Consider the following 115,343-nt stretch of genomic DNA (forward strand, 5'->3'; position numbering starts at 1 on the left):
CGTAATGATCAATAAAGATGCGTGGGACGCGCTCTCAGAAGAGACCCAAGAAACCCTGCGTATTGCGGCGGACGCCACCATGGCATGGTCGCTAGCCTGGTCTGAACGCCAGTCCACCGAAGCCACGCAGAAGTTTATTGACGCCGGTGTCACGATCAATCAGTTCTCTGAAGAGGACTTGGCGCGCATTCAGGAAGTCACCAATGACGTCATTCTGCGCGGTGCTTGCGAAGACCCTGACCACGCCAAGGTTTACCAATCCATGATTGCCTACCTTGAGCACTACGCGACGTGGCGCGATGTTTCCGCGCCTTACAATATGAGCCGCGTGATGGACAATCTGCCCTCACTGGAAGAGATCGAAGCCTGCCTGTAAGGCGCTTCTGTGCCGCCTCGGTTTTTACCGGGGCGGTTTTTTTGTGCTGACCGCGGAGATCTTCCATGAATGCGATTGCCAAGGCGATCGATGCTATCAATGAAGCTTTTGGGCGCGTCATCGCGCCATTGATTGCCATCATTACCCTGATTGTTCTTTACGATATTGCGTCACGCTTTCTGTTTGGGCGCCCTAGCGACTGGGCTTTTGACGTGACCAAGATGCTGTTTGGCGCCCATTTCATGCTGATGGCGGCTTACGGACTCCGCCACCATGCCCACGTGGAAGTCGACGTATTGAAACGGCTGCTATCGCGTAGAAAGCAAGCCGTGCTTGAAGTGCTCGGTTATCTAATTTTCTTTGTGCCGTTTATCTGGATGCTGATCACCCTGGGCTGGAGCTTTTTTGAACGCGCGTGGAGCCGCGGTGAAACCACTTATGGCATGGTCTCAATCCCGGTCTACCCGATTAAAGGCGTGATTGTGGTCGCCGCTATCCTGATTCTGCTACAGGCAATTGCCATTGTACTGCGTGCCATCATGCAGCTTCGCGAGGAGACATCAGCATGAACCTAAGTCCTGAAATGCTCACGCTGGTGATGTTTGGCGGCCTGATGGTGGGCCTGTTTATGGGCCATCCGCTGGCATTTGTGCTGGGTGGTGTCGCGGTTATTGGCGCCTTTCTAGGCCCTGGGGAGCGTATCCTCGGCACCCTGATTAACAATATTTTCGGTAACGCCATGGACAACTATGTCCTGGTGGCGATACCGCTGTTCATTTTGATGGCAAGGTTCCTGAACGACTCCGGCGTCACCGAGAAGATGTTTGATGCCATGCGGCTGTTGCTGGCTAACTTGCGCGGTGGCCTGGCACTTACCGTGGTTATCGTTTCGGTGCTGCTCGCCGCCACCACCGGCATTGTCGGTGCCTCGATTGCCGTCATGGGCATGATCGCCCTGGTGCCGATGCTCAAGTATGGCTACAACAAGGAGCTGAGCGCAGGCGTCATTATGGCCAGCGGTTGTCTGGGCATTCTGATTCCGCCCAGCATTATGCTGATCCTGATGGCTAGCTATTCGCCGGTATCGGTGGGTGCGCTGTTCGCAGGTGCGTTGATTCCCGGCCTGCTGCTCGGTGTCATGTATGCGCTCTACGTATTGATCATCTGCTATCTCAAACCCCACTACGGCCCCAAGGTGCCAGCGGAAGAGCGCGCCGAAGTCAGTACCAAACAGCTGCTGATCATGCTGGCCAAGTATGTGGTTCCCCCCATGTCGTTGATTCTGGGCGTGCTGGGTGCACTGTTTACCGGTATCGCCACGGCGACCGAGGCCTCGGCCATCGGCGTGTTTATCGCGTTCATTCTGTTTTTGATTTTTGGTGATCGCAAAATAAGCACCTGCTTCTGGACGATGATAGAAGCCGGCAAAACCACCACCATGGTCATGCTGGTATTAGTCGGCGCCACCGCCTTTACCGGCGTGTTCTCCCGCGGCGGCGGCATGACCGTGATCAGCGAGCTGGTGCTGGCGATGCCTGGTGGCACGGTGGGCGCGCTGATCCTAATGCTGTTCTTGGTGTTCGTGCTGGGTATGTTCCTGGACTGGACCGGCATCGTACTGCTGAGCTTTCCGATCATGCTGCCCATCGTCGAAACCATGGGCGTCGATATGCTCTGGTTCGTAGTGATGGTAGCAGTAATATTACAGACCTCGTTCCTCACCCCGCCCTTTGGCTATGCACTGTTCTACCTGAAAGGCGTGGCGCCACCGGGGGTAGAAATCGTCGATCTGTACAAAGCGGTCGTGCCCTTCGTGGCGTTGATTGTACTGGCGTGTACGTTGATGGCGTTCTTCCCCTGGTTAATTACCGGGCTGCCTAGAATGATGTTAGGTGGTTACTAAGCCGTCCTACATTAAAGTGTAACGTTCAACCATTATGAGCCCGCTTCGGCGGGCTTATTTTTGCATTGGCGACTGACCTGCAAAGCTGCAGTAGAACAGCGCCAATGCTACTATTCACGCCCGCCAGTGATTCGCATTAGATGTTTGCTGCGCTACTTTCCGGCTTTCCACTACTGCTTTCCGTCAATGCAAGGAGTGTTCGCTTGTTCAGATCCAGCTATCGCGGGCTATCCGCCGCCACCTCTTCGCTTCGCCGTCGTGCTAGCCCCTGGTCGATAGCCTTGATCGCGGTGGCGTTCGTGGTTGCCTTGCCAGTGCTGGTGGTGTTTGCCCATATCGCGATGCCTACCGATGGCGTATGGCAGCACCTGGCTAGCACGGTGCTGGGTCGCTACCTGAACAATACGTTTTGGCTGGTGGCGATCGTGGGCCTCGGCACGTTGGTTATCGGCACCGGCACCGCCTGGCTGGTGGTGATGTGTCGCTTTCCCGGCAAACGGTTGTTCGAGTGGGGGCTGCTGCTGCCCCTGGCGGTGCCTACCTATGTCATCGCTTATGCCTACACCGACTTCCTCCAATTCGCTGGCCCGCTCCAGAGTCTGCTACGCGAGACGTTTGGCTGGGAGTATGGCGACTATTACTTTCCTGATGTGCGCTCGCTGGGCGGCGCGGCAACGGTCATTACCCTGGTGCTTTACCCCTACGTCTACCTGCTGGCTCGCGCCTCATTCCTGGAGCAGTCGGTATGTGTACTGGATGTGGGCCGCACGCTTGGCCGCGGCCCTTGGCGGCTGTTTGCCAGCGTCGCCGTACCGCTGGCTCGTCCGGCGCTGGTGGGCGGAGTGTCACTGGTATTGATGGAGACACTGAACGAGTTTGGCGCCGTGCAGTTCTTTGGCGTCGATACCTTTACTACCGGCATTTACCGCACCTGGTTCGGCATGGGCGAACAAGTCGCGGCGGCGCAACTGGCAGCGTGTCTACTGACTTTCGTGATTGTTTTAGTGCTGCTGGAGCGCTGGTCGCGGGGCAAGCGCCGCTATTTCCATACCACCAACCGCTATCAGCAGCTGCCAGAATACGTGATGCATGGCTGGCGCGCCGCGGCGGCGACGCTTGCGTGCTTGCTACCGGTGCTGGTGGGCTTTTTACTGCCCAGCGGTATTTTGCTTAATTTAGCGCTGCAGGGGGGCGATTCGCTGTGGGGCTCGCGATTTATCGGCTACGCCTGGAACAGCCTGGGATTGGCAACCGTCGCTGCGCTAATCGCCGTGGGCCTGGCAGTCGTACTGAGCTATGGCGTGCGCATGCACGATACGACGTTTGCTCGGGTGGCTGCCAGGGTCGCCTCCATGGGCTACGCGATTCCCGGCTCGGTCGTTGCAGTGGGTATTCTGATTCCGTTTACCTGGTTGGATAATGCACTGAATACCTGGCTGAATAATCACTACGGCTACATTATCGGCCTGGTGTTCAGTGGCTCGGCGTTTATTCTGCTGTACGCCTATGTGGTGCGCTTTTTGGCTGTCTCGTTCAATGCGGTTGAAGCCAGCTTGGGCAAGGTAACGCCGAGCATGGATGCCGCCTCACGCACCCTAGGCCAGACGGCAGGTGGCACGCTGCGCCATATTCATACGCCGATGATGCGTAGCAGCCTGCTGGCGGCGGGAATTCTGGTCTTTGTCGACGTGATGAAGGAGCTGCCAGCCACGATCATTCTGCGCCCCTTTAACTTCGACACGCTGGCGGTTCGGGCGCACAATTTGGCCTCCGACGAGCGGCTGGCCGAGGCATCGACATCGTCACTGGCGATTGTGGTTGTCGGCATCCTGCCGGTGATTCTGCTTAGCATGGCCATGCGACGTTCGCGCCCCGGCGCTAACTCCTGACGAAACCCTAGTTAGCCCTAGGTAGAGAGCGGAAAAACAAACACCTGGGAAAGATCGAGGTGAATATCCACCGGCTGCCCCTCCGCGGGTAGAAATACCCCAGGTACACGGGCGTGCAGGTGGGCTTCAAGGCCATTCTCGCCATGGGCACACAGGTGCAATAGGCTAGTGCGCCCCAGCAGCTTCGCCATGACCACATGGCTATGGCGATGAGCATCCGCCGGCAGGTCGCGCTCTACAATACGCAGTGCCTCGGGGCGAATCATTACCTGAGCATCACTGCCTTCAGCTAGCCCCACCGCAGGCACCCGCCCTACCGGTGTGCTCACCATGCCGTTGTGTACCTTGCCCTGCAGCTCATTCACATCGCCGAAAAAGGTCACCACAAAGGGGTCTTGCGGCGCGCAGTAAAGCTCTCGCGGTGTTCCTGTCTGCACGATTCGCCCATCGCGCATCAGCGCGATGCGGTCTGCCATGAACATGGCCTCTTCAGGGTCATGGGTCACCAGCAGCGTCGCCGCCCCGACCTTTTTCAATACGTGCAGCGTATCGTCGCGGATACGGTCGCGCAGGCGCGCGTCCAGGCTTGAGAAGGGTTCATCCAACAGCATCAGACGCGGTGACGGCGCCAGCGCACGCGCCAGGGCTACCCGCTGCTGTTGGCCGCCCGAGAGCATATGAGGGTAGACATCGACATAACCAGCCATGCCCAGCTGTTCGAGCAGCTGTTTGGCCCGTTCACGGCGCTGACCGGAGGCCAAGTGCTTCAGTCCGAAGGTAACGTTTTCCAGCACGGTGAGATGGGGGAACAGCGCCGAGTCTTGAAACGCTAGCCCTACATTGCGCTTTTCCGGCGGCATGTGGCGCTGGCCCGGCGCAGCAATCGTCATATCTTCCAGCGCTACGCTGCCCTCTTGCAGTACTTCCAGCCCCGCTGCAATGCGCAGCAGCGTGGTCTTGCCGCACCCGGAGGGGCCCAGCAGGCAAACCACTTCACCCGGTGCAACGCTTAAATCCACCCCTTTGACAACCGCATGGCCGTCATAGGCATGGCACACATTGTGAAGGGACAACGCCGTTGTACTGGGCGCCATCGGGGCGACCTTGAGGGTTGCTGTCATATATCACCACAGTTAATTAACACGATTCAGGTACGCAAACCGCGCTTGTCAAAACCTAAACGCGGATTTAATACGTTTGAAAGTTGTTTGCATTCTATTTTTTATTCACTGGTTATGCACGTAACACCTTTTACGTAGATGCTAAGCCTTGACGTCAGGCAGTCAAAACGCTTCAATAACGATGTTAATAATGCAACTTATTATCATTCAATAAATAAGGATGTGCTTGATGAAAACTGTACGCTTTGTTGCTCCAATGGCAGCGATGATGGTGGGCGCTACGTTTGCTGGTCAGGTCGCTGCAGATGAACTCAACCTCTACTCTGCTCGCCACTATGACTCTGACGAACGCCTCTACGATGCGTTCACCGAAGAGACCGGCATCGAAGTCAACATCCTGGAAGGCGACTCCGACCAGTTGATCGAGCGCATTCAGCGCGAAGGCGTGGCAAGCCCCGCAGATGTGATGCTTACCGTCGATGCAGGCCGCCTGTGGCGCGCGGAAGACGAAGGCATCTTCCAGAGCGTCGAGTCCGATGTGCTTAATGAGCGCCTGCCCGAAGCCATGCGCCACCCTGATGGCCTGTGGTTTGGCTTTAGCCAGCGCGCCCGGGCGATTTATTACAACCGCGAAAACTTCGACCCTAGCCAGATTACCAGCTACGAAGATCTTGCCGACCCGCAGTTTGAAGGCAAGGTGTGCATCCGCTCGTCCAATAACATTTACAACCAGTCACTGCTGGCGGCCATGATTGAGCACCACGGCGCAGAGGGTGCTGAAGAGTGGGCCCAGGGCGTGGTGAATAATATGGCGCGCGACCCGGAAGGTGGTGATACCGACCAAATTCTGGGTGTGGCCAGCGGCGAGTGCGATATCGCGGTCGCGAACCACTATTACTATGTGCGCCTGCTGAAATCTGACGACGATGCCGAGCGCGAAGCCGCCCGCAAAGTGGGGATCATCTTCCCCAACCAGGATGACCGCGGCACCCACGTGAACGTAGGCGGCGCCGGGGTTGTGGAAGGCGCGCCTAACCGTGAAAACGCGGTCCGCTTCCTTGAGTACCTAGCCTCAGACACCGCTCAGGAGATCTTTGCTTCCGGCAACAATGAGTTCCCGGTGGTGGAAGGCGTGAAGAAAGATCCGGTGCTGGAATCCTGGGGCAACTTCAAAACGGACGACGTTAACATCAGCGTACTGGGTACCAATAACCCTGAAGCTATCCGCATCTTTGATCGCGTCGGCTGGCGTTAAGCCTAACCAGCCCGATTAGCCCAACCCCGTAGCCACTGGCTGCGGGGTTTTCGTTTATGGCAATAGTTACACTGGGGCGTTAGTGGGCTTCATCCCAGTTGGCACCGCTCTCCGCTTCGACAATCAGTGGCACTTTTAGCGCAGCTGCGCCCTGCATGCGTGTTTGCACCTGCTTGATAAACGCCTCGACCTGCTTCTCCGCCACTTCAAACACCAGTTCATCGTGCACCTGCATCACCATCAGTGCGTCGAACTCGCCCTCTTCCAGCCACGCATCCACGTTGATCATCGCTTGCTTGATGATATCGGCAGCCGTGCCCTGCATCGGCGCGTTAATGGCGGTACGCTCGGCGCCTTGGCGACGGTTGCGGTTCTGCGACTGAATCTCCGGCAGGTAAAGCCGCCGCCCCCATACGGTTTCAACAAAGCCATCTTCAGCTGCCTGGGAGCGGATGCGCTCCATGTAGCGGGCCACACCAGGGTAGCGATCAAAGTAGCGATCTATGTAGGTCTGGGCCTGATTACGTTCGATACGCAGTTGGCGCGCCAGCCCCCAGGCGCTCATGCCGTAAATCAAGCCAAAGTTGATCGCCTTGGCGCTGCGTCGCTGGTCGCCGGAGACTTTTTCAAGGGAGGTACCGAAGACTTCCGCCGCGGTTGCGGTATGGATATCGCGTCCTTCGGCAAACGCCTCCAGCAGGCCTTTATCTTCGGAAAGATGGGCCATGATGCGCAGCTCGATCTGCGAGTAATCGGCGGCGACAATCCGATAGCCAGGGCGGGCAATAAATGCCTGACGAATTTTGCGCCCCTCTTCGGTACGAATAGGGATGTTTTGCAGGTTAGGGTCTGATGACGACAGCCGCCCGGTCGCGGTAACCGCCTGATGATAGCTGGTGTGCACCCGGCCCGTGGCTTTATTGAGCAGCCGCGGCAGTTTATCGGTGTAGGTGGATTTAAGCTTGGCAAGGCCACGATGCTGCATGATGACCTTGGGCAGCGGATAGTCCAGCGCCAGCTCTTCCAGCACCCCTTCAGCGGTAGAGGGGGCACCTTTCGGGGTTTTCTTGAGCACCGGGATTTTCTGCTCTTCAAACAGAATCTGCCCCAACTGCTTGGGCGAACCCAGGTTGAATTCCCGACCGGCCAGTTCAAAGGCCTCGCGCTCCAGTTCGCGAATACGCTGATCCAGCTGCTGGCTCTGTTCGTGAAGTCGCTCAGCGTCCACGGCCACACCGTTACGCTCAATGCGCGAGAGCACCTTGATCAACGGCAGCTCGATATGATCCAGCACTTCCGCCAAGCGCCCTTCGTTTTCGACCTGGGGGCGCAGCGTTTGTTGCAGTCGTAGGGTGATATCGACATCTTCGCAGGCGTAAGGCACGGCTTGTTCCAGGGCAATCTGATTAAACGTCAGCTGCTTGGCGCCCTTGCCGGCGATGTCTTCAAAGGAGATGGTCTTTTCGCCCAGATACTTCAACGCCAGCGAATCCATATCATGGCGCGTGGCGGTGGAGTTGAGCACATAGGATGCCAGCATGGTGTCGGCAAACGGACCGACGACAGCGATCTCATAGTTCGCCAGCACCGAAATATCGTACTTGAGGTTTTGACCAATCTTGGTTTTGGTTGGGTCTTCCAACAATGGTTTTAGCGCGGCTAGCACCGCTTTACGGTCAAGCTGCTGGGGCGCATCCAGGTAATCGTGGGCAACCGGAATATAAGCAGCCTCCCCCGCTTCCAGCGACACGCCGATGCCGACAATTTCCGCATCCATGTAGTTGAGGCTGGTGGTTTCAAGGTCGAAGCAGAAGCGCTCGGCACCATGTAGCCGTTCTAGCCAGCGCTCAAATTCTGCTTGTTCGAGAATGACGTGATCTAAACGAGCAGCCCCTTTAGCAACGGCGCCCGAACCCTCGGCATCGCTCTCTGCCACGTCAGCGCTGGCGGGCGCAGGCTCGCCGCCTTTAACGTCATCGACGCCTTCGTCTTTGCCTTCCAGCAGTTCACCCAACCACTGACGGAACTCCATCTCTTTATACAGCGTCATTAGCGCTTCGCGGTCGGGATGAGCGATATCCAGGTCATCCAGGCCCACCGGCAGATCGCAGTCGACCTTGATGGTCGCCAGCTGATAGGAGAGAAACGCCTGTTCGCGATGCTCTTCAAGCTTCTTGGGCAGGGTTTTCGCCCCGCGGAAGGTGAGCGTTTTTACCCGCTCTAAATCGCTATAAATAGTATCCAGCCCGCCGCCCATCCCTTGCAGCAGCCCAATGGCGGTCTTTTCACCCACGCCGGGTACGCCGGGAATGTTATCAACCTTGTCACCCATCAGGGCGAGAAAATCGATGATCAGCGCAGGTGGCAGGCCGAACTTTTCCTCCACGCCCGCTTCGTCCAGGGTTTCATCCTTCATGGTGTTGACCAGCGTGATGTGGGCATTGACCAGTTGCGCCATGTCCTTGTCGCCGGTAGAGATCACCGCATCGCGCCCTGCCTGGGTCGCGTGGTGCGCCAGGGTGCCAATCACATCGTCGGCCTCGACGCCTTCAACGCATAGCAGCGGCAGGCCCAGCGCCTTTACACAGGCGTGCAGCGGCGCGATCTGACTGCGCAGGTCATCCGGCATGGGCGGGCGATGCGCTTTGTAGTCGCTGTACATGTCATCGCGGAAGGTTTTGCCTGGGGCATCGAATACCACCGCCATCGGGCTTTGCGGATAATCCTTGATCAGCCGTTTGAGCATGTTCAACACGCCCTTCACCGCGCCGGTAGGCTGACCATTAGAGGTCGTAAGCGGCGGCAGCGCGTGAAACGCACGATAAAGGTAAGAGGAGCCATCGACGAGAACGATCGGAGCGCGAGCCATAACCAAGTTCCATTGTTGAAAAAGTGCTGAAGAGAGTGGCGAAAATAGTTGCTCACATAATACGCGTTGCGCGGGCTGCCTGCAGGGCCAAACTGGTGCTGCCACATTTACAGTGACAACAACGCTGCCAACTGAGCTACCAAGCCGCTACAATAATGGGCTTAGCAACCTGGGCGAGACATTCATGGCTGTATTCACCCCGCTTAGCGACGCACAGGTCGCCGCGTTCTTAGAAAAATTTGATGTTGGCAGCTTCGTTTCCCTACAGGGAGTGGCGGGCGGCACAGAAAATTCGACATTTTTTGTGACCACTGACCGTCGCGAGCTGGTTTTGACCCTGTTCGAACAGGGCGAGCACGCAGAGCTGCCGTTCTTTGTGGAACTGCTGGACTATTTAGACGAGCACCGCCTGCCGGTGCCCGGCACGGTACATGACCGCGAAGGTATCGCGCTGCACAGCCTGGAAGGTAAACCGGCGCTGCTGTTTCCGCGCCTGCCCGGCCGTCATCCAGAAGCGCCCAACTTGGCGCAATGCCACGCCCTGGGCGATACCCTGGGCCGCCTGCATGTGGTCTCAAAACGCTTTCCCGGCCACCGCCCGAACCCGCGGGATCTCAACTGGCTGCATGTGATGCACCACAAGGTGCTGAGCTATCTAAGCCCGGCAGATCAAACCTTGATGAAGGATCAAGTCGACGATTTTGAGGGCGCCTTTATTCAGCACAATGAGCTGCCGCAAGGCGCTCTGCACGGTGACCTTTTCCGCGATAATACCCTCTTTGAGGGTGATCAGTTGGGCGGTATTATCGACTTTTATAACGGTTGCACCGGCGACCTGCTGTTCGACCTGGCGATTGTGATCAACGACTGGGCTTCCAACGACGACGGTACGCTTAACGCAGAGCGTTACGATACGCTATTGAGCGCCTATCTGGCACGCCGACCATTAACGACGGATGAGCGCGAGCTATGGCCCACCATGCTGCGCATGACGGCGCTGCGTTATTGGTTATCGCGCCTGCTGGTGGTTTACGTTGACCCGCCAGCGCATGATTTAACGCCCCACGACCCGGAGCGTTTCCGTACTATTTTAACGGCGCGCATCGCCCACGGTGCGCTGCCGCTGCCTGAGGTAACTGCATGAGTGTGACGGCCACTACTAGCCCTGCGCTGCGCGCTCGGCGCACCTGGAATATCGATCAATGGGGCAGCGGCTACTTTGATGTCGATGACCACGGCCAAGCCCTGGTCCGTCCGCTGGGTAGCGATGCAGAAGGCCCGGCGCTGCCGCTGAGTGGGCTGGTGCGTCAACTACAAAGCGCCGGTCTACGCCTGCCGGTACTGGTGCGCTTTAGCGATATTCTCCATGACAGGGTCGAACAGCTGTGTGGCGCCTTTGATGCCGCCATGAGCGATTGCGATTATCAAGGTGGTTACACCGCCGTTTACCCCATCAAAGTGAATCAACAGCGCCGCGTAGTGGAAGAGATTCTGGCTACCGCTGAGCGCGGGAGTGGCCGCGTGGGGCTGGAAGCGGGCAGCAAGCCAGAGTTGCTGGCGGTGCTGGCGCTCTCCGATGGCGGCTCCTCGCTGATCGTTTGTAATGGCTACAAAGACCGCGAGTACGTGCGCCTGGCGCTGCTGGGGGAGAAGCTCGGCCATAAGGTTTATTTGGTGGTCGAGAAGCTCTCCGAGCTGCAGATGATCCTGGAAGAGGCCCGCGAACTCGACGTTACCCCTCGTATTGGCCTGCGCGCCCGCCTTGCCTCGGTGGGCAAAGGCAAATGGCAGAATACCGGCGGTGAAAAATCCAAGTTCGGGCTGACCGCCAGCCAGATTCTCGAGGTGGTAGACACCCTTCGTCGCGAGGACGCGCTGGAAAGTTTGCAGTTGGTGCACTTCCACTTGGGCTCGCAGATCGCCAACATCCGCGATATCCAGCGTGGCCTGCGCGAGTGTGCCCGTTTCTATCAAAACCTGATGCAGCTGGGCGCGCCCATCGATACCGTGGATGTAGGCGGCGGCTTAGGAATTGATTACGAAGGTACCCGCTCGCGCAGTTTCTGCTCGGCCAACTATTCGATGCGCGAATACGCGCGCAATGTCGTCAGTGCCTTTGCACAGCTATGCCAAGAGGCCGACCTGCCCCAGCCGCATCTCATCAGCGAATCCGGCCGCGCGCTAACCGCCCACCACGCGGTGCTGATCACCAACGTGATTGGCGAAGAGCGTATTGATGACACGCCGCCTGAACGCTATTCCCTAGGAGAGGGCCAAGAAGAGAGCCAGGAAGATGCCCAAGTAGAGCTTCTCTGGCGGGTGTTTGAGCAGTTGGCAACGCACCAAGAGCCACGCATGCTAGTGGAAGCCTGGCACGACCTGCTTCAGGCGGTTAGCGAATTGCAGGACCGTTTTGTGATGGGCCTGAGTGATATTACCGCCCGCGCGGAAGGCGAACGCGTCTACATGGCTGCCTGCGCGCGGCTGCGCACTCAGCTTGACACCCGCAACCGTGCCCACCGTGAAATCATGGACGAGCTAGCGGAGAAGCTGGCCGACAAGCTGTTCGTCAACTTCTCGCTGTTCCAATCGGTGCCTGATGTGTGGGGCATTGAGCAGATTTTCCCGGTGCTGCCCCTCAGCGGGCTGGATCAAGCCCCAACCCGCCGAGCAGTGATTCAGGATATTACCTGCGATTCCGATGGCCGCATCGACAGCTATGTCGATGGCCAGGGCGTAGAGAGTACCCTGCCACTGCCCGAATGGGCATCTGATGATGAGCGCTGGTTAGGCTTCTTCCTGGTAGGTGCCTATCAGGAGATTCTTGGCGATCTGCACAATCTGTTCGGCGATACCGACTCTGTCGATGCCGCGCTTAATGCCGACGGCGAGTGGACACTTTCCAACCCGCTGGCGGGAGATTCAGTGGCCCAAGTGCTCGCCTACGTCAACTTCAATGCCAACGTGCTTAAGCAAAAGCTCACCGACCAGTTAGCCGCCAGCGGCTTTACGGCCGATGAACAAGCCCGCTTTGCGGCAAGCTTGAGCGAAGGGTTGGAAGGCTACACGTATCTTGAGTAACGCGGCTTGAGCCACTTGGCCCTAGCGAACGTTTTTGTCGGCTAAAACAAGAAACGCCACCCTGATTGCGGGGTGGCGTTTCTTTTGGTCGTCACAATTTACAATAACCTTGGTGATGGCGTACTCAACATATACCTCAATGGTCTCGCAGCTCGCTTAACTACTCAACTACGCTGGTTTCGATTTCCAAACCACCGGTCAAGGTTAAGCGCAGTGACGAGCCGCGAACGAGTTTGCCAACGCCTGAGGGCGTACCGGTCAAAATGACATCACCCGGTTCGAGGGTAAAGTGGCGGCTCATTTCGGCCACCAGGGACGGGATAGCAAAAATCATATCAGCCCCCTCGCCGTGCTGGCGCTCTTCACCATCAATCTCAAGCGTGAAAGCCAGCGCATTCCAATTGGGCACCCGGCTTAACGGCAAAAACGACGAAAGCGGGCAGGCGCCATCAAAGGCTTTGGCGATTTCCCAAGGATGGCCCTTCTCTTTAAGCGTCGTCTGCACATCACGTAAGGTTAAATCCATCGCCAAGCCGATACCGACAATCGCCCGCTCGGCTTCATCCATAGTGGCATGGGTTAAGGTTTCGCCCACTAACAGAGCAAGCTCTGCTTCATAATGAACATCGCCCCGTGAAAACGGCGGATCTAAGGGCTTACTTAGATCCACGACGCTGGAAGCCGGTTTAATAAACAGCAACGGCTCTGTAGGAACCGGATTGTCCAACTCTTTCGCATGGTCGGCATAATTGCGGCCGATGCAGACAACTTTGCCCAACGCGTGGGGAAACTCCTGGCCATCGGTGAACTGTAGAACAAAACGCATGGCGGGTATTCTCCTTCTCATTATGCGTGCCGCATTCGCAACGACAGGCGCAACAGTTTACCCCACCTAGACGAAGGTTCCACAACCTTCAGCCATCAATTTGTTCCCCCACCACTCATTAGCGATACTGCTGCGCCTGCTGGTCAAGGCTGTGAGCCAAGAAATCAGGGCGCTGCTTAGCTGCCGCATAGGGCGCATCGCAACGATTATCGCGACGATTAAAAACAAAGAACACGTTACTACGTGGGTCAGGCGAAAGATTGGCATTCGACGCATGTAGCGTATTGCAATCGAACAGCAGCAAGCCACCCGCTTTACCCTTCGGCGCTTCAATACCGTGTTCAGCCACTAGCTCGGTTAGCGCTTCCGGGCTTGGTACGCCCACTTCCTGCGCTTTCAGCGAGCTTTTGTGGTTATCCTCTGGCGTTTCACCCAGGCACGGCACAAACTTGTTGTGCGAACCGGGAATCAACATTAACGGCCCATTGAACTCGTGGTTATCGGTCAAGATCAACGAAGCACTCACTGCATGCATCGCCGGCATGCCATCTTCCGCATGCCAGGTTTCAAAATCGGAGTGCCAGTTAAACCCCTTACCGGCAAACCCCGGCTTATAATTGATCCGCGACTGATGCACGTAGGGATCATCGCCAATAATTTGACGCGCAGCGCCCGCTACCCGCTCGTCGCTGGCCAGTTCACCCAAGCGTTCAGAGAGGAAATGCACCGCAAAGAGTGAGCGGATTTCCTGGCTTTCTGGCTCTGTCACGCTGAAATCTTTATTGCGGTACTCATCGTTACTCATCAGCGCCGTCATTTCTTGACGCAGCTCATCAAGCTCCGCGCCTTCAATGAGGTTGGGAATAAACAGAAACCCTTTGCGCTCGAACTCATCAAGCTGCGCTTGGCTTAAGGGGCCGGAAAGCTGGCGACCTTTCACGACCGCATCTTGTCGCGGCAGCCAGGTTCTCTCAGGTGTATTGGTTAAGCGCGACGGGTAGGCATCCTGTACCTGTTCGCTTTGAACCTGTTTGCTTTGAACCTGTGCACGCTGAACATTAGGTGTATCTGCCATTTCGCTATATTGCTTATGTGCGTTTACAGCATTTAGCGGTGTGCTTTTGACTGTCATCTAATCCACTCCTTGTATGATTAGGTTTCAAATCGAATGATGTTGCAGGGGATAGCGTAGACAAACAAAATCAGCTTGCAAGGGTTAATAACGCTTTTCATAACGTGTGTTACGTGAAAAAAATTGAAGCTTCCTTTATCGGCGTTTATTTGCGCTAGTTAAATTTTATACGTTAGCTAAACCCTGGGTAATCTTTTCTTTCCTGCCTTAAGGCCCCCATCAGCTTTTTCCGCTCATGAACAGTAGACCAAGAGGTTGTGTTCCAACTTAACGGCTTAAAAAAATCGCCTATTGACGATTTAAAAAATTTAAAATGCCGAGAAGCGCCTAACAGCCTCTTATCTGATCCATGAAAAAAGACAACAAATATATTAATATTGTCGCCCGGCTCAATATGAATGGCATCTTGCTTAGCTTCTTCTTCCTTCTTTGAAAGACAAGGATAAAATATACCGCCCACCTCTAGTTTGACACAGCTTCCAGGAAGAATAGTGCCTTGATATTCCCACTTATCGATACCGTCAACTTCTTTTTTAAAAAGCCTTTCTCCATGTAAATCGTCAAGATTGTAAACTTGTTTATCCTGACCGCCCTCAATACTAAAGAACACATTCCTTACATAAACAGGTTCAGCCGCCATATTCGTAAAAGCGAGCTTCATACCGCTACAGTCGTAGCCTTCCGTATGAATAATAAAACGAGCTCGCCGCTGGCGCTTAAACGATAGAAAAAATAGCTGGGCAAAAACCACCCAGATTTAAAAAGTGCCTACTTCACAAACGCCATCACCAATTCATAATAATTCTCAATCATAGGATTCTACTTATTCAAAACGAACGAACTCAAAACAAGCGAAGATGCCCGTAAATAATATTCTCATCGAACCCGGTATATTCTGCCAATAACTCTGGCTCTAATAGCTTAATAGTATTCCTACTTTTTCTAATCAATTTTTTTTGTTCTAAAGAAGTCATGCACCTACTAACATGAACGCTGGTAATACCTAACAGCTCACCTACCACCTCTTGCGTAATAGGAAAAGAGAAGACATTCGAATCAATCAGCTTTTTAAAATTATACCTTGCGTATATTTCAAGTAAAAAATGCGCAACGCGCTCTTCTGCCTTATGATGTGTACAACTTCTAAGCCTTTCAATAGTAATATTATCATTAACCATGATATAAGAAACGACAGCCCTTCTTATATCTGCATTTTCTTTAAACAAATCATGCACTTCATTAACAGAAACCTTATCTAACTGACAGTTCTGTAACCCCAGTATCGTAATATCATGATTATCGAAAAAACTTTCTCGCAAGCCAACAATATCGCCCGGCATGTAGACATTACATATATCTTGCCCATGACTTTTAAAAGTATCCTGAATCCGTGAAGCCGGCGCCGACACTTTCCCTATCACCGCCAGCGAGCACTTTTTGATCATTCGCCCCGTGCAAGTTGGCTTTCGCAAGCCCGTTATTGCCAAAACCCACCGTGCTGATCGGTGCTGACGGCCCGTTTTGTCATGCCTTTCCACCCGCCAGGCACGACATATCTGGCGATCGCGTGTCGCTTGGAACTGCTTGTGGATAGAGTGTCGCCGATTGACGGTCAGCATGGCGTTCCTCGTGGATAACGCAGTCGGCTCCGCAGCGTCTTGAGCACCGTCATGCGCCCGATATCCTGCCCGAAGTCGAGGATGATCTGCCGTGCCTTGTGAATCACGAGAGCCGCACGGTGCACCAACTCTTGTAGCACGGTGCGCAGCCGGCGCCGCTTGGCCGGGTGGCGAACCGGGCTCAGCTCGCCGGTCATGCCTAGCTGTCCCATCAGGCGCAGGATGTTGTAGGCCAACTGGGCGAGATGCAGGATCAGATCGTTGGTGGCGAACTTGCCGGACGGCAAGCGCTCCAGGTCGAGATCGGTCTTGATCTCGCTGTGAAACTGCTCATGGGTGGCATGCGCCTGGTAGCGCTTGATCACCGCCTCCGGCGCCTCGTCCAGGCTGGTCCACCAGCCTTCCAACTCATAGTCCGGTTCGAGCAGCAACTGGCCATCGCGATCGGCGGTGCGCTCTACCAGGCGCATCACGCGTTGGACGACGTATTCGGTCTTGTTGTCGTCGTGGATCGAGACGGTCTGCGGCCACAGCGCCTGGCGCTTGCCAGGACGCAGCTCTTCCCAGTAGTCCGCCGCCACCGCCAGCCAGGTATCTCGATCAGCCGTGGCCGAGCCGCGCGGGTTCCATTTGACGACATAGTCGAGCCGGCGCCCCTCGTCGGCAAAGACCTGGCGTTGCTGTTCGAGAAGCGCCAGGTGCGCCTGGCTGTCGAAGCCGCTGTCCTCGCGTAACAGGATCGGTTGCTTGGTCAGGCATTGGGCGCGAGGCAGTACCCGCTCCAGGAAGGCGTTGCTCTCCTTCATGGTGTGCTGCTTGCCAGGCCGCAGTTCCAGACCCAGGCACCACCCTTCGTTGCCCAGATAGGCGGCGATCGGGGTGTAGCCATCGACCTTCTGGTAGGTCCGCGAGACGCCTTCCTTCTTCGAGTTGCTGTTGTCCATGACGAAGGTGTCGATGTCCAGGCAGACGTGCGTCGTCTCGGCGGTGATCGGTGCTTCGATCAGTGACAGCAGGGTCGTGGACCAGGTGGCGGTGCGCGCCTGCAGGTCGTTGGCGGCAAGTTTCTCCAGCCGCTGTCGCAGCGTCGCCGCGCTCGGCACCTTCTGCAGGGTCAGCAGTTGTTGGAAGGGCTTGTCGCGGCGGAAGTTCTCGACAGCGTCATAGTCGCTCATGCCCAGACACAGCAGGCCCAGGTAGCTCTTGATCACGTCACTGGTGCGCATGCCCAGCGTGGTGGGGAAGCGGCTGTCGATGCTGTCGACGCCAGCGATCTCGAAGCATTGCCCGATGATGGACAGCCCGGCGTGGCTGGTGAGAGTGCGGCGACTGGCGCGGAACTTTATGTTGGGCATGGCACTGTCTGGGTGAATGGCGATAATGGCTATATTGCCATGCAGGTCAGTGGGTTAGAAGTGCTTCCGGGGGCCGGTCTCACGGATTCAGGTTCTTGGATAAGCCCTCCCAGTTTTTATTATTTCTTGCCCATCATTTTGCCAATTGACTACATAATCGCGATTTCCAAACCATTTCCGGTAGCCCCCACCTTTATTGTAAGGAAACCATTTTTTGTTTGACAACTTTGCCGCATCACGAGATTTGGCTGAAAAGTTACTGTTATCTTTTGATACTTCATGCCAGAGCCGGATGAATCTATCATTATCGGCTGTTGTCATCCCTCCAGTAACTTCTAGAATCTCTGATATTGCAGGAAAATTTTCGAATAGGCCTCTGATTTTGTCACTAACCCAATAGCTAACGGGACTCCCCGGAATCTTCTTAAAATCATCCGGCTTAGCCTCATAGAACCAGCCACAGTCGCGGTTCTGAATGGCTTCAAGCGTCTTCGGACCTTGATTGGCTGAACCGCGAAAATCAGACAAGCGAATATAGCTGCCGGTGTAACTGGCGATATGGCCTTTGTTCAGCGTGAAGGTACAAATTGGCACCGTTGCTCCATCAAAACCGGAGTATTCCAGTTGGATCAGGCTGGTGATGACATCTTCTTCAATTAGGCGCTTACGGAGCTGCTCGTAACTGGAAATAAACATCCAGACGAAGGGCGTCATAAAGCCAAGCTGGCCATGCTCCTTGGCAAAGTCTAGATTGCGGACGATATAGGCCGAAAATAGATCTTTTTCGTAGCCTTTGTAGGCATCTTTCAAGTATTTCTTCACCACTGGCGTTTGATACTTGCTGCCCATATATGGCGGGTTCGCCACCACCGCCTCATACCGCTGGGCCAATACCCAAGCCTGCTGCACCATCGGCACCAACCGCTGGGCGGCTGCTTTTTGCATCATATCGCCGCTGTTGGTGAGTTCGCTCAGTTCCTCCAGCAGTGCTTTCAGCGGCACTTCCCATTCATTGGGCACTTCAATCAGCGAACCGAAGGTTTTGGCATCTTGAAAGCGCTCAATCAAGTCGGCCATCAGTTTGTAAGTAGCATCGTTGCTGGAAAGGTCTTGCTGTTCGCTATCAAACAGGTTTTGGGATTGGCCCTGGTGCCAGTCGCCGGTCAGGTTGAGATCGCGCCATAGGGTATTGGCATCCAGGTGCTGGCTGCTTTGCATCGCCAGCACGTTTAGGCGCACGTTGCGGGTGAGAATGCGGCGGTCGTCTTCGCGGGCTTTCATCAACAGCGCAAAGCCCGCCAGCTGGGCGGCGCGGTCGTCGATATCCAGGCCGAACAGATTGTTTTCCAGAATCAGCTTGGGAATGTCGCGGGTGCGGTAGCCACGCTCTTCGTAGATCGCCTTCAGCACGTTGTAGGCTTCCACCAGAATATGGCCGGAGCCGCAGGCGGGATCGAGCACCTTGATGGTTTCGGGGTCGAGGCTGGCCGGGGTGATCGCATCCAACTGAGCCTGCACCTCGGGCTCCTGCTCGGCGGGCTCGATGTAGTACGGCATCTCGCCTTTGAGTGGCGAGCCTGGGTAGGTTTGCAGCCACTGGCGGCCTACCGAGTTCTGCACCAGGTATTGAACGATCCAGTTAGGGGTGAACAGCTGGGTGGCGGCGGGGATGTCTTCGCTTTTCACCACCTTACCGATCACCTGGTCTTTTTTCTCGCTGATGTAGAACTGATAGAGCCAGCCAATCACTTCTACGTCCTGCCAGTCGTCTTCGGGAATCGCTTCCACCAGCTCGCGGATCAGCGAATCGGTTTTGGTCAGGTTGTTGGGCAGCAGCAGTTCGCTGGCGTCGTCCAGCGGTTCGAACAGGAACGGCATGGCCTCATGCAGGGCGTGGCACTGGGCCAGCAGCAGCTCGCGGTAGAGGGTTTCATCCTGGGTGCCGTCGAGCTTAAGTTCGCGCACGCGGGCGGTGTCTAGCCCTGGCAGGTCTACCTCTAAGCATTCCTCCAGAATCTGGAACTGCCCGGCTTCGCCCCCTGCCCCACTCAGCACGCGGCGACCGTGGTCTAGGTAGCCGTGAATCTCCATATAGCGAATGGCGCACAGGCGATTGAACCAGCTATAGGCGGCCTGCTCTATCGCTTGGGTAAAGCCATCGCGCTGCACCCACGCGGCCAGCGCTTCCCGTGCGCGCTTTAGGTGGGCGGGCACGGTGTGGGTTTGGCCATCCTGAGCGGACATCACCAACACATCGCCCTTTTGCTCTAGGGGGGCAATCACCACACCGCCTTTGCCATCTGGGCTAATGCCCACACGAGCCGCCTGACGCGTCATGGTGTCGATAAAGCGGGCGCGGGCTTTGGGGGCGTATTTTTTGATGTTGGCGGTGTTCATTGTGAATCCTTGAAAGTGTCTTGCAAAAAGCGCTGGCCTTTAGGCGTTAAGCGGTATTGTTGAAGGCGGCTATTGGGCTTTTCGGGCAGCGTCATTTCGATAAGCTGCTGATTCTGCAACCACGTCATTTGCCTTTTCAGCTGCCCCGAAACGCCCTTGTGACCAAAGGACTTGGCAATCTCGGCTTTACCCAGGGGCCGGTCGGCCAGGCATTGAAGTATCTTATCGGCCAGGGCTGACTCGGGCCGTGACTCGGGCCGTGACTCGGGCCGTGACTTGGGCCGTGACTTGGGCCGTGACTTGGGCCGTGACTTGGGCCGTGACTGGGTCACTCCTTGGCCAGCATGCCGTTGTTCAAGCGGCACAATAAAGCGAAGCCGGTTGGCCACCTCCTCAATGCGCGGCTCTGGCAGCCCCTGGGCGGCGGCCTCGGCAAAAATACGCTTTACGCCGCTGCCCCACTGCTCAATCAGGCCAAGCTCACGAAATACGCGGGCAATCACTGGGTTGCGAATCATGGAGACGCCGCGTTTCATATCTTCAATGGTCATGCCGGGCATCAGTAGTCCTGGGCTTTCAATCTCGATACGGTCATCAAAAAACGCAATGCGTATAGGGCTGCCCCTTTGGGAGTAGTCGCTGTGTACCAAGGCGTTAATAATCGCTTCACGCAGGATGGTCAGCGGGATACTCCACACATCGCGGCGACGCATGGCGCCAAACTCTGCCTGCTTGAAAGCATGTTTTTTGAGAAACAGCTCGATGTCATCAACCGCTTGGGGTAACGGCGCGTGAATATCTGTCTGGTCGAAAATCTCAACCTTATCGGTGCCGCGAAAACGCCCACACTGAATCCAGGCATCTTCAAAGTGCCATTGGCGCTCGCGGCCAAACAGCAAAATTCCGCCCACGCTGGGTACCAGGCGACCTTGATACGAGACAAGTAGCCGTAACGTGCGAAGCTTATTGTCATCAAGCAGTTGTTCGCTGCGAAAGGCTTGCTGTATGGCGTTTTGGTCAAGGTCGTCACGGCTCAGCTCGGGCATGGCCTGAACATCAAAGGTGGTTCCGCTCGCTTGGCGCTGCATTTCTTGAATGAGGGCCAGCCCCGCCTGCCGATTGCTGGAACCAAGCCGCACCAGCACACCGTTTTCTTCGCCAAGCGCTTTGAAAAAGTGTGGGCGTGCGCTACTCAAAAACACCTCAATGCACACCAAGGTATGTTCTCCCACACTCACCAGTTCAATATTAGGCAGTAGCCGGGGGTGAATGGCATCCGCGATCATGCTGGTAAGACGCTCTTCCATATCCAGCGGATCATCCACGCCTAGCACCGTACCGTCGTCGTCAACACCAATGATCAGTTGGCCACCTGCCGTGTTGGCAAAAGCGACCAAGGTTTTCAATATCGGCTTGGGCGATGACAGGTCGCGCTTGAATTCAAGCTGCTTGCCTTCAGGCTCGCTTAGGCGCTGTTCAATGGTCGCGGCGGTCATGTCACATCCTTATTGATGTCGTAATACACTTTGTCAGGCAATGCTGCTAATTAGCGACGAATACGTGCTTGCTCTTGAGCCACAATGTCGTCAAAAGCACCTTGGATATGACGTGCCATGGTGGAATGGAAGGCATTAACGGGTTGGGCAGTATCAATGGTCTGATTGGCTGCGCGATCTACTAGCATGCGATGACCGCCACGAATATTGTCAAAGGCCAATATGCCTGAGTCATCCCGTATACGCTGACGCTGAATGATGTAAGCGCTGTTGCTATCTGCAGAGGGCATTAAACGCCATAAAATATTACGATGGGTTCCTTGCTCAACAAAACGCCTTACTTCCAGATAGCGAGCGTCTCCCGTCGTACGATAAAGGTTATCAATTTTTCTTAACGTCCACTGCTGTGACATTTGTCGGCCATGCTGGGTATTTCCCAATGGCGAGAAATTGTATTTGCTTTCAGATACCAGCACGTCTCGGATACTGCCATCGCGGCGATACTTCACAAACAACCCATCAATACCGTTACGCCCCACCTCACCCGGCAGCTGCCGCCAACCGGAGGAGGTGTAGTACGCATTCATGACGCGTTCGTTAAGTTCACCCACTTTGTGGTTAACGGCTGTTGGTGAGAGATGGGGCAGTTGCCAACTCATAAGCCGGTGCAGCGAAGAGCGCTGCTGGGTGATAAGAAACGATTGGTGATCACAACCAAGCGAGTTAAGGCAACGAGCAAGCAAACTAGGTGCATTATTTCCCACAGCCCTATAAGCAGCGCCTAAGCGAGTCACTTGGGTGAGCGATATATCCCCTCGGGCCTGAGCCAAGGTAAGTAACTGCCGCAGGTCATTGCTGGTGTCACCTGACTGCATAGAGCGGTACACAACATGCGCCACAGAAACGCCTCGCGCCATCGACCGCGGATGTTGGCTGACAGTCCGTGTACCCGTAATCATGACCTTAAGGCCTTGATATCCTTCGCGTACCGACTGTGGATTAGGAAACGCAGAGGCACTTAGGGCGTATGACAGGCTAAACGCCGACACCCATAACGCTAGGCTACGGCTAGTCATGGAAGCTACCTTCATATAACCCCATCACAGCAGCAGCCTCTTGCTCATCCAGCCTTCCGGTAATCTCCGCCATCAAGGCGTCAGCTTCTTCAATGTTGCCAAGCATATAATCCGCATTGGCGATATTGGCTTGAATCAAGTGGGAAAGCTCTTGATCACCCAAACCAACGCTCCCAATTAGACTACTACGTTGCATGATGCCTAACTCACCATGCGCTCGCACAAAATATTCTTTGGCTTTTTCATAGCGTTCGTTCTGGAAGTAGATTGAACCAAGGCGAAAATATAGCGAAGGGAGCTTCAGGCCTGTCTTATAGTTATTGGCATCAAAATGGTTTTGGGCGAAGAAAGCCAGTTCATCTAGTCGATACTTATTTCTTTCGAAGTCCTCACCCAACAGGATGGCTCTGAGAGTCACCGGCTCTAAGGCGTAAGGCCCTGCTAACATTGAATTCGATAACTCACGCTCAGCACTTTGTAAATCGTCGGCTGAGACTGCGGACAAGGCCTTGAGATAATGATAGAAGCTAGTGTCGTCCACATCTGCTGGCGTCAGCGCTGCTATCGCTCGCTGGAAAAGGTCGTAGCGGTGCTCGTTCCAAGCAATCAAAGAAAGGGCCAGAATATCGCCTTGCCGATGAGAGCCATCAGCCAAAATACGCTCAAGTGCCTCTACTTGGTTACTCTTAAGTGATTGCAGCTGAGATACGCGTATCTCTTGCTCAAGGCGCAAATCTTTACTCTCGTAGGCCAGCTGATGAATACCTAATGCAAGTTCGCCAAGTTTTGGTTGAAGCATACTCAAACTGGCAGTCTCAGTTGCCATGACGAGCTCTTTATTCGCCACCTCTTCGGCAAGCTCCATCACCTCACTTTCAAGCGATATAATTCTTTCGACAGCGTCCTGAGTCGCTGCCGAGCCTGTTTCGGGCGCTAATTTTAATGTCGTCAAAAAGACAAGCTCTTCTGTTTCTTGCTTTTTTACATAATTGAAGCCATCTACCAAGTATGCAGTGCCTGCAATTGTAACCCCCACTATGCTACCACCCGTGGTGGCAATGATAGCCGCCGCCGCGCCATTTAGAATAGCAGCGCCTAGAACGGCATTCCCCCCGAAAAAACCGCCAACGGTCGATAACCCAACCATATAGGCACCGGGTACATTACCGCCTATCCATGCAGCTGTGGTACCTACGCCAGCAAGTGCTGCAGGCGCCCCCGTCCCTGCGGTCATAGTGGTAACAACTGCAGCACCACTGGCTACTACCGCCAGGCCCGCCATCATAATGGGAACTGAATAGGACTTATCAAAAAATGAGGTTGCGTATACGTCGCCAAAGCCAGTGTGCTCAACTACTGGTGCAGTATTCGCCGAAAGAGGAGGCAATGTGAGTGCACTTACAAGTGCTAAAGAGGTGCCGACCGTCACAATTTTTTTTCGTTTAAAATTCATGTAGAAGTCCCTGGCAGCATAAGCAATGCTGCTTTCCCTAGAGTATTTTTTTACTTCACTTGGACTTGCTTGCCCGCTAAAACCGCCCCTTCCAGCTCTTTTCTAAGCTCTTCCATAAACGCATCAACATCCGCTTGGCTTTCTAGGTAGACGCCGCTATGCACGCGGCTGAGTACGTCACTTACACGCACTCGTGCCACGGGTTTGGGCGCATTCACCGCCGCAGGCGCCGTTACCGTATGGGGGTCGTAAGCCTTATCCCGGGGCGAGGTATGCTCAGCAGGTTTGTTATTCGGTGCCTTGGTGGATACTCCGGAACCCCCACCTGTGGTTCCCTCGGCTGCTGAAGCAGGGGGCTCAGTCTGCTGGAGCTTGGCAGCCTCAGCATGGGCTTTATGCAGCGCATCCAGGCTCTCTTCTTCTTGCTCAACGGCCGTTTCTGTTTGCAGTTGGTAGATCTGCGCGATGCTGACCGACTGATTGATCGACACCTTGAGCTGCTGCAGTGGGTGCAGTAAACGGTTGCTTAGCTCGGCGGTGGCAATGCCACTCTTTTCGATCTCTGCTTTCACTTTGGCTATGCGCGTGTCGATACGTGAAATGGCGTGTTCGCGTTTTTCGGTGACCAAGCGGGTATTAATGTCATCCAACGTTCGCACCAGGCCATCTACTTTGTTCAACATGGCGTAGGGGGCGTCGGCGCTGTAAATGCGCTCACACTCGGCCAGTGCCTGCTGGGCCTCGGGGTGTTTTTCTAGTTCCAGACGGTTAACACCAAACCTTACGCGCGCCTGTTCCAGCTGCTGCCAGGTGGTGAGCTGCTTGGTGAAGAAGTCGCTTAGATCACGGTAGTCTTCTTCTAAATCGAGCAGCGTGTCTTGCTGGCTGGCCACTTCTTTAAAGAAGTCGAAACTGTCGTCTAGGCGCAATAAGCGCTCTACTTCCAACAATGAGCTTTCAATGGCTTTACGCCCTGGGAAGTTGCCCACGTCGGTTTTGCTTTTGTACGCTTCTAGCTCGCGGCGCCAGCGGGATAAGCGATCCACATAATAGCTGAATAGCTCTTTTTCACTGGCGGGACCTAGCTGGCCAAACAGGTCTTTGGTGAGGTTGCGGGCTTTGTTGAGCACCGCATCTTCGGTTTGGCGCTTTTTCTGAATGCGTACTTCACTGCGCCGGCGGGCGTTATTAAGCAACTCGAAGGCTTCTTTGCCGTTGAGCGCAGGGCCAGCGGTGTGTACGGTTAAGCGCCCAGCGGCGTGCAGGCGGCCTAGAATCAGCAGCGTTTCGCCTTCCGGCCAGCCGAAAGGTCGGTTGCTAAAACGTTCGATAAGCGGGTTAAGCGGCACGGGCTCGCCGCTGTGCAGCGAGATATACTGCTCCACCTCTTTTACTGCCTGGGCGTTGCCCTCTTCTCCGTCTAAATTAAGGTTTTGTGTACCAATATCATCTGCTGTTAACACGGCTTGCAGTTCACGCATGGGCTCTGGGTTAAGCACCGTCAGCTGGCCCAGCTTGTTGTAGGTGTTTTCCAGCAGGTAGCGGCAGGCTTCATCCAGGCGGGTGCTTAGTTGGCTGCGGTTCAGCTCCAGCTTTTGGCCAAGCGCATAGGCGTCTGCATCTAATAGCATCTCTTCCAGACGAACGCGCAGGCGTTTTTTACGCTCTTGGTTTTCCCGGCCACGGTCGGCCAGAATGCGCTCGACGCTGTGGTCGTTGGCCGATAGGTTCAGGCGGATAAACTTGTCGGTTTTTAACAGCGTACGCAGTTCGTCGGTAAACCGTTTATCGTCGGGTAGCTTAATCAGCACTTGACCGCCGTTGTCGCCGCTTTTATGAATACAGCCCGCGTCGCTTAGCTGCACATACTCCACGTCTAAGGGCGACACCACTTCTACCCTCAGCTGGCTTTGGTAGCGGCCATCCAGGGTGTGGCCATCCAGGTAGCGGCCAATGCTGTAGTCGGTTTTGTTCAACGGGTAACGGTATTTGCTGCGGTCACGCAGCTGGTCTTTAAAGATTAGGCTGGATAGCTCTTTGTTCTCGTCGCTGCTGGTGACTTCGGTGGCTTTGATCTTGCGGGTAATGTCGCGCTCTTCATTGGTGAGGAACTGGTATTCATCTCCATTGCGCGTAATCAGACTCTCTTTTTCTAGTCGCGCTAAGGTCGCGTCTAATTGCTCACGAATAGCAATTCGGTCGTCGTCAATCTGGGTCAGCGAGAGCGTAACGAGGTTGTCGACCGTGCCTTTGACAAGATCCACATAGCGGATCATAAACAGCGTGCGCAACGTTTCGACATCAAACGACTCTAACACGGGGTTTTCACTGGCCTGGTCGATGGTGCGTTTTACAGCCGTATCGAGGAAGCCTTCTATCGCCGTATAAAAGCAGTGCATCGGCACCAGCGCGCCAATCGATTTTTCTTGCACTGCTTTGGCGGCCATGTGGAACGCATCGAGCATGGAGCGCTCGCCATAGGCTAAGTGAGCGCCCGTCGCCCCTACCTTGCGGATCTCTTCAAAGACTTTTTGCACCAACTGGAAGTGGTACGGCACAAAGGGGTAATTGGCGATAAAGCTTTCCACGCCTTCGATGTTTTTTAGCGTGGGGCCAGAGCGGTCAAAGGTCAGCTGGTTACGCAGAATGGAGCCTTTGGCCTCAAACACGCCTTCCAGCTCCGCGCGTGCCGGGTCGGTTTTCACCAGCAGGCGCTTTCGGATCACTTCGTCGGAGTTGGAGCTTGAGAGCGATAAGCGGGTTTTGAAGCGTCCGGCGATTTTGGAAAAATCGTTGGCTTTTGAGGCGGTCATTTCGCCTAGCACAGCATCCATATCCGCCTGGGAGGTGACCACGATCCAGGCACGCCCACCGCAAATCGTGCCCAGGTTTTCGGTGAGCGTTTGCAGAGTCAACATTAAGCGTGTGTCGCTGCCAATGAACTGGCCAACTTCATCCACCATGAACACCATGCGCTGGGTCGCTGACTGCGACTCCAAAAACTCTTTCACCCAGTGACAGAAGTTCTCTACCGAAACGCTGAAGTTGGTTTCAGATTCCTCAAACCATTTATGCGCCGCTTCAGGAGAGAGATCGAGCGCCGCCCCAATCGCTTGCTCGATATCGTCCTGGTAGAACTGATAGCCGTCTCGCTCATCTTCCCACACCACGCCACTGGCCTCGTTAAAGGCCTGCTTAAAGCGCTCATACACACCGCGTTTTTCTAGGTGGCGCTCCATATGAGCAATGTGCGGGTAATCAGAGCTAAAGCCTTGGTACTCGTTAAACACGCGCAGGAAGACGTTCAGGATGGGGTTGCCATCGTCATTGGAGCTGGCCTTGCTGTCGATGTTGAACAGCACCACGTGGGCCGGTTCACGGACGGCCTTGTTAATGTCTGCCCGGATAGAGCTGTCTACCAGCTTTTGCTCATCAAAAAAATCAGCGGCTCGCTTGGCTTGTCCGTTGGCATCAAACGCTTCCGTGTTGGCGAGTAGGTAAGAAAGCGTTTTCAAAAAGTGTGATTTACCCGACCCAAAGAAACCGCTGACCCAGACGCCCACGCGGTTGGCGATAGAGGGGTCATCTAACGGGGTTGTATAGGATTCAAAAAAGGCGCGGAAGTGCTTTTCTAGCTCATTGGTGACCACGTACTCATCTAGCTCTTGATAGATGGTTTCCTGGTCACGCTGATCAGCCTTTACAACACCATTGATTGACCGGCTGAGCGGCTTGAGGAAAAGCTCTTGAATGCGCATATCAGTCCTATAAACTTTTTGAAAGCAGTCCATTACATCGACCGGCATGATGCCAAAACGGGTAATGGCACTGTTGATAACGACATTATTGATAACAACAATAAACGAGCGAACGTAGCACAGTGAACGGCCTAAAACGCTGCGTTAGGGCACGAGCGCAAACGCTCGATAGTAGTTATTGCTCTTGATCTGCTTAAACAGCTGAAGCGTTTGCCCATCGAAGCGGCCTGGGTAAAACAGTACCAAAGGCTTATGCCCTAACGGGCCATGCAGCGCGTTCAGCAAGCTATGAGCTCGTACCATTGGCCATAGGCTACCAACACCGGTTAATAGCACGATATCAGGGTCATGCGACAAAGAGTGTCGGATCAGATAAGGGGCGAACTTATCCATGTGCAGTGGCCCACGCAGCGCCTTAAGCAGCGCTGCATCGCCTTTGTTTTTCTGCATGGCAATAGCTTTATCAAGAAAGCCACGCTCAGTCAGATAGTCTTTGAGCACGTGAAGCAAGTTAACCTGCGCCATCTTGACATGAGCGTACTGGCGCGCCATTAACGAAGGAAGGAAGTTCAGATAGGCACGTACCTGAAGCTCGTGCTCAGGAGCGTAATCAAAAATCCAGAAGCCAATTTCGTTACCTAACCCTTGGCCTGCTAAAAAATCCGGTCGAGCGATTTTCTCGGCGACTTGGTTTAATCGTGCCCGAAGCTGGTCATCCTCATGGAACATAACGCTGGTAGGTGATAGGTGCTGCTCATTATGTGACATGCGGAGCGTCTCTATGTCGGGCTTGTTTTGGGCAAGATTACGTTGCTTACAGCCATAGCCGCAAGGTCTACTTAGTTTTCATTAGTTCAAGAATGAGTTTTGCCCAACAGATAAATGCTTAGCGCAATTTTTGAAGACAATTTTGCAAACGGGTATGGCGGTGGGTTTCAAGCAGAATTTTCAGCTCGGGGCGGGGCAAGAATGACTGAAGCCGACGTGATCGGCTGGAATCCATGATGCCGACCTCTGACAGCATCCGAAACACTACCTGACCCATTTTGCGCCTTGAGCTTTCTGCCCAGGTAGCAATCGCTGCATCGCGGTTAGCACGCTCGACAAGAAACTCATCCCATTGGTAAGCCAGCAGCTTTTCAGACCGCGTTAAAAACGCATCAGCTACCACGCTTTCGAGAAACTCGACCAGCAGCAGGTTGCGTGCCATGGCAGCACAAAACGATACCTGTGACGCTAGCTGATCATCTCCATCGTGCAGGGCTATCCAAAAAGAGGGTTCCAGTTTCTCTAAGCGTTTACGGATGGCCTGCGCTGCACGCTTGGCTGTCGCTGGGCGATTCTTCTGCAGGCGGTTTTCAACGATGATGGCTTGACGCCAGTGCGCATCGTCTACCTCGTCCAGCAATAGCGTTGCAACTGCACGGCTTTCACGCACCATCAATCCACCACCAATGAGGTCTGAGTTGTAACTAAATGAAAGCGTCACAAGAGATTTACCATATTTACGTGCAGAGCATTACTGTAAACCAATTTGCAACCGCCTACGACCTAGTGCCTACTCAAGACCTTAGCTTTACCACCCCACCATATTTTCCAACTCGGCAGCGCGCATGGCGGTTTCTCTTAACAAACAATCGTTGCTGGCAATTTGTGCGAGCGTGCCACCGATAGTGGCGTAGAAGTCGCAATTAGCATCACGATAGGTGATCCAGTGACGTTGGGCATTTAACAGCACTTGTTGGCGTTCTTCGGAAAGATCGCGTCGGGCATCGCTATAGGCGCCATTCAAACGCGCATCTTGAGTAGCAAACTCATCAGCAATGCAGTTCAGTATTTCAACAGTCACTCCACCAGAGGCATCCATACATTTACCAAAGCGGCCGGTATATTCATCCTCAGTGCTGCTTTGTGCTGTTGCTGCAATAGGCAGTGCTAAAAAAGCTGCCAACGCGATTGCTGGCTGCCATTTTTTCATTGTCATATTTTTAAGCCTTGTATATTTCTCTCAACCCCCACCATATCACTAGGCGGAGTTTATTTTAATCTTGGTAACGCACGGCTTTGAGTTGTGCTTTACCTTGCCCCCAAGTGAACTGCGTCATACCTTCTTCTTCGGAGGATTCGAAAACAATGGCATCAGCGCCACAGGCGCAAGGCATCTGCTCGTGCATTGTTGATGGCGGCAGAGGCTGTTTTATCATGCCCAAGCGTAGTGCCAGTTTCAGACGTAATCATGCAGGCAATTTCGTAGGGCCGTTCGAGATCACGTTCACTGACGAACTGGTCCAATTGGCAACTAGCCGGTTTGGCTACCCCCATTGAGATAGACTGTACGCCAACTCAACCACACCGGTTAAAAAGGCTGCGGTAAGACCAACGGCAGAAAGAGCAAATGTGCGTTGTATCATGATGCCTGATTCCTGAAATCACAGTACCAACACCGCCCGGAGGCGGTGATGTAAATGGCTTAGAACTGGCCGAGATATTCCATTTGATCAAGCAAATGGCTGGGGACATCTTTAACCAGCACCTGCGTAATTTCAGAGTTACCGCCATCAGTGATAGCAACGCTTTCACCCCGTGTTGCATTGATGGTGTAAGAGGACAGGTTGTACATAGCATCCGTGAGCAGTATAAATTAGCAAGCCTAACAATTAGCCCTACGCAAGCATACAAAAGCCCATAAAAGCGCCCTTGTATCCCTTTTCAGTGCAGTTGACATAACTCCTCGTTAATAGCCTCCGCCTCTTTTCGCCATGCTACAAAACGCATTTGACGCTCTCTATTTTGATCTAGGTTGGCCTTTAGCTCGACCAAACGTTCTTTCATAACAATATAATCTTCAAAAAACTTAGACTTGAACTCTTCAGAATTGATCAAAACAAGTAGTTCTCTACGTTGAATTTCAAAATTTTCTACCATTTTTTTAATCGCTTCTTGGAACGCTTTTTCACGTTTATGCTGCTCATAAGAGTCCCAGGCCTCAATTGCAACGCCCACAAATGCAAGTGCACCATTGACACCTTTAGCCATCTTTACGGCTCCCCAAGGTTTAAACTTCAAATACTTGGCTAAATCAACACCAAACGTTTTGGCAACAGTAGAAACCCCATCTCGGGCAATCAATATAGATTTATTATTAATCATATTAGAACTTACAGCATGATTAATTCCATTTTTCCCTAGAGCTTTAACAGTAGTATTAAAATGGCTAACTTCATTATCGAAACCAATCTGCATTTTTTGCACTTCTAGACTTATAGAGCCCATCTGACGGCTGAATTCATTCTGTAAGTTTTTATTAAGTATGATCCCTTCGGATCCAATCTCTCTCTCGAAGAACTCTGTAAAGGTATCTAGGCCGCAACCCTTAGCCTGTAATATAAGATCTGAGAAATATTCCGTAACAAAATCACGCAAACTAATTCGCGTTTCCTCAATCTGTTGGTTAGTATGAGCTAACTGGTCTGCTAGGCGATTATGTAGCTTTTCGAGTTTAGTCACTTCCTGCGAAATAATTTCGTCGGTTTCAATGGCCACTGGTAGCTGCTTATGCAGCACATCTCGAATGACACTAGTGCGCATCTCGATGATAAGCGAATCATTACCACCGCTTTTCTGAATTTTTTGAGTCGTAGCAGCTTGCAAAGTTGAGATGTGAGACAACTCTTTAAATTGGTCAGTATTTTCAAGCCAGTGGGATACACCCATATCAAAAGGATTAGCGGCAACAGCAACAACAGTTAACTCGGCAGCTTCGTTATCACTCAGTCCGATTAACTCACTTAAACGGCCGGTAATATTCTCTCTCTTAATCTGAAGATTTTCCTCATAGTCCTCTTCATCTTCAACATCAGCGACCTCATCAAATCGGCTAAGAACAAAGACAGTGCGCGACAAGAGGTTTAGTTTGCGAAATAGCCATATCAAATCATCCTTGTGACTTTCCTTGATCGGATTCGTGGGGTTCATAACGTACAGCACCAAATGGGCATCACTGACATGCCTTTTAGTGATGTCTTTATATTTTTCAATAGCGTGAGTTTCTAAATTCTCTTGCTCCTTAAAGCCGAACAGCCCCGGGGTGTCGATTAGTACAAAATCATCTCCCACTTCATAGACTTTAACTTCGTTAGAGGACTCTTGGTGACTGATATTCATACTCGACTTATCCAGCTTCTCCATCCAAGCAGCAGCAATCGAAGTTTTACCCTCGGAGAAACCACCAATTAAGGCTACTTTGAGCTTATCGCTGGTAATATTATCGATAGCATTTTGCAACTTATCGGTCAAAGTTGGATCAATCGAAACACCTGATTCTTTACCAAGCGACAAAAACTCGGCTAGTTTATGCAACAAGTCCAATGTCTTTGATTGCTGGTGTTTGAAGCTATTTAATGTATTTTCCATTATAGATTTCCTAATACTTTGATCTGATTTGAGAGAGTCTTTAATTTTTTATTTGAGTTGTACAGAAGTTTAACCCTTTCTTCTGCTTGATTCACGGGAGCGTCGATAGCTTTTTCAAGTTGTTTGATCGTTTTCTTCATATCAGGGAGCGCCTCTTTCAAACTGTCATTCAAATTCTCACGCAGTTTCCCTGCAAGATTACGTAAGTTTTCATCAGTTGCTTTACGTTGCTGAGACATCTTATAACTAACGCTGAAAAAGCTCGCAACCGCTTTACCCACAGACACAATCGCAGTAAGTGCAGCCGCCCCCGCAAACCAAAGACTGGCACCACCAGTAAAAGGCGCCAAAGCTGCTCCAATAAGCGCACTGACCAACGCTACTTTATTCACACCATTATCAATATTAATATTCAACTGGAAGGATTGATCAATTTTTTTCTCGGCAAGTTTTTCGCAAACATCGGTAAGATCCCGAGTTTGCTCTTCAAAACGCTCAAGGATATCGGCAGCCTCTAGCTCAAATTTTTCAACTTCTAATTCAATTGCTTCTGGAAGCTTTTTATTAATTTTAATTAATTCTTTTTCGATTGTTTTTTCCAGCAACCTTTTGAAACTATCATTCTTTATGTCATCTTCAATAAATTCATACATATTTTCACGAACATCGCGGGAAAATTGTTGGATAAGACGCTCGCCCCGTGAATCTAAGCGTTTCTGTAGAGCTTTGAAGCTACTTTCTAACTGGCTCTGAAAGTTGTTACGATTCTCGGAAATGCTCTCAGCAAATACACTGAATGTTTTTTCCATCATATCAAGTGAACCTGTTGTTCCATCAAGCACCTCCTTTGCCTTATTGAAATTTGCCCGATTAATTTTATTTTTACTATCAGGCAAAAGCTGACCACCTAGCATATCCAAAAAAGCTTGCATGCGAGATTGCTCTAAAAGCTCTTTTTCTGTGAAGTCTTGTAAAAACTTACGACGACGCTTAGCATTTTGAGAGTCAGGTTCTAAGTGATCTGTTGAAGCTAGAAAAGCTGGCAACGCTGTCAGCGAAATAACTTTCTGATAGTGATCCCCCAGTTGCTCAAGCATTTTTTCTTCAAGTGCAGCAAGACTTTCATTTTCATCTACTGAAATCAGAGGACGGTTTTTCAGGGTGTGCTTAGGATTAGTGATCTTTTTATTAAAGACTGACCAAACTTCTGTTTGCGAACCTAGATGTTGTTTTATTTTCTCCAGTGTTCCTTTTCTTTCATCTTCTCCTGTTTGGGGAGGAGCTGCTTTATTAGTGACGTAGAAAACAGCATGTGCAGTTTGCACAGCTTTTTCGATTTCACTCAATACTAAGCCTTCTTTACCTTCAATACCTGGGACATCGAGTAAAGAAAATTTATTACCGCCAAATGTAAAATCGTAACGCTGAGTCTGACGGGTATAATCGGCACGGCCATCACCAATAATTTTTCCATCCGCGTACTGGCTCATATTCCTAATTTGTTCATTCAGTTGTTCTTTTAACTTTTTTTCCTTTTGCTGAAGCGCTTGCATATCTTTTTCTATATGCTGCTGCTGGTTAAACAAAACGTCTTTAGCATCTTTATCTTCTGCTTCGACTTCGGATAACTGCTCATTAAGCGAATGCTTAGCTTCTTTTTCCTGCAACTGCAAGTTATCTAAAGAATTCCTAGAACTGTAAAGCTCAATAGTTAGTTGAGGTAGTTTCTCCTGCTCTTCTTCAAGACACTTCTCATCGGGCGTGGTTGTAAATAGGTTAATTAATTTTTGCCATAGATTTGCTGTGCTTTTATATTCAGTAACATTAGCTTTAAGTAGGTTTATCTTTTCCTGAAGGTCGACAGCAGCCTTCTCTTTTTCTTTAAGCGCTACACTGATATTATGTTTATCAATTGCAAATTTCGTATCAGCCTTATCAATATTTTCTAAAATAGCATGGCGCAGCTCACCGTAATGTTGTGTAATAACTTTGAGCTTATTTTCAAATTCATCAATATTTTCGTTTGCAGATTTAATTTCACCTTGCAATTTTTCTAGTGACTCTTCATTAATTTCATATTCATTTTTTAGCTGACGAAATTTTTCTTGGTTAGCTCTTTTGGTCGGTTCCTGTAAGATAATTCGTAGTGTCTCAATTAACGTTGACTTACCGGCGCCTGTTTCACCATAAAAAGCAATAGTAAAAGTGTCCCATTCAGCATTTTTTTTCAGATCAGAAAGCTGCTTTTGTAAATCACTTTGAAGGTTTTCTAATTGTTCACGTGTCTGATCTTGTGCTTTTTCAAGATCTGGATCGGCGGATGGGCTAGTAAGCGACTTTACAATTTTCGATAATTGATCGTCGATCTGTTGATATATATCACTCGGGCTTCTTAGTTCAGTTATCATATCGCGTTTATATTCCATGTGTTTTGTGAGAGCAGCCCAACACTTGATAACAGTGATCCGTACATATCTTTTCAGAGACTCCAAAAAGCTATAAGCATTTATAACAAAATTATCCTTAACTCCAATTTCTCACCGAGGTATCAAAACCTTGTTCTAGCCAGTTTCGGCAAAAATACGGTGTGGAGAGGGATCGAAAGCTACGACAATTTACGTCGCACTACATTCACCATCAAAGCATTTATTAATAATAATGAGATTAGCACTATGCTGAACTTAGGAATAGAGAGCAAAATTAATACTTTATTATGACACCAATCCTACCCTAACCAAAAGTAGTGCTCAGAACACCGCCGATGAGATAGGTAGCACCACACTTCCTACACTGGCCCCTTTGTCGAACAAGGCATTGATCACCGCCAACGCCTCTTTGCAGGATTTACTCTGGGAGGGAGATCACATACGGGACTGCGTGTACAGTTACAGCTGCGCCGTCACCAACGTACAAATTGCTATCTATCACCTACAGCAACCTGAGCCCGTGACGGTTGCGATCACGCCCCAGAGGCGGCGATGGGTTATAAGACAGGCAAGCGGCGTACGAAACGCCTCACTCATTAAGGAAGCAGAGCATTTCATGCACGTGTGGTTAATAAAGCAGTCATAGGTATACCTCACTTTTATGCGGCTTACGTTGTCGCACCCCTACCGTAGCTTAGGACACCTCACCTTTTAGGGAAGGCATGCTATGGATATGTTGGTACGTTCATCTTCAGCAACAGCAGACGCCCAACGCGAGTTGGCGAAATGGCAGTCAGATCGCACTTATTGGGCTACAACACTTCCCGTCATGGAGATGCTCAGCGAGTTTTTAACCTTGACCCCTGTGCTGCATCAGCAAATAGCGACGGTGAGCACCGATGGTCAGCATCTTTACTTCTGCCCACTCTATAGCGCCACACTTTCCGATGAGTCACGCCGTTTTTTACATGCCCACCTAATCTGGCATTGCGTGGCCGGCCACTTAACCGCCCCACTAGTGGCTAATCGGCATCGTTGGCACTTAGCGTGTGACCATGAAGTCAATTCGCTGCTGTTAGCCCTTGGCGTATCGTTGCCATTGAATGCGCTGCTATTCCCCGTCTGCGTGGGCCGCAGCGCTATAGACGTATATCGCTGGCTTGAAGGTCACCCTGACACTTCAATTGAGGCGTCCCTCGACATCCACCCCGCCGCGCTGTGGTGGCACCTCCCCAAAGCCACTCCAAGCCACCACATGACTGGGCTTTGGCGACACAGGGCTCATTTGATTGCTCGGGAGCCAGATGCGCTGCCCGAGAGAGTCGCTAAGTTTTGTGAGGCACGTTAAACTTAATGCTTTCATTCCTATAGCCAGGGTTAGCGTCACTATGTCCGATACGCGCGATACGCTTTTTCGCTACTTGACGCTTCTGCAACTCATTCCCCGTTATCCCGGGCGAATGTCGACCCCCGTGTTGAAAGAAAAACTCGCTGAGCGAGGATTTCACATTGATACTCGGTCGTTACAACGCGATCTAAGCCAGAAACTCTCTACGCAGTTTCCGATAGGCTGCGACGATAGCCAGAAGCCCTACCGGTGGTATTTCGATCGTGACTTTCAGTGTCAGTTGCCCGCGCTGGATGTGCCGAGCGCGTTAACGCTGGTACTGGCCGAAGAGTACCTAAAAGGATTACTCCCCCCTGTGGTCGTGGGGCAATTATCGCCGCACTTTACAGATGCGAGGCGGCTGCTTGATGAGATGAGTACCAACGGCTTGAGTCAATGGGCTCGGAAAGTTCGCGCGATCCCCAATGGCAAAGCGCTTATTCCTGCGGCGCTTAATGAGATGACGTGGCAGATCATCTCTCAAGCCCTTCTGGAGCAGAAACCGGTGGATGTCGTGTACTTATCACGCACTTCCAAGACAGAAAAGCATTTCACCCTTCATCCTCAAGGGCTGGTCAGCCGACACAGCGTGACGTATTTGCTGGCGACAGTAGACGACTATGAGGATATTCGTCAGTTCGCCATGCACCGCATCGAAACAGCTCATCTAAGTGAATCAACCTGGCGACCTTTGCACGGCTTTGACTTAGATAATTACATAGCTGGCGGGGCGTTTGGCTATCTGCAAGGCAAAGCCCCCGTCACACTCGTCGCCCAAGTAGCGCCACAAGTCGCGTGGCTGCTCAGTGAGACGCCACTGTCTGAAACTCAGTGGCTGACACCACTGCCCGACAGCAGCTGGCAACAGCTAGAAGCCGAGGTGCCCGATGATCAACAAACGCTGTGGTGGCTGATGGCCATGGGCGCCAATGTCAACGTACTGGCTCCTGCGGCATGGCGGGAAACGCTCAAGGCGAATGCAGAGCAGGTACTGGAACATTACCAAAGCACACCGGTCGCGCACGAGACCTATTAACGATATGCCAATGACAGCCAAGTTACTGAAAAGGAGATAACGGTGCTCTGTTTTGCTTATGGCTCTAATATGTCTACCCAGCGCTTAGCCGCGCGAATTCCAGCGCGCTTTGTCTCCACCGCCCTTTTGCCCGCGTATCGCCTAGCCTTTCATCAGCAAGGCGGCGACGGCTCCGGCAAGTGCGATATTGTACCGGCATCCGATCAGTCAGCGGTCTACGGCGTTATCTGGGAAGTCGCTTCGCACCATAAGATGACGCTGGATCGTTATGAAGGGCTCAACGCTGCCTACGACGAGACCTGGCTGACGGTAACTGACCTGGCGGGTGACGGGCAGTTTGAAGTACAGGCGTATGTTGGCAAGATTACTTCCATCGGTATGCGTCCCTATACATGGTACAAGCACCATGTGTTAGCAGGTGCACGAGAACACGGATTACCCGCAGCCTATATCCGCGCACTAGAACGAATTGAAACCCGACTTGACCCAGACACTGAACGCCACGCACACGAAATGGTGTTATATGGACACGATGAACCGTTAGTGCGGGGAGCATAATGGGCAATGATGAGCGTTTAATCGCATTTTACCGCAGGGAAGGCCACGATCATAAAGGTCGTCGACTCGAAGACATCTGGGGACTCTCCTCTTTATGGCTGGAACACACCCACGACTATATTCAGTGGCTGTTTCCTATCCCGGAAATGGGCCGCTTTAACGCCTTTGCGCCTTTACTGACGTCCGAAGTGCAAGCGGCTTTTGAGAAAGAAGCGTCCTTACGCCAGCGCCAGCAACATTCCCTTGATGTCATGCTGGACTTTTTTGGACTGGAACGCGAAAACCACGTCATCACAGCACAGCCCAACCTCTCGATCCAAACGCATATTTGGCTGAAAGCAGGCGGTCATAATCATCTGCGCATTACGCGGATGATCCGCTCGCTATTTTTGTGCCATCAGCCAGAACTTGCTCAGGCTTTTCAGCAGTCAGTTATCGATATTGGCACTCAGCATGGCGTTGTGTCAGAGAAATCGCTGAATTATTGGCGAGATGCGATCTAAAGCAGTTTCAACCGACCGTCCAATACATTCTTACAGGCAATCCACTGTAAAAACATTATAAAAAAGCATACCTAGAAGATAGGGAGGTGAGCCTTAGAAGGTAACAAAGGTTTGGCCATACTTTCATGAATAAGTAGCTCCTGATCCACCAATGCTAACGCACCTTGTAGTTAAGGTAACTAGCTTAGAGCTATCCCCCCATCTGCTCTTGCCACCAACGTTAATCTTGAAAGGCGTAAGGTTGCTTTTATGCGATCCCGTCATGTCGATATTTACCTTAATTTTCGACATGAAATATAGTTAATCTTGCGAAATCACCAGAGATTGATGACTCCCCTTATTTACCAATGGAGATGAGCGAAGTTTTCAGGCTTTGTTTCGCTGAGAAAGCTTCTGCTGTTGAGCGCTGCGGATCTAGTCCAGAAAGCCAAGCTAACACATCAGAGAGTAAGTACCTGAACCGCCCCGGCTTTACCGGAGACTCCATATCTTGAGAGGATGGAGTTATGAACTCACCAAAACGATATTCCCCAGAAGTCCGGGAGCGAGCTGTTCGATTAGTCCTTGAACAGCAAGGCGAATACCCGTCCAAGTGGGCGGCGATCTGCTCCATTGCCAGCAAGTTCGGCTGTACACCAGAGACTTTGAGAGCCTGGTGCAAACGCACAGAACTCACGCAGGAAAACAGCTCGGTTAACCTGCCTGAAAATGAACGACTCAAGCAGCTAGAGCGTGAAAACGTCGAATTGAAGCGCGCTAATGAAATTCTCCGTAAGGCGGCTGCTTTTTTCGCCCAGGCGGAGCTCGACCGCAAACCCAATTGATGGTGTCATTTATCGACGAGCATCGTGCTCAGTTCGGGGTCGAGTCGATTTGTAGTCAACTGCCAATCGCCCCATCGACGTATTACCACCACAAGGCACTTGAAGCTGATCCTGAACGGCGGGCAGACCGGTATCGACAGGATGCGTTTCTTACCGCTGAGATTCAGCGCGTGTGGGAAGAAAACTTCTGCGTCTACGGTGCCCGTAAGGTCTGGCGGCAACTCCGCCGTGAAGGCGTTAATGTTGCTCGTTGCACTGTAGAACGGCTCATGCGCCGCCTAGGAATTCGCGGCGTGGTGCGAGGCCAACGCCCCTTCACGACCCTCAGTGATCCCGGCCAGAAACGGGCACCTGATTTAGTGAAACGTGACTTTACGGCTATGCGTCCTAATCAGCTTTGGGTAGCCGATTTTACCTATGTCGCTACCTGGTCTGGCTTCGTTTACGTTGCGTTCGTTATCGATGTTTATGCACGCTGTATCGTGGGTTGGCGTGTAGCGACGTCGATGAGAACGGCACTGGTGCTGGACGCTCTGGAGCAAGCTCTGTGGGCACGAAAACACAGACAAGGGTTGATCCATCATAGTGATAGGGGAAGCCAATATCTCTCGATCCGCTACACCGAGCGTATGGCTGACGAGGGTATCAATGCCTCAGTCGGCACCACCGGCGACTCCTACGACAATGCGCTGGCTGAAACCATCATCGGCTTGTTCAAAACGGAGGTGATCCATCATCGTGGTCCATGGAGGGGACTGGATGCCGTTGAGTATGCCACGCTGGAGTGGGTTGACTGGTTCAACAACCGCCGACTGCTGGAACCCATCGGAAACGTTCCACCAGCAGAACGAGAAAGGACGTATTATCGTCAACTGGAAGAGTCGGGTGAAGCTGCTTGACTCAAACAAACCGGTCTCCGGAATAACCGGGGCGGTTCATACCTGACATTACGTCCGCGACGCACGAATCGTTGGGCGGGCTCCCCTAACAGCATTCCAGTAACTCTACTTTTACGTGCAGTCGAAGGGGCCGCTGGAATCAATGAGGGAATTCACTACACTGGCTTGAAGCGTAAGTGTATAGCCCAACAACACGCGCTAATTACATTAGCTCTTTGAAATTGCTTTTGAAGTGCTTGGAAGAAGTGAACATTGCCTGGGCCCAATAGGCTTGAAGCCTAAAGTAGCAGAAGGAAGACCGAGGGCTAGTAGTAAAATGTAAAAAAACGCTTTTGAAACAAGCGCATTATCAGCCTCCATGAGGCTGATAATGCGCCATGTTCACATCTTAGAACCAGTCATTTTTCTTTAACAGACCGATCATTTCCAATAGGTTATTGGGCTCCTCATCGTCTAACCCTTTAAGATGCTCAACGACTTCAATTTGCTCGTAAGGGTTAGCAATATGCAACATATCGATAGCATCTGCCAGTTCACTCATAACGTCAGTCACCTCTGAAACGACCGAAAGGTCACCGCGCTGCAAAGCAGAAAAAAGATCACGAACTTTCATAGTTTTCATCCTGTTTGAAATACCCACTTGGGCAAATCCAAACTATCAAAGAAACCGGAACCAGCAAGGCCCCTCCAGGCCACTAAATTTTGTTTTTTTGAGAAACCAACAGGACACTAAAATCTACACATCCTTTAGCGTTGGGTCCGGACCGGGATACCAAATGCGGCTACCAAGAATTATGACGCAAAAAAGGCCTAACTCCCGTATTCAAGGAATTAGACGCAACTGCTGCGCACCCGAATTTCCTAAAGTCATAGGTAAGCTTACTGTGACGTGGAGATACACATGCTTGCAAAATACCTGTCAGCTGCGGACCTGGCCTCTCGGTTTGGTGTTTCAAAGGCGACCATTTGGCGCTGGAAACGTGAAGGTCAGATCCCCTCACCAATCTATCTGGGGGCTCGCTGTACGCGGTGGCGCGAAGAAGATATCCAGACTTACGAAAAAGGATTAATCGCCGACGCGGCGCTCGGCTAGGCATAACGGCGACCGACAAATATCTGCTGATAAGGGCTGCGCTGGCAGCCCTTTTTTTGTGTGTCATCCCGCCGAGCTCTCTTATGGACAAGGAAGAGGGACTGTCCCTTTTTGGGCTACGAGGTCGGTATACTTGAACAGCAGGCACGCACTGCGAGGCGGTCTTATCAGCCCGCTCAGAAACGGTTTGCAGCAACGAAAAAAGCAGGCAGAATGGGTCTTGAGAGAAACGGTACGCACTACGGTACGCAGATGCAGAATTTGGGGAATGAAACAAAAAAGGCCACCGTTGAGGGTAGCCTTTTTAAGTCTCTAACATGTTGCTTTTAACCACTTTTTTAGTGGTGCCGACACCAGGAGTCGAACCCGGGACCTACTGATTACAAGTCAGTTGCTCTACCAACTGAGCTATGTCGGCGCTTCACGTTTTCTTGAGAACATGATTGCTTTGCTGTTAGGCTTTGCAATCAACAAGAAATCTTGTTGGCAATGGCTGGGGTACCAGGATTCGAACCTGGGAATGCCGCTACCAAAAAGCGGTGCCTTACCACTTGGCGATACCCCAGCAGTGTGGTGGCCAGAGACGGAATCGAACCGCCGACACGGGGATTTTCAATCCCCTGCTCTACCAACTGAGCTATCTGGCCGCTGCCAACGGTGCGTATTAAACTAAAAACGCCGCTTTTCGTCAACACCTTTGTGAAACTTTCTTGCGATACGGATGCTTAGGGGTGTTCTGTTCTACACCCGGCGCAGTGAGAAGCATACGCTACGGGCTTTTCCCACCTAGGCCTGGCCCTACTCATTACAAATCAGTTGTCCTGCTTTTCGCAAGACAGAAAAGCGACAGCCAACCTTCAAAGTCATGCCTGCGTGGGCGGTACATACCCTTCGGCCTGGTCGGTTTCCTGATTGTCCAGGAAGCGCTGCATCTGCTCCATAAGGTATGCACGTGATTCAGGGTCGAGCATGTTGAGGTGTTTTTCATTGATCAAACGAGTTTGCAGCGACTGCCAGGCTTCCCAGGCGGGCTTGGAAACAGTCGCCTGAATCTCCTGGCCCTGCTTGCCCGGCAAGGGCGGGAATGGCAGCGCTTCAAGCTCTTTCTGGTACTTGCGGCAAAAAACCGTGTTACTCATAACGTACTCCTCTTGCAGTGACTGGCTACTTATAGCCCCAGATAACGCTTAGGCGTGGCCTGGGGTGGGATTGAGGGTAAATGGCGTTAGCTGGCTGAGCAGCGCTTTAACCGGGGCTGCCAAGCCTAGCGCGGGCGGATGGTTGATGTCGTACCATACGCCACTTTCGCGTACACCACCCAGCCTATCGCAGGTCACGGGCTGCGGGGTAATTTCCAGGCGAAAATGGCTGAACGTATGGTGAAAACTGGGCGCCGCACGTCCGCGCGCGGGGTTAACGACATGAGCTTCCAACCAGTCGTTGAGCTCGCTGTGCTTGTCAAACTGCGGCAGGCCCCATAACCCACCCCATAAACCGCTAGGAGGGCGCTTTTCCAGCCACACCCGGCCTTCCGGGTCGCGCAGCATCAGCATGATGGTCTGCCGGGTGGGCAGCGCCTTTTTCGGCTTGGATTCCGGATAGCGCAGGGGCTCACCGCGCGCATAGGCCAAACAGACATCGTTAAACGGGCAACTTAGGCAATCCGGCTTGCTGCGTTTGCATAGCGTGGCGCCAAAATCCATGATCGCTTGGGTGTAATCCGCCAGCCGCGCTGCTGGCGTGTAGTACTCGGCCAGCGACCATAGCTGCCGTTCAACTGCTGGCTTACCCGGCCAGCCGGGCAGCGCATGCAGCCGGGTGAGCGAGCGCTTTACGTTGCCATCCAGGATCGCGGCCCGCTCTCCTGTACTTTGCGCAATGATCGCGCCTGCGGTGGAACGGCCAATGCCGGGCAGTGCCACTAACGCATCAATACTATCTGTTGGCAGTTCGCCATCATGCTCCGCCAACGCCACTTGAGCGGCTTTATGCAAATTACGTGCACGGGCGTAGTAGCCAAGCCCTGTCCAGAGGTGCAGCACTTCATCCTGCGGCGCCATAGCGAGTGCCTCCAGGGTGGGAAAGCGCACCATAAAACGCTCGAAGTAAGGAATGACGGTGGTGACTTGGGTCTGCTGCAGCATGATTTCCGACACCCAGACGCGATAGGCGCTGCGCGGCGACTGCCACGGCAGGTCGTGACGGCCATAACGGTCGAACCAAGCCAGTAGGCGTTGTTGAAATTCGTCTGCCGCCAGCCGCGGTTTGGGCATATCTGCCATGCACGCTCCTTAAACAGAAAGGGTATCAAAGGGGCTAATAAAAAAGCGCCGGCGGTTAGGCCGGCGCAGCACTTATCGGTTCCGGTGAGAATGCTCAGTTAAACAGGCCGCGCAGCCCGTCACGCAGCTCCTTCCCAGCGCCTTCACCTAACCGCTCATCCAACTGGTCCAATGTATCGCCTAAACGCTCCTCCAGCTCTTCATTGACGCGCTCGCCAGCTTCGTTGCGCAGCAGGTCGACTACCGCCGCCTGGAATGTTTCACGATCAAAACGGCACCACTCAGTGCGCTCACCGCCTAAATGCCCCTCACAGCGAACGGGCAACGGCAGTTGTTCCAAGCGGGGATTCACCTCACAAGCCGCGTCGGCGGTGTCTACTAAGCGGGCATTCGCCTGGGTGTTGAAATTCATACTGGTAAGATTGAGTTCGCCTTCTCCCTGAACATCAATACCGGGCAGAGTGATCAGTAGATCGTCGCTCTCGACTAAACCATTGCTGATCTGGAAGGTGGCATCGAAACGCTCAAAGCGGGTATCAGTGTGCCATTCGCGCAGCGTGCCCTCGCCTTCTAACTGGGCTACCAGCTCGCACATTTGCTGGGAAATGTTGGTATTTAAAATAGCCCCATCGTTCAGGCGGGCCGTCAGTTCCCCATTAAGGTTGCTGATGAGCGCTTCGCGGCTATTGCCTTGACTCGTAAGGCCGCCAGATAAATTAAAGCGACCGCGCAGTGGTGACGGCTCCTCTCCTTCGCTGATGGCTTCTATCAACGGTGCCACCTGAACGCTGTTAATGGTTGGCGAAAGCGCCCATTCCAGAATAGAGCCCGTGGCATCGACTTGACCGGTAGCGCTGAGTTCACCTTCGTAGAAGCCCGACTCAAATGCCGTTAGCCGGTGAATGCCGTCGTCACCACGCAGTTGTAAGCTAGGATTATTGAACGTTAATCCTGCCAAGACGAGGTTATCGACGCTTAAATCACCCTCAAGTGACAACCGAGTAAGAAGCGATTGCGGCACTAATGTGCTGGAATCCTGGGCAAAGGCTTTACGCAGCAAGCTACGGCTAGCCTGCTCGGCGGTAGCGGCACCGGGTAGATAGCGATCCAGATCCAATTGATCACCGGCTAAATCGAACGCCAGCCGCGAGCCATCCAAAGCGGCGGTCAGCTCGCCAGTAAAGGTGCTGTCATCGACCACCAACGAGAGGCTCGGCAAAGAGAGTTGCTCAACATCGCCTTCAATAGGGCTGGTCATGGCCACATCGCTAAGTGCGGCCTCGCCCGCTGTGGTGAGCGTAACGCCAGCGCGAGCCAGCCAGGGGCGCAGCGTAAACGGGGCCGCGGTTAACTGGCCGCGATAGCGTGGGGCATCACGCAGTTGCTCAACATTGAGGTGACCACTAACTTTTAGGCCATCCGGCCCGGTGAGCTGCAGGTCTTTTAACTGCGCCGTTTGTGCTTGCCAATCACTCTCCAGGCCAAAGGCAAGTGCCAGCGCCAGGCTACCTTGCCAGTTATCCGCGTTGCGCAGGCCTGCTTCAAGCACCCCTTCTGTGATCGAAAGCTGTTGCTCCCCCATGCGGGCGACCAGTTCAGCCGCTTTTAAGCTGAGCTGTTGTGGTTCGCTCTCTGCGCCTTGCGTCGTTCGCGTGGTGAGCGCCATATTTTCCAGCACGAAAAGCTCATCGGCCAAACCAAGCCGCACGCGGGTTTCGAGATTGATCTCGCTGCTCAGGTCAGGGGTGCGCTCCAGCACTTCGGCATCCAGCCGGTTATGCTTGGTCAGCGTAAACATGGCCTTAAGCGGGAAGGGGCGCACCGGGTTGACGTTACTGCCGGAGATATTGAGTTGCTGCATGCGCCATAAGGCTTCGGTTTGTGCGTCCCGGAAGCGAATGTCAGCGTTCTTCACTTCGACGCTAGCAATGCTTAGCACCACCGCCAAGCTACCGGCATCGGCGTTGGGTCCCGCACTGGCAGGCGCCAGCACCGTTTCTGCGGTGCTTTCATTTTGCTCGGAAAGCCGCTCTAGCAAGGGTTCCCAATTACCCTCGCCTTGGGCATCGCGCTCCAGGTTAAGGCGCATACCGTCAAGCGTTAGGCCATCGACGGCAATTTCGCCCCGCAGTAGCGGGCCGAATGCAACGCTGACTTCGGCACGATCAATGGCGGCGAAGGCGGCACTCTCTTCCGCTTGTTCGGGCAGCCAGGCGCGGGCCTGCTCCACGCTCACGCCAATACGGGGGTAGAATGACCAGGTGATCGGGCCTTCCAGGGCAAGGTTAAGCCCGGTCTGCTCTTCTACAACGGCCGTTAAACGCGGTTTGAAATCTTCTGGATCCAGGAAAGTGGTGACATACACCACGGCGGCGACGGCGACGATGGCAAGAATACCGACCGCTGCCAGCAAAATACGTAATAGCTGTTTCATTTACCCTTTCCCTTGTGGGTCTAACTCAACAAAATCGCTGGTGGCGGGCATTCCCGGCACTGGCGTTTCTGGATTGGTCATAGGCCGGTAGCCTAATTTGGAAAGCAGCACGCGGTCAGCCAATGGCAAGGTGGAAGTTTCTATCCGCAACACACGGCCTTCCTGTTTGGCTTGCTCGCCAAGCAGCGCCATTAAGCGCGAACCGACGCCACGGCGGCGCGTGGTTTTGCGCACGCAGAGCTCAGATAGCCACCACGCCCGGTCTTCGCCTTCTTGCACGGCGACAGCCCCCAGCAGCCGATCATTGAAATGGGCGCAGGCAAAAAAATGCTGACCTTTAAAATGTTGTTCAATAAATGGCTCAACCGTTGGGGTGGGCATGCGCTCTTGGGGCGCATCCTCATAAATGCGCATTAGGTCAAGGCGGACTTGCTCATCGGCTTCCCAACGGGCCTGGTCGACGTGGTGCAGTGTCACCGGCATGGTGAAATCCTCTTCGCCAAAGCAGCCTGGCTGCTATTTCTGCCACAATTGATTGCAGCTACATTTCGCGCATTGTAGCGGATGAGGGCGCCAATTCACTATAATGGTCGCTTCGCCACAGGTTATGCCCTGATCCACAGTGGTAAGTTGATACAAAGCCACCGGCCATTTCACAGGATCGTTCCTCAGGGTAATCCCCCAGAGTGCGCCTTAGCGCAGGAGATGCAACATGTCAGCGCGTATTGCCACGGTTAGCCGTGACACCAACGAAACCCAGATCAAGGTCAGCGTCAATCTCGACGGTGAAGGCCGTCTTAGCTGCCAAACCGGCGTTCCGTTTTTGGATCATATGCTTGATCAAGTTGCCCGCCATGGGATGATCGATCTCGACATCAATGCCACTGGCGACCTGCATATTGACGACCACCATACCGTAGAAGACCTGGGTATTACGCTAGGCCAGGCTTTTTTTGAAGCCATTGGCGATAAGCGCGGCATTTACCGCTATGGTCACGCCTATGTACCCCTTGATGAAGCACTCTCTCGGGTGGTGATCGACTTTTCCGGCCGGCCGGGGCTTTACATAAATGTTGAGTTCACCCGAGATACCATCGGTAGCTTGGACACCCAGCTGTTCTGGGAGTTTTTCCAAGGCTTCGTCAATCACGCTCGCGTGTCGCTGCATATCGACAACCTCAAAGGCTTTAATGCTCACCATCAAGCGGAAACGATTTTTAAAGCCTTCGGCCGAGCGCTACGTATGGCCGTGGCGGAAGACCCCCGCATGGCAGGCCAAATGCCCTCCACCAAAGGGAGCTTGTAATGCTGCGCTATGTGATGAGCTATGTGACGAGCGATGCCTCTAGCTACTTTCCCTCTATCTCCACAAGGAGCGCTTCATGACCATTGCTGTGATCGACTATGGAATGGGCAACCTGCATTCCGTGGCCAAGGCGCTGGAGCATGTGACGCATGAGAATGTAGTCATCACCCGTGACCCGCGGCGTATTCTTGGCGCGACGCGCCTGGTGCTACCTGGCCAAGGAGCTATTCGTGACTGCGTTGGCGAGCTTGAGCGCACCGAGTTACGCGGGCTAGTGGAGGATATTCTCACCCGTCAAGCCAAACCGCTGCTGGGTATCTGCGTGGGTCAGCAAATGTTACTGGAGCGCAGCGAAGAGAATGGTGGCGTTGAGTGCCTGGGCTTTTTTAAAGGCAACGTAGACCGTTTCCCTGGTGATATGCGCGACGCCCACGAGCAGCGTTTGAAAGTACCGCACATGGGCTGGAATGTGGTCGAGCAGCATCACGACCACCCACTGTGGGCAGGTATTGATAATCGTGAACACTTCTACTTCGTGCACAGCTATTACGTAAATGCGGATGACGACGCCCAGGTGTTTGGTACGACCCAATACGGCAAGGTAAACGCCCATGTCGCGATTGGTCGAGATTCGACCTTCGCGGTGCAGTTTCACCCGGAAAAAAGCTCTCGCGCGGGCCTTCGCCTGCTTGAAAACTTTGTCACCTGGACGCCCTGAGAGGATTTTGTATGTTGGTAATTCCCGCTATTGATCTCAAAGACGGCCAGTGTGTCCGGTTGAAGCAGGGTCGCATGGAAGATGCGACCTCCTACGGCGATGATCCAGTGGCGATGGCCGCACGCTGGGTGGAAGCTGGCGCCCGCCGGCTTCACTTAGTCGATTTGAACGGTGCCTTTGAAGGCAAGCCGATGAACGGTGACGCCGTGACCGCTATTGCCCGTGCCTACCCGAATCTGCCGATTCAAATTGGTGGCGGCATTCGCAGTGCGGAAACCATCGAGCACTATTTAAGTGCCGGTGTCTCCTACGTGATCATCGGTACCAAGGCAGTAAAAGAGCCCGACTTCGTTGGCGAAATGTGTCGCGCCTTTCCAGGCCATGTGATCGTTGGGCTTGATGCCAAAGATGGCTATGTCGCCACCGACGGCTGGGCAGAGGTCTCCACGATCAAAGCCACCGAACTAGCCAAGCGTTTTGCCAACGATGGTGTCTCTAGCATCGTCTACACCGACATTGCTCGCGACGGCATGATGCAAGGCGTCAACGTAGAGGCCACCGCCGCACTTGCCCGCGAAGGCGGCTTGCCGGTGATTGCTTCCGGTGGTGTGACCAATCTGGATGACATCAAAGCACTCTGCGCAGTTGCCGATAGCGGTATTTTGGGCGCGATTACCGGCCGGGCAATTTACGAAGGCAGCCTGGATGTCGCCGAAGCACAGCGATTAAGCGACCAACTGACGGGAGGTGGTTCATGAGTCTCACCAAACGCATTATCCCTTGCCTGGACGTAGACGCCGGGCGCGTGGTCAAAGGCGTTAATTTCGTCGGCATTCGCGATGCCGGTGACCCGGTAGAGATTGCCCAGCGCTATAACCAGCAGGGCGCCGACGAGATTACCTTTCTTGATATTACCGCTAGCCACGAAGACCGTGATACGACGGTAGAGATGGTCGAGCGCATCGCGGGCGAAGTGTTTATTCCGCTGACCGTCGGCGGCGGCATTCGCAGCTGTGACGATATTCGCACCATGTTGAACGCCGGTGCGGATAAAGTCTCCATCAACACCGCCGCGGTCACTAACCCTGAGTTTGTGCGCGAAGCTGCTGAGCGTTTCGGTAGCCAGTGCATTGTGGTGGCGATCGATGCCAAGCGCGTCTCGAAAGAGGGCGAAACACCCCGCTGGGAAATTTTCACCCACGGTGGCCGCCGCCCAACGGGCCTCGACGCCGTTGAGTGGGCGAAGAAGATGGTGGAGTTCGGAGCGGGCGAACTACTGCTCACCAGCATGGATCGCGACGGGACCAAGATCGGCTTTGACCTGGGCGTGACCCACGCGATTTCTGAAGCGGTGAGCGTGCCGGTGATTGCCTCTGGCGGTGTAGGCAACCTGGATCACTTGGTGGATGGCGTACTGAAAGGCGGTGCCGACGCGGTGCTGGCCGCCAGCATTTTCCACTTTGGCGAGTACACCATTCCTGAAGCAAAGCGCTACATGGCCGAACGCGGTATCGAAATGCGCTTATAAATTTCTAATACGTAAGCCTGCCGGGGCTTTAAGCCCCGGTATCTTCAAGCGATAAGCCAAGATTACTGATCCCACCGTTGCGCCCTAATTCACGCACCTCTTTTAGTGCCGCTTTATCCAACGGTTCGCTGACCATTTCCAATACCGCATCCTGAAAGTCGTTCTCGTCGGCCATCAACGGGTGGTCGCGAATAATTAGCGCCAGTTTCTGTGCGTCAACTTCGCCTTCAGTGAGCTCTATAAAAGCGCGCACGCCCGCTCGGGATGTGCGGCTAACATCCAACACGGCCTCTGGGGAATCGCCTTGCAGTGTGTCCAGCAGCGCCGAGACCGATACCACTGCATCCAGGGCACGCCGGGCACCAAAGCTATCATCCGCTTCAGAAGGCTCACACTCGGCGAGCTTCTCCGCTTGACGAGCAAAGTCGATACTGGCATTGGGCACATTAAGCCGTTCCCACACCAAACTCAGCACGGTACGCAGCGTATGGCTATCGCCTTGTCCTGTGGTTTGCTCATATAACACATAGTTAGGCAGCAAACGCTCACACAGCGCCGCCATAAAGGCTTGCTGGGCCGGTAGTGGGAGTTCTTGCAGCCGTAAATAAAAGCCCTGAGGTTTCGGCACCATACTGATTTCCTGGATCGCTTTACGTGGGATATTGGTTAAATGTAGCGGGTACGTTATCGTCTCTCTGCGCTTGGGGCGATCCCCCAGCGCTTTGATGATTGTACGGCCGGCGAGGAGATTACCATGCATATTCATCTGCTACAGCACGGCCCTGACCATGGCCCCGCCCGTTTAACCGACTGGCTTACCAGTATGGGTCATAGTTACACCGTTTTTCATCTCTATGCTGGCGAGTTAACGCCCCGCCCAAACGAATCTGATGCATTGATTGTGCTTGATGGGCCTGAAACGCAACTCAGCCAACCGCCATCGTGGTTTAAAGCTGAAGATAAGCTGATTAACCGCTACCTGGATGGACAAAAACCGTTATTGGGGATTGGCATTGGCGCTCACTGGATAGCGCAAGCACTCGGCGCAGTGGTAGCCCCCGGCACTTACGCTGAAACAGGCTGGCATACGGTCACCCTGGCACCGGAAAGCTCACTGGATTTGCCCGAGTCGTTCAGCGCCTTTATGTGGCATCGTTATGTCTTCAGCTTGCCCGATGATGCCTTTTCCCTGGGGGGGCAGTGAAGCAGCACCGCTACAGGGGTTTACCTGGGATAGAGGCCGCGTCGTCAGCCTGCTATGCCATTTGGAAGCCACGCCTGCCAGCGTTAACCACCTGCTGAGCAAGACCGAGCGGCCCAGCGCCTCCCCTGCCGCCGCCCGCTATGTTCAGGACGATGCGGAAATTCTTGAGGATGCCAATCGCTTTATTCATCTAGCACCGCTGCTTGACCGCGTGATGACCCAGTGGTTAAGAACGGACTAACAGCAGCGCATGCAGCGATTATCGGTTCCACTGCTTGGCAACCGCCAGGCAGCTCTCCCAATCGCCGACATGAATTACTGGCGGGGCAGTCTCGCGCTGCTTGTCTAAGTGATAGCGGTAGAGCGGGTCGTAATACTCGGTAAGCAGAGGCGCGAGCCAAGCTTCATGGGCCTGAGGGTTTCCGTGGACATGTTCGTTAAACGCCAGTGCCTGAAGCCGCTGCAAACGTTGCAGCCGTGCATTACCCAAACGCTTGCCCAGACGGATAAGCGCATTACTCAACTGCGCCTGCATCAGTTGCCAGCCCTGATAGGCACCATAGCGAGCAGCATAGGCCTGTTCTAAATCGATAATGTAGTCCTGTTGAATTTGAGCAAGGCGCCAATCCAGCGGCATTTCGATACGTACACGGGGCGCTTGCTGCAATGCTCGCCAGAAGTTCAAGGGAATATTGGCACTGCCAATCTGGCGGGACTCGTCTTCAATAACCAGCCCTTCGGTTAAGCTGATTAATCGTTTGGCCAGCGCATGCTCAAAATTGATTTGTGTGGCAGGCTCTTCGGGCCTACGCCCGAAGGCGGAGCCTTTATGGTGCGCGAAGGCTTCCAGGTCGACGCCATTATTGAGCTGATTGATCAACGTCGTTTTTGCACACCCAGTCAGCCCTGCGACCACCAGCATCGGCTGCAGTGCAGCCGTCTCAATACGCTCACATAGCGCTTGGCGCATGGCTTTCCAACCACCCTCCAAGCGTGGTCTTGAGATACCGGCATCTTCTAACCACTGCTGAGCAATTTGTGAGCGCAGCCCACCGCGAAAGCAGTAAATCAATGTACCTGGATGCTCGGCTAAATACGCCTGCCACGCTGCAATTCGAGCTTGCTTGACCTCACCGCTGACCAAGCGTTCGCCTAACGCAATCGCCGCGGCTTGGCCCTGCCGTTTATAGGCGATACCTACCTGATGACGCTCATCATCAATCATTAACGGCAGATTGACGGCGCCAGGGAGTGCGCCCTGAGCAAACTCGACCGGGGCGCGCACATCTATTAGCGGCTGCTCTTCTTTGATTAGGCTTAATACCGCTGGTCGGGTGGCTAGCGTCACCCGACCACCTCAATAGAGGCGTTACCTTGGCGCGCTTTCATTACACCGAATGACTGTAACGACAGGCCGAATTCGCGGCCAATGCGCTCAACGTCATCTTCCCAGGCAGGATCGACACTAATGAGCAGTCCGCCAGAAGTTTGTGGATCGCATAGCCACTGCCAGTGGGCTTCATCCATGGCAGGCAGGCTATCCCCCAGCGCATCACGGTTGCGTAGCGTACCGCCAGGTACTGCGCCTTGGCGGCGGTAAGACTCTGCCTCGGCTAAGCGCGGCAGTTTACGAAAATCAATCTGGGCCATTACGTTACTGGCCTGGCACATTTCCGCAAGATGGCCGGCCAAGCCAAAACCGGTCACATCCGTCATGGCGTTCACCCCTTTCACATCGGCAAGTTTCACGCCAATGCTATTAGGCTTGAGCATGGTTTCGCGGGCAAGGCCATGGTGGCCCATTTCCAGCAAGCCACGCTTTTCGGCGGTGGTTAACATACCGATACCCAGCGGCTTGGTTAAGAACAGCAGATCACCGGGTTTGGCGGTGCTATTAAGCTTGAGCTTGTCTAGATCCACCAAGCCGTTCACAGCGAGCCCAAAAATCGGCTCGGGCGCATCAATGGAGTGACCGCCTGCTAGGGCAACACCTAATTCACGGCATACTGCCTGGGCTCCGGCCATGACATCACCAGCCACTTCAGCGCTAAGCTTATCCAACGGCCAGCCTAGAATACCTAACGCCATTACCGGCGTACCGCCCATAGCGTAAACATCGCTGATCGCATTGGTCGCCGCGATACGCCCAAAATCAAAGGGATCATCAACAATCGGCATGAAGAAATCCGTGGTGGCAATCATGCCGCGGCCATCGCCTAGATCATACACGGCAGCATCTTCGCGTCCTTGATTGCCGACAATAAGCCGTTTATGGCCCGCAGCTGGCCCCGCTTTGGCTAGAATCCCATCCAGCACGTCCGGGGCAATTTTGCAGCCGCAGCCGGCGCCGTGGCTATACTGGGTCAAGCGAATCGAACTCATCGTGTCTCTCCTTGGCACTTAGGGGATATCTTCAGTTTAACGCAGTATGGCACATGCTACAGTGCTTCCAGCGCATCGCTGAGCTTATCCACGGCGATCACTTCCATGCCTTTTGGCGCCTGCTTGGGTGCATTGGCCCGCGGCACGATGGCACGCAGAAAACCGTGCTTGGCAGCCTCACTAATGCGCTCCTGCCCACTAGGCACTGGGCGTATTTCGCCGGAAAGCCCAACCTCACCGAACACCACTAACTCTTTGGGCAGTGCACGGTTTTGCAGGCTAGATACTACTGCCAGCAGTACTGCCAAATCGGCGCTGGTTTCAAGCACTTTGACACCACCGACAACGTTCAGGAATACGTCTTGGTCACCGGTAAACAGACCACCGTGGCGGTTGAGCACTGCCAACAGCATGGCCAGGCGATTTTGATCAACGCCGACAGCTACCCGGCGGGGATTGCCAAGCGCAGACTCATCTACCAGTGCCTGCACCTCGACCAGTATTGGCCGCGTGCCCTCCCAAACCACCATCACCAAGCTGCCGGGCGCTTGCACTTCTTGGCGGGAGAGAAAGATCGCGCTGGGGTTTTTGACTTCTTTAAGGCCCTGCTCAAGCATCGCGAAAACACCCAGCTCGTTAACGGCACCAAAGCGGTTTTTCTGACCACGTAGGGTGCGAAAGCGTGAGTCTGCGCCGCCTTCTAATAACAGCGACGCATCAATCATATGCTCAAGGACTTTAGGCCCCGCCAGCGAACCGTCTTTGGTCACGTGTCCCACTAATAACAGAACGGTATTGGTCTTCTTGGCAAAGCGCGTTAACGCGGCGGCTGACTCGCGCACCTGAGCAACGCCACCAGGCGCTGAGCTAATGTCTTCCAGATGCATAGTTTGGATCGAGTCGATTACCAGGATTTCCGGCTTTTCACGCTCAGATACCGCCAGAATGGTTTCCACACTGGTCTCGGCCAGCATTTTCAAACCGTTGGTGGGCAGTTGCAGGCGGTGGGCACGCATGGCTACTTGAGAGAGCGACTCCTCCCCCGTCACATAGAGTATGCGTCGCTGCTGGGCTAGCTTACAGGCCGTTTGTAGCAGTAGCGTCGATTTACCTGCGCCTGGATTCCCGCCCAACAGAACCGCCGAACCGGGTACCAGCCCGCCGCCTAACACGCGGTCAAACTCAGCGAACGTGGAGCTCATGCGAGGAACCTCGCTGAGATCAACATTGCCAAGATCGATCACTTCTCGCGAGAGATCACCTGTGTAGCCTGAGCGCCCAGAGGCTGCTCCGCCACCAGGGCGTGCACTCTCTAAACGCACCTCGCTTAGGGTGTTCCACTCTTGGCAACTACTGCACTGCCCTTGCCATTTGCGATATTCAGCACCGCACTCAGTGCATACAAAGGCGCTTTTAGCTTTGGCCACTGCCATTACACTCCTACTGTTGCTATCGCTATTTGACAACATTCACTACGTTGCCACCTGCATTAACAGCCACTGGCCATTGCCACTCGCGTCAGGCCTTGCCTCGACAAACACAAAAGGCGGCCAGTGGCCGCCTTTGATACTGCTGAATAGCGCGTTATTGGCGCTTTAGCTGCAGCATTTCACCATTTTCAAAACGACGACGTTCTGGGTCAATCAATTCCAGCGTGCTCTCATCAATACGCATGAAGTAATAGATTTGGCCATCGCCATCTGGCGTCAGCTCGTAAACGGTGGCGTCTGGGTCAGACGGCGTACCGGTCAGCACTTCCCAGTTACCCGCATAATTTTCATCGGGAGGGGTTTGGGGATGGTTCCGGTAGGTAGCGTTCAGTGTGAAAGTGCGCTCTTCCGCCGCGCTCATCTCTTCACCCATCATCGTGACATCCAGATCGATACCATCGCAGTTGCGGCAAGGTAGCGAGCCTTGGTAATTAGCCTGTGCGGTCGCTGCTTCCTCTTGCTGCTGTTCCATCGGACCGCTTGCACAGCCAGCTAATAGTGCCAACATAGCCGAACCGGCTAGCAAACTCTTAAGTTGCATAGAGTGTCTCCTTCATCTCGTGTTGGGCATCACATTTATTTACGCGCACTTGTGACAGCATAACCGCTACAAGGTGCGACGCACACCCCTAGCGACGCGAATGCTTGCGCTGAGTTGGCCTTCAAGCGACCATGGCATACCTTGCTAGGATAATCAGGTTACCCTCATGAGCCAATACTGGAGTCCGGCCGTTCGCGAACTTACGCCTTACGTGCCCGGTGAGCAGCCACGCGAGAAGCTTGTTAAACTCAATACCAATGAAAACCCTTACCCACCTGCTCCAGGCGTCGGTAAGGCGCTGCGCGATTATGCAACAGACCATCTGCGCCTCTACCCTGACCCTACCTCTACAGCACTGCGTGAAGCGCTGGCGGAGACATTTAAGGTAGCCAGCAGCCAAGTGTTTGTCGGAAACGGTTCCGATGAAGTGTTGGCGTTCGCATTTCAGGCCTTCTTTTGCCATCAAGCGCCGCTTGATGTGCCTGCCATCACCTATAGCTTTTACCCTGTTTACGCCAATCTTTATGGCGTTGAGCTGCGTAAGCATCCGCTCAATAAGCAGTGGGAAGTCGATATTGATGCGCTGGCGGCGGATACCAACCGCAGCGGTGTTATTTTCGCTAACCCTAATGCCCCTACCGGCCATGCCCACTCACTCGCAGCAATAGAGGCGCTGCTTAAGCGTGTCACAGATCGAGTAGTGCTGGTGGATGAGGCGTATGTCGATTTCGGCGCAGAGAGTGCTGTAACGCTGATTGATCGCTACCCCAACCTGCTTGTCACCGGTACGTTTTCTAAGTCGCGCAGTTTGGCGGGATTGAGGTTGGGTTATGCGGTGGGCTCTGAGGAATTGATTGATGGCTTACTGCGGGTAAAAGACTCTTTCAACTCTTATCCAGTGGATAGCCTAGCAAGCTTAGTAGGCATCGCCGCTCTGAAAGATGTCGAGCATTTCGAAGCCTGCCGCGAGCATGTTATTACCACCCGTGAGCGTACTCGCCAACGTCTAGAAGCGTTAGGGTTTGAGGTGCTGCCCTCTAAAGCTAACTTCGTGCTTGCCCAACACCCTGACTACGAAGGCGCGCAGCTATTTGCTGGCCTACGTGAGCGGGGCATTCTGGTGCGCCATTTTAATACCTCAGACCTCAATAACTTCCTCCGTATCACCATCGGTACCGATGATGAGATGGATAGTCTGATTGAAGCGTTAGAGACGATCTGCGCTTAACCTTTTCATTTATAAGCCTTTACCTGGGCGGCGCAAGCCGCCTTTTTTATCGGCTGCCTTTCTTCCACGCACACAAAAAACCCAGCCGGTTGGCTGGGTTTTCTGCGGTATAGGTGCCTGACGATGACCTACTCTCGCATGGGGAGACCCCACACTACCATCGGCGCTAAGCGGTTTCACTGCTGAGTTCGGCAAGGGATCAGGTGGTTCACGCGTGCTATGGTCGTCAGGCGTAACGGGTGGTATATCATGCTGACTTTTTTTAACTAAATTGCGATCGTCTCATTGCCAAGCCCTGTGTCTTAACCACGTGGCTTAGCATGCGTATCCGGTTTTCATTGACGTCATCATCGCGACCAGACCCCTTGGGTGTTATAGGGTCAAGCCTCACGGGCCATTAGTACACGTTAGCTCAACGCCTTGCAGCGCTTCCACACCGTGCCTATCCACCAGCTGGTCTCGCTGGGCCCTTTAGGAGACTCTAGGTCTCAGGGATGTCTCATCTTGAAGGGGGCTTCCCGCTTAGATGCTTTCAGCGGTTATCCCGTCCGACCATAGCTACCCGGCAATGCCACTGGCGTGACAACCGGAACACCAGAGGGTCGTCCACTCCGGTCCTCTCGTACTAGGAGCAGCTCTTCTCAAACATCCAACGCCCACGGCAGATAGGGACCGAACTGTCTCACGACGTTCTAAACCCAGCTCGCGTACCACTTTAAATGGCGAACAGCCATACCCTTGGGACCGACTTCAGCCCCAGGATGTGATGAGCCGACATCGAGGTGCCAAACACCGCCGTCGATGTGAACTCTTGGGCGGTATCAGCCTGTTATCCCCGGAGTACCTTTTATCCGTTGAGCGATGGCCCTTCCATACAGAACCACCGGATCACTAGAACCTGCTTTCGCACCTGCTCGACGTGTCTGTCTCGCAGTCAAGCACCCTTATGCTCTTGCACTCAATGCACGATGTCCGACCGTGCTGAGGGTACCTTCGTGCTCCTCCGTTACTCTTTAGGAGGAGACCGCCCCAGTCAAACTACCCACCACACACTGTCCTCGATCCGGATAACGGACCTGAGTGAGAACGCCAATGATGCCAGGCTGGTATTTCAAGGTTGGCTCCCTCCGGACTGGCGTCCAGAGTTCAAAGCCTCCCAGCTATCCTACACAGGCAACATCAGCGTCCAGTGTGAAGCTATAGTAAAGGTTCACGGGGTCTTTCCGTCTAGCCGCGGGTACACCGCATCTTCACGGCGATTTCAATTTCACTGAGTCTCGGGTGGAGACAGCGTGGCCATCATTACGCCATTCGTGCAGGTCGGAACTTACCCGACAAGGAATTTCGCTACCTTAGGACCGTTATAGTTACGGCCGCCGTTTACCGGGGCTTCAATCAAGAGCTTCGCCTTGCGGCTAACACCATCATTTAACCTTCCGGCACCGGGCAGGCGTCACACCCTATACGTCCGCTTGCGCGTTAGCAGAGTGCTGTGTTTTTAATAAACAGTTGCAGCCACCTGGTATCTTCGACCGGTTCGGGCTTAGAGAGCAAGTCTCATCACCCTACGCCGGCGTGCCTTCTCCCGAAGTTACGGCACCATTTTGCCTAGTTCCTTCACCCGAGTTCTCTCAAGCGCCTTGGGATTCTCACCCTGACCACCTGTGTCGGTTTGGGGTACGGTCGCACATGATCTGAAGCTTAGAGGCTTTTCCTGGAAGCGTGGCATCAGTGACTTCCTGACCGTGGTCAGTTCGTTTCGTGTCTCGGCATTCTCTTTGAAAGAGCGGTCCGGATTTACCTAAACCGCTTGCCTACTCACTTTCACCAGGACAACCAACGCCTGGCTCACCTAGCCTTCTTCGTCCCCCCATCGCAACCATGTCCGGTACGGGAATATTGACCCGTTTCCCATCGACTACGCCTTTCGGCCTCGCCTTAGGGGCCGACTCACTCTGCTCCGATTAGCGTCGAACAGAAACCCTTGGTCTTCCGGCGAGGGAGTTTTTCACTCCCTTTATCGTTACTCATGTCAGCATTCGCACTCGTGATACCTCCAGCGAACTTCTCAATTCACCTTCATTGGCTTACACGACGCTCCTCTACCGCTCACACCTAAGTGTGAACCCGTAGCTTCGGTACCTGGTTTAGCCCCGTTACATCTTCCGCGCAGGCCGACTCGACTAGTGAGCTATTACGCTTTCTTTAAAGGATGGCTGCTTCTAAGCCAACCTCCTAGCTGTCTGAGCCTTCCCACATCGTTTCCCACTTAACCAGGATTTCGGGACCTTAGCTGACGGTCTGGGTTGTTTCCCTTTTCACGACGGACGTTAGCACCCGCCGTGTGTCTCCCACGCGTTACTCACCGGTATTCGGAGTTTGCCTCGGGTTGGTAAGTCGGGATGACCCCCTAGCCGAAACAGTGCTCTACCCCCGGCGGTACTACATGAGGCGCTACCTAAATAGCTTTCGAGGAGAACCAGCTATCTCCGAGCTTGATTAGCCTTTCACTCCGATCCACAAGTCATCCAAATCTTTTTCAACAGATCCTGGTTCGGGCCTCCAGTTGATGTTACTCAACCTTCACCCTGCTCATGGATAGATCGCTCGGTTTCGGGTCTATATCCAGCGACTGTGTCGCCCAGTTAAGACTCGGTTTCCCTACGGCTCCCCTATACGGTTAACCTCGCCACTGAATATAAGTCGCTGACCCATTATACAAAAGGTACGCAGTCACAGAACAAGTCTGCTCCTACTGCTTGTACGCACACGGTTTCAGGATCTATTTCACTCCCCTCTCCGGGGTTCTTTTCGCCTTTCCCTCACGGTACTGGTTCACTATCGGTCAGCCAGGAGTATTTAGCCTTGGAGGATGGTCCCCCCGTCTTCAGTCAAGGTTTCTCGTGCCCCGACCTACTCGATTTCACATGATCAGATTTTCGACTACGGGGCTATCACCCGCTACGGCCAGACTTCCCAATCTGTTCGCCTAATCAGTCACATGCTTAAGGGCTGGTCCCCGTTCGCTCGCCGCTACTAGGGGAATCTCGGTTGATTTCTTTTCCTCAGGGTACTTAGATGTTTCAGTTCCCCTGGTTCGCCTCGTACATCTATGTATTCAATGCACGATACTCATCTTATGATGAGTGGGTTTCCCCATTCAGAGATGTCCGGGTCACAGGTTGTTGCCACCTCACCGAACCTTATCGCAGGCTACCACGTCTTTCATCGCCTCTGGCTGCCTAGGCATCCACCGTGTGCGCTTCATTGCTTGACCCTATAACCCGAAGGAGTCTGGACTCGCAATGATCACGTTTCATTTTGCCGGATACGCTGACGCGTATCACAATTTAAGAAGCACTTCTTACGAAGTGTTCTTGTCAGCATGATATACATTGTTAAAGAGCGACTGCTATAAGCAGTGATAAGCGTTCTTTCGACTTAAAAAGAAGAAAAAGACCTTTAAAGATTTAAAAAACCTTAAAAGCTATTTTTTCTTTTTAACGTGAAAAAACAAAAACACTTATCACTGCGTAGTAACAGCATTCTGATCAGGTAATTCATTGTGGACGCTTACTCACTGTGACGCATCGTTTAAGGAGGTGATCCAGCCGCAGGTTCCCCTACGGCTACCTTGTTACGACTTCACCCCAGTCATGAACCACACCGTGGTGATCGCCCTCTTGCGTTAGGCTAACCACTTCTGGTGCAGTCCACTCCCATGGTGTGACGGGCGGTGTGTACAAGGCCCGGGAACGTATTCACCGTGACATTCTGATTCACGATTACTAGCGATTCCGACTTCACGGAGTCGAGTTGCAGACTCCGATCCGGACTGAGACCGGCTTTAAGGGATTCGCTGACTCTCGCGAGCTCGCCGCCCTTTGTACCGGCCATTGTAGCACGTGTGTAGCCCTACCCGTAAGGGCCATGATGACTTGACGTCGTCCCCACCTTCCTCCGGTTTGTCACCGGCAGTCTCCTTAGAGTTCCCACCATTACGTGCTGGCAAATAAGGACAAGGGTTGCGCTCGTTACGGGACTTAACCCAACATTTCACAACACGAGCTGACGACAGCCATGCAGCACCTGTCTTACAGTTCCCGAAGGCACACCAGAATCTCTTCCGGCTTCTGTAGATGTCAAGGGTAGGTAAGGTTCTTCGCGTTGCATCGAATTAAACCACATGCTCCACCGCTTGTGCGGGCCCCCGTCAATTCATTTGAGTTTTAACCTTGCGGCCGTACTCCCCAGGCGGTCGACTTATCGCGTTAACTTCGCCACAAAGTGCGCTAGGCACCCAACGGCTGGTCGACATCGTTTACGGCGTGGACTACCAGGGTATCTAATCCTGTTTGCTACCCACGCTTTCGCACCTCAGTGTCAGTGTCAGTCCAGAAGGCCGCCTTCGCCACTGGTATTCCTCCCGATCTCTACGCATTTCACCGCTACACCGGGAATTCTACCTTCCTCTCCTGCACTCTAGCCTGACAGTTCCGGATGCCGTTCCCAGGTTGAGCCCGGGGCTTTCACAACCGGCTTATCAAGCCACCTACGCGCGCTTTACGCCCAGTAATTCCGATTAACGCTTGCACCCTCCGTATTACCGCGGCTGCTGGCACGGAGTTAGCCGGTGCTTCTTCTGCGAGTGATGTCTCTCCTGCCGGGTATTAACCGATAGGCGTTCTTCCTCGCTGAAAGTGCTTTACAACCCGAGGGCCTTCTTCACACACGCGGCATGGCTGGATCAGGGTTGCCCCCATTGTCCAATATTCCCCACTGCTGCCTCCCGTAGGAGTTCGGGCCGTGTCTCAGTCCCGATGTGGCTGATCATCCTCTCAGACCAGCTACGGATCGTCGCCTTGGTAAGCCATTACCTTACCAACTAGCTAATCCGACATAGGCTCATCCAATAGCGGGAGCCGAAGCCCCCTTTCTCCCGTAGGACGTATGCGGTATTAGCCTGGGTTTCCCCAGGTTATCCCCCACTACCGGGCAGATTCCTATGCATTACTCACCCGTCCGCCGCTCGTCAGCATCTAGCAAGCTAGATCTGTTACCGCTCGACTTGCATGTGTTAGGCCTGCCGCCAGCGTTCAATCTGAGCCATGATCAAACTCTTCAGTTTACAATCATTGTGATCCTTACTCGTCACTCGAAAGTGACAAAAGCGGATCAAACTTGGCTCAAGGTTCAAACGAATTCATTTCAATTTACATTGTCATGACCGCTTGCCTTGATATTTAGTGATTTGTCACTAACGTCAGCAAGCGCCCACATGAATTACCTGATCAAATTGTTAAAGAGCTGTTTCGCTGTCGTGGTTACTGTGAAAGCAACCTGGCTGCCGTTGACTGGCTTGCCTCAGCGAGGAAGGCGTATTCTACGCATTTCCTGGTGGTTGTCAAGGGCGTTGTTTTCGATGTGATACTGAACACATCCAAAACTCCTAGTTATCGCAAAAGCGTTAACTGCTTGACCAACCAAGGCTTTTACACCTTATTCACCGCTGGTAACGCTTGGCGTCCCCGGCAGCGGATGCGTACTTTACGGTTTTGCTGCCGGGTTGGCAAGAGGTTTATTAAAATGAGTAGGGAAAAGTTTCAGTTCTTCGGTTTTGCTTTGCGCATTACGGCTAACACAGGCCCGGAAGCTACATAAGTACCAAACAGTAATAGCAGCATTACTGAAGGTTCAACCGAGATCATCACAAACGCCAACACAATGGCTAACAGCACAACAAAAGGCACCGGCTTTTTAAAATCGAGGTCCTTAAAGCTGTAGTAACGGATGTTACTCACCATCAATACGCCTGCTGCTGCCACCACTACCAACATCAACAGTTTGAAACCAAAGGCATCAGCGTCAAAGCTATGGAAGGTCCATACACTCGCGGCTACCAGCGCTGCGGCAGAGGGGCTCGGCAAGCCGATAAACCATTTTTTATCCACGCTGCCAATCTGCACATTGAAGCGCGCTAGGCGAAGCGCGGCACAGGCAACATAAAGAAAGGCGACTACCCAGCCGGTTTTACCGATGTCCTGCAGAATCCAGGTAAAAGCGACTAATGCAGGCGCCATCCCAAACGAGATCATATCCGCCAAGCTGTCGTATTCGGCCCCAAACTCACTTTGCGTATTGGTCATTCGCGCAACACGCCCATCCAAGCCATCCAGCACCATCGCAATAAAGATCGCGACGGCAGCTGAAGTAAACTCACCATTAATGCCAGCGACAACCGCAAAGAAACCGGCAAACAGCGCCGATGTGGTAAATAAATTAGGGAGTAAATAGATACCACGGCGACGAATCTTCTTGCCGTCTTCAACAGTTTCCTCAACCACTTCGGTTTCACGCAAGAAGGCAGTCGCCAAATCCTCATTACCAACTACTTCTGATTGGTCAGTACTATCTGGCTGCTCAGCCGTATCAGGCTGGCCTGGATTTGACTGATCAGAGTTTGAGTGCTCTTGATCGCGAGCGTCCTGTGTCATAGGTTTCATCCATTAAAAGTGAAGTCACGGGAACCGTAGTCGCTTTCATTCTACACGGTGAGTGCCACTCAGCCAGCCAATTGCTGCATTGTGGGGGCTGGCGTCAACAAGCATTAACAGGCTAATAACTAAAAAGCGCCGCTCTGGGAAAGGAGCGACGCTTATGCTTACGTTTAGGTGCTTGCTTTTAAGGGCTAGCTACAAAGGCTGCGTACTTTCGGGCTTAGAGCGACAAAACCTTATCACCCCGGGCAATCCCCGAAACCCCTGTACGGGCGACTTCAAGAATACCCACCGGCGCCATGGCCTGAAGGAAAGCATCGAGCTTGCCCGCATCGCCGGTGATCTGCACCGTGTACAGGCTTGGCGTCACGTCGACGATCTGCGCACGGAAGATATCCACCGTACGTTTCACTTCATCACGCGCCGCACCAAGCGCCTTCACCTTCACCAACATCAATTCGCGTTCGATATGGTTACCTTCGGTGAGATCCACCAGTTTCACCACATCGATCAGCTTATTAAGATGCTTGGTGATCTGCTCTATCACCCGGTCATCGCCCACGGTAGTCACCGTTAAGCGCGACAGCGAAGGGTCTTCCGTGGGGGCAACGTTAAGCGTTTCGATGTTGAAATTACGCTGGGAGAACAACCCGACTACACGTGACAGCGCACCCGGTTCGTTTTCTAACAGAATCGAGATGATATGACGCATCAGGTACGCTCCGTTTTAGACAGCAGCATGTCGCGCATGGCACCTAGCGGTACCTGCATCGGATAGACGTGCTCAAAGGGGTCGACCTTCACGTCAAGAAACACCAGCTCATGCTTATCAGCAAACGCACGCTCTAGCGCTGGCTCAAGCTCGTCAAGCGTATTGACGGTAATCGCGGTGAACCCATATGCCTCAATCAACATATGAAAGTCGGGCAGCGACTCCATATAAGAATGTGCATGACGTGACTTATAGTTCAAATCCTGCCACTGACGCACCATGCCCAGTGATGCATTGTTAAGATTAACGATCTTAACGCCCACCCCGTACTGCTTACAGGTAGAGAGCTCTTGCATCATCATCTGGAAGCTGCCTTCACCGGTGACGCACACCACATCATCATCCGGGTAGTTCTGTTTAATACCCATCGCAGCAGGGAAGCCAAAGCCCATGGTGCCCAAACCACCGGAGGTAATCAGCCGGTTGGGTTTGTCGAACTTGTAGTACTGAGCAGCGAACATCTGGTGCTGACCAACATCAGTCGTCACATAAGCTTCACCCCGCGTAACACGGCAGAGTGCTTCGATGACTTCCTGTGGCTTCAGCGCTTCGCCGGGCTTGGATCGCTCATAAAGCTTGCCTTCACGGTCGGCGCGCCAGCCGTCAATCTTCTCCCACCACTCCGTTAGTGCTTCAGGATGCGCAATTTTATGCCCCTGCACCAAGCTGATCATCTCATTGATAACGCTGGAAGCCGGGCCAACGATGGGCACATCGGCACGTACCGTTTTAGAGATCGAGCTTGGATCGACATCAACGTGAATGATTTTAGCTGTCGGGCAGAACTTCGACGTGTTATTGGTGACCCGGTCGTCAAAGCGCGCCCCAATGGCAATAATCAGGTCGGCGTGATGCATGGCCATATTCGACTCATAAGAGCCGTGCATACCTAGCCAGCCCAAGCACTGTCGATCACTTTGCGGATACGCGCCAATGCCCATCAACGTAGTGGTAATCGGATATCCCAACTGTTTAACCAAGTCAGTCAAGCCTTCGCTGGCTTTGCCCGTCACCACGCCCCCGCCGGTATAAAACACCGGACGCTTGGCTTTAAGCATCATTTCGACGGCTTTCTTGATCTGACCGGTATGGCCGCGGGTTACCGGATTGTACGAACGCAGTTTGACCTTTTTCGGGTAAACGTATTCGTAGCGCTCCGTGGGAGCAGTCATGTCTTTTGGGATATCGACCACCACCGGGCCGGGGCGACCGGTCGACGCCAGGTAGAACGCCTTTTTCAACACTTCCGGAATTTCAGACGGGTGACGGATTGAGAAGCTATGCTTCACGATCGGGCGTGTCACACCGACGATATCGGTTTCCTGGAAGGCGTCTTCACCAATCAGGTGGCTGGCCACCTGGCCACACAGCACTACCATGGGAATGGAATCCATGTAGGCGGTGGCAATACCGGTCACGGCATTCGTGGCACCGGGGCCTGAAGTGACGAGCACGCAGCCCGCTTTGCCCGAGGCGCGAGCATAGCCATCGGCCGCGTGAGTAGCCGCTTGTTCGTGACGCACCAAAATGTGCTTCACCTTGTCCTGGCGGAAGAGTGCATCGTAAATATGCAGCGCTGCACCGCCGGGGTAACCATAAATGTATTCGATGCCCTCATCTTGCAAGAAGCGGGCGATCATATCTGCGCCGGAAAGCAGTTCCACTGTATTTCTCCCCTGGAGGTCTCGAGTGCGATCCGTACCCACACGGGCACGGTGTCGAGTGCGGCGGTATGCCGCTGCCGGCCCTTGCCGGCACCTGATGCCAAACCCTGGCAGATGGCCCGGTTAGGGCCTGCACTCTTATCACGGCAGTTCGCCGTGTCGGGGCGTTGGCCAGGTTGGACGGTTAGCCCAAGCCCGGAAGTCCTTCGGCGGGTAGAGGCCTTCGCCTACCCTTCGCGCGGGGATTAGGGGTTGCCCGTTGAGTCCGCGCCCGCAAATCAGGAACCGACAAGATTCCATTAGCGCCCTCAGCCTGTCAACCTCCGATCGGGCCAAACGCAACAAAGGTCGCAAGAAGCCATTAAAAAAGCCCCGCCAGCAACGCTAGCAGGGCTTTTTCCCTATTCAATTGCGCAAAAAGGCGTTGCCAATGATTAGCTAAACACCAACTTGCCTTCTTCTGCCGTGATATGAATGGTATCACCGGGGGTAAATTTACCCCCCAGCAGGTCTTGCGCCAGCGGGTTTTCAATACGGCTCTGAATCGCCCGTTTGAGTGGCCGCGCCCCATAGACAGGGTCAAAACCGACTACCGCCAATTGCGCCATGGCTTCAGGGCTGACCTCCAGCTTCAGGTCGTGCTCAGCAAGGCGTAACTTCAAACGCTCCAACTGCATACCAGCAATCGCCTGGATCTGTTCTTGTCCCAGCGCATGGAAAACCACCACTTCATCAATACGGTTAATCAGCTCAGGCCGGAAGTGGTTACCCACCACCTCCATGACCATGTTTTTCATTACTTCATAGTCGCTATCATCTCCCCCCATGCGCTGGATAATGTCCGAGCCCATATTGGAGGTCATCACGATCACGGTGTTACGGAAATCCACCGTGCGTCCCTGACCGTCGGTCAAGCGGCCGTCTTCCAATACCTGCAGCAGGATGTTGAAGACATCCGGGTGGGCTTTCTCCACCTCATCCAGCAGCAACACCGAGTATGGCTTGCGCCGAACAGCTTCGGTTAAGTAGCCACCCTCTTCGTACCCCACATAGCCGGGGGGCGCACCGATCAAACGAGCCACGGAGTGCTTCTCCATAAACTCCGACATATCGATACGCACCATCGCCTCTTCGGTATCGAACAGGAAGTTGGCCAGCGACTTACATAGCTCGGTTTTACCTACGCCGGTAGGGCCGAGGAATAGGAATGACCCATTGGGGCGATTGGGATCTGAAAGCCCTGCCCGAGAGCGGCGCACTGCGTTCGCCACCGCCTCAACGGCTTCATCCTGCCCGATGACCCGCTCGTGCAGCGCCTCTTCCATGCGCAATAGTTTATCGCGCTCGCCTTCAAGCATTTTGGAAACCGGGATGCCCGTCCAGCGGGAAACCACTTCAGCGATCTCCTCTTCGGTCACGTTGGAGCGCAGCAATTGGTGGCTTGAGGTATCTGCTTCGCCTTCGCCACTTTCGGCAATTTTCTTTTCGAGTGCTGGAATCTTGCCGTACTGAATTTCCGACATCCGCCCCAGGTCACCCTGACGACGCGCCTGTTCTAGATCTAGCCGAGCCTGCTCAAGGTCGGCTTTAAACTGGGCCGCCCCTTGAATACTGGCTTTTTCCGCTTTCCAAATTTCATCAAGATCAGCGTATTCGCGTTCTAGCTCGTGAATTTGGGTACTCAGTGCTTCCAAGCGTTTTTTGCTCGCCTCATCGGTCTCCTTCTTGAGCGCTTCTCGCTCCATCTTGAGCTGTATCAGACGCCGATCAAGGCGATCCATCTCTTCGGGCTTGGAGTCCAGTTCCATACGAATCCGCGAGGCGGCTTCATCAATCAAGTCTATGGCTTTGTCTGGCAACTGCCGGTCTGAGATATAGCGCGTTGAGAGCTTGGCCGCCGCAATAATCGCCGAGTCGGTGATATCCACACCATGGTGTACTTCATAGCGCTCTTTCAGGCCGCGCAGAATCGCCACGGTGTCCTCTTCGGAAGGCTCATCCACCAGCACTTTTTGAAAGCGGCGCTCTAGCGCAGCATCTTTCTCAATGTACTTGCGATACTCATCAAGTGTGGTCGCGCCTACGCAGTGCAGCTCACCGCGAGCCAGGGCAGGCTTGAGCATATTGCCTGCATCCATGGCGCCTTCGGCTTTGCCCGCTCCAACCATGGTGTGAAGTTCATCGATAAACAGAATCACACGCCCCTCTTCCTGAGAGAGCTCTTTAAGCACCGCTTTCAGGCGTTCTTCAAACTCACCGCGGAACTTGGCGCCCGCCAGCAGCGAGCCCATATCCAGCGAGAGCACGCGCTTATCTTTTAAGCCTTCAGGCACTTCACCGTTAACGATACGCTGGGCCAATCCTTCGACAATGGCGGTTTTACCCACGCCCGGCTCGCCGATTAATACGGGGTTGTTTTTAGTACGCCGCTGCAGTACTTGAATCGTACGGCGAATTTCATCGTCGCGACCAATCACCGGATCCAGTTTGCCGTCCAGCGCACGCTGGGTAAGATCCATGGTGTATTTGTTCAACGCTTCACGCTGATCTTCGGCGTTAGCATCGTCCACTGTGGCGCCGCCGCGCAGGCTATTGATAGCCGCTTCGAGGGATTTTCGATTAATACCTGCGTCTTTCAGCAGCTTGGTGAGGGCCGAGTTCATCTCAAGCGCTGCCAGCAGCACTAGCTCACTGGCAATAAACTGATCGCCGCGCTTTTGCGCTTCACGGTCAGTTAAGTTGAACAGCTTGATAAAGTCCCGCGATGGCTGCACTTCACCATCGAACTGGCCTACCTTGGGTAAATTATCCAGTTGCTGCATCAACCCATCGCGCAGACGCGAGGGACTCCCCTCGGCTTTTTCAATCAGGGCTTTAATACCGGTGTCTTTGGTATCGAGCAGAGCCAGCAGCAAATGAGCGGGATCTAGCTGATTATGGCCGCGACCAACGGCCAGTGACTGCGCCTCGGCAATCGCGCTTTGGAGCTTGGCGGTAAATTTATCAAAACGCATGAAATTCCTCCTGGGGGTGCCGTGCGTTTGGACGCACCGCGTAACCCGGCAACCTGTCGTTGAACGTGCTAAACCACGATTAGCTTGACAAGTTAAATGGCGTCAGTTCCATGCTTTTCAAGAGGTGTGTGAACAAACCACTGGTTTAATTGATCCAGATCACACTGGCCATGCGGCCGGTTTTACCGCCATCGCGACGGTAGGAGTAGAATCGCGACTCGCAGGCAGTACAGAAGTGGCCGCCACTTATATTGTTTACGCCTAGTGCTTCCAAACGAAACCGCGCCAACCGGTACAAGTCGGCCATGTAATGACCCAGCCGGTAGGGACTATGATCAAAAGCGTCGGCGATGTCAGGATGCACTGCCACAAAGGCACCATAGACCTCCGGGCCAACCTCAAACTGAGCGTTGGAAATCGCGGGGCCCAACCACACAAGGATGTCCTCGGGATCGGTATTCATTGCAGCAATCGTCGCCTCCAGCACGCCACCTGCCAAACCACGCCACCCCGCATGGGCAACGGCGACCTGGGTTCCAGCGCGATTGCACAGCATGACCGGCAGGCAATCTGCTGTCAGCACCACACAGGCGTACTCATTAGAAGTAGCAATGGCAGCATCCGCATCGGCGACGTTAGGTTCAAAAACCTGCTGAACGCGGGCACCGTGGGTCTGATTAAGCCACAGTAGCGGGCGCTCATCCCCGATCTCTTTTTGCAACAGGCGGCGACACAGTGCGACATGGTCGGGGTTATCACCGACATGAGCAGCTGTGTTGAAGGCGGCGAAATCCCCCTGGCTAGGCCCCGATTCACGGGTGGTCACAAAGGCTCTTACATTGGCCGGCGCTGGCCAGTCAGGCATTAAAAGCGTCGGCCTTAAATTAATGGCATCGCTCATCTCATCGTCTCGTTATCTTCGCGCAGGTAATCCAACAACATTAGCAAATCATCGGGGAGATCGACCTGAAAAGTAACAGTTTCGCCACTGACCGGATGTTTGAAAATCAACTTCCGCGCATGTAGCGCCTGACGCGGAAACTCGCGCAATATCTCCTTCAATGGCTCCGCAGCGCCTGGCGGCAACTTGGCACGGCCGCCATACATGGGATCACCAATCAACGGATAGCGAGCATGGGCCATATGTACCCGAATTTGGTGGGTACGCCCGGTTTCTAATTTGCACCGCACATGAGTATGCGCACGAAACCGCTCGACCACACGGAAATGGGTAATGGCTGGCTTACCTGCTGTGGTCACCGCTTGGCGCTTACGATCTTTCGGATGACGGCCAATAGGCGCATCAATGGTACTGCCAGAGACCGGCTTACCAATCACCACCGCGTCGTACTGGCGCGACACGCTGCGTGCCTGCAACTGATCCACCAGAACGGTTTGAGCGGGTAGCGTTTTCGCCACCATCATCAAGCCGGTGGTATCTTTATCCAGGCGGTGAACGATACCCGCGCGTGGCACTTCAGCAAGCGCCGGGTGATGGTAAAGCAAGGCATTGAGCAGCGTGCCATCCGGGTTGCCTGCAGCGGGATGAACGACCATACCCGCCGCTTTATTAATGACGATTACCGCGTCATCTTCATACACGATATCCAGCGCAATATCCTGCGCTTCAAAGCGTGTATCGTCTTCGATGGTGGCCTGCAGTGCCAACACTTCATCACCGTGCAGCTTGGCTTTCGGCTTGGCTTGCACGCCATCCACGGTTAATTCACCGGCATTAATCCACGCTTTTAAGCGTTCACGTGAGTAATCGCTGAACAACTCCGCCGCCGCTTGGTCTAACCGCGCACCGGCCAGTGTGGCGGGCACACGTTGCGTGTCTTCAACTATTCGAGACATGAAAAACCTCTTTAAAGCGCGAAAAAAACCCCAGCAAAGCGAAAAATCAGCCTCAGCATGGAAAAATCAATATTGACGGCACCTGACGAAACGTCGCTAAGCCTGCGTTTTAGGTCGAGGTGTTTTATAGTGGGCGGACTGCGACCTATTCTACCATTTCTACTTATGGCCATCGCCGCTTTTTGGTGATTGAGGCTTGTTTGCAACGAGGATGAAGATGCGCGTTTTTTCAGCTGCCAACCGCTTTGGTGCTCTAGCCCTAAGCCTTGCCCTTTTAGCGGGCTGTGCGAGTAACGACACCAGTGAAGAAGAGGAAGATGAATTTGCTGGGGTGCAGGAGCGCGAGCTCTATGAATTGGCCCGCACGGCCTTAGACAGCAACCGCTACCCGATCGCGATTGAGCGTTTAGAAGCGCTCGATACACGCTACCCTTTTGGCGCCCATGCTGAGCAGGCACAGCTTGAGCTGATCTATGCCTACTATGAAAATAGCAATTGGGAAGAAGCCCGGGCAGCGGCCAGCCGCTTTATTCGCCTTCACCCCGACCACCCCCAGGTAGACTACGCCTACTATCTTCGCGGCCTTTCGGCGTGGCAAGCAGGCCGCTTCAGCTTAGAGCGCCTGCGCTTGATCGACATCTCCAAGCGCGATCTGGGCGCCTCGCGGGATGCCTACAATGATTTCCGCGAGCTGATCCAACGTTACCCGCAGAGTGAATATGCGCCGGATGCCCAGCAGCGCATCGTCTACCTACGTGAGCTAATGGCCCGCCATGAACTGCATGTCGCCGATTACTACCTACGCCGCGGGGCCTATTTGGCAGCGGTTGAGCGTGGCCGCTGGGTCGTCGAAAACTATCCTGAATCAAGCGCCACCCGGGATGCCCTAGCCACCATGGTAGAAGGCTATCAAGGCTTGGACATGGATGATCGCGCCAATGAGGTGTTAGCGGTACTGCGAGAAAACGCGCCTGATCATGAGCAGTTAGAAGGCAGCCGCTTTGTTCCGAAACACTTAGGTCAAAATGATTAAGCCTTTGCCCAGCTAGTATCGATAAAAAACACTACAGCAGTTAGCTATCAAACCACGCCTCGGCGTGGTTTTTTATTAGTAATTTGCCCTCTCTTTTGATTTCAAAGAAAAAAATGCAATCTAGCTATACACATTGTACAAACAATATTTATTTTCTATACAAAAATTGTACAACACTATATAGTTAGTCCGTCTTTAATAATAAAGCGTCTTAACGGCGCCTGAGGGAGCACTCAATGTCACTTCTTAACGCCGATTCCAGCAACACCAAAATAAGCACGCGTTTAACATTCGGTTTTTCTGCCCTACTCGGGCTGCTGGTTTTGCTAACAGCCGTAGGCATCTACCAAGTCAATCAGATTGATCGCGACTTAACCACCATCAACGATGTTAACGGCACCAAGCTGGGGTTTGCTGTGGATATGCGTGGAAGCGTGCATGATCGCGCGATTGCCCTGCGCGATATAGTGCTTACCCAAGACGATAGCAGAGTAGATGCGTTACTCAGCGAAATGGAAAGCCTTAGCAGCGATTACGTCACAGCGTCGGAAGGCGAGCACCAAGTGACTAACGAGTATCCTAGTGGTCAGGAAGAGCAAAACATTCTTGCTAGTATCGACTCCCAAGCCGCCACCACACTGGCGCTAACGCAGCAAGTTATAAAGTTGCGTCAAGCTGATCAATTTGCTGATGCAGAGACACTCCTACTTGAAGAAGCGGGCCCTGCTTACGCCGAATGGCTTAATCGCATTAACCAGTTCATCAACCTTCAACAACAGTTGAATGACGCCACCACAGCGACCGCACGCGACACCGCCTCCGGCTTTCAGATGCAGATGCTGGGGCTAACACTGTTCGCTTTACTGGTTGGCGGTCTGATCGCGGTGTTTTTATCCCGCCAGCTGCTACGTGAATTGGGTGCCGAACCCCACGAAGTCAAAGCATTCGCAGAAGCAATTGGTCGCGGCGAGTTAACCAGCCAGGGTAAGCTCAAGAAGGGAGATACCCGCAGCATTATGGCGTCACAGGTTGCCATGGCGCAGCAGTTACAAACCATTGTGACTCAGGTACGTGCCTCGGCGGAGGCGGTGGCCAGCAACAGCGAGCAAATTGCGGAAGGCAATAACGACCTCTCTTCACGCACTGAGCAGCAAGCGAGTGCGCTGGCCGAGACAGCTTCCGCCATGGAGCAGCTCAATAGTACCGTTACCCTTAATGCCGAGAACGCAGCGCAAGCCAGTCAAGAGGCCACGAGCGCTTCTCGCACCGCCACCCGCGGCGGCGACGCGGTGCATCAAGTGGTCGACACCATGAACGAGTTGAATAAAAGCTCACAGGAAATCTCGGGCATCATTTCGACGATTGATGCCATCGCCTTCCAAACCAATATTCTGGCCCTTAACGCTTCGGTCGAAGCGGCCCGCGCTGGCGAACATGGCCGTGGCTTCGCGGTCGTGGCTGAAGAAGTTCGCAGGCTTGCCCAACGCAGCGCTGACGCTGCGCGGGAAATAAACAATATGATCTCAAAAAATCTGGAACGGGTTAACCACGGCAATGAACGCGCCGAAGAGGCCAGCAAATCAACCGTTGAAATCGTGGCGGCTATTGAGCGCGTCAATAGCATTATGAAAGAAATTAGTAATGCCAGTGCCGAGCAGAGTACTGGCGTGCAAGAGGTAGGTAGAGCAGTGACCGAGATGGATCACGTGACCCAACAGAACGCGGCTCTGGTACAAGAGAGCGCCACCGCCGCCAACAACCTGCGTCAAAACGCTCACTCTCTGCTGCATGCCATGGAAGTCTTCAAGCTGCCCGAATCCCCCCAAAACGTACAGGCGCCGCGTACCGCATTGGCACCTGTGCGTGCTCATTCGTCTAATACGATGGGTACACTGCCTGCTGCAAAAGCTCAGCAGGCCGAACCTGAGTGGGAAAGTTTTTAAGATACCTCAACAGCGTCTTTATGAATCGCTAAGTTTGATCACGCGCCGGGCTGCCAGCCATTAACAATCGGGTAGCGGCGGTCCCGGCCAAAACCGCGTGGCGTCACCCGCACGCCAATCGGGGCTTGGCGGCGCTTATACTCGCAGCGGTCGACGAGCTTAACCACTTTATAAACGTCTTCCTCGTCAAAACCAGCGGCAATAATTGCCTCAGCGCTCATATCGCCTTCAATGTAGCTGACTAAGATCGCGTCGAGCACATCGTAATCGGGCAAGGAATCGCTATCTTGTTGATCAGGCGCCAGCTCGGCACTGGGTGGCCGCTCGATCACCCGCTCAGGAATGGCAGGTGATTGCGTGTTGCGCCAGCGGGCAAGACGATAAACCCAGGTTTTATACACATCCTTAATAGCGTTATAGCCGCCCACCATATCGCCATACAGCGTGGCATAGCCCACCGCCATTTCGCTCTTGTTGCCGGTGGTCAGCACCATCAAGCCTTTCTTATTGGAAATCGCCATTAGCAGCACACCGCGGCAGCGCGACTGCAGGTTTTCCTCGGTGGTATCGCGTTCCGTACCGGCAAAACTTTCAGCAAGCGTCCCCATAAAGGCTTCGACCATGGGCTCAATCGGCATGATCTCGTAGTGCACTCCGAGCATATTGGCCTGCTCTGCAGCGTCCTGCTTGGAAATATCCGCCGTGTAATGATAGGGCATCATCACCGCCTGCACTCGTTGAGGGCCCAGTGCGTCAACCGCAATCGCCAGCGAAAGCGCGGAATCAATGCCGCCGGAAAGCCCCAGCACCACACCATCAAAACCGCTCTTGTTGACGTAATCGCGCAGCCCGGTCACGAGCGCACAGTAAAGGCTCTCTTCCGGCTCTACCTCCGGGTCAATCTCTCCGGCTTGGGGTTCCCACACCGTCGCGCTGGTTTGCAAAAACTGAACCGGCATCAGGCCTGCCTGCCAATACGGTGCCAGCACCTGTAACTCACCGCTGGCGTTAACGCAGCAAGAGCCTCCATCAAAGACCAGTTCATCTTGGCCACCGATGGTGTTCACATACACAATTGGAAGCTGCGTATCCTGGGCGTGTTTCTCCAACAAGCGCAGCCGTTCCGCGGGCTTGTCCTGGTGATAGGGCGAGGCGTGCAAGGAGACCAGCACCTCAGCGCCCGCTTGCGCGGCGGCCTTAACCGGCGCGCCATCCCATAGGTCTTCGCAGATCACGATGCCCAGTTTGGCGCCTTTATGCTCATACACCAGCGTTTCAGTGCCGGGCGTGAAATAGCGCTGCTCATCGAACACTTGGTAGTTAGGCAGCGCCTGCTTGGCGTACTCGGCTTCCCACTGGCCGTTGTAGAGCACCCCAGCCAAGTTGTAACAGCGACCTTCGCGGACGCCAGGATAGCCAATAATCACCAGCACATCGCGGGCAACTTTTGATGCCATTAGCGCGCGTGCTTCACGTAGGCGGGTTTCCATTGAGGGGCGTAGCAGCAAATCTTCCGGCGGGTAGCCCGACAAAAAAAGCTCAGGAAAGACAACAATATCTGCCCCATGCTCAATCCGTGCTTCACGCACTGCTTCAATCGCGCGTGCGGCGTTGCCGGGAATATCCCCGACCAGAGGATCGAGTTGGGCCATTACCAGCGTTAAGTCTTGCATGGGCGTCAAAATCTCTTGAGAATCTTTGAAATAGGGTTACACCGTCATAGTCGTATTGTCCCGCAAGGGCCGCCAACTGGCAAAGGCCATGCGTCAATCCCAAGCCTCGTTCCCTCATTCGGGAGACAAAATAAGGATGAACCTCTTGATCATTCGGCTGATTATCTTCGCCGTTGTATTTTATGCCGGTTTAAAGCTCTACGGCATCTACCGACAACGTAAGTTTGAGCATGAAGCGCAGCACAAACAAGTCAATCGCCATGAAGGCGGTAAAATGGTGCGCTGCCGCTGGTGCGAGGTGCACATACCTGAAGATGAAGCGCTGCGCGACCACGAGCAGTGGTTCTGCTCCAGCGCGCACCGCGACCGTTTTTTACAAGAGCAGCAGGATAAAGACGGCGCGCCTTAAGCCTGAATAAGCCGTTCGGGCGTGGGCTGGTATGGCGCGGGGTCGATTAATGGCTCGCGCCCCAGCAGTTGATCCGCCAATAAATGGGTCGATGCAGGCGCCAGCACTAAGCCATTACGATAGTGCCCCGCATTAATGTATACGTTAGGCCATTCTTGAAGGGCACCGATGAAAGGAATACCCGCCGGCGAACCAGGGCGAAGCCCGGCCCATTGATGCGCTATCGGGCAGGTTTCCAAGGCAGGCAGAATGGCTTCGGCGCTGTGTTTTAGCGATGCCAGGGCTGCCGCGTCGGTGGTCTTATCAAACCCAGCTTCCTCTAACGTAGAGCCGACCAACAGCAACCCGTCTGCACGCGGAATAATATAACGCCCATCTTTTAACACCACACGCTGCACTAACCCCTTGGGTGCCTGGTAAGCGATCATCTGCCCTTTTACCGGCCTTACCGGCAGCTGCACATTCAGCTGCGCCAATAGTTGAGCAGTCCAGGCACCGCCACACACCACAATGCGCCCAGCAATTAACGGCCCTTGTGAGCTAACCACGCCCTTCACTTGGCCATCCTTTTGGATAAAGCCACTGACCTCGCACTGCTCTCTCAGCGTTACCTGAGGCATCGTCGTTAGCCGCGCCTTCAACGCTTTGGCTAAACGCGGGTTACGCACACTGCCCAGGGTCGGCATCCATAGCGCACTATCGCCCGCCATTGCCACGCCAGGTTCTTTATCGTGGACGAAATCTGCCCCCACCCGCTCTAGCGGTTTACCCAGCTGTCTAGCCCAGCACAGAGCACTATCGGCGTCATCTACGTTCAGGTAGAGCAGCCCTTTTTGGCGATACTCAGGATCAATGCCTGTCTCTTCCAGCAAGCGTAAAGCCAACGAGGGGTAAACACCTTCTGACCAGCGTGATAATTGCGATATCGCAGCGTCGTATCGCCACGGATAGAGCGGTGAGACGATACCGCCACCGGCCCACGAGGCCTCTTTACCGCACTCGCCACGATCCACCAGCGTGACCTGCTGACCCGCATCGGCTAGCTGCAGCGCCGTCATCATGCCGATCACGCCGCCACCAATAATTAAGAAATCGCTCACAACATTGTCCGTTTTGGCTTACATAAAAAAGAGTGGCTATCGCCTAGGCTGATTAACCCACCAACTGATCATGGCCGTTGACACCGGGCACTGAGCATAGCGCGGGCCATAACAAGGTCAAGTAAGGAGAAGCGATGAACGATGGCCATAACGGCACACGCACGCTACCTGAAAGCGGGTTTACGTTGCTCGAGCTACTGATCACGCTGCTAATAGTTGGCATTATGACCGCCTGGGGGCTGCCTAATTTTCAAGCATTGGGTGAGCGAACCGCACAGACCAGCGAAATCAATCGATTACAAAGCGCGTTTTCATTAGCGCGCAATACGGCCATCAGCCAGCGTCGCCAGATCACGCTTTGCCCGGCGGCTGAGGACCGCACGGCATGCAGTAGCGAATGGGGCGGTGAGCTTATGATCGTAAAGGGGGATCAAACAGATAACGTTCAAGCCGACGATATTTTGCGCGTCATGCCTGCCGAGCGAGGCACCCAAGTAACTTACAGCCGGGGCTGGTCGCGCATTCGCTACAGCTCATTGGGCTATACCAGCGGTTATAACGGCAGTTTTGCCATTTGTTCAGGTAACGGTGCCGAAGAATCGCAGGGGAAAAAGCTAGTGCTGAGCCAGTTAGGGCGCCTGAGAATCGATGAAGCGCCTATCGATTGCTAGGCGCTTCAGAGCAGAGTGCAACGTTACCCGGCAATGCCGTCTAAATAACGCTCGGCATCCAGCGCCGCCATACAGCCGCTACCGGCAGAGGTGATCGCTTGGCGGTAAATGTGATCCATTACATCGCCGCAGGCAAACACGCCGGGCACGCTGGTGGCGGTGGCATTACCTTCAAGACCAGCGTTCACTTTAATATAACCACCGTTCATGGCTAGCTGACCTTCAAAAATGCCGGTGTTGGGGCTATGACCAATGGCGATGAAAAGCCCAGGCGCATGGATCTCTTTGCTGGAACCATCTTTAGTGGATTTAACTCGCACTCCTGTAACCCCGGAGTTATCGCCGAGCACTTCCTCGACTTCCTGGAACCATTCAAGGGCGATTTTGCCTGCCTCGGCTTTCTCCAAAAGCTTATCTTGGAGAATTTTTTCTGCCCGTAGCGTGTCCCGGCGGTGTACCAGGGTCACCTTGGAGGCGATGTTAGAGAGATAGAGCGCCTCTTCCACGGCGGTGTTACCACCACCGACGACAATGACTTCCTGGTTGCGATAGAAAAAGCCATCGCAGGTAGCACAGGCAGAAACCCCTTGGCCCATAAACTGCTGCTCGGTGGGCAAACCCAGATAACGGGCACTGGCGCCGGTAGCGACAATGAGCGCATCGCAGGTATAAATGCCGCTGTCGCCTTTCAACGTAAAGGGTTTTTCGCCTAAGCTAACCTCATTGATATGGTCAAACAGCACTTCGGTATTAAAGCGTTCAGCGTGCTGTTTCATGCGCTCCATCAACTCGGGGCCTTGGACACCTTGCGCATCGCCCGGCCAGTTATCGACATCCGTTGTGGTGGTCAATTGTCCACCCGCCTGGATACCGGTGATCAGCAATGGCTTCAAGTTTGCCCGTGCGGCATACACAGCGGCCGTATAGCCTGCCGGGCCGGATCCAAGAATAATCAAACGCTCATGACGAGTTTCCATGACACCACCTTGTAAAGATCTGACTGATAGCTTTATTGATAGCTGGGTAAAAGCTTTATAAAAAATTAGGCACAGAGTCTGCCTGAAATGGTGCCAAGTACAAGCTATTGCAAGGTTTCATCTACGCTATTAGGCGAAGAAACCTTGAAAGAGACGATGCAAACACCCATGTGTTATTACTAAATCACGCCATACTGGGGTAAGCCATACTAGGGTAATCAATACGACAGGAAGATCGTGACCGTCACGCTGAGGGCAACACTCAGCAATCAGAGGAGAGACCCATGAGCAAGACACCCGATACGCTAAGCACCTTAGAGGTGGGCAGTAAAACGTACCACTATTACAGCCTACCCAAAGCGGCAGAGGCACTGGGCAGCATTGACCGGCTTCCCAAGACGCTCAAAATCCTACTCGAAAATCAGCTGCGCTTCGGCGATGACGAAAGTGTGGCTGCAGAAGACATGCAGGCCCTGGTCGACTGGCAGGAAGAAGGTTATTCCAGCCGTGAAATAGGCTACCGGCCGGCACGTGTCTTAATGCAAGATTTCACCGGCGTCCCTGGCGTGGTGGATTTAGCCTCTATGCGCGCTGCTGTCGAAAGCCTTGGCGAAGACCCAGCCAAGATCAACCCGCTATCACCGGTCGACCTGGTCATTGACCACTCGGTAATGGTCGACAAATTTGGTAACCCCGCCGCGTTCCAAGAGAACGTTGATATCGAAATGCAGCGCAACCGCGAGCGCTATGAGTTTCTGCGTTGGGGTCAGCAGGCATTTGACAACTTTAGCGTAGTACCGCCTGGCACCGGCATTTGCCACCAGGTCAACCTGGAGTATCTAGGCAGAGCGGTATGGACCAAAGACGAAGACGGCAAAACCTTCGCCTACCCCGACACGCTCGTGGGCACCGACTCTCACACCACGATGATCAACGGCCTGGGCGTACTCGGCTGGGGTGTAGGCGGTATTGAAGCCGAAGCAGCCATGCTCGGACAGCCGGTGTCGATGCTGATTCCCGAAGTCATCGGGTTTAAGTTGACGGGCAAGCTACGCGAAGGCATTACCGCCACTGACTTAGTACTAACCGTTACCGAAATGCTGCGTAAAAAAGGCGTGGTAGGTAAATTTGTTGAGTTCTACGGCGACGGCTTGAAAGACCTGCCCCTGGCGGATCGCGCGACGATTGCCAATATGGCGCCTGAATATGGTGCTACCTGCGGTTTCTTCCCGGTAGACGATGAAACGCTAAACTATATGCGCCTAACCGGGCGTGAAGATGAGCAAATTGCGCTGGTTGAAGCCTATAGCAAAGCCCAAGGGCTGTGGCGCGAACCCAGCGATGAGCCGATCTTCACCGATGCGCTGGAACTGGACATGACCGAGGTGGAAGCCAGTCTGGCTGGCCCCAAACGCCCGCAAGACCGTGTCGCTCTACAGGATATGGCGGCAGCCTTCGACAAGTTCATGCAGCAAGACGTCAAAGCAGATTCAACCGCTAAAGGGAAACTCTCCTCTGAAGGCGGCCAAACCGCGGTCGGAGTGGAACGCAGCTTTGAACATGACACCAGCCAAGCCGTTAAACTGAATGATCAGGACTTTAGCCTCGACCCCGGCGCGGTGGTGATTGCGGCCATTACGTCGTGTACTAACACCTCCAACCCCAGCGTGATGATGGCAGCGGGCTTGCTGGCCCGTAAAGCACGCGAAAAAGGCCTAACCACTCAGCCTTGGGTGAAGACATCATTGGCCCCTGGCTCCAAAGTCGTCACCGATTATTTGGAAGCCGCTGGGTTAAACGATGACCTGGATGCACTGGGTTTCAACCTGGTCGGCTACGGTTGCACTACCTGTATCGGTAATTCCGGCCCCCTACCTGACGAGATTGAGCAAGCCATTAACGATGGCGATCTTGCCGTTGCCTCGGTGCTGTCTGGTAACCGGAACTTCGAAGGCCGGGTTCACCCGTTGGTTAAAACCAACTGGCTGGCCTCGCCGCCCCTGGTGGTCGCCTACGCCCTGGCCGGCAATGTTCAGCGTGACCTCACCAAGGAACCTGTTGGCAAAGACAGCAGCGGCGAGCCTGTCTATCTCAAAGACATCTGGCCCACCCAGGCAGAGATCGCCGGCGCCGTTGAGCAAGTCAATACCGCGATGTTCCGCAAAGAGTATGGCGCGGTGTTTGAGGGTGACGACGTCTGGAAAGCAATCGACGTTTCAGAGAGCAAGGTCTATCAGTGGCCTGAATCTACCTACATTCAGCACCCCCCCTTCTTTGAAGGTATGGGCCGTGAGCCGGATGCCATTGAAGATGTGCACAGTGCCCGAGTGTTGGCGATGCTAGGCGATTCGGTCACCACCGACCATATCTCCCCTGCCGGTGCCATCAAGCCCGACAGCCCGGCTGGCCGCTACCTGCAAGAGCACGGCGTTAAGCCGGTCGACTTCAACTCCTACGGTTCACGCCGGGGTAACCATGAAGTCATGATGCGCGGCACCTTTGCCAACGTGCGGATCAAAAACGAGATGCTCGATGGCGTTGTCGGTGGTGAAACACGCCATGTGCCCAGTGGCGAACAGATGGCTATTTATGACGCGGCCATGAAGTACAAAGAGGAAGGCAAACCACTGGTCGTGATTGCCGGGAAAGAGTACGGCACCGGCTCTTCACGGGATTGGGCAGCCAAAGGCACACGCTTGCTGGGCGTTCGCGCCGTGATCGCGGAATCCTTTGAGCGCATCCACCGCTCTAACCTGATCGGTATGGGCGTTGTACCGCTGCAGTTTGCCGAAGGCGAAAGCCGTCAAACGTTGGGATTAACCGGGGATGAAGAGATTTCGATTGCCGGTTTGAGCGACCTAACACCGGGTGGCACCGTCAAAGTCGTGATCAAAAATGCCGACGGGGAACGTAGCGTTGATGCCAAGTGCCGAATTGACACGGTAAACGAGCTGGCTTACTACCGCCACGGTGGTATCCTTCACTACGTGCTGCGCAAGATGATCGGCGCAGCCTAAGGGTAAAACCTACCAATGCTTGCAGCCCCCACCTCGGTGGGGGCTTTTTTTTGCTTAGAATGCGCGGCGGCGATAGGTGCGGTAATCCGGCGACCAGGACGCCTTTTCAATCAACTCACGCAGCGTCGTGCCGCTGGTTTTCAGTGCCACGCCGTTCTGCTGCGCCTGTGCAGCGACTTCAAAGGCAATCGACTTACTGATATCGCGAATACGCGATAGAGGTGGCAGCAGCGCGCCTTTGCCCTCTTTCACCAGCGGTGCTTCACGGGCCAGCGCCCGAGAGGCGCTCATCAGCATCTCATCGGTGACTCGGTTGGCACTGGCGGCAATAACCCCTAAACCGATACCTGGGAAGATATAGGCGTTGTTGCACTGGGCGATCGGGTAAGTGCGGCCGTTGTAAACCACCGGCGCGAAGGGGCTACCGGTGGCTACCAGCGCTTGACCATCGGTCCAGCGGATAACATCTTCCGGCACCGCCTCTGCTTGCGAGGTCGGGTTGGAGAGCGGCATGATCACTGGGTGCTCACAGCCCGCGTGCATGGTGCGAACAACTTGCTCGGTGAAAATACCGCGTTGCCCACAGACACCGATCAACACCGTTGGCTTGATCTGCGCGATCGTTTCCTCCAGGGCTTGACCATTCCAGCCAACCACCAAGGAGGGGTCGTGGGCCAGGCGGCGCTGGAAGTCGCGCTGCCACGCTTGATCGCTGGTCATTAAACCGTCCCGATCAACAATAAAAATACGTGCCCGGGCTTCGCTTTCGGTCAAGCCTTCGGCTTCCATGGCCACCACCACCTGCTCGGCAATCCCACAGCCTGCAGAACCGCCGCCGACAAACACCACGCGCTGCTGGGCGATGGTTTCTTCGCGCGCTTGGCAAGCCGCCATCAAGGTACCGACCACCACCGAAGCAGTGCCCTGTACGTCATCGTTGAAGCAGCACAGTTCATTACGATAACGCTCAAGCAGCGGCACCGCATTGGCCTGGGCAAAGTCTTCAAATTGCAGCAGCACGTTAGGCCAACGGCGCTTCACGGCGGCAATAAACTCCGCCATGAAAGCATCGTACTCTTCCTGCCCTACCCGCTCGTGGCGCCAACCCATGTACATGGGGTCATCCAGCAGCGCTTTGTTGTTGGTGCCTACATCAATCATGATCGGCAGCGTGTAAGCGGGACTAATGCCACCACAGGCGGTATACAGTGCCAGTTTACCAATCGGAATTCCCATGCCCCCGATTCCCTGGTCACCCAGCCCCAAAATCCGCTCACCATCCGTCACCACGATGACCTTGACGTTATCTTTCGTGGCGCTGCGCAGGATGTCATCCATATGCTCGCGGTCAGGGTAGCTAATAAACAGACCACGGTGGTTGCGATAAATATTGGAGAATTCCTGACATGCCTGACCGACCGTGGGGGTATAGATAATCGGCAGCATCTCTTCAAGGTGCTGAGACACCAAACGGAAATAGAGCGTTTCGTTGTCATCTTGAATAGCGCGCAGATGGATGTGTTTCTCAAGGTCACTATGGCACTGCTGGTACTGGCGATAGACCCGCTCCAGCTGATCCTCAATGGTTTCCACTTTTTGCGGCAGCAAGCCAATCAGGTTAAACGCCAGGCGCTCCTGTTGAGTAAACGCGCTGCCTTTGTTCAATAGCGGCATTTCGAGCAGAGAAGGACCGGCGTAAGGAAGGTATAAGGGGCGTTTACTCTGGGTAGTCATAAGCATTCTCTTTTTATGTCAATCACTGCTGCAATGCAGCAACATCGGGCGTTTGCGGCGTTTGGGCTTAATGTAACATGCTCCTGCTACAAAGGTAGAAGAGAGCGACGTTGTTAACATAAAAACGCCCCGGTTTAATGTGTTTCAAACCGAGGCGTCATCTAACTATTTTAGCGCTTTTAAACTAGCTTTAGCTGGTTTTAGCGGTGGGTTTTCGGCCTTCTACGCCGCCGAAAAAGAAAGGTCTTAACTTAACACCCAGCATATTGCCGGCGAACGCAGCAACCAACCATACCCAGCCATGCAGGCTGCCAGATGCAATGCCGCTGAAGTAGGCGCCGATATTGCAGCCATACGCCAAGCGGGCGCCATACCCCAACAGGAGGCCACCAACGATTGCCGCCAGAAGAGATTTCAATGGAATCTTAAAGTTAGGCGCAAAGCGACCGGCCAAGCTGGCGGCGGCAAGTGCCCCCAGCATAATGCCAACGTTCATTACCGTAGTGATATCACTCCATACGCTGGCTTCAAGCGCTGCTGCATTACCCGGCGCTTGCCAATAGCCCCATTGGCTTACATCGCCACCAACGAGCGCATAGCTCTTTGCACCCCACAGTGCGAACGCAGAGGTAATTCCCCATGGGCGGCCAGCCAGTGCCAAGGTGACGAAATTCAGCAACGCCAACGCCACGGCACCCGCCAACAATGGCCAAGGCCCTGTCAGCCAACGCTCAGCACTTTGTTTATTAACAGCAGGCGCCTGCTCTAACTGACCATGGCGGCGCTTCTCCATCACCCAGGTGAAAGCAGCAATCGCAGCAAACAGCACCAGGCTTATCGCCACCCCGCCACTGACCCCAGCCACGTTGACCAGTGATACCGGCTGAAAGGCCGGCAAACTCTGCCACCAGGCAAAATGCGCCGAACCAATCACCGAGCCGACAATAAAGAACACCAAGGTGATCAACATACGTGCGTTACCACCACCCGCGGTAAAAAGCGTACCAGAAGCACACCCACCGCCTAACTGCATGCCTAAACCGAATAAGAAGGCCCCCACCAGTACGGAGATACCGATAGGCGCGACAAAGCCCGACACCTCATTACCAAATAGCGTGCCCGCTCCCAAAGCAGGGAAAAACAGCACCACCGCAATCGCCAGCATCACCATCTGGGCACGCAAGCCACGCCCTCGCCGTTCGGTAATAAATACTCGCCACGCCGAGGTAAAACCAAAGGCAGCATGATAAAGCACCATGCCAAACAGCCCACCGACAATCATCAACAGGCCCGTATTGGCCTCAAACACTACTCCTATAAGCAACGCGCCAAGCACAATCGCCGCTGAGGCAATGAGCGGCACGCGATAACTCTGCGGCGCAGCAGCCGTCGTTGTAGACATACATTCACCTTTATCAATGCCAAAAGCGCCTGTTCACGAACAGGCGCTTCCAGACAGAATGGATCCAGTTAATACGGATAATGATGATAAGCTTAACGCTGCTAATAATCGGCGTACAATTATTTGTGCAGATGTATTTATGACGATTAACACTATTTACTGGCTTTCTTCCTCTCGAGTGACGTATAGCCTGTTCACCAACACAAACGCCACCACCGTCAGCGGTGCGGCCAAAATCAGGCCGGCTAAACCAAACAGAGTACTGGCTGCAAACAGCGAAAAAAGCAGCATGGCGGGGGGCAAGTGAACAGCGCGCTGCTGTACCAGCGGCTGTAAAATATTGCCCTCTATCTGCTGAATAATCGTATACACAATCAGCACAAACAGCGTGGTTTGAGGGCTCACAGTGAAGGCAAGCAACAACGCAGGAATAGCGGCAATCAGAGGCCCCACCAGAGGCACAAAATCCAATAGCCCAGCCACTAACCCCAAGCCAAGCGGCGCTGGCACACCTAACAGCCACATGCTGACACCCACTAAAAGCCCAGTGGCCACCATAGCCACTAACTGCCCGCCAAGCCAATAGCGGAGCGCCTTACCACTCTCATCCAGCGCTTCACCCAAACGTGGACGGCTTTTAATGGGCGCAAGTAACAATAAACCACGGCGATAAACACCTGGCTGGGCAGCAAAATAAATCATGCCGACAACAAGCGCGAAGAAGCTGACGACACTGCCGCCCATTGAGACCACCACCATCCCAACCTGAGAAATACCGTTTTCTAATACGCTACCTGCTCGCTCAGCGGCATCATTAACCAATGGCGCTAACTGCGTTCCTTCAAGCCGATCCTGAAGCTGTTCCCAAGCGTCAGGTAGCAGAGCAGACAATGATTCCAGCTCAGAAGACACCTGCGCGCCAAATGCCCAGCTAATTAAGCCCAGCCCCAGGGTTAGCGTTACTATTACCGTTAACAGTGCCAGCCAACGGGGGACGCCTAGCCTCAAAAGTGGCGTCATACCCGTTTGCAATATACAGGCGCCCACCACTGCGCCAAAAATCAGGATCAGTAGTCCAACAAGCTTCCAAAGCATTAACGCGACGACCGCCAGCGTTAAGGCTATCAATGCACATTCCGTAAACGACTGATGTCGATACCTTGACCGCATACAATATTCCCTTTGTGGATGCGTTGCTTTTGCGAAGCTAAGTACGTATCTGAGAAATACATAGCCTACGTGATAAGCACTATAGGACATCAGCACAACCATGCTCATGCACAAACATGCTCATTCAGTTAATGACTGACGCCCCCGATTGAAGGCTGAGCTATCACTAACAGCCTAGTTAGCAGCAAAGCGCGAGGCCCGAAACAAACGAAGCCCTTTCCAAGCGGAAGGGGCTTCGTCGTTACTGCTAGATGACTAACAGGTCACTACTGTGAATGGCAGTATTCAGATGTTAAACAAACCGCCCTAGGCCAACAGCAGCGCGTAAGCGGTCCATCGTGACTGCCGCTTCTTCGCGCGCCCGCTCGGCGCCTTTTTGAAGTATCGCTTCAATATGAGCAGGATCTTCCATGAGCGCGTTATAGCGTTCACGAGGGGCGCTTAAGTGAGCGTTCAAGTACTCAAACACTTGGTTCTTCGCATCACCCCAGCCAATGCCTGCGGCGTACTGCTCGCGGAAGCTGGCGGTCTCTTGCGCCGTCGCAAAAGCGGAGTAAATCTGAAACAGCGTGCAGGTGTCCGGATCTTTCGGCTCACCGGGCTCCAGTGAGTTGGTCTTGATCTTGCGTACCAGCTTTTGCAGCTTTTTCTCGGCCGAAAAGAGCGGGATCGTATTATCGTAGCTTTTGGACATCTTGCGCCCATCCAAACCATTCAGAAGCTGCGTTTTCTCGTCAACGACGGCTTCTGGGAGGACAAAATGCTGACCCTTGTAGAGATGATTAAAGCGCCCGGCGATATCACGGGCCATCTCGATATGCTGAATCTGATCACGCCCTACCGGCACCTTGTTGGCGTTAAACATTAAAATATCCGCCGCCATTAGCACAGGGTAGCCAAACAGCCCCATGGTGATGCCTTTATCCGGGTCTTGGTTTTCCGCCTCTTCATTCTCAGCCACCGCCGCCTTATATGCATGGGCGCGATTCATCAGGCCTTTGGCGCACACGCAAGAGAGCATCCAGGTAAGCTCAGGAATTTCCAAAATATCCGACTGGCGATAAAAAATGGCATTGTCGGTATCTAGCCCAAGAGCTAGCCACGTAGCGGCAATTTCCAGCCGCGACTCTTGCACACGTTTCGGATCAGGGCATTTGATCAAGGCATGATAGTCAGCCAAAAAATAAAACGACTGAACGTTAGGATCCTGGCTCGCCTCAATGGCGGGCTTGATTGCCCCTACATAGTTGCCCAAATGGGGTGTACCGGTGGTGGTAATACCAGTGAGAACGCGGGTTTTACAGAGTTTATTCATACTAATGGACTCAACCATGCTGCTTGGAGAAAATAATTAAATAATTTCTCATCTTACTACGCATTAATTAGCTTTCCCAAGAAACTACCGTCAACCCTGGATTACTGCTACTACCTGCTCCAGCATCTGATTGCGAAAATGTTGTGCTTGCGGAAGCATGACGAAAGTTGTAACGCCCATTAGTATCAAAATCGATATCGCTTTTCGCCATTAACCCCCCAATCCATTCTTCATTTCCTCCACCTTTAACATCAATATCAATATCATCACCCGAGTAAATCCAAAGTCCATCTATTGTATTTTTACCCTTCAGATCAAGGTCAACCCCGTCTTTAGAGAAAAAAAATGAATTTTTAGAAGCGAAGTCATTTTTTTCGTTTTCATTCTCAATGTCTTCATTTGAAACTATAAAAACGTTTTCTAACGCAGTATCACCTATTATGTTCACATCACCATCAGCTACTATAAAAACGTTAGAAAAGTTACCACTTAACTCTACATCACCATCACAAAAAATAACCTCCCCTTCTTGATCACCAAAAGGCGCTATAACGCAGTCTTCATCATAGCCACCAACAGGATTGGCTGTCTGTTTAACCTCTTCAATGATCGAATCAAAATTAACAACCGGAAAACTTTCTTTATCGTTCTGACTAACTTCACCTGAGCCATCTCCATCAAAAATGAAATTATTCTCATTACCAACGTCAAATTCATCATCAGCTTGCAACAGTCCTATAAAATCGTATTTCCCTTGATTATCTATATCAATATCTTCGCCTGCAAACATACCAATCTTATCAAATACACCAATAGCCTCTTCAAGCACATCTGAATCAAACGGAAGACCTACTCCCCCACTACTAGTGGAAGAAAATTTGATAAAAATAGGAGAACTTTGAGCAATCACATTACCTTGCTCGCTCTCAATGGCACCAAAAGCAATTACATACCATTCAGGCGCTCCGGACTCTACATCTATATAAACAGGAAAATATAGACAGCGATTATAATCGCCGTCACTACAAACATTTTCATTATACTGACTTACAACATCAAAATTTTCTTTTATATCTTCATATCTAAAGCCTCTAACAACATCCTTCCAATCATGAATGTTATTGTCACTTTCTATTATCTCTTTTAAATTATTTTTTAATAGGTTTTTAGCAGGCTCATCATTCCAGAACTCTTGACCTTGGCCATTACTACTACCTATAAAAATATCATTCGTCACACTATCCGATGCTGCTCTTTCTGCATTCATCTGAGCAATTGCAGCGGCACGATAATTCCCCGCCAGCCGCTCATCAATCAGCGCTGAGTTCATGCCTGAAATGCCGACCATTAGCGCGCCAGAAAGCAACGCCATAACAATAACTAACGCTGCACCTTGTTGATTTTTCATGCTCCTTACTCCCCAATATTTTCAAAAAGTGAATAGTAAGGCTCTAAAAGACACCAAGGTTCCCTACTTTCTTCTTGAGACGTGAAATTATTCATTGTGTAATTGTTAGTAGAAAGAACACTGCCAGAAAAATGTACGCCACTTGCACCTAAACCAATATTCTGAGCACTCCAAAAAACACCGCTCAGCGTAGCATTTACGTTATTATTTCCACTCATATTAATAGCATTCATCGCCACTAAAGCCACATTCGAGACTGATTTATTGTCATTCATTTGAAATGTAATATTTTGCTCGGCCATTATTACTTTACTATCCATACCTCCTATATCGAGGTCATTTAAATTATCATTACAATAGAAAAACTTTTCACTTGAAGAGCTAATTTCACTTACACTACAAGTATTAACCACTACTTCCGCATTTCTTAGTTCCTGTATATAACTAGCAGGAGAAGGAACTCTAGAACCTGAAATAAAAGCGTCACCCTCGCTGGTACCTGGCATTGGGCATACCTCTTCTTGAGGTGGGCGCTTCATCACATGAAACGAAAGTGTTTCTAATTGTTCATCATCACGTCCAAAATCAAATGTAAAGCGATGATAACCGTCTAGCGTCTGTCCAGGTGCCAATTCTCCAGCGCTAATAAACCTCTCAGCGCTACACTCACCATCAAACTGTGCTAACCCACCTACAATTGGTTCGTCATTTGCCTGAATTGAACATTCATCAGGGGTGTCGGTTGTTGGTTTTAAGGTATATTCTGCGCCACCCCGCCGATAGGCGTTAACCAAGTTATTGGCCGCAAATATGACCGTTTCCTGCTTACGGCTTAGCTCATCCACTGCTCTGAATGTTTGAAAAGTGGTCAGGAATAGTTGGCCAGCTCCTAATATAACAATAGAACCAACCGCCATTGCGACCATCAATTCAACGAGCGTAAAGCCTGTTTGCCAGTGTTTTGACATTGTAAGCCTCACAGCTTGGGCAAGCGGAAGACATAGGCAAAGGTTTCGGCATCAATACTACCGGGCCCCTCGCCTTGTTCAATTGTGATCGTAAATTGGCAATCAATAGCTGAAGAGAGCTCTATACTGCTATTTTCCCAATTCACACTACGCAACGGATTAGAAGGATCATCATCATTCCACCACTCTTTCCACTGTTCTTCGACACTATCATTACTAGGCGAACGTGCTTGCTGAGGAGTTATCACTGAGCAATCATCTCCATCGGCTAACTGAGCCAACTCCGCCCACAGCCGCTCTTGGGCATCCACCGCTGCAAGTGTTACCACCGAACGCTGATAGCCAGCAGTCGCACTCTGTAATGCTTTCAGCTGCATGGCCGCTACACCGATCAGGCCAATCGAGAGAACCACTAGCGCTATCAGCGCTTCTATTAAGCTAAAGCCGCGCTGAGAGTTCATAACTCACTCTCCTTTCTGCGAATGCTGCCAGTGGTGCGGATTACCAGAGTAACAGGAGCAGTTGAAGCATTTTTCCCGGTAGTATTTAGCGTCATTTCGCAGGGTGAGTCAGGGCAGTTGGAAATGTCGGCGTCCCCCAAATTTTGGAAGGTGAGCGAGAACTCTTGCGCTGGCGTGGTTATATTGGCCGACGGCCCTACCCGCAAGATCTCATCTTCTTCGTCGTGCTCTACCCAGTAGCACCATGCCGAGTAACGGTAACGGATGCTCTCTTCACTGCTTTCATCTGTATTTTCAACGATTTCATTATTTCTACAGGATTCAGGACGGCGGTTTGAAGTGGCAGTATTAGGGGGTGAAAAGATGACCGTCATATCACTGCGCTGTTTTATTGCCTCGCTGCGCGCCAAACTGAGCACCGAGATCATTTCATTAACATCACTTGCTAGCTGCTGGCGCGCAAGAAAGCCTGAGAACGCAGGCACCGCCACCGTGGCTAGAATCGCGGCAATGGCCAAGGTAATCAGCAGTTCAATTAGAGTGAAGCCGCGTTGAGTCATAAATTACCAGCAGTCGCTAGGAGTACGTTCACCATTACTATGTAGCTCCAACGTCGCGCACCCCGCTTTCACACGAGCCGCTGCGGCTTTTGCACGCACGGTATAGCTACTTGCTTCATCCTCAAGTTCAAACGTCGCGTATAAATCATTTGACACATTGCTGATATTTGACTCTGCGTTACTACAGTTTTCATAGCTGTAACTGCTGGTATAACAGCGCTCTAAGATACTCGCCGCCTCCATCAGTACGGTTTTGGCTGCAGCGCGCTGGCTGCGCTCCACATAGCGGGTATAGCTGGGGTAGGCAATGGAGGCGACGATGCCGATGATCACCAGCACAATCATTAACTCAATGAGGGTAAAGCCGCGCTGGCCGTTATGGGAAAAACGGCCAGTGGAAGGATGAGTAACATAAGGCACGCGGCTTTGCTCCTGTATTAGTTGGCTCATACTGTTTCAGTATGTCGCAAACTAATACGCTTTGCATCACGAAACCTAAGATCAGCTGCTGGCAATCACCTTTTCACGTAACTCTTTTGGCATGGAAAAAGTAATGGTTTCTTCGCGGCCTTGTAACTCTTCGGGCATAGCAGCGCCCATGGTTTGAAGCTTGGCAATCACCCCTTTGACCAGCACTTCAGGGGCACTGGCGCCAGCGGTGACGCCGATACGCGCTACATTCTCAAGCCATTGCGGGTCGATCTGATCGGCGTTGTCGATCAAATAGGCAGGTGTACCCATACGCTCCGAAAGCTCCCGCAAGCGGTTCGAGTTTGAGCTATTGGGGCTACCAACCACTAATAACAAATCACTCTGGGCGGCTAGCTCACGCACGGCATCCTGGCGATTTTGCGTGGCGTAACAGATATCATCATTACGTGGGCCTTGGATCTCGGAAAACTTGTCACGCAGCGCATCAATCACTTTGGCGGTGTCATCCATTGAGAGCGTGGTTTGCGTTACGAAGGCAAGCTTGGAGGGATCACGTACTTCCAGGTTAGCAACGTCTTTTTCGTCCTCGACCAAGTAGATACGCCCGCCGTGGGAGGTATCGTAGCGCCCCATGGTGCCTTCGACTTCCGGGTGCCCTTCATGGCCGATCAAAATGCACTCCTGCCCACGTTTGGCGTAGCGCAGCACTTCCAGGTGCACCTTGGTCACTAGCGGGCAGGTGGCGTCAAATACCTTCAACCCCCGCCGCTCGGCATCGGCTTGCACCGCTCGGGAAACACCGTGGGCTGAGAAAATGACAATGACGTCATCCGGCACTTCATCCAGCTCTTCAACGAACACAGCACCACGATCCCGCAGTGTTTCGACCACAAAGCGGTTATGGACCACCTCGTGGCGCACATAAATGGGCGGGCCAAAGACATCCAGCGCGCGATTGACGATATCAATCGCACGATCCACACCGGCACAAAAGCCGCGCGGGTTGGCCAATTTAATTTCGATAGGCTGTGTTTGCTGCGTGCTTGTCATAAGAGCGCCTTGATGCGACGTAGCATCTGCTTAATGAGTGTTCACCGGCTTAACGTCCAGTACTTCTACTTCAAACGTAAGCGTGCGGCCTGCTAACGGGTGATTGAAATCCACCTCAATACGATCACCGTCAATGGTTTTGACCACACCTGGCAATTCCGTTCCCGCTTTATCGGCAAACGACATCACCATGCCAATTTCCGGGGGCTCGTCACCAAAATCTTCCCGCTTCAGGGTCTGAATATTTTGCGGGTTATGCTGACCGAAAGCATGCTCTGGGGAGATCTGAAACGTCCCCTCTTGACCCGCGGCCATGCCTTTAATCGGATGCTCAAAACCGGGCGGCAGATTCCCATCGCCCACTGCGAAGGTAGCCGGTGCTTTATCTTTGGTGGAGTCTACCAAAGTGCCGTCTTCCAGCTTTAAGGTGAAGTGCAGCGTCACTTCCATGCCATCATCAATACGGTAGTCGCTCATTACCATCCTTACCTGTCTATAAATGACTTTAAGTGAATGTCTTCTCGTTAGGACAGACCGCTATTAACAGACCTTCATGGTCAGACCGTTATGAAACGTTCCCGTGCGCTTTTTTACGCCGCCGCTCACCCATGATCGATTCCCAGATTAAAGCGACCGCCCCCAGGGTAATCGCAATATCCGCCACATTAAACGCCGGGTAGTACCATCCGGCGGCGTGGAAGGAGAGAAAATCGACTACATAGCCATGTACCAAGCGGTCATAAAGATTCCCCAGCGCACCCCCGATAATCAACGGCAGCGCGATCGCCAACAGTTTTTCATCGTGCTTGATGCGTGTGAGCCAAATGGTTAAGCCTACCGTCGCGCCAATCGCAATCAGGGCGAAGAACCAGCGCTGCCAGCCGGGGTGAGTGGCTAAAAAGCTGAATGCCGCGCCGGTGTTGTGTAGCAGTGTCAGATTAAAGAACGGCAACACTTCCACCGGCTGAGCATAGCCGAGCTGGCTGCTGGCCACGTATTTCGTGGCCAAGTCCAACACAATCACTACCACCGCTAGCCACAGCCAACGCAACGGCCGCTGCATCGTCGGCCGCGCGCTGGCATCGCTAGACGTATTCGTATCAGGCGTATTTCCTTCTTTAAGCATAGTAACGAGTCTCACCGCTGCCTTCAGGGAGGTTGCTGATACAGCGGCCACATAGATCAGGGTGTTCGGCATGCGTGCCTACATCAGGGCGGTGGTGCCAGCAACGCTCGCACTTGTCGTTGTCGCTGGCTTTGACAGCCACTTTCAGACTCTCTAGATCCGTTGCTTCTGCATCGCCTGCATCAGCCAGGGGCTTAAGCGTGACTTCGCTGGTGAGCATGACAAAGCGCAGTTCATCGCCCAGTTTAGTCAGTGTCGCCTGCAGTTCATCGCTCACGTATAGCGTGACCTCTGCCGCCAGGCTGCCCTTGATCACTTTGGCATTACGGGCGTCTTCCAGGCACTTGTTAACCGAGTGCTTAACCTCTAGTACCTGCTCCCAGAACGCGCGACCCAAATCAGCGTTATCGTCCAGGCTGCCCAGATCCGTGTAGTAGGTCTCGAGCAGCACGCTGTCGCCGCGCTTACCGGGAATGTTCTCGTGAATCTCTTCAGCAGTGAATGACAAAATCGGCGCGATCCAGCGGCTCAGTGCTTCCACCACGTGATAGAGCGCGGTTTGCGCACTGCGGCGTGCCAGCGAATCGGTTTGCGTGGTGTATTGGCGGTCTTTGATAACATCTAAATAGAAGCCACCTAATTCCCGCGCGCAGAAACCGTGCACCTGCTGATACACATCCAGGAAGCGGTACTCTTCATAGGCTTTTTCGATCCGCGCTTGCAGCTGGTAAGCGCGATCCACCACCCACTGATCCAGTGCCAGCATATCGCCAAACGCGACTTGGTTTTTCTCTGGATCAAACCCGTTAAGGTTCGAAAGCAGGAAGCGCGCAGTGTTCCGAATCCGCCGATATACGTCTGACGTGCGCTTCAAAATCTCATCGGAAACGGCCATTTCGCCGGAGTAATCGGTGGAGGCGACCCATAGGCGCAGAATATCACCGCCCAGCTTATCCATCACTTCCTGGGGCGCGACCACGTTACCCAGCGACTTGGACTGCTTACGACCCTGAGAATCAACGGTAAAGCCATGGGTCAGCAGCTGACGATACGGTGGATGACCGTCAATGGCCGAGCCTGTCAGCAGTGAAGAGTGGAACCAACCACGGTGCTGGTCAGAGCCTTCCAGGTACAGATCCGCCCGCGGGCCGCTTTCATGGCCGTGCGGATGAGAGCCGCGCAGTACGTGGCGGTGCGTGGTGCCAGAGTCAAACCACACATCAAGCGTATCGGTGACTTTGTCGTAATCCGCTGCTTCCGCACCCAATAGCTCAGCGGGGTCGAGCTTGAACCAAGCATCAATACCTTCTAGCTCAACGCGCTTGGCCGCCTCTTCCATCAAGCCAACGGTACGCGGGTGCAGCTCACCGGTTTGCTTGTGTAAGAAGAACGGAATCGGCACGCCCCAATTGCGCTGGCGGGAGATACACCAGTCTGGGCGATTGGCGATCATGCTATGCAAGCGCGCCTGACCCCAAGCAGGCGTAAACGCCGTGGCTTCAATGCCTTCGAGGGCACTTTCACGCAGAGTTTTGCCGCCTTTGCCTTTAATATCCATGCCCACAAACCACTGCGCCGTGGCACGGTAGATCACCGGCGTTTTGTGGCGCCAGCAGTGCATATAGCTGTGTTTAATCGGAATATGCGCCATCAGCGCACCGACTTCGCGCAGTTTTTCGACGATCTGGGGGTTAGCTTTCCAAATCATCTGGCCGCTGAAGAACGGCAGGTCGTCAGCGTAAACGCCGTTGCCCTGCACCGGGTTAAGCATGTCATCGAACTCCATGCCATGCTCGCGGCAGGTTAAAAAGTCATCCATGCCGTAAGAAGGAGCGGAGTGAACGATACCGGTACTGCCCACTTCTGACTCAACGTACTCCGCCAGATAGACCGGCGAGAGACGATCATAAAACGGGTGACGGAAATTGATCAGATCAAGCTGTTTGCCTTGCGTCGTGGCAATCACTTCGCCTTGCAGGCCAAAGCGCTCTAGGCAGCTCTCCACCAACTCTTCCGCCAGCAGCAATAGCCGCTCACCAGTATCGACCAGCGCGTAGGTGAACTCGGGGTGAACGTTCAACGCTTGGTTGGCCGGAATGGTCCAAGGCGTGGTGGTCCAGATCACTACCGCCGCTGGTTTAGCCAGTTCGCTTAAACCGAACGCGGCCGCCAGCTTGTCGGCGTCTTCCACCGGGAAAGCAACGTCGATGGCGTCAGACTTTTTATCCGCATACTCGACCTCGGCTTCCGCCAGCGCCGAGCCACAGTCAAAGCACCAGTTCACCGGCTTCAAGCCTTTAAACACGTAGCCCGCGTCGACCATCTCGGCCAAGGCACGAATCTCGCCCGCTTCGTTGGCGAAATCCATGGTGCGGTAAGGGTGATCCCAATCGCCAATGATGCCCAAACGCACAAAGTCGGCCAACTGCGTTTCGATTTGCGCACCGGCGTATTCACGGCAAAGCTCGCGGGCGTGTTCCGGCGCCAAGTGCTTGCCATGGGTAGTTTCTACCTTGTGCTCAATGGGCAAACCGTGGCAGTCCCAACCCGGCACATAAGGAGCATCAAAACCGGCTAAATTCTTAGACTTAACGATGATATCTTTAAGAATTTTATTAACGGCGTGACCGATATGAATACTACCGTTGGCGTAAGGAGGGCCATCGTGCAGTACAAACAGCGGCGCACCTGCGCGCGCTTCACGCAGGCGCTGGTAAATGTTCATATCTTGCCACTGGGAAACCCGCCCTGGCTCCTGCTTTGGCAGCATGCCGCGCATGGGGAAGTCAGTTTCAGGCAAATTCAGCGTGTGCTTGTAATCCATAGTCCGGTCAGCCGTCGTTAGCATCAGCGGAATTTCCCGCCGAAGATGAATCAGAAGAAGCGGTCTCACGCCCAAGCGGGGCCGAGGCCAGCGGAAGAGAATAGTCGTGATTGGCCACTGCCGTCGAAAAATAGTGGCGAGCACGGGCTTGGTCACGTTCAATTTGCGCTTTCAGCGCGTCAAGGCCGTCAAACTTGACCTCGCCCCGCAGTCGCGTACAGGGGTATACCGTCATACGTTGGCCGTAAAGATCACCGGAGAAATCGAACAGGTGCACCTCAAGGGTCGGCCGCTCTGAACCCACCGTCGGACGAAAGCCAACATTGGCAACGCCCTGGTGGCGTTTACCATCTTCAAGCTCAGCGACTACCGCAAACACGCCCCGCAGCGTTAACGGCTGGGGCAGCAGCGGCAAGTTGGCGGTGGGTACGCCAAGCGTGCGCCCCAACTGCTGGTCACGCACCACACGGCCATGCAATGAATAGGGGCGGCCCAGCAAACGCGCCGCGGCGGAAAAATTGCCGCTGGCCAGCAAGGTACGCACCCGCGTGCTGGACACCCGCTCGTCATCCACGGTAAACGTGCGCGTGTGCTCGACGCCAAACCCCTGCTCGCGCCCTACTTCCGCCAGCAGCGCAAAGTCACCGCGACGATCACAGCCAAAGCGGAAGTCATCACCCACCACCAAATGCTTAACGCCGAGCCCATCAATCAATACCTGATCGATAAACTCGCGCCCCGTCAGGCTGCGCAGCGTATCGTTAAACGGCAGCACCAGCACTTGTTCCGCGCCAAAATCACGCAGTAAACGCACTTTTTCTCGCAGGCGGGTTAACCGCGGCGGTGCTTGGTCACCGGCAAAAAATTCGCGCGGCTGGGGCTCGAACACCACCACTGTCAGCGGCACACTCCAGCGTGCGGCATGTTCACGGCACTGCTGAAGAATGGCCTGATGGCCGCGATGCACACCATCGAAGTTACCGATCGTCGCAACGCAGCCACGATGAGCCGCTTTCAAGTTGTGCAGACCTCGAATGACGCGCATGGCACCTCAGCCGTTGGGAGGACAAAGCCTCAATTATAACGAACCCGCACGCCAGGGTGCAGCGTTATGAGTGCATTTTAAGATGACGGATGCGTAAACCTAATGCTGCCAGCCACGCAAAGTAGAGTGAGCCGCCCATGACCACCAGCCCAGTCACCCAGCTTATCCGCTGCCACAGGCCAAAGGAGAGCCACGCTTGCCAATCTGGCGCCACCAAATAGAGTGCCGCACACATTAACCCACTGCCACCAATTAGCTGTACCGAATAACGCTTCCAGCCCGGCTGAAACACTAGCACACCCTGCTTATGCAGCAGGTAACCCAGCAGGCCAACGTTCAAGAAGGCCGACAGCGCGGTGGCTAACGCCAACCCGGCATGCGCCAGCGGCCAAATTAGCAGCAGGTTAAGCACCATATTAGCGACCATGGCGATAATGCCTACCTTTACCGGGGTTTTGGTGTCTTGACGGGCAAAAAAGCCCGGCGCCAATACTTTGATCAGCATAAAGGCTACCAAACCGAAGGCGTAAGCACGTAGGCTCATCGCCGCCATTTGGATGTCGTTGTCAGTCATCGCGCCGTAATGGAATAGCGTGATCAACAGCGGCTCGGCCAGCACCGCCAGCGCTAGCGCCGCGGGCAAGCCTAACAGCAACACAATGCGAATAGCCCAATCAAGCATCGCCGCAAAGTGCTCTTTGGACTGGTCAGCATGGCGCTTGGAAAGCGCTGGCAAAATCACCGTACCAATCGCCACCCCAAACACGCCTAGCGGCAGTTCTACCAACCGGTCAGAGTAATAGAGCCACGACACGCTACCCGCCGCCAGCAACGAAGCCAAGACCGTATCCAACAGCAGATTAATTTGCGATACCGACACCCCAAAAAGCGCAGGCCCCATCAATTTCAGTATGCGCCGTACGCCCTCGTGGGCAAAGTTTGGCCAGGGTGTGGGCATCAGCCCCAAGCGCAATAAAAACGGCACTTGAAAAACCAGCTGCGCAGCCCCGGCGATCAGCACGCCCCAGGCCAGCGCCATGGCGGGCTCTTCCATTAGCGGCATTAAAAATAGCGCCGCACCTATCAGCGAAAGATTAAGCAATACCGGCGTAAACGCGGGCACTGCAAAGCGGTTCCAGGTATTCAGCACGCTACCGGCAAACGCGGTAAGCGAAATCAGCAATAAATAGGGAAACGTTAAGCGCAGCATATCCGCGGTCAGCGCCAGCTTTTCCGGCTCACTGCCAAACCCGGGGGCAAACACCCAAATCAACCACGGCGCGCAGAGCATTGCCACGGCAGTAATCAGCGCCAGCACTGCCGTTAAGCTACCCGCGGTCGCATTCAGTAGCGCACGTATTTCCTCCCGATTACGCTGGGTAGAGTACTCCGAAAGCACCGGCACAAAGGCTTGATTGAACGCCCCTTCAGCAAATAGACGCCGCAAAAAATTAGGGATCTTAAACGCCACGAAAAACGCATCGGCGCCATCCCCTGCCCCTAATAAGGTAGCGATAACCACGTCGCGCGCCAGCCCCATCACCCTCGACAGCATCGTCATCGCACTGACGACAAGACCCGAGCGCATTAGCCCGCGGCGGACTATTGCGGTGTTTGAGGAAGTGCTGGGAGCTTTCTTCGCTGTCATAAGCTATCCACAAAAACCATCCAGAAAAACCATCTAGAAAAATCATTCAGACACAAAAAAACCGGCCGCAGCCGGTTTTTTATGGCGCCTGCCGGCTTACGCCGCCAGTGCCTTAATACGCTTGTTCAAACGGCTCTTCAGGCGAGCTGCTTTCTTCTTAGACAGCACGTCTTTGTCTGCAATACGGTCAACAACCGGCTGCATGGCCTTGAACTCTTCCATTGCCTTAGCGTGGTCGCCGGTGCTGATCGCTTTCACTACACGCTTGATGTAGGTGCGGACCATGCTGCGCTGGCTGGATTTCAGGACGCGACGGTTCTCGGCCTGGCGGGCGCGCTTGCGAGCTTGCTTGCTGTTCGCCACAGGGTATCTCCTTGGAGAATAAAGGTTGCCGAAAAAACGGCAACGAAATTAAATATGTGTTTGTCGGCTGCGCTATGACAGCACGACGTTCCGCAACATGACACTTCTCTAACAACTAGCTGATCAGGTCTATAACAACCAGTTGATTTGGCAGGCTTTTCACCCTACCAAAACGTATAACAGGCAGTTAAATCGAGCTGCCCATTCACGGGTCTGTCTGAGAGGATGGCATAGTCTATCACGCACCATGCGCGCTTGCTAGCCGTTGTCAATGGTCGTTGATCGAGAATCCCAAGGTCGATGGGGTGATTTATGGATTCAAGCACGGCTTATTTTTGCACGCCAATTAAATTTTTCTGTTTTTTTATATATTTAAAGAGACATGTTCCGTACAAAAAGCATCATTAAAAAAGATTAAAGGAAGACACAAAACAACCTTAGCGTTACACTCTGAAGAGCACCATCGTGCTAGTCAATTAAAACTAGAAAATCTAGTATTAAGCGCTTTCCAAACTTGCCTAGCTGCCTCCTTGAGCACCACGTTGATCGATTTGCAACGTTCAACCAGCTCCATAAAAACAAGCTAATACAATTAATTCTAAAGCTACTGCATGGCACGCCTTAAAAAGCAGTCGCATCTTATTACTTTTTAAAGTGGGGAAAATGAAAAACATACGCGTTCAACATAGCTTACCGAGCTCAGCGCGGACCAAGTCAACACGGCTAACCGCATGGAATAGTTAAAATAGCGCGGCGGCCATTATGTGGCCGCCGCTACCGAAGCTTTCGAGCCTACTCATTTGGGCAATGGTTAGCCAACGATGCCAAAGCCAACTCATATTTTATGACAAACTTGTGACACGGATTAACTTGTGAAAAGAGTCTTCATGGCAAACATTAAGGAGAGTATTGCAAACAATTATAACGTACAGGATGTACCTCACGCTTTGCAGGCGCGTCACCACGCCCTGTTTACCCATCATCCCGATGCCATATTTGAGCTGAGCCTTGATGGCATTATCAAGCACTGTAATTCAGCCGCAGCTCATATTACCGGCATCACCAATGAGCGCTTAACCGGTAACGCTTTTTTTAAGCTTCTCCATATCGACGCTCTCGAAGAGGCAAAAGCTGCCTTTAACGCCACCTTAAAAGGGCAACATCAAAGCTATCAAGCGCTTAGCATCAACAGTCATCAGCATGCCATTCAGCTTGAAGTCACCCACGTGCCGATTATCGCCGATGAACGAATGATAGGCGTCTATGCGATTTGCCGTGATATTACTCAGCGAAAACAGGATGAAAGCGAGCTACGGCTGTTAAAACGGGGAATTGAAGCCAGCCCCAATGGTGTGGTGATGGCAGATGCCTCCCAGCCCCACTTGCCTCTAGTGTATGTAAACAGTGCGTTTTCCGACCTCACCGGTTACAGCGCTGAAGCAGCACTTGGCCGCAACTGTCGTTTTTTACAAGGCGAAGATTCCAACCCAGAAGCTATTGAAGAGATTCGCCGCGGCATCACTCAACATCAAGACGTGCAAGTACTGCTACGTAACTACCGCCGCGACGGCACTCTGTTTTGGAACCAGTTATCGATTAGCCCCGTGTTTAGCGAAACGGGCGTATGCACGCATTTTATCGGCATACAACAAGACATTACACGTCAGCGAGAGCAGGAAGCGCGGATTGCTTATCAAGCAGCGCACGACCCACTCACCGGGCTCCCTAACCTTGGGGCGCTACAAACACGCCTGGAGCATGCGCTACAAAGCTGTAAATCGCGGAGGCAGGAACTGGCGCTGCTTCATATCGATTTAGACGACTTTAAGCCGATTAATGATGCGTTTGGCCATGGAGTAGGAGACCAGTTACTTAAAACCGTAGCGCAACGCTTACTAGATACCGTGACAGCGGGCGTTAGTGTGGCCCGCCTCTCTAGCGATGAGTTTGTGGTACTGCTAGCCCCTTCCCAAAGCGAACAAGAAGTGATTGCTCTCACGAACCGTTTATTAGTGGTTCTTGCTCAGCCGTTTACACTCTATCAATATAGCCTGCATATCAGCGCCAGCATTGGTATCGCCTCAAATAAAGGCAGTGCCACCCAGACGCATGACCTACTTCACCATGCTAGCCTCGCGATGGAAGACGCCAAGCGCCAAGGGCGTAACACATGGCAATGGTACTGCGGTGACGCCATCGACAATGTCGCCGAACATGTTGTTATCAGACGAGAGTTACAAGAAGCCATACAAGCTGAGCAATTTGAAGCGTATTATCAACCCATTGTGGATGCCGCTAGCGGCGACATTAAAAGTGTGGAAACGCTGATACGCTGGCACCATCCCACCAAAGGCCTTGTTTCACCGGGTGTGTTTATGCCGATTGCCGAGCAAACGGGGCAAATTATTGCCATTGGTCGCTGGGTATTGGATCGCGCCTGTCATGATATTGCGACCCTTAATGCTGGCCGTGAGCGCCCCCTTGCGGTGGCGGTGAATATTTCGCCAATGCAGTTCCGGCGCACAGGTTTTATGAACGAAGTTAAAGCAGCGCTTGACGCTAGCGGCCTACCCCCTGCCTTACTGGAACTAGAGGTAACGGAAGGCACGCTAATGACGAATACCGAACAAGCCGTTGCACTACTCACTGAAGTACGAGACCTGGGCATTAGCGTTGCGCTGGATGACTTCGGCACTGGTTTTTCGAGTCTCAGCTATTTACGCGACCTCCCTATCAGCAAGGTAAAACTCGACATTCTATTTATTCGAGGCATTTCAAAAAACGCGAAAAATGCCGCCATTGTTCAAGGCGTTATCACCATGGCCCATCACTTAAACTTAGCGGTAGTCGCCGAAGGCATTGAAACACGTGAAGAGCAAAGGGATCTGCAGCAACGCCAATGCGATTTGCTGCAAGGGTTCTATTTCTCCAAACCCATGCCGTTTGGGATGTTAAAACGCTTGCCACAAACGCTTACGCCACCCTAGAAAGTGGCTGATAAAAATTCCGCCATAAACGCCATCCCTTACATCTAAGACAGAAAAACAGGCTGCCCTACCCAGGCCGCCAATTTTAGACAGGAAATGCTGCCGTGCCACTGCGCCGCCTACACACTCGCCTACTGCTAGCCGTGAGCATACCGTTGATCCTCGTTTCAACGACGCTGCTGCCTGTTCTCCATGTGCATATGGAAACACGGCTCAATAGCCTGAGCGCCGAAGCCGATGCCCTCTTAAAAGTGGGGCAAGAAGCGTTAACCCGCGATATCAATGAAAGCCTTAACTACGCGCTTGCCATTGCTGAAATGCCTGGACTAAGGCGCTACCTCGCAGCGCAAAGTTTAACCACACTCACTGACCAGCAATATTCACTTAGTGATTTATCCCAGCTTTCTAATTTTTTAACGACCTTAATTAGCCACAACGCTCGTTACACCAAGCTAGTCCTGATTGATAACCAGGGGCGCGAAGTGCTGCGTGCCCCCAGAAGCCGTGAAACTGGACCACGGATATCGGGCAATCTACATGTTAATACTGACTACTTCATAGAAGCATCCAAGCTGTTACCACGCGACCTGTATATCTCACCGCCTGGCCGTAACCTGCAGTTCGAGTTATTTGGCCGCGATGTGATTCCAGTGGTCAACGTTTCCACCCCTGTGTTTGATGCCACCGGCGAGCGCCGTGGCGTAGTACTTTTGAGCCTTAATTGGGATTACCTGACAGATGCCCTGCGACAAGCCATGCTACTTGACCAGAACGCCAATATGATTTTGGTCGATGCCCAAGGCAGGTGGCTGCTGGATGAAGGTATCGGATCAATAGATACAGCGAGTTTTGGTGGCAACTTTGCTGCGCTTTCTCCCCTCTACTGGCAAGCCATGCAGCAGCGCAATGAAGGCAACGCCACCGTAGACAATCACCTGCTGCGCTTTCAAACCGAAGATATACGCACCCAGCGCTACCGCAGCCTGGCAGGTACTATTTTTAGCGACAACGCCGACCACCCGTGGAAACTGGGTGTCACGCTCCCCCGCCCTACCTGGCTCTCACTGTTTAAAGAAGAGACCACTGTCCTCTGGTTTCTGTTGCTGACTTACGGCGTTGCCGTAGCATTTGGCATATTTTGGACCTTCAGCAGCCAACGCCAACGGGAATTACGCCAAGCCGCTCAGCGCCACGCCTATGAAGTCAGTGATTTATATGAAAATGCCCCCTGCGGCTATCACTCGATTGATAAGTCCGGTCTCGTGGTCAAAATGAACCGCACCGAACTTGCCTGGCTGGGCTACTCTGCCAAGGAAGTGATAGGTCATATCGATTATCGAGAGCTCATTACACCAGAAACACGTGATCAGTTTGAAAAAGCCTTCCAAAACGTGAAAGACAATCAATCTGGCAGCGCAGAATGCACCTTACTCACGCGTAACGGCGAGCATCGTCACGTGATGATTCAAGGCTCTGCCTACACGCGCAACGGCCGTTTTGTGCATTCCAGGGCAACGGTGTTTGATCTTACCGAGCGTAAACAGCTTGAAGAAAAACTACGTGCGCAAGCCATGACCGACCCCCTAACGGGCGTGTTTAACCGGCGTTACTTGCAAGCCCAAGCAAAAATTGAGATGTCACGGGCACGGCGCCAAAATCATCCCATAGCGCTTATCACCATAGATATTGACCACTTTAAACACATCAACGATGAGTATGGCCACGATATTGGTGATGAAATACTGAAAAACTTTACGCAAATAGTCAGCGATCTGCTTCGTCAAGAAGACTTACTGTGCCGGGTTGGGGGTGAAGAGTTTGCGGTGTTACTCCCCAACACCGCTATAGAACAGGCTCAACAGGTGGCAGAGCGAATTCGTGCCTCTATTGAAGAGGCGACTACCTTAGTTGAATATGAAGGTACGCAACAAGCGCTAAAAATCACCGCATCACTGGGAGTAACCTCTGTTCGCGACCAAGAAAAATCGTTAAAGCCGGCGCTTAAAAGAGCGGATATAGGGCTCTATGAAGCGAAAGAAAACGGCCGTAATCAGATCATCATTCACATGGAATAGCGCTTGCACACAGTCTAGCGCTTGCCCCACACCACAAAATCGGGGTTAAGCACTTGCTGGGGATTGGCATAGCTTAAAGGCTGATCTTCCAGCGTGACCACTCGCCCACCGGCCTGTTCGACAATCGCTTGAGCAGCGCCGGTATCCCACAAACTGGTGGGGCCAAAACGCGGGTAGACATCCGCTTTACCTTCCGCGATAAAGCACGACTTCAGCGAACTCCCCATGGGTTGAGTTTTATACTCCCCCAGCGCTTCTAACCATGCTGCCATACGCGGGTCGGGGTGCGAACGGCTGCCCAGCACACGCCAAGGCCGCCCCGCTTGCGGCGGTAATGACGCCTGAATGGCCTGCCACTGCCCATCAGCGCCAACCTTAAAGGCCCCCAACCCTTCAGCGGCTAGATAAGTAAGCTGTAAGGCAGGGGCAACCACCACGCCCAACACCGGTTTTCCTTGCGCAATCAAAGCAATATTGACGGTGAACTCATCATTACGCTTGATAAACTCTTTGGTGCCATCCAACGGGTCGACCAACCAATAAAAGCCCTCAGCGTTAGCGCCGTTAAAGCCGTGGGTATCTTCTTCAGAGAGTACCGGCACCTCAGGGGTAAGCGCCTGCAAGCCACGGGCAATAATCTCATGGGCCGCTTTATCCGCCTCAGTCAGCGGGCTGTTATCGGCTTTTATTTCTACGCTGAACTCCCGACGATAGACCTGCATAATCGCCTCGCCTGCCTCACAGGCTAACTGCTCAATGCTTTTTAGTAATGACTGGGTGATAGTGGGCATTAAGAGAGCGTCTCCATATCAAATGCCACAATTTGGCGCTGCTGGCGGGAAAATTCCACGCCAATTAAGTGGATAGGTTTACCTTGGGCGCGGTATTTATCGGCGTAGCCTTTGGTTTTTATCTGCTCTAGTGCGCTGCCTTCTGGCAACTGCTCCACCACTTTAAATTCGAACAGGTAAAGGTGACCACTGAAATCCACTGTCATATCCACCTTACCGAAATGGCTGGCGTCTTCCACCGTAACGCTTAACCCAAGAGCGGCAAAGTGACTAAAGAAGACACTGGCATAATGACCTTCGTATTGAGCAATGGGATTGTTGCGATACCAATCGTGGGGTAGTCCGGCGTAAAGGGCTTTAAGATGAGTTTCAAGTCCGGCTAAATCATGGCCGCGTAAATGTGTAAACAGCGTTTTGCGCTCACGCGCTGAGTTTTCAACACCTAATACCGGCAGTAACGCTTGGTTTAAGCTGGTTTCTACTTCTTGATTAGGAAAGCCTAGGGTATATAACCGATACCCCACCATGGGTTCTTCCACCTGCTTAACGGTTAGATATCCCGTTTGAAATAACAGCGCCTCAGTCCCGATATGGTCAACATCAAAACGACCCAGCAGCTCAGCCTCGGTTTCCAGCTGATCTAGTGACGGCGTAAACACCCCGCGTTGTTTTAGAATTTCTACCAAAAATGTGGGGGTAGCGCTCTCAAACCAATAGGGGCCAAACTGGCGCTTTTGAAACAGTAGTAGAACATCAAAGGGGTTGTATACAGCGGTCACCTCCTGCCCACCCCAACGGTAGCCGTTATACCAATACTTGATTTGAGCACGGTCTAACCCCGGTAATTCAGGAGCGAAGACGCTGTCAACATCTTCATCGGTGTACCCACAAATGGAAGCGTAAGGCGCATCCAGCGTAATGTCGTTCAGGTTATTCAGCCCCGAGAACAGGCTCACTTTGCTGAACTTAGAAACACCCGTTAACAGTACAAAGCGTAAATACGGGTCGGCGTCTTTGAGCACGCTGTAAAGGTTTTTCAGCCCTTCGCGCAGTTCGCGGGCTCGCTCTGGGGCTAAGATATTATCGAGAATCGGTTTATCGTATTCATCAATCAGCACTACCGTACGTTGACCAAACTTCTGGTGAGTGCGGCGAATCAGGTCCGAAAAATCATTGGCAATTAGTTTGGGGCGCTCGCTGACAATGCCCAGGCGCTCGCGATGCTGAGCCAGCTGATAGCGGATATGGGTATCCAAATCCTCACGACTAGCCAAATGCCCATCGGCAAAGCTAATACGAATCACCGGATGCCCAGTTTGCCAATCCCATTTATCGTGAATATACAGCCCTTCAAACAGCGCTTTGCGGCCTTCAAACAGGCAGCGCAGGGTATCAAGCAGCAGGCTTTTACCGAAGCGACGCGGGCGGGAGAGGAAAAAGTATTTCCCCTCTTCCGTTAGACGGTGAATATCGGGTGTTTTATCAACGTAGTAGTAGTCACCTTCACGGATATCTGAGAAGGTCTGAACGCCAATAGGTAATTTGCGCCGGTTTTCAGTTGGCATAGCAACCTCAAAAAACAGGTGAACTGAAAGTCAGCATAACATGCACGGCATTGCTTCCATCCATAGCCACGCTTGGCATTAACTTAGCTGGTGCCACCTAAAAAACCAGCACGGCCCTCACGGCACTGCCTGCCCAGTAGGCGCCAAAATCTTGCGCAAAAAATGGCGCGTTCGCTCATCTTTGGGTGCAGTGAACAACTCTTCAGGCGGGGCTTGCTCGACGATGCCACCTTCGTCCATAAATACCACTCTGTCTGCCACTTCCCGGGCGAACTGCATCTCGTGGGTGACCACGATCATCGTTTGGCGTTCTACCGCTAACTGCTTCATTAAGCCCAACACTTCTTCCACCCACTGCGGGTCTAGTGAAGAGGTGGGCTCATCAAACAAAATCACATCGGCATTCGCTGCCATGGCACGGCCGATGCCTACCCGTTGCTGCTGGCCACCGGAAAGTGACGCCGGGTAAGCATCGGCTTTATCCGCCAGGCCGATGCGTTCCAGAATCTCCCTCGCCCGCGCGTGTGCTTTGGCCTTGGGCAGCTTGTCCACCACAATCATCCCCTCGCTGATATTCTCCAGCGCGGTTTTGTTAGCGAATAGGCCGTAGTTCTGAAACACAAACGCCGTGCGACGGCGCAGTGCCAGAATATCTGCCCGGCTAGCGCGCTGGGTGTCCACACTCAGGTCGCCTACCTGCAAGCGTCCGGCATCGGGCTTTTCAAGGAAGTTAATACAGCGCAGCAGCGTCGATTTCCCCGTACCGGAGGGGCCAATGATGACGATGATCTCGCCCTGGGCAAGGCTCAAGTCAATATCTTTAAACACCGTGTGGCCGCCGAAGCGCTTGGTAATGCCTTGCAGCGAAATCATCGTTGGTAGGCCTTATTCAGGTAAATTTCTAACCGACGCTGCCCCCAGGAGAGCACTTCCACGACTGCCCAATAAATCAGCGCCACCAGCAAGAAAGCTTCCAAATAGAGAAAGCTGCCCGCTGCCTCTTTTTGCGTCGCGCCCATCAATTCGGTGACACCTAACGTAAAGGCCAGCGAGGTCGCTTTGATCATATCGATGAAATAGTTCATCAACGTTGGGGTTGCCACGCGGGTTGCCTGGGGCAGAATGATACGGCGCATTAACTGCGACTGGGTCATGCCGATGGAGAGTGCCGCTTCGGTCTGGCTGCGGTCAATCCCCACAATCGCCGCACGGATGGACTCGGCCATATAGGCAGAGAAGTGCAGCGTTAGCCCCAGCACCGCAGCAGTGACACCGGTAATCGCGATCAACGAACTAATCAGCTGCGGCAGGCCGTAATAGAAAAGAAACAGCTGAACCAGCAGCGGCGTACCGCGGAAAAACGAGATAAACAGCAGCGACAACCCGTTTAACACCGGCACTTTTGATACGCGAACCACCGCCAGCAGGCACGCCAGTATCAGCGCAAAGAACATGGCGATCGTCGCCATTTGAAGCGTGAGCGGCAGATAGCGCAGCAGAACCGGCAATAGCCCCCACATATATTCGAGATTAAGCATAATAATTAAACATAATAATTAAACATAGATTAGACCGCTTATAAGCAAACGGCCGTGGCAATGCCACGGCCGCGTTAAACCAGGGTAGCCTAAACGTTACGGCTGGGTGATGTCGGTATTAAACCACTTTTCCGATATCTCACGTAGCTCGCCATTTTCACGCAGCTCGGCAAGCGCTGCACCAACCCGGTCGCGCTGCTCACGGCCCGCTTCATCATCACGAAACGGTAGCGCGTTCTCAATGGTCGAGAACGGCTGACCCGCCAGCTCTAAAGGTAAGCCTTTCTCTTTAATGACTTGCGTCGCACTCACGCGATCCATCACAAACGCTTCAACCCGGCCCAAGGCCACATCCTGCTCGATGTTGGATTCATAGGTACGAATATCGATTTCGTCGGCATTCGGTTGCTCACGCAGCAACTGTTCGTAGTTGGAACCCAAATTCACCGCCACGCTTTTGCCGGACAGATCCTCAACGCCTTGAATGGAATCATTACCCGCCCGCACCACCACCTGCGCGCCGTCATACACATAGGGCTCCGTGAAGGCGTACTTGGCTTCGCGCTCAGGGGTGATCGTAATCTGGTTGGCAATGGTATCAATACGCCCAGACTCCAGCATGCCCGCCAGGCCAGAGAAACTAGCGGTCACGAATTCGATCTCATCACCGGTGATCTCACCCACGGCATTCATCACATCAACTTCAAAGCCTTTCAGCTCGTCCTGCTCCACAAACGTAAAGGGGAAATAACCACCGGACATGCCCACACGGAGGGTGTCGGCTTGGGCAGTCGTGGCAAACAACCCTGCAACACCCAATGAAAGGGCAATCACGGTTTTTTTTAAGGGACTCAGGTTCGCCATAGCCGTTTCCTCTTAGGCACCAATATATCCAGCGTGAAGATGGAGACGCTGATAAAGATATTTGTCACTTATTACCAGCTCAATGCTGTCAATATAGCAGCAAAAAAGAAATAATAAATAGGTTTATTATTTCTTTTTGATCTATAGCTTGGAGCTCTACTGACGGTATCCATTCATCTTAAATTCAGCTTGACAACCAGAAAACTCGGTCATCAGTTAAAACCAACTACTTAAGATGATCAGAACCAAACATTGAGCTGTAAAATGTATTGTGCTGAATACCACAGCAGCTTAGCGATAAATTGATCAGCATATCCCTAAGTAAGTCGGTAGACTTGCCGATAACACATATAGACCATGGCAATGAAACCATGTAGTGCAACTGATCAGCTTAGAGATATTACATGATTAACCCCCAACTCATGCTGCTGAGAAAATTCAGCACAACAAATGCCACAATTTGCATAGTCGGCCTCGGTTACGTCGGCTTACCGCTTGCACTACGCTATATTGATGCTGGTTTTCGTGTGCTGGGTATTGATATTGATCGGTCAAAAGTCGACCAGCTGAATGCCAGAAAGAGCTACATTGAGCATATACCGTCAAAGAAAATTGACGATGCTGCTCAGTGTGGGTTTGAAGCCACTGCCGACTTCAGCCGAGTCGTAGAAGCCGATGCGATTATCCTTTGCGTGCCGACACCGCTAAACAAATATCGCGAACCGGACATAAGCTTCGTAATTGACACAGTTAACGCCATCAAGCCCTATCTACGAGAAGGGCAGATTGTGTCGTTGGAGAGCACCACCTATCCAGGTACGACCGAAGAGGAGCTACTGCCACGCGTGCAGGAAAGTGGCCTAATCGTGGGCGAAAGCATTTTCTTAGTCTATTCACCTGAGCGGGAAGATCCTGGCAACCCAGACTTTGAGACTCGCACGATTCCTAAAGTGATTGGAGGACATACCCCGGCTTGTCTTGAAGTCGGTATTGCTCTCTATTCATCCGCTATTGATCAGGTCGTACCAGTTAGCTCTACTAAAACAGCCGAAATGACCAAACTGCTAGAGAACATCCACCGAGCTGTCAATATCGGTTTAGTCAACGAAATGAAAATGGTCGCAGACCGTATGGGCATTGATATATTCGAGGTGGTAGATGCCGCAGCGACTAAACCCTTCGGTTTCACGCCCTATTATCCAGGCCCGGGTCTGGGTGGCCACTGTATTCCTATCGATCCCTTCTACCTTACTTGGAAGGCTCGCGAATACGGTCTGAATACCCGCTTTATCGAGCTTTCCGGCGAGGTGAACCGAGCCATGCCTGAATACGTGGTGAGCAAACTGATAGATGGCCTAAACGAAAATGGCAAGGCCCTCAAGCACAGCCACGTACTGATTTTAGGTATCGCCTACAAGAAGAACGTCGACGATATGCGTGAATCTCCCTCGGTGAGAATCATGGAATTAATCGAGGCAAAGGGCGCAGAGGTGGCATACAGCGATCCCCATGTGCCAGTTTTCCCAAAAATGCGCGAGCACCATTTTGATTTGGTAAGCGTGGAACTGACCGTCGAGAGTTTGGCAAGCTTCGATGCTGTAGTACTAGCCACTGATCATGACTGTTTCGACTTTGGACTGATCAAGCAGCATGCTCGGCTGATAATTGACAGCCGTGGTACTTTCCGCGAGACCTACGTCCATATCATCAAGGCTTGAGGAAAAGAATGAAGAACTTTGCCCTTATCGGTGCTGCTGGTTACATCGCTCCTCGTCACATGAAAGCGATTAAAGAAACTGGCAACCATCTGGCAGTTGCCTACGACATCAACGATTCGGTAGGCATTATAGACTCCATATCTCCCCAAAGTGAGTTTTTTACCGAGTTTGAGCGCTTCCAAGAGCATGCTTGGCAGCTCAAGCGTAACCCCGAGACTGCACTGGACTACGTAACGGTGTGCTCGCCGAACTACCTGCACCATGCCCATATCGCCGCTGGGCTGCGGCTTGGCTGCGACGTGATCTGCGAGAAGCCTCTAGTGCCGACTCTTGAACTCCTAGATGAGCTGGCGCTGATTGAGCAGGAGACCGGTAAGCGCGTCTACAACATCCTGCAGTTGCGTCACCATCCAGCAATCCTCGACCTGAAGCAGAAGGTGGAGGAGGAGTCACGTTCCGACAAGTACGAGGTGGAGCTAACCTATATCACTTCTCGCGGCAAGTGGTACATGGAGAGCTGGAAGGGCGATCCGCGCAAGTCCTTCGGCGTGGCCGCCAACATCGGCGTCCACTTCTTCGACATGCTGCACTTCATCTTCGGCAAGCTACAGAAGAACATGCTGCACTTCGCCAGCAACGACAAAGCCACTGGCTACTTGGAGTACGAGAAAGCGCGGGTGCCCTGGTTCCTCTCCATCGACGCTAACGACCTACCTGAAAACGTTAAGGGCAACAAGCAGGCCACCTATCGCTCTATTACTGTGGATGGCCAAGAGATCGAGTTCTCTGGAGGTTTTACCGACCTACACACGGTTAGCTACCTGGGGATACTCAGCGGTTGCGGCTTCGGCATTGAAAATACACGCCACTGCATTGAGACCGTAAACACCATCAGTTCCGCGCAGCCACAAGCCCCGAGGGCTAGTGAAGCCCACCCCCTTCTAAGCAGACTAGTGTGAGATGAGTGACACAAACTTGATGATCCATGACTCCGCCATCGTTGATGAGGGCGCCCAGATCGGCGATGGTTCCCGCGTATGGCACTTCGTACACGTGTGCAGCGGGGCTCGAATCGGTAAGGGCGTCTCACTAGGGCAGAATGTATTCGTCGGCAACAAAGTCGTGATCGGCGATAATTGTAAAGTGCAGAACAATGTTTCCGTTTACGACAATGTCACATTAGAAGAAGGCGTATTCTGCGGCCCCAGCATGGTATTTACCAACGTCTACAACCCACGCTCGCTCATTGAGCGAAAAAGCGAATACCGCGACACGCTAGTGAAGAAGAGCGCTACCTTGGGAGCCAACAGCACTATCATCTGTGGTGTAACCATCGGCGAGTACGCCTTTATCGGCGCCGGTGCAGTCGTCAATAAAGACGTTTTAGCTTACGCCCTTATGGTAGGCGTCCCAGCCCGGCAAATCGGCTGGATGAGCCAATACGGCGAACAACTAGCACTGCCATTGCAAGGGCAAAGCGAAGCAGTATGTCAGCATACCGGTGACCGCTATGTGCTAAATGGCAACCAGCTGAAGAGGATGAGTGCATGATTCACTTTATTGACCTCGCAGCGCAACAAGCCCGAATAAAAGACAAAATCGACGCTGGTATCCAGCGGGTGTTAGCCCACGGCCAGTACATCCTTGGCCCCGAAGTGGCCGAGCTGGAAGAAAAACTCGCCGCCTATGCGGGTACCAAGCACTGCATTACCTGCGCTAACGGCACAGACGCCTTGCAGATCGCCCAGATGGCGCTTGGAATCGGCCAAGGAGATGAGGTCATCACTCCCGGTTTCACTTATATCGCCACCGCCGAGACGGTAGCACTGCTGGGTGCCAAACCGATTTATGTGGATATTGACCCACGCACCTACAACCTGGATCCCTCGAAGCTGGAAGCAGCCATTACACCGCGAACCAAAGCGATCATACCCGTTTCGCTCTACGGTCAGTGCGCCGACTTTGACACCATTAATGCTATTGCGGAAAAATACGGTATACCGGTAATTGAAGACGCTGCCCAGAGCTTTGGCGCTACCTACAAAGGCCGCAAGTCCTGCAACCTGAGCACCATCGCCACCACTAGTTTCTTTCCTAGCAAACCGCTGGGTTGTTATGGCGATGGTGGTGCGATTTTTACCAACGATGATAAGCTAGCTGTCGTGTTGCGCCAAATTGCTCGCCATGGTCAGGATCGCCGTTATCATCATGTTCGTGTAGGTGTGAACAGCCGACTGGATACCCTACAGGCCGCTATTCTGCTGCCCAAACTAGAGATCTTTAATGAGGAGTTATTACTACGCCAGCAAGTCGCCGAGCGCTATAATCAACTACTCAATGATTCAGGGATTACCACCACACCTTACGTGCCCCCCTACAACACAAGTGCCTGGGCGCAGTACACCATTCGCTTAAAAAATCGCGCAGAAGTTCAGGCCAAGCTCAAAGAGCTAGGAATACCAACGGCGGTACATTACCCATCCACCTTAAACCAGCAACCTGCGGTCGCGGATAAAACATCAAACTTACCAGTAGGGGATAATGCAGCTACTCAAGTAATAAGTTTACCGATGCACGCCTACATTAGCATTAACAATCAAATGCAAGTTGTTACCTCACTAGCATCAACTACATCACTAAGCTAATCAAACATATATTCTGCAAATATCCATCTCAAAGAAAAAAGGCTACAACGTGAAATTACTTATTTTATACAACTCAAAGATCGACCCATTTGGGACACATCTAGCATTTTCCAATAGCATTGCAGAAGCAGCAGCTGAGTGCGAACATAGTCCTCTTATTATTGATATTAGCCGCTATAAAGAAAAAGCTTATGAAGCGCTAACCTCTGGACATTTTGACGCAGTTCACTTAGAGCAAAGCCACGGTGCTGAACTAATAAAAAAGGCACGCCAAGAAAACAGTAGGACACCCCCCTTTTACTCATTAGTAAGAGATATGCCATTTTACCCATGGATAAAAGAAAATATTATTGAAACAGACGAAAATTCCAAGTTTTTCTATGTTGAACCTACTGCGGTCGAGATTGCAAAAAAAATCAACGACCGGCACAATGGTGAATATCATCCGAGTCTATACACCTCATCTCTTCTAACTAAAGAAAGATTAATAAAACCATCTCAACGGCCAATCAAAAACTTATATGTAGGAAGCTACCAAAACAACGATCAATATTACCAAAAAATCAAAAAACACAAAGCGCTTCTCAAAGCACTAGAGATTGTTCTAGAAACTAAAGTAACACCTGCACACATAGCCCTATCAGAAGCCTTTAACAGAAATATAAATTTTGAAAAAGAAAGCGAGATGGTCGACTTATGCTTTCTTATCAACCAAGTGGCAAGATCAATCCGTCGCGAGGAGTTTTTACGTAAAATTTCCTCTAAAATACCATTAACACTCGTGTGGAATGGGCAATTCCCCGAAGGTATCAAATTCCATAACGATACAACAGTACTAAAACCCAAGAATTATGCCCAGACCGTGAAGTTAATGCACCACAGTAGCAATATGTGGATGGTTATCAACAACTTTGGCTCTGCACTAAGTGAGCGACAACTGACGGCTGCTGCTAGCGGTTGCATCCCTTTCACAACCATGAACAATCACCAAGGAATGCATAAAGAATTACAACATATCTTCCATAACATAGATCATGATATAGGAAACAGCATCGAACTTTCAAAAGATCTAAACGCTCTTGACTCTATACACAACATTATTACAGAAGAAAACGCATTAAAAGAATTCAACCCATCGCAATATTTAAGAAAGCTTGATAAACTCTTTTAAAAAAGCAACTTTCTAATATAATAATTTCACCAAAAGACTACACTAATTATAACAATACGTTCTAACCCCCTTTCACTAAAAACAATGCAGGAGGGACTTTTATTTATCCCTCCTGCCCTTAAAGCAAGACTCAAAGCATTACTATTACTCAATCAATACAAACATATCACAACACTTCAAATAAATAAGTAGGAGTTGCATTGAACCGCTTTACTGCCTTATAACCAAAGCCTTCTAGATATTCACTCACAGCATTAAAATCACTTTCACTTCCGGCTTCAACATATAGCAAAGGAGCACTATCATTTAACAATTTTTTACAGCCTTTTAAAACATCTAACTCCATACCTTCAACATCTAATTTAATCATACCAACGCTCTTCCTCTCGTTCTTTTTTAAGAAATTATCTAGCTTAACAACATTAATCTCTCCCTCTTCGCTCATCCCTATCTTCGTCATACCAATATTATTAGGATCGTAAAATATTACACTTGCTTTTCCATCAGAATCTGCAACACCTAAATTAAATGCATCTACTTTTTCATCAACTCCATTAATTTTAATGTTTTCCGCTAGAATGTTAAAAGTATCAATATTTGGCTCAAAAGCGATTACATGGCAAGCATTTAAAAATTTCGAAAAAAATACAGTATGATTTCCTATATTTGCCCCAATATCTATTATAACAGAACCCTTTTTAAATCTGTCGAGCATGTCTTCTAACATGGATACTTCATAAAACGTCCCTGTTCTAATAATCATTTTTTGTATATGATCATTTTTATTAGGCAAATAAAAATTAACATCTTCTCCATTATATACAAAATGACAAATATCTTCACTAGAGCTTTTAACTTCTAAGCCTTTTCCCTCAACAAGACATTTTTCTATTTCCGAAATCTGTTTTGACAAGGCATACTTTCTCTTAATATAATCTTTATATTCATTGGACCTATAGTCACCAGATAAAATCATATCAACAGCATCTTCAACCGTATTAAAAACCAATGATTGAGGATAAAGTTTTTGTGCACCTGGCCAATTATGTATCAGTGGTTTAATTCCTTTTACCATAGCTTCAGCGATATTAAAGCCAAAAGATTCAGAAATGCTTGTGGAAATTAAGTAGTTCTTATCTTCAAGCCATGCATCAATATTTTCGACATGACCATAAAAAACCACATTTTCTTTTATGTGCAGAGACTCTAGCATGTGTTTTATGTAACGATAAAGAATTGGGTCACTAATCTCCCCTGCAACATGCACCGTATACCTTTTGTCTATCTTTACTAACTTGTCCACCACTTGAACAAGAAGCTGAGGATTTTTAACAGTTTTTAATGACGCAACAAATGCTAAGGAAAAACCTGGGGCTCGCTCCTCATATTTGAATCTCTCTATATCCACACCATTATGAATAACAGTAGAAGGTATATTCACCCCGCGACTTTTCACATACTCCAGTGTATGCTCAGAAACAAATATCAATTGATCCAAAAACTCACTTTTAATCTTATTTGGCCATTGAGAAAAGGCTTCGAATCCATGTAGTCGACACACCACCTTGCAGTTTTTTTGTATTTCATTACTCGCCTTTACCACAACTTCATCGCACCATTCGAACCAAGTCACATCCGACCAGTCCATAAGTGTTTGAAGCCTTTTCATATCCGGCAACTTGTAATCAAGATGCCAATACTCCACATCAAGCTTTTTGTTAAATATTTCAGCAATAGGTTTGATGAATGTTTCGCCGCGCGAGCATACAATCAACAACTTCTTCATTTCTCCTTTTTGATGATTAATAAAAAAATGCTCATCGCCATCCTTATAATGGTACATTTTAGATTGAACACCATTACCTGCTAATACATCTAGATCTGCTATATTTTTTTTATCAAACTTCCTATATAGATTTGCAAGAACCCAGTTAAACTTATTTTTTCGAGTATTAATTTCGTTTGCAACGAAGATAGCATCTGCTGAATGTAGTTCTA

90 protein-coding genes, 3 tRNA genes, 3 rRNA genes, 1 pseudogene and 1 other annotated feature (2 of these 98 running past the window's edge) are annotated in these 115,343 nt (G+C 52.6%); of the genes and pseudogenes, 32 read left to right on the forward strand and 65 right to left on the reverse strand.

From position 1 onward, the window contains the following. From dctP to ACWI0H_RS17630, 4 genes are all read left to right on the forward strand, one after another. Positions 1 to 376 carry the final stretch of a TRAP transporter substrate-binding protein DctP gene (gene dctP / locus ACWI0H_RS17615; RefSeq protein WP_336273656.1) on the forward strand. 728 nt of this gene lie to the left of the window's left edge, so 376 of the gene's 1,104 nt are visible here — the last part of the coding sequence; its start codon lies off the left edge, out of view; its stop codon occupies positions 374 to 376. A 65-nt stretch (positions 377 to 441) separates the two neighbouring features. Next, positions 442 to 945, forward strand: coding sequence for a TRAP transporter small permease subunit (locus tag ACWI0H_RS17620; RefSeq protein WP_008957595.1), 504 nt, complete (start codon positions 442 to 444; stop codon positions 943 to 945). After that, entirely contained in the window at positions 942 to 2,279 is a 1,338-nt protein-coding gene (locus tag ACWI0H_RS17625) for a TRAP transporter large permease (RefSeq protein ID WP_336273655.1), read from the forward strand. The genes ACWI0H_RS17620 and ACWI0H_RS17625 overlap by 4 nt, the downstream gene beginning before the upstream one ends. Before the next feature lie 203 nt (positions 2,280 to 2,482). Then, entirely contained in the window at positions 2,483 to 4,168 is a 1,686-nt protein-coding gene (locus tag ACWI0H_RS17630; RefSeq protein ID WP_485874078.1) for an ABC transporter permease, read from the forward strand. 17 nt (positions 4,169 to 4,185) lie between these two features. On the opposite strand, the gene ACWI0H_RS17635 is transcribed toward ACWI0H_RS17630, so the two are convergent. Further along, a complete protein-coding gene (locus ACWI0H_RS17635) occupies positions 4,186 to 5,289 on the reverse strand; it encodes an ABC transporter ATP-binding protein (protein ID WP_485874079.1) in 1,104 nt (367 codons plus the stop codon). Between the two features lie 229 nt (positions 5,290 to 5,518). On the opposite strand from ACWI0H_RS17635, the gene ACWI0H_RS17640 reads away from it, so the two are divergent. Continuing rightward, complete coding sequence (locus ACWI0H_RS17640) at positions 5,519 to 6,544, forward strand: Fe(3+) ABC transporter substrate-binding protein (RefSeq protein WP_101147601.1); 1,026 nt, start codon at positions 5,519 to 5,521, stop codon at positions 6,542 to 6,544. A 79-nt stretch (positions 6,545 to 6,623) separates the two neighbouring features. Here the strand turns inward: ACWI0H_RS17640 and polA are convergent, their stop codons facing one another. After that, on the reverse strand, positions 6,624 to 9,413 hold the full coding sequence (gene polA, locus ACWI0H_RS17645) for a DNA polymerase I (RefSeq protein WP_485874080.1): 2,790 nt from the start codon (positions 9,411 to 9,413) through the stop codon (positions 6,624 to 6,626). Positions 9,414 to 9,597: 184 nt separating this feature from the next. Between polA and ACWI0H_RS17650 the strand changes: the two genes are divergently transcribed. Together ACWI0H_RS17650 and speA are read left to right on the forward strand one after the other, a co-directional pair. Next, positions 9,598 to 10,557 (forward strand): homoserine kinase, encoded by a 960-nt coding sequence (locus ACWI0H_RS17650; RefSeq protein ID WP_485874081.1) that lies wholly within the window; start codon positions 9,598 to 9,600, stop codon positions 10,555 to 10,557. Continuing rightward, positions 10,554 to 12,494, forward strand: coding sequence for a biosynthetic arginine decarboxylase (gene speA / locus ACWI0H_RS17655; RefSeq protein ID WP_008959979.1), 1,941 nt, complete (start codon positions 10,554 to 10,556; stop codon positions 12,492 to 12,494). Before ACWI0H_RS17650 ends, speA begins: the two co-directional genes overlap by 4 nt. A gap of 160 nt (positions 12,495 to 12,654) precedes the next feature. On the opposite strand, the gene ACWI0H_RS17660 is transcribed toward speA, so the two are convergent. From ACWI0H_RS17660 to ACWI0H_RS17735, 16 genes are all read right to left on the reverse strand, one after another. Further along, complete coding sequence (locus tag ACWI0H_RS17660; protein WP_008959980.1) at positions 12,655 to 13,320, reverse strand: fumarylacetoacetate hydrolase family protein; 666 nt, start codon at positions 13,318 to 13,320, stop codon at positions 12,655 to 12,657. Positions 13,321 to 13,438: 118 nt separating this feature from the next. Beyond that, entirely contained in the window at positions 13,439 to 14,452 is a 1,014-nt protein-coding gene (gene thpD, locus ACWI0H_RS17665) for an ectoine hydroxylase (protein ID WP_485874082.1), read from the reverse strand. Positions 14,453 to 14,624: 172 nt separating this feature from the next. Continuing rightward, positions 14,625 to 15,113: a hypothetical protein gene (locus tag ACWI0H_RS17670; RefSeq protein WP_485874083.1), complete on the reverse strand. Its 489-nt coding sequence runs from the start codon at positions 15,111 to 15,113 to the stop codon at positions 14,625 to 14,627. Between the two features lie 181 nt (positions 15,114 to 15,294). Continuing rightward, complete coding sequence (locus ACWI0H_RS17675) at positions 15,295 to 16,071, reverse strand: Crp/Fnr family transcriptional regulator (RefSeq protein WP_485874084.1); 777 nt, start codon at positions 16,069 to 16,071, stop codon at positions 15,295 to 15,297. Next, the gene (locus ACWI0H_RS17680) at positions 16,065 to 17,426 is read right to left on the reverse strand and encodes an IS1380 family transposase (protein WP_365171955.1); all 1,362 of its coding nucleotides are present in this window, start codon (positions 17,424 to 17,426) and stop codon (positions 16,065 to 16,067) included. The genes ACWI0H_RS17675 and ACWI0H_RS17680 overlap by 7 nt, the downstream gene beginning before the upstream one ends. An 87-nt stretch (positions 17,427 to 17,513) precedes the next feature. Further along, positions 17,514 to 19,823 (reverse strand): BREX-1 system adenine-specific DNA-methyltransferase PglX, encoded by a 2,310-nt coding sequence (pglX, locus tag ACWI0H_RS17685; protein WP_485874085.1) that lies wholly within the window; start codon positions 19,821 to 19,823, stop codon positions 17,514 to 17,516. Further along, positions 19,820 to 21,319, reverse strand: a complete 1,500-nt coding sequence (locus ACWI0H_RS17690) for an ATP-binding protein (RefSeq protein ID WP_485874086.1) — start codon at positions 21,317 to 21,319, stop codon at positions 19,820 to 19,822. Before ACWI0H_RS17690 ends, pglX begins: the two co-directional genes overlap by 4 nt. A gap of 50 nt (positions 21,320 to 21,369) precedes the next feature. Continuing rightward, positions 21,370 to 22,395 (reverse strand): hypothetical protein, encoded by a 1,026-nt coding sequence (locus ACWI0H_RS17695; protein WP_485874087.1) that lies wholly within the window; start codon positions 22,393 to 22,395, stop codon positions 21,370 to 21,372. Further along, a complete protein-coding gene (locus ACWI0H_RS17700; RefSeq protein WP_485874088.1) occupies positions 22,388 to 23,848 on the reverse strand; it encodes a tetratricopeptide repeat protein in 1,461 nt (486 codons plus the stop codon). The genes ACWI0H_RS17695 and ACWI0H_RS17700 overlap by 8 nt, the downstream gene beginning before the upstream one ends. Positions 23,849 to 23,898: 50 nt before the next feature. Continuing rightward, complete coding sequence (brxC, locus tag ACWI0H_RS17705; RefSeq protein ID WP_485874089.1) at positions 23,899 to 27,606, reverse strand: BREX system P-loop protein BrxC; 3,708 nt, start codon at positions 27,604 to 27,606, stop codon at positions 23,899 to 23,901. A gap of 144 nt (positions 27,607 to 27,750) precedes the next feature. Next, positions 27,751 to 28,374, reverse strand: coding sequence for a DUF1788 domain-containing protein (locus ACWI0H_RS17710; protein ID WP_290697922.1), 624 nt, complete (start codon positions 28,372 to 28,374; stop codon positions 27,751 to 27,753). A 118-nt stretch (positions 28,375 to 28,492) separates the two neighbouring features. Next, positions 28,493 to 29,095, reverse strand: a complete 603-nt coding sequence (locus tag ACWI0H_RS17715) for a DUF1819 family protein (protein WP_485874090.1) — start codon at positions 29,093 to 29,095, stop codon at positions 28,493 to 28,495. A gap of 87 nt (positions 29,096 to 29,182) precedes the next feature. Beyond that, the gene (locus ACWI0H_RS17720) at positions 29,183 to 29,590 is read right to left on the reverse strand and encodes a lysozyme inhibitor LprI family protein (protein WP_485874091.1); all 408 of its coding nucleotides are present in this window, start codon (positions 29,588 to 29,590) and stop codon (positions 29,183 to 29,185) included. A 486-nt stretch (positions 29,591 to 30,076) separates the two neighbouring features. Next, positions 30,077 to 30,226, reverse strand: coding sequence for a hypothetical protein (locus ACWI0H_RS17725; protein ID WP_485874092.1), 150 nt, complete (start codon positions 30,224 to 30,226; stop codon positions 30,077 to 30,079). Between the two features lie 89 nt (positions 30,227 to 30,315). Then, positions 30,316 to 32,019, reverse strand: coding sequence for a LeoA/HP0731 family dynamin-like GTPase (locus tag ACWI0H_RS17730; RefSeq protein ID WP_485874093.1), 1,704 nt, complete (start codon positions 32,017 to 32,019; stop codon positions 30,316 to 30,318). After that, the gene (locus ACWI0H_RS17735; RefSeq protein WP_485874094.1) at positions 32,019 to 34,427 is read right to left on the reverse strand and encodes a hypothetical protein; all 2,409 of its coding nucleotides are present in this window, start codon (positions 34,425 to 34,427) and stop codon (positions 32,019 to 32,021) included. The genes ACWI0H_RS17730 and ACWI0H_RS17735 overlap by 1 nt, the downstream gene beginning before the upstream one ends. A gap of 391 nt (positions 34,428 to 34,818) precedes the next feature. Between ACWI0H_RS17735 and ACWI0H_RS17740 the strand changes: the two genes are divergently transcribed. From ACWI0H_RS17740 to ACWI0H_RS17765, 6 genes are all read left to right on the forward strand, one after another. Continuing rightward, a complete protein-coding gene (locus ACWI0H_RS17740; protein WP_485874095.1) occupies positions 34,819 to 35,091 on the forward strand; it encodes a PcfJ domain-containing protein in 273 nt (90 codons plus the stop codon). Between the two features lie 81 nt (positions 35,092 to 35,172). After that, positions 35,173 to 35,793 (forward strand): DUF2201 family putative metallopeptidase, encoded by a 621-nt coding sequence (locus tag ACWI0H_RS17745; RefSeq protein WP_485874096.1) that lies wholly within the window; start codon positions 35,173 to 35,175, stop codon positions 35,791 to 35,793. A gap of 40 nt (positions 35,794 to 35,833) precedes the next feature. Continuing rightward, positions 35,834 to 36,868, forward strand: coding sequence for a helix-turn-helix transcriptional regulator (locus ACWI0H_RS17750; protein WP_485874097.1), 1,035 nt, complete (start codon positions 35,834 to 35,836; stop codon positions 36,866 to 36,868). A gap of 42 nt (positions 36,869 to 36,910) precedes the next feature. Then, positions 36,911 to 37,426: a gamma-glutamylcyclotransferase family protein gene (locus ACWI0H_RS17755; protein WP_485874098.1), complete on the forward strand. Its 516-nt coding sequence runs from the start codon at positions 36,911 to 36,913 to the stop codon at positions 37,424 to 37,426. Next, complete coding sequence (locus ACWI0H_RS17760) at positions 37,426 to 37,929, forward strand: opioid growth factor receptor-related protein (protein ID WP_485874099.1); 504 nt, start codon at positions 37,426 to 37,428, stop codon at positions 37,927 to 37,929. The genes ACWI0H_RS17755 and ACWI0H_RS17760 overlap by 1 nt, the downstream gene beginning before the upstream one ends. A gap of 506 nt (positions 37,930 to 38,435) precedes the next feature. Continuing rightward, positions 38,436 to 39,652 (forward strand): IS3 family transposase gene (locus ACWI0H_RS17765; RefSeq protein WP_159340751.1). Its coding sequence is split into 2 segments (ribosomal slippage): positions 38,436 to 38,721 and positions 38,721 to 39,652, totalling 1,218 coding nucleotides; the frame shifts between segments, so codons are not numbered across the junction. After that, positions 38,711 to 38,827: a sequence feature (AL1L pseudoknot), on the forward strand. It overlaps the preceding gene by 117 nt. 388 nt (positions 39,653 to 40,040) lie before the next feature. On the opposite strand, the gene ACWI0H_RS17770 is transcribed toward ACWI0H_RS17765, so the two are convergent. Beyond that, a complete protein-coding gene (locus tag ACWI0H_RS17770) occupies positions 40,041 to 40,265 on the reverse strand; it encodes a hypothetical protein (RefSeq protein WP_485874100.1) in 225 nt (74 codons plus the stop codon). Positions 40,266 to 40,553: 288 nt separating this feature from the next. On the opposite strand from ACWI0H_RS17770, the gene ACWI0H_RS17775 reads away from it, so the two are divergent. Then, positions 40,554 to 40,745: a helix-turn-helix transcriptional regulator gene (locus tag ACWI0H_RS17775; RefSeq protein WP_172118872.1), complete on the forward strand. Its 192-nt coding sequence runs from the start codon at positions 40,554 to 40,556 to the stop codon at positions 40,743 to 40,745. A gap of 342 nt (positions 40,746 to 41,087) precedes the next feature. Here the strand turns inward: ACWI0H_RS17775 and ACWI0H_RS17780 are convergent. From ACWI0H_RS17780 to ACWI0H_RS17810, 7 genes are all read right to left on the reverse strand, one after another. Further along, positions 41,088 to 41,163, reverse strand: a tRNA-Thr gene (locus ACWI0H_RS17780). Positions 41,164 to 41,235: 72 nt separating this feature from the next. After that, positions 41,236 to 41,310, reverse strand: a tRNA-Gln gene (locus ACWI0H_RS17785). A 6-nt stretch (positions 41,311 to 41,316) separates the two neighbouring features. Next, positions 41,317 to 41,392: transfer RNA gene (locus ACWI0H_RS17790), tRNA-Phe, on the reverse strand. Positions 41,393 to 41,608: 216 nt separating this feature from the next. Beyond that, positions 41,609 to 41,884 carry an oxidative damage protection protein gene (locus tag ACWI0H_RS17795; protein WP_008957624.1) on the reverse strand — a complete coding sequence of 92 codons (276 nt, stop codon included), beginning with the start codon at positions 41,882 to 41,884 and terminating at the stop codon, positions 41,609 to 41,611. A 48-nt stretch (positions 41,885 to 41,932) separates the two neighbouring features. Then, a complete protein-coding gene (gene mutY, locus ACWI0H_RS17800) occupies positions 41,933 to 43,027 on the reverse strand; it encodes an A/G-specific adenine glycosylase (protein ID WP_485874101.1) in 1,095 nt (364 codons plus the stop codon). Positions 43,028 to 43,121: 94 nt separating this feature from the next. Then, on the reverse strand, positions 43,122 to 45,461 hold the full coding sequence (locus tag ACWI0H_RS17805) for an AsmA family protein (protein ID WP_485874102.1): 2,340 nt from the start codon (positions 45,459 to 45,461) through the stop codon (positions 43,122 to 43,124). Then, a complete protein-coding gene (locus ACWI0H_RS17810; RefSeq protein WP_008957627.1) occupies positions 45,462 to 45,944 on the reverse strand; it encodes a GNAT family N-acetyltransferase in 483 nt (160 codons plus the stop codon). Between the two features lie 229 nt (positions 45,945 to 46,173). Between ACWI0H_RS17810 and hisB the strand changes: the two genes are divergently transcribed. The 4 genes from hisB to hisF all read left to right on the forward strand — a co-directional run bounded on the left by hisB (position 46,174) and on the right by hisF (position 49,013). Beyond that, positions 46,174 to 46,767: an imidazoleglycerol-phosphate dehydratase HisB gene (gene hisB, locus ACWI0H_RS17815; protein WP_101146587.1), complete on the forward strand. Its 594-nt coding sequence runs from the start codon at positions 46,174 to 46,176 to the stop codon at positions 46,765 to 46,767. 76 nt (positions 46,768 to 46,843) lie between these two features. Then, positions 46,844 to 47,485: an imidazole glycerol phosphate synthase subunit HisH gene (hisH, locus tag ACWI0H_RS17820; RefSeq protein WP_008957629.1), complete on the forward strand. Its 642-nt coding sequence runs from the start codon at positions 46,844 to 46,846 to the stop codon at positions 47,483 to 47,485. An 11-nt stretch (positions 47,486 to 47,496) separates the two neighbouring features. Then, positions 47,497 to 48,243, forward strand: a complete 747-nt coding sequence (gene hisA, locus ACWI0H_RS17825; protein WP_101146588.1) for a 1-(5-phosphoribosyl)-5-[(5-phosphoribosylamino)methylideneamino]imidazole-4-carboxamide isomerase — start codon at positions 47,497 to 47,499, stop codon at positions 48,241 to 48,243. Then, entirely contained in the window at positions 48,240 to 49,013 is a 774-nt protein-coding gene (gene hisF, locus ACWI0H_RS17830; RefSeq protein ID WP_008957631.1) for an imidazole glycerol phosphate synthase subunit HisF, read from the forward strand. The genes hisA and hisF overlap by 4 nt, the downstream gene beginning before the upstream one ends. A 28-nt stretch (positions 49,014 to 49,041) precedes the next feature. Here hisF and ACWI0H_RS17835 read toward each other — a convergent pair whose 3' ends face one another. Then, complete coding sequence (locus tag ACWI0H_RS17835; RefSeq protein WP_485876260.1) at positions 49,042 to 49,644, reverse strand: YjaG family protein; 603 nt, start codon at positions 49,642 to 49,644, stop codon at positions 49,042 to 49,044. Positions 49,645 to 49,767: 123 nt separating this feature from the next. On the opposite strand from ACWI0H_RS17835, the pseudogene ACWI0H_RS17840 reads away from it, so the two are divergent. Beyond that, positions 49,768 to 50,458, forward strand: a pseudogene (locus ACWI0H_RS17840) (type 1 glutamine amidotransferase). An 18-nt stretch (positions 50,459 to 50,476) separates the two neighbouring features. Here the strand turns inward: ACWI0H_RS17840 and mnmH are convergent. The 4 genes from mnmH to ACWI0H_RS17860 form a co-directional block, all read right to left on the reverse strand. Next, positions 50,477 to 51,565: a tRNA 2-selenouridine(34) synthase MnmH gene (mnmH, locus tag ACWI0H_RS17845; protein ID WP_485874103.1), complete on the reverse strand. Its 1,089-nt coding sequence runs from the start codon at positions 51,563 to 51,565 to the stop codon at positions 50,477 to 50,479. After that, positions 51,562 to 52,599 carry a selenide, water dikinase SelD gene (gene selD / locus ACWI0H_RS17850; protein WP_485874104.1) on the reverse strand — a complete coding sequence of 346 codons (1,038 nt, stop codon included), beginning with the start codon at positions 52,597 to 52,599 and terminating at the stop codon, positions 51,562 to 51,564. Before selD ends, mnmH begins: the two co-directional genes overlap by 4 nt. 56 nt (positions 52,600 to 52,655) lie before the next feature. Beyond that, positions 52,656 to 54,026 carry a DNA repair protein RadA gene (radA, locus tag ACWI0H_RS17855; protein ID WP_485876261.1) on the reverse strand — a complete coding sequence of 457 codons (1,371 nt, stop codon included), beginning with the start codon at positions 54,024 to 54,026 and terminating at the stop codon, positions 52,656 to 52,658. Positions 54,027 to 54,183: 157 nt separating this feature from the next. Then, a complete protein-coding gene (locus tag ACWI0H_RS17860) occupies positions 54,184 to 54,630 on the reverse strand; it encodes a copper resistance protein NlpE N-terminal domain-containing protein (RefSeq protein WP_101146592.1) in 447 nt (148 codons plus the stop codon). Between the two features lie 166 nt (positions 54,631 to 54,796). Between ACWI0H_RS17860 and hisC the strand changes: the two genes are divergently transcribed. Next, the gene (gene hisC, locus ACWI0H_RS17865) at positions 54,797 to 55,858 is read left to right on the forward strand and encodes a histidinol-phosphate transaminase (RefSeq protein WP_485874105.1); all 1,062 of its coding nucleotides are present in this window, start codon (positions 54,797 to 54,799) and stop codon (positions 55,856 to 55,858) included. Between the two features lie 115 nt (positions 55,859 to 55,973). Here the strand turns inward: hisC and rrf are convergent. From rrf to rluD, 9 genes are all read right to left on the reverse strand, one after another. Then, positions 55,974 to 56,089, reverse strand: a 5S ribosomal RNA gene (gene rrf / locus ACWI0H_RS17870). A gap of 145 nt (positions 56,090 to 56,234) precedes the next feature. After that, positions 56,235 to 59,135, reverse strand: a 23S ribosomal RNA gene (locus tag ACWI0H_RS17875). 318 nt (positions 59,136 to 59,453) lie between these two features. Further along, a 16S ribosomal RNA gene (locus ACWI0H_RS17880) occupies positions 59,454 to 60,986 on the reverse strand. Together the 16S, 23S and 5S rRNA genes form the textbook arrangement of a ribosomal RNA operon. Before the next feature lie 475 nt (positions 60,987 to 61,461). Then, positions 61,462 to 62,361 carry a CDP-diacylglycerol--serine O-phosphatidyltransferase gene (gene pssA / locus ACWI0H_RS17885; protein ID WP_485874106.1) on the reverse strand — a complete coding sequence of 300 codons (900 nt, stop codon included), beginning with the start codon at positions 62,359 to 62,361 and terminating at the stop codon, positions 61,462 to 61,464. A gap of 214 nt (positions 62,362 to 62,575) precedes the next feature. Then, entirely contained in the window at positions 62,576 to 63,067 is a 492-nt protein-coding gene (ilvN, locus tag ACWI0H_RS17890; protein ID WP_007113940.1) for an acetolactate synthase small subunit, read from the reverse strand. Beyond that, a complete protein-coding gene (locus ACWI0H_RS17895; RefSeq protein WP_339884795.1) occupies positions 63,067 to 64,791 on the reverse strand; it encodes an acetolactate synthase 3 large subunit in 1,725 nt (574 codons plus the stop codon). The genes ilvN and ACWI0H_RS17895 overlap by 1 nt, the downstream gene beginning before the upstream one ends. A 434-nt stretch (positions 64,792 to 65,225) precedes the next feature. Beyond that, positions 65,226 to 67,805 (reverse strand): ATP-dependent chaperone ClpB, encoded by a 2,580-nt coding sequence (gene clpB / locus ACWI0H_RS17900; protein ID WP_485874107.1) that lies wholly within the window; start codon positions 67,803 to 67,805, stop codon positions 65,226 to 65,228. A 145-nt stretch (positions 67,806 to 67,950) separates the two neighbouring features. After that, entirely contained in the window at positions 67,951 to 68,706 is a 756-nt protein-coding gene (gene pgeF, locus ACWI0H_RS17905; protein WP_176304772.1) for a peptidoglycan editing factor PgeF, read from the reverse strand. Continuing rightward, positions 68,703 to 69,662, reverse strand: a complete 960-nt coding sequence (gene rluD, locus ACWI0H_RS17910) for a 23S rRNA pseudouridine(1911/1915/1917) synthase RluD (RefSeq protein ID WP_008959220.1) — start codon at positions 69,660 to 69,662, stop codon at positions 68,703 to 68,705. Before rluD ends, pgeF begins: the two co-directional genes overlap by 4 nt. Before the next feature lie 217 nt (positions 69,663 to 69,879). Between rluD and ACWI0H_RS17915 the strand changes: the two genes are divergently transcribed. Together ACWI0H_RS17915 and ACWI0H_RS17920 are read left to right on the forward strand one after the other, a co-directional pair. Further along, on the forward strand, positions 69,880 to 70,695 hold the full coding sequence (locus ACWI0H_RS17915) for an outer membrane protein assembly factor BamD (protein ID WP_336274932.1): 816 nt from the start codon (positions 69,880 to 69,882) through the stop codon (positions 70,693 to 70,695). A 236-nt stretch (positions 70,696 to 70,931) separates the two neighbouring features. Continuing rightward, a complete protein-coding gene (locus tag ACWI0H_RS17920) occupies positions 70,932 to 72,638 on the forward strand; it encodes a methyl-accepting chemotaxis protein (protein WP_336274933.1) in 1,707 nt (568 codons plus the stop codon). 38 nt (positions 72,639 to 72,676) lie between these two features. Here ACWI0H_RS17920 and ACWI0H_RS17925 read toward each other — a convergent pair whose 3' ends face one another. Continuing rightward, complete coding sequence (locus tag ACWI0H_RS17925; RefSeq protein ID WP_336274953.1) at positions 72,677 to 74,311, reverse strand: NAD+ synthase; 1,635 nt, start codon at positions 74,309 to 74,311, stop codon at positions 72,677 to 72,679. A gap of 136 nt (positions 74,312 to 74,447) precedes the next feature. Between ACWI0H_RS17925 and ACWI0H_RS17930 the strand changes: the two genes are divergently transcribed. After that, positions 74,448 to 74,720, forward strand: a complete 273-nt coding sequence (locus tag ACWI0H_RS17930) for a PP0621 family protein (protein ID WP_485874108.1) — start codon at positions 74,448 to 74,450, stop codon at positions 74,718 to 74,720. Here ACWI0H_RS17930 and thiO read toward each other — a convergent pair. Beyond that, a complete protein-coding gene (gene thiO / locus ACWI0H_RS17935) occupies positions 74,717 to 75,820 on the reverse strand; it encodes a glycine oxidase ThiO (RefSeq protein ID WP_485874109.1) in 1,104 nt (367 codons plus the stop codon). The two genes, ACWI0H_RS17930 and thiO, sit on opposite strands and share 4 nt — an antisense overlap. 134 nt (positions 75,821 to 75,954) lie before the next feature. Between thiO and ACWI0H_RS17940 the strand changes: the two genes are divergently transcribed. Further along, entirely contained in the window at positions 75,955 to 76,491 is a 537-nt protein-coding gene (locus ACWI0H_RS17940) for a GspH/FimT family pseudopilin (protein ID WP_485874110.1), read from the forward strand. 23 nt (positions 76,492 to 76,514) lie between these two features. On the opposite strand, the gene trxB is transcribed toward ACWI0H_RS17940, so the two are convergent. Continuing rightward, entirely contained in the window at positions 76,515 to 77,468 is a 954-nt protein-coding gene (gene trxB, locus ACWI0H_RS17945; RefSeq protein WP_485874111.1) for a thioredoxin-disulfide reductase, read from the reverse strand. 284 nt (positions 77,469 to 77,752) lie between these two features. Between trxB and acnA the strand changes: the two genes are divergently transcribed. Then, positions 77,753 to 80,485 (forward strand): aconitate hydratase AcnA, encoded by a 2,733-nt coding sequence (gene acnA, locus ACWI0H_RS17950; RefSeq protein ID WP_485874112.1) that lies wholly within the window; start codon positions 77,753 to 77,755, stop codon positions 80,483 to 80,485. Between the two features lie 54 nt (positions 80,486 to 80,539). On the opposite strand, the gene ACWI0H_RS17955 is transcribed toward acnA, so the two are convergent. The 16 genes from ACWI0H_RS17955 to rpsT all read right to left on the reverse strand — a co-directional run bounded on the left by ACWI0H_RS17955 (position 80,540) and on the right by rpsT (position 97,991). Further along, the gene (locus tag ACWI0H_RS17955) at positions 80,540 to 82,219 is read right to left on the reverse strand and encodes an NAD-dependent malic enzyme (RefSeq protein ID WP_336274939.1); all 1,680 of its coding nucleotides are present in this window, start codon (positions 82,217 to 82,219) and stop codon (positions 80,540 to 80,542) included. 190 nt (positions 82,220 to 82,409) lie between these two features. Continuing rightward, the gene (locus ACWI0H_RS17960; RefSeq protein ID WP_485874113.1) at positions 82,410 to 83,621 is read right to left on the reverse strand and encodes a YeeE/YedE family protein; all 1,212 of its coding nucleotides are present in this window, start codon (positions 83,619 to 83,621) and stop codon (positions 82,410 to 82,412) included. A gap of 156 nt (positions 83,622 to 83,777) precedes the next feature. Next, a complete protein-coding gene (locus tag ACWI0H_RS17965; protein ID WP_485874114.1) occupies positions 83,778 to 84,791 on the reverse strand; it encodes an AI-2E family transporter in 1,014 nt (337 codons plus the stop codon). A 292-nt stretch (positions 84,792 to 85,083) separates the two neighbouring features. Then, complete coding sequence (locus ACWI0H_RS17970) at positions 85,084 to 86,106, reverse strand: tryptophan--tRNA ligase (protein WP_485874115.1); 1,023 nt, start codon at positions 86,104 to 86,106, stop codon at positions 85,084 to 85,086. A gap of 67 nt (positions 86,107 to 86,173) precedes the next feature. Then, positions 86,174 to 87,514, reverse strand: coding sequence for a pilus assembly PilX family protein (locus ACWI0H_RS17975; protein WP_485874116.1), 1,341 nt, complete (start codon positions 87,512 to 87,514; stop codon positions 86,174 to 86,176). Positions 87,515 to 87,519: 5 nt separating this feature from the next. Then, the gene (locus ACWI0H_RS17980; RefSeq protein WP_485874117.1) at positions 87,520 to 88,482 is read right to left on the reverse strand and encodes a PilW family protein; all 963 of its coding nucleotides are present in this window, start codon (positions 88,480 to 88,482) and stop codon (positions 87,520 to 87,522) included. Between the two features lie 8 nt (positions 88,483 to 88,490). Continuing rightward, positions 88,491 to 88,943, reverse strand: a complete 453-nt coding sequence (locus ACWI0H_RS17985) for a type IV pilus modification PilV family protein (RefSeq protein WP_485874118.1) — start codon at positions 88,941 to 88,943, stop codon at positions 88,491 to 88,493. Then, positions 88,940 to 89,503 carry a pilus assembly FimT family protein gene (locus ACWI0H_RS17990; RefSeq protein ID WP_485874119.1) on the reverse strand — a complete coding sequence of 188 codons (564 nt, stop codon included), beginning with the start codon at positions 89,501 to 89,503 and terminating at the stop codon, positions 88,940 to 88,942. The genes ACWI0H_RS17985 and ACWI0H_RS17990 overlap by 4 nt, the downstream gene beginning before the upstream one ends. A 3-nt stretch (positions 89,504 to 89,506) precedes the next feature. Then, positions 89,507 to 89,953 carry a type IV pilin protein gene (locus ACWI0H_RS17995; RefSeq protein WP_485874120.1) on the reverse strand — a complete coding sequence of 149 codons (447 nt, stop codon included), beginning with the start codon at positions 89,951 to 89,953 and terminating at the stop codon, positions 89,507 to 89,509. Between the two features lie 51 nt (positions 89,954 to 90,004). Beyond that, a complete protein-coding gene (gene ispH / locus ACWI0H_RS18000) occupies positions 90,005 to 90,985 on the reverse strand; it encodes a 4-hydroxy-3-methylbut-2-enyl diphosphate reductase (RefSeq protein WP_101146635.1) in 981 nt (326 codons plus the stop codon). Positions 90,986 to 91,015: 30 nt separating this feature from the next. Then, a complete protein-coding gene (fkpB, locus tag ACWI0H_RS18005; RefSeq protein WP_485874121.1) occupies positions 91,016 to 91,462 on the reverse strand; it encodes an FKBP-type peptidyl-prolyl cis-trans isomerase in 447 nt (148 codons plus the stop codon). 88 nt (positions 91,463 to 91,550) lie between these two features. Continuing rightward, a complete protein-coding gene (gene lspA, locus ACWI0H_RS18010) occupies positions 91,551 to 92,048 on the reverse strand; it encodes a signal peptidase II (protein ID WP_101146639.1) in 498 nt (165 codons plus the stop codon). 55 nt (positions 92,049 to 92,103) lie between these two features. Then, on the reverse strand, positions 92,104 to 94,959 hold the full coding sequence (ileS, locus tag ACWI0H_RS18015; protein WP_485874122.1) for an isoleucine--tRNA ligase: 2,856 nt from the start codon (positions 94,957 to 94,959) through the stop codon (positions 92,104 to 92,106). Beyond that, a complete protein-coding gene (gene ribF, locus ACWI0H_RS18020) occupies positions 94,943 to 95,980 on the reverse strand; it encodes a bifunctional riboflavin kinase/FAD synthetase (protein WP_485874123.1) in 1,038 nt (345 codons plus the stop codon). The genes ileS and ribF overlap by 17 nt, the downstream gene beginning before the upstream one ends. A 64-nt stretch (positions 95,981 to 96,044) precedes the next feature. Next, complete coding sequence (murJ, locus tag ACWI0H_RS18025) at positions 96,045 to 97,628, reverse strand: murein biosynthesis integral membrane protein MurJ (protein WP_485874124.1); 1,584 nt, start codon at positions 97,626 to 97,628, stop codon at positions 96,045 to 96,047. A gap of 96 nt (positions 97,629 to 97,724) precedes the next feature. Beyond that, positions 97,725 to 97,991 (reverse strand): 30S ribosomal protein S20, encoded by a 267-nt coding sequence (rpsT, locus tag ACWI0H_RS18030; RefSeq protein WP_008959243.1) that lies wholly within the window; start codon positions 97,989 to 97,991, stop codon positions 97,725 to 97,727. Positions 97,992 to 98,878: 887 nt separating this feature from the next. Between rpsT and ACWI0H_RS18035 the strand changes: the two genes are divergently transcribed. Together ACWI0H_RS18035 and ACWI0H_RS18040 are read left to right on the forward strand one after the other, a co-directional pair. Continuing rightward, positions 98,879 to 100,978, forward strand: coding sequence for a putative bifunctional diguanylate cyclase/phosphodiesterase (locus ACWI0H_RS18035; RefSeq protein WP_485874125.1), 2,100 nt, complete (start codon positions 98,879 to 98,881; stop codon positions 100,976 to 100,978). 104 nt (positions 100,979 to 101,082) lie between these two features. Further along, positions 101,083 to 103,053 (forward strand): sensor domain-containing diguanylate cyclase, encoded by a 1,971-nt coding sequence (locus ACWI0H_RS18040; RefSeq protein WP_485874126.1) that lies wholly within the window; start codon positions 101,083 to 101,085, stop codon positions 103,051 to 103,053. A 14-nt stretch (positions 103,054 to 103,067) separates the two neighbouring features. Here the strand turns inward: ACWI0H_RS18040 and cysQ are convergent, their stop codons facing one another. The 5 genes from cysQ to ACWI0H_RS18065 form a co-directional block, all read right to left on the reverse strand. After that, positions 103,068 to 103,844, reverse strand: a complete 777-nt coding sequence (gene cysQ, locus ACWI0H_RS18045) for a 3'(2'),5'-bisphosphate nucleotidase CysQ (protein WP_485874127.1) — start codon at positions 103,842 to 103,844, stop codon at positions 103,068 to 103,070. Then, positions 103,844 to 105,409, reverse strand: a complete 1,566-nt coding sequence (locus tag ACWI0H_RS18050; protein WP_485874128.1) for an ATP-binding protein — start codon at positions 105,407 to 105,409, stop codon at positions 103,844 to 103,846. Before ACWI0H_RS18050 ends, cysQ begins: the two co-directional genes overlap by 1 nt. 117 nt (positions 105,410 to 105,526) lie before the next feature. Next, positions 105,527 to 106,282, reverse strand: coding sequence for an amino acid ABC transporter ATP-binding protein (locus ACWI0H_RS18055; RefSeq protein ID WP_485874129.1), 756 nt, complete (start codon positions 106,280 to 106,282; stop codon positions 105,527 to 105,529). Then, positions 106,279 to 106,947, reverse strand: coding sequence for an amino acid ABC transporter permease (locus ACWI0H_RS18060; RefSeq protein WP_485874130.1), 669 nt, complete (start codon positions 106,945 to 106,947; stop codon positions 106,279 to 106,281). Before ACWI0H_RS18060 ends, ACWI0H_RS18055 begins: the two co-directional genes overlap by 4 nt. 96 nt (positions 106,948 to 107,043) lie before the next feature. Beyond that, positions 107,044 to 107,811: an amino acid ABC transporter substrate-binding protein gene (locus ACWI0H_RS18065; protein ID WP_485874131.1), complete on the reverse strand. Its 768-nt coding sequence runs from the start codon at positions 107,809 to 107,811 to the stop codon at positions 107,044 to 107,046. 422 nt (positions 107,812 to 108,233) lie between these two features. Here ACWI0H_RS18065 and wbpA point away from each other — a divergent pair, with 422 nt between their 5' ends. Genes wbpA through ACWI0H_RS18090 form a run of 5 tightly spaced genes read left to right on the forward strand, consistent with a single transcriptional unit; the run spans position 108,234 to position 113,345 of the window. Then, complete coding sequence (wbpA, locus tag ACWI0H_RS18070) at positions 108,234 to 109,529, forward strand: UDP-N-acetyl-D-glucosamine 6-dehydrogenase (protein WP_485876262.1); 1,296 nt, start codon at positions 108,234 to 108,236, stop codon at positions 109,527 to 109,529. 8 nt (positions 109,530 to 109,537) lie between these two features. Continuing rightward, on the forward strand, positions 109,538 to 110,488 hold the full coding sequence (locus ACWI0H_RS18075; protein WP_485874132.1) for a Gfo/Idh/MocA family oxidoreductase: 951 nt from the start codon (positions 109,538 to 109,540) through the stop codon (positions 110,486 to 110,488). 19 nt (positions 110,489 to 110,507) lie between these two features. Then, complete coding sequence (wbpD, locus tag ACWI0H_RS18080) at positions 110,508 to 111,080, forward strand: UDP-2-acetamido-3-amino-2,3-dideoxy-D-glucuronate N-acetyltransferase (RefSeq protein WP_485876263.1); 573 nt, start codon at positions 110,508 to 110,510, stop codon at positions 111,078 to 111,080. After that, positions 111,080 to 112,174, forward strand: coding sequence for a DegT/DnrJ/EryC1/StrS family aminotransferase (locus ACWI0H_RS18085; protein ID WP_485876265.1), 1,095 nt, complete (start codon positions 111,080 to 111,082; stop codon positions 112,172 to 112,174). Before wbpD ends, ACWI0H_RS18085 begins: the two co-directional genes overlap by 1 nt. Positions 112,175 to 112,223: 49 nt before the next feature. After that, a complete protein-coding gene (locus tag ACWI0H_RS18090; protein WP_485874133.1) occupies positions 112,224 to 113,345 on the forward strand; it encodes a hypothetical protein in 1,122 nt (373 codons plus the stop codon). 166 nt (positions 113,346 to 113,511) lie between these two features. Here ACWI0H_RS18090 and ACWI0H_RS18095 read toward each other — a convergent pair whose 3' ends face one another. After that, positions 113,512 to 115,343, reverse strand: partial view of an FkbM family methyltransferase gene (locus ACWI0H_RS18095; RefSeq protein WP_485874134.1) — the final stretch only. 2,608 nt of this gene lie beyond the right edge of the window; 1,832 of the gene's 4,440 nt are visible here — the last part of the coding sequence; its start codon lies off the right edge, out of view; its stop codon occupies positions 113,512 to 113,514.

The organism is Halomonas sp. NYA30, from assembly GCF_976980765.1.

Excerpts from the sequence above, each read along its gene's own strand:
- ACWI0H_RS17710 (WP_290697922.1), bottom strand. The coding sequence starts at position 28,374 with ATGTCACATAATGAGCAGCACCTATCACCTACCAGCGTTATGTTCCAT.
- ACWI0H_RS17810 (WP_008957627.1), bottom strand. The coding sequence starts at position 45,944 with ATGCCGGTGACACTGCACCACGTCGACCAGGCCCGTTGGGAAGCCGAT.
- ispH (WP_101146635.1), bottom strand. The coding sequence starts at position 90,985 with ATGACAAGCACGCAGCAAACACAGCCTATCGAAATTAAATTGGCCAAC.
- hisA (WP_101146588.1), top strand. The coding sequence starts at position 47,497 with ATGTTGGTAATTCCCGCTATTGATCTCAAAGACGGCCAGTGTGTCCGG.
- wbpA (WP_485876262.1), top strand. The coding sequence starts at position 108,234 with ATGCTGCTGAGAAAATTCAGCACAACAAATGCCACAATTTGCATAGTC.
- mutY (WP_485874101.1), bottom strand. The coding sequence starts at position 43,027 with ATGGCAGATATGCCCAAACCGCGGCTGGCGGCAGACGAATTTCAACAA.
- ACWI0H_RS17650 (WP_485874081.1), top strand. The coding sequence starts at position 9,598 with ATGGCTGTATTCACCCCGCTTAGCGACGCACAGGTCGCCGCGTTCTTA.
- cysQ (WP_485874127.1), bottom strand. The coding sequence starts at position 103,844 with ATGCCCACTATCACCCAGTCATTACTAAAAAGCATTGAGCAGTTAGCC.
- ACWI0H_RS17915 (WP_336274932.1), top strand. The coding sequence starts at position 69,880 with ATGCGCGTTTTTTCAGCTGCCAACCGCTTTGGTGCTCTAGCCCTAAGC.
- ACWI0H_RS18060 (WP_485874130.1), bottom strand. The coding sequence starts at position 106,947 with ATGCTTAATCTCGAATATATGTGGGGGCTATTGCCGGTTCTGCTGCGC.
- ACWI0H_RS18075 (WP_485874132.1), top strand. The coding sequence starts at position 109,538 with ATGAAGAACTTTGCCCTTATCGGTGCTGCTGGTTACATCGCTCCTCGT.
- ACWI0H_RS17835 (WP_485876260.1), bottom strand. The coding sequence starts at position 49,644 with ATGGTGCCGAAACCTCAGGGCTTTTATTTACGGCTGCAAGAACTCCCA.
- ACWI0H_RS17930 (WP_485874108.1), top strand. The coding sequence starts at position 74,448 with ATGAACCTCTTGATCATTCGGCTGATTATCTTCGCCGTTGTATTTTAT.
- ACWI0H_RS17805 (WP_485874102.1), bottom strand. The coding sequence starts at position 45,461 with ATGAAACAGCTATTACGTATTTTGCTGGCAGCGGTCGGTATTCTTGCC.
- speA (WP_008959979.1), top strand. The coding sequence starts at position 10,554 with ATGAGTGTGACGGCCACTACTAGCCCTGCGCTGCGCGCTCGGCGCACC.
- ileS (WP_485874122.1), bottom strand. The coding sequence starts at position 94,959 with ATGCTAACGACGGCTGACCGGACTATGGATTACAAGCACACGCTGAAT.
- ACWI0H_RS17635 (WP_485874079.1), bottom strand. The coding sequence starts at position 5,289 with ATGACAGCAACCCTCAAGGTCGCCCCGATGGCGCCCAGTACAACGGCG.
- ACWI0H_RS17735 (WP_485874094.1), bottom strand. The coding sequence starts at position 34,427 with ATGATAACTGAACTAAGAAGCCCGAGTGATATATATCAACAGATCGAC.
- ACWI0H_RS17720 (WP_485874091.1), bottom strand. The coding sequence starts at position 29,590 with ATGACAATGAAAAAATGGCAGCCAGCAATCGCGTTGGCAGCTTTTTTA.
- ACWI0H_RS17730 (WP_485874093.1), bottom strand. The coding sequence starts at position 32,019 with ATGGAAAATACATTAAATAGCTTCAAACACCAGCAATCAAAGACATTG.
- ACWI0H_RS17940 (WP_485874110.1), top strand. The coding sequence starts at position 75,955 with ATGAACGATGGCCATAACGGCACACGCACGCTACCTGAAAGCGGGTTT.
- ribF (WP_485874123.1), bottom strand. The coding sequence starts at position 95,980 with ATGCGCGTCATTCGAGGTCTGCACAACTTGAAAGCGGCTCATCGTGGC.
- pglX (WP_485874085.1), bottom strand. The coding sequence starts at position 19,823 with ATGAACACCGCCAACATCAAAAAATACGCCCCCAAAGCCCGCGCCCGC.
- ACWI0H_RS17920 (WP_336274933.1), top strand. The coding sequence starts at position 70,932 with ATGTCACTTCTTAACGCCGATTCCAGCAACACCAAAATAAGCACGCGT.
- ACWI0H_RS17745 (WP_485874096.1), top strand. The coding sequence starts at position 35,173 with ATGGATATGTTGGTACGTTCATCTTCAGCAACAGCAGACGCCCAACGC.
- lspA (WP_101146639.1), bottom strand. The coding sequence starts at position 92,048 with ATGCAGCGGCCGTTGCGTTGGCTGTGGCTAGCGGTGGTAGTGATTGTG.
- selD (WP_485874104.1), bottom strand. The coding sequence starts at position 52,599 with ATGAGTTCGATTCGCTTGACCCAGTATAGCCACGGCGCCGGCTGCGGC.
- clpB (WP_485874107.1), bottom strand. The coding sequence starts at position 67,805 with ATGCGTTTTGATAAATTTACCGCCAAGCTCCAAAGCGCGATTGCCGAG.
- rluD (WP_008959220.1), bottom strand. The coding sequence starts at position 69,662 with ATGTCTCGAATAGTTGAAGACACGCAACGTGTGCCCGCCACACTGGCC.
- ACWI0H_RS17760 (WP_485874099.1), top strand. The coding sequence starts at position 37,426 with ATGGGCAATGATGAGCGTTTAATCGCATTTTACCGCAGGGAAGGCCAC.
- ilvN (WP_007113940.1), bottom strand. The coding sequence starts at position 63,067 with ATGCGTCATATCATCTCGATTCTGTTAGAAAACGAACCGGGTGCGCTG.
- ACWI0H_RS18050 (WP_485874128.1), bottom strand. The coding sequence starts at position 105,409 with ATGCCAACTGAAAACCGGCGCAAATTACCTATTGGCGTTCAGACCTTC.
- ACWI0H_RS17965 (WP_485874114.1), bottom strand. The coding sequence starts at position 84,791 with ATGCGGTCAAGGTATCGACATCAGTCGTTTACGGAATGTGCATTGATA.
- ACWI0H_RS17725 (WP_485874092.1), bottom strand. The coding sequence starts at position 30,226 with ATGTACAACCTGTCCTCTTACACCATCAATGCAACACGGGGTGAAAGC.
- murJ (WP_485874124.1), bottom strand. The coding sequence starts at position 97,628 with ATGACAGCGAAGAAAGCTCCCAGCACTTCCTCAAACACCGCAATAGTC.
- hisF (WP_008957631.1), top strand. The coding sequence starts at position 48,240 with ATGAGTCTCACCAAACGCATTATCCCTTGCCTGGACGTAGACGCCGGG.
- ACWI0H_RS18055 (WP_485874129.1), bottom strand. The coding sequence starts at position 106,282 with ATGATTTCGCTGCAAGGCATTACCAAGCGCTTCGGCGGCCACACGGTG.
- pssA (WP_485874106.1), bottom strand. The coding sequence starts at position 62,361 with ATGAAACCTATGACACAGGACGCTCGCGATCAAGAGCACTCAAACTCT.
- pgeF (WP_176304772.1), bottom strand. The coding sequence starts at position 68,706 with ATGAGCGATGCCATTAATTTAAGGCCGACGCTTTTAATGCCTGACTGG.
- ACWI0H_RS17960 (WP_485874113.1), bottom strand. The coding sequence starts at position 83,621 with ATGTCTACAACGACGGCTGCTGCGCCGCAGAGTTATCGCGTGCCGCTC.
- ACWI0H_RS17795 (WP_008957624.1), bottom strand. The coding sequence starts at position 41,884 with ATGAGTAACACGGTTTTTTGCCGCAAGTACCAGAAAGAGCTTGAAGCG.
- hisC (WP_485874105.1), top strand. The coding sequence starts at position 54,797 with ATGAGCCAATACTGGAGTCCGGCCGTTCGCGAACTTACGCCTTACGTG.
- ACWI0H_RS17955 (WP_336274939.1), bottom strand. The coding sequence starts at position 82,219 with ATGACTACCCAGAGTAAACGCCCCTTATACCTTCCTTACGCCGGTCCT.
- ACWI0H_RS17700 (WP_485874088.1), bottom strand. The coding sequence starts at position 23,848 with ATGAATTTTAAACGAAAAAAAATTGTGACGGTCGGCACCTCTTTAGCA.
- ACWI0H_RS17985 (WP_485874118.1), bottom strand. The coding sequence starts at position 88,943 with ATGAACTCTCAGCGCGGCTTTAGCTTAATAGAAGCGCTGATAGCGCTA.
- brxC (WP_485874089.1), bottom strand. The coding sequence starts at position 27,606 with ATGCGCATTCAAGAGCTTTTCCTCAAGCCGCTCAGCCGGTCAATCAAT.
- ACWI0H_RS18065 (WP_485874131.1), bottom strand. The coding sequence starts at position 107,811 with ATGGCGAACCTGAGTCCCTTAAAAAAAACCGTGATTGCCCTTTCATTG.
- ACWI0H_RS17690 (WP_485874086.1), bottom strand. The coding sequence starts at position 21,319 with ATGACCGCCGCGACCATTGAACAGCGCCTAAGCGAGCCTGAAGGCAAG.
- ACWI0H_RS17680 (WP_365171955.1), bottom strand. The coding sequence starts at position 17,426 with ATGCCCAACATAAAGTTCCGCGCCAGTCGCCGCACTCTCACCAGCCAC.
- wbpD (WP_485876263.1), top strand. The coding sequence starts at position 110,508 with ATGATCCATGACTCCGCCATCGTTGATGAGGGCGCCCAGATCGGCGAT.
- ACWI0H_RS18035 (WP_485874125.1), top strand. The coding sequence starts at position 98,879 with ATGGCAAACATTAAGGAGAGTATTGCAAACAATTATAACGTACAGGAT.
- ACWI0H_RS17925 (WP_336274953.1), bottom strand. The coding sequence starts at position 74,311 with ATGCAAGACTTAACGCTGGTAATGGCCCAACTCGATCCTCTGGTCGGG.
- ACWI0H_RS17670 (WP_485874083.1), bottom strand. The coding sequence starts at position 15,113 with ATGAAGCTCGCTTTTACGAATATGGCGGCTGAACCTGTTTATGTAAGG.
- polA (WP_485874080.1), bottom strand. The coding sequence starts at position 9,413 with ATGGCTCGCGCTCCGATCGTTCTCGTCGATGGCTCCTCTTACCTTTAT.
- ACWI0H_RS17620 (WP_008957595.1), top strand. The coding sequence starts at position 442 with ATGAATGCGATTGCCAAGGCGATCGATGCTATCAATGAAGCTTTTGGG.
- ACWI0H_RS17860 (WP_101146592.1), bottom strand. The coding sequence starts at position 54,630 with ATGCAACTTAAGAGTTTGCTAGCCGGTTCGGCTATGTTGGCACTATTA.
- ACWI0H_RS17980 (WP_485874117.1), bottom strand. The coding sequence starts at position 88,482 with ATGTCAAAACACTGGCAAACAGGCTTTACGCTCGTTGAATTGATGGTC.
- ACWI0H_RS17750 (WP_485874097.1), top strand. The coding sequence starts at position 35,834 with ATGTCCGATACGCGCGATACGCTTTTTCGCTACTTGACGCTTCTGCAA.
- thpD (WP_485874082.1), bottom strand. The coding sequence starts at position 14,452 with ATGACAGTCAAAAGCACACCGCTAAATGCTGTAAACGCACATAAGCAA.
- ACWI0H_RS17970 (WP_485874115.1), bottom strand. The coding sequence starts at position 86,106 with ATGAATAAACTCTGTAAAACCCGCGTTCTCACTGGTATTACCACCACC.
- ACWI0H_RS17695 (WP_485874087.1), bottom strand. The coding sequence starts at position 22,395 with ATGACTAGCCGTAGCCTAGCGTTATGGGTGTCGGCGTTTAGCCTGTCA.
- ACWI0H_RS17660 (WP_008959980.1), bottom strand. The coding sequence starts at position 13,320 with ATGCGTTTTGTTCTACAGTTCACCGATGGCCAGGAGTTTCCCCACGCG.
- ACWI0H_RS17990 (WP_485874119.1), bottom strand. The coding sequence starts at position 89,503 with ATGACTCAACGCGGCTTCACTCTAATTGAACTGCTGATTACCTTGGCC.
- ACWI0H_RS17995 (WP_485874120.1), bottom strand. The coding sequence starts at position 89,953 with ATGAGCCAACTAATACAGGAGCAAAGCCGCGTGCCTTATGTTACTCAT.
- hisB (WP_101146587.1), top strand. The coding sequence starts at position 46,174 with ATGTCAGCGCGTATTGCCACGGTTAGCCGTGACACCAACGAAACCCAG.
- ACWI0H_RS17675 (WP_485874084.1), bottom strand. The coding sequence starts at position 16,071 with ATGCTGACCGTCAATCGGCGACACTCTATCCACAAGCAGTTCCAAGCG.
- ACWI0H_RS17975 (WP_485874116.1), bottom strand. The coding sequence starts at position 87,514 with ATGAAAAATCAACAAGGTGCAGCGTTAGTTATTGTTATGGCGTTGCTT.
- hisH (WP_008957629.1), top strand. The coding sequence starts at position 46,844 with ATGACCATTGCTGTGATCGACTATGGAATGGGCAACCTGCATTCCGTG.
- acnA (WP_485874112.1), top strand. The coding sequence starts at position 77,753 with ATGAGCAAGACACCCGATACGCTAAGCACCTTAGAGGTGGGCAGTAAA.
- ACWI0H_RS17770 (WP_485874100.1), bottom strand. The coding sequence starts at position 40,265 with ATGAAAGTTCGTGATCTTTTTTCTGCTTTGCAGCGCGGTGACCTTTCG.
- ACWI0H_RS17640 (WP_101147601.1), top strand. The coding sequence starts at position 5,519 with ATGAAAACTGTACGCTTTGTTGCTCCAATGGCAGCGATGATGGTGGGC.
- fkpB (WP_485874121.1), bottom strand. The coding sequence starts at position 91,462 with ATGAGCGACTACCGTATTGATGATGGCATGGAAGTGACGCTGCACTTC.
- trxB (WP_485874111.1), bottom strand. The coding sequence starts at position 77,468 with ATGGAAACTCGTCATGAGCGTTTGATTATTCTTGGATCCGGCCCGGCA.
- ACWI0H_RS17625 (WP_336273655.1), top strand. The coding sequence starts at position 942 with ATGAACCTAAGTCCTGAAATGCTCACGCTGGTGATGTTTGGCGGCCTG.
- ACWI0H_RS17775 (WP_172118872.1), top strand. The coding sequence starts at position 40,554 with ATGCTTGCAAAATACCTGTCAGCTGCGGACCTGGCCTCTCGGTTTGGT.